At 34.5% G+C, this 115,343-nt stretch carries 100 protein-coding genes and 3 pseudogenes; 79 read left to right on the forward strand and 24 right to left on the reverse strand.

Annotation, left to right across the window (positions count from 1 at the left end):
• Positions 1 to 438: 438 nt before the first annotated feature.
• From B9Y54_RS06670 to B9Y54_RS06680, 4 genes are all read left to right on the forward strand, one after another.
• Positions 439 to 696: an ROK family protein gene (locus tag B9Y54_RS06670; protein WP_085559543.1), complete on the forward strand. Its 258-nt coding sequence runs from the start codon at positions 439 to 441 to the stop codon at positions 694 to 696.
• A 254-nt stretch (positions 697 to 950) separates the two neighbouring features.
• Positions 951 to 1,256 carry a GDSL-type esterase/lipase family protein gene (locus tag B9Y54_RS12765; RefSeq protein WP_234987857.1) on the forward strand — a complete coding sequence of 102 codons (306 nt, stop codon included), beginning with the start codon at positions 951 to 953 and terminating at the stop codon, positions 1,254 to 1,256.
• Positions 1,257 to 1,277: 21 nt separating this feature from the next.
• Complete coding sequence (locus B9Y54_RS12770) at positions 1,278 to 1,604, forward strand: SGNH/GDSL hydrolase family protein (protein WP_234987858.1); 327 nt, start codon at positions 1,278 to 1,280, stop codon at positions 1,602 to 1,604.
• 409 nt (positions 1,605 to 2,013) lie between these two features.
• A complete protein-coding gene (locus tag B9Y54_RS06680) occupies positions 2,014 to 2,949 on the forward strand; it encodes a dipeptidase (RefSeq protein ID WP_085559544.1) in 936 nt (311 codons plus the stop codon).
• Between the two features lie 190 nt (positions 2,950 to 3,139).
• Here the strand turns inward: B9Y54_RS06680 and spxA are convergent, their stop codons facing one another.
• Positions 3,140 to 3,544 (reverse strand): transcriptional regulator SpxA, encoded by a 405-nt coding sequence (gene spxA / locus B9Y54_RS06685; protein WP_085559545.1) that lies wholly within the window; start codon positions 3,542 to 3,544, stop codon positions 3,140 to 3,142.
• A gap of 243 nt (positions 3,545 to 3,787) precedes the next feature.
• Here spxA and B9Y54_RS06690 point away from each other — a divergent pair, with 243 nt between their 5' ends.
• The 6 genes from B9Y54_RS06690 to B9Y54_RS06715 all read left to right on the forward strand — a co-directional run bounded on the left by B9Y54_RS06690 (position 3,788) and on the right by B9Y54_RS06715 (position 11,937).
• Positions 3,788 to 5,197: an ISNCY family transposase gene (locus B9Y54_RS06690; RefSeq protein ID WP_085559546.1), complete on the forward strand. Its 1,410-nt coding sequence runs from the start codon at positions 3,788 to 3,790 to the stop codon at positions 5,195 to 5,197.
• Between the two features lie 382 nt (positions 5,198 to 5,579).
• Positions 5,580 to 6,227: a PAQR family membrane homeostasis protein TrhA gene (gene trhA / locus B9Y54_RS06695; RefSeq protein WP_085559547.1), complete on the forward strand. Its 648-nt coding sequence runs from the start codon at positions 5,580 to 5,582 to the stop codon at positions 6,225 to 6,227.
• 252 nt (positions 6,228 to 6,479) lie between these two features.
• On the forward strand, positions 6,480 to 8,018 hold the full coding sequence (locus tag B9Y54_RS06700; RefSeq protein ID WP_085559548.1) for a PTS transporter subunit EIIC: 1,539 nt from the start codon (positions 6,480 to 6,482) through the stop codon (positions 8,016 to 8,018).
• 1 nt (position 8,019) lies between these two features.
• Positions 8,020 to 8,709 (forward strand): N-acetylmannosamine-6-phosphate 2-epimerase, encoded by a 690-nt coding sequence (locus tag B9Y54_RS06705; RefSeq protein ID WP_420836108.1) that lies wholly within the window; start codon positions 8,020 to 8,022, stop codon positions 8,707 to 8,709.
• A 413-nt stretch (positions 8,710 to 9,122) separates the two neighbouring features.
• Positions 9,123 to 10,499 carry a Trk system potassium transporter TrkA gene (gene trkA / locus B9Y54_RS06710; protein ID WP_085559549.1) on the forward strand — a complete coding sequence of 459 codons (1,377 nt, stop codon included), beginning with the start codon at positions 9,123 to 9,125 and terminating at the stop codon, positions 10,497 to 10,499.
• Positions 10,492 to 11,937, forward strand: a complete 1,446-nt coding sequence (locus tag B9Y54_RS06715; protein WP_085559550.1) for a TrkH family potassium uptake protein — start codon at positions 10,492 to 10,494, stop codon at positions 11,935 to 11,937. Before trkA ends, B9Y54_RS06715 begins: the two co-directional genes overlap by 8 nt.
• Before the next feature lie 49 nt (positions 11,938 to 11,986).
• Here the strand turns inward: B9Y54_RS06715 and B9Y54_RS06720 are convergent, their stop codons facing one another.
• The 4 genes from B9Y54_RS06720 to B9Y54_RS06730 all read right to left on the reverse strand — a co-directional run bounded on the left by B9Y54_RS06720 (position 11,987) and on the right by B9Y54_RS06730 (position 16,257).
• Positions 11,987 to 12,793, reverse strand: a complete 807-nt coding sequence (locus B9Y54_RS06720) for a MurR/RpiR family transcriptional regulator (protein ID WP_085559551.1) — start codon at positions 12,791 to 12,793, stop codon at positions 11,987 to 11,989.
• A gap of 233 nt (positions 12,794 to 13,026) precedes the next feature.
• Positions 13,027 to 14,436: an ISLre2 family transposase gene (locus B9Y54_RS06725; RefSeq protein WP_085559552.1), complete on the reverse strand. Its 1,410-nt coding sequence runs from the start codon at positions 14,434 to 14,436 to the stop codon at positions 13,027 to 13,029.
• A 257-nt stretch (positions 14,437 to 14,693) separates the two neighbouring features.
• A complete protein-coding gene (locus B9Y54_RS12515; RefSeq protein ID WP_200805362.1) occupies positions 14,694 to 14,864 on the reverse strand; it encodes a hypothetical protein in 171 nt (56 codons plus the stop codon).
• A gap of 286 nt (positions 14,865 to 15,150) precedes the next feature.
• Positions 15,151 to 16,257 (reverse strand): IS4 family transposase, encoded by a 1,107-nt coding sequence (locus B9Y54_RS06730; RefSeq protein ID WP_085559553.1) that lies wholly within the window; start codon positions 16,255 to 16,257, stop codon positions 15,151 to 15,153.
• Positions 16,258 to 16,452: 195 nt separating this feature from the next.
• Here B9Y54_RS06730 and B9Y54_RS12940 point away from each other — a divergent pair, with 195 nt between their 5' ends.
• The 11 genes from B9Y54_RS12940 to ltrA all read left to right on the forward strand — a co-directional run bounded on the left by B9Y54_RS12940 (position 16,453) and on the right by ltrA (position 28,125).
• The gene (locus B9Y54_RS12940) at positions 16,453 to 16,629 is read left to right on the forward strand and encodes an EamA family transporter (RefSeq protein WP_085559554.1); all 177 of its coding nucleotides are present in this window, start codon (positions 16,453 to 16,455) and stop codon (positions 16,627 to 16,629) included.
• Positions 16,630 to 16,667: 38 nt separating this feature from the next.
• Complete coding sequence (locus B9Y54_RS12780; protein WP_338064581.1) at positions 16,668 to 17,366, forward strand: DMT family transporter; 699 nt, start codon at positions 16,668 to 16,670, stop codon at positions 17,364 to 17,366.
• A gap of 44 nt (positions 17,367 to 17,410) precedes the next feature.
• Positions 17,411 to 17,611 (forward strand): hypothetical protein, encoded by a 201-nt coding sequence (locus B9Y54_RS06745; RefSeq protein ID WP_085559556.1) that lies wholly within the window; start codon positions 17,411 to 17,413, stop codon positions 17,609 to 17,611.
• 44 nt (positions 17,612 to 17,655) lie between these two features.
• Positions 17,656 to 18,774 carry a glycine cleavage system aminomethyltransferase GcvT gene (gene gcvT, locus B9Y54_RS06750; protein ID WP_085559557.1) on the forward strand — a complete coding sequence of 373 codons (1,119 nt, stop codon included), beginning with the start codon at positions 17,656 to 17,658 and terminating at the stop codon, positions 18,772 to 18,774.
• Positions 18,775 to 18,808: 34 nt separating this feature from the next.
• Positions 18,809 to 19,228, forward strand: coding sequence for a glycine cleavage system protein GcvH (gene gcvH, locus B9Y54_RS06755; protein ID WP_085559558.1), 420 nt, complete (start codon positions 18,809 to 18,811; stop codon positions 19,226 to 19,228).
• Between the two features lie 2 nt (positions 19,229 to 19,230).
• Positions 19,231 to 20,580, forward strand: coding sequence for an aminomethyl-transferring glycine dehydrogenase subunit GcvPA (gene gcvPA / locus B9Y54_RS06760; protein WP_085559559.1), 1,350 nt, complete (start codon positions 19,231 to 19,233; stop codon positions 20,578 to 20,580).
• Complete coding sequence (gene gcvPB, locus B9Y54_RS06765) at positions 20,577 to 22,049, forward strand: aminomethyl-transferring glycine dehydrogenase subunit GcvPB (protein ID WP_085559560.1); 1,473 nt, start codon at positions 20,577 to 20,579, stop codon at positions 22,047 to 22,049. The genes gcvPA and gcvPB overlap by 4 nt, the downstream gene beginning before the upstream one ends.
• A gap of 54 nt (positions 22,050 to 22,103) precedes the next feature.
• Complete coding sequence (locus tag B9Y54_RS06770) at positions 22,104 to 22,658, forward strand: AAA family ATPase (protein ID WP_085559561.1); 555 nt, start codon at positions 22,104 to 22,106, stop codon at positions 22,656 to 22,658.
• A 287-nt stretch (positions 22,659 to 22,945) separates the two neighbouring features.
• On the forward strand, positions 22,946 to 23,428 hold the full coding sequence (locus B9Y54_RS06775; RefSeq protein WP_085559562.1) for an Rrf2 family transcriptional regulator: 483 nt from the start codon (positions 22,946 to 22,948) through the stop codon (positions 23,426 to 23,428).
• A 26-nt stretch (positions 23,429 to 23,454) separates the two neighbouring features.
• Positions 23,455 to 26,292 carry a YhgE/Pip domain-containing protein gene (locus B9Y54_RS06780; RefSeq protein WP_085559563.1) on the forward strand — a complete coding sequence of 946 codons (2,838 nt, stop codon included), beginning with the start codon at positions 23,455 to 23,457 and terminating at the stop codon, positions 26,290 to 26,292.
• Positions 26,293 to 26,841: 549 nt separating this feature from the next.
• A complete protein-coding gene (ltrA, locus tag B9Y54_RS06785; protein ID WP_085558799.1) occupies positions 26,842 to 28,125 on the forward strand; it encodes a group II intron reverse transcriptase/maturase in 1,284 nt (427 codons plus the stop codon).
• 79 nt (positions 28,126 to 28,204) lie between these two features.
• Here ltrA and B9Y54_RS06790 read toward each other — a convergent pair whose 3' ends face one another.
• From B9Y54_RS06790 to B9Y54_RS06800, 3 genes are all read right to left on the reverse strand, one after another.
• Positions 28,205 to 29,098 carry a DMT family transporter gene (locus B9Y54_RS06790; RefSeq protein WP_085559564.1) on the reverse strand — a complete coding sequence of 298 codons (894 nt, stop codon included), beginning with the start codon at positions 29,096 to 29,098 and terminating at the stop codon, positions 28,205 to 28,207.
• 428 nt (positions 29,099 to 29,526) lie between these two features.
• A complete protein-coding gene (locus tag B9Y54_RS06795; RefSeq protein WP_234987861.1) occupies positions 29,527 to 30,024 on the reverse strand; it encodes a DedA family protein in 498 nt (165 codons plus the stop codon).
• 159 nt (positions 30,025 to 30,183) lie between these two features.
• Positions 30,184 to 31,473, reverse strand: a complete 1,290-nt coding sequence (locus tag B9Y54_RS06800; RefSeq protein WP_085559565.1) for a hydroxymethylglutaryl-CoA reductase, degradative — start codon at positions 31,471 to 31,473, stop codon at positions 30,184 to 30,186.
• A gap of 286 nt (positions 31,474 to 31,759) precedes the next feature.
• Between B9Y54_RS06800 and B9Y54_RS12785 the strand changes: the two are divergent.
• From B9Y54_RS12785 to B9Y54_RS06835, 5 genes and pseudogenes are all read left to right on the forward strand, one after another.
• Positions 31,760 to 33,103, forward strand: a pseudogene (locus tag B9Y54_RS12785) (ISLre2 family transposase).
• 639 nt (positions 33,104 to 33,742) lie between these two features.
• A complete protein-coding gene (locus B9Y54_RS13190; protein WP_085559568.1) occupies positions 33,743 to 33,913 on the forward strand; it encodes a DMT family transporter in 171 nt (56 codons plus the stop codon).
• A gap of 73 nt (positions 33,914 to 33,986) precedes the next feature.
• Positions 33,987 to 34,406: a DUF4430 domain-containing protein gene (locus B9Y54_RS06825; protein ID WP_159446066.1), complete on the forward strand. Its 420-nt coding sequence runs from the start codon at positions 33,987 to 33,989 to the stop codon at positions 34,404 to 34,406.
• Positions 34,396 to 34,935: an ECF transporter S component gene (locus tag B9Y54_RS06830; RefSeq protein WP_085559570.1), complete on the forward strand. Its 540-nt coding sequence runs from the start codon at positions 34,396 to 34,398 to the stop codon at positions 34,933 to 34,935. The genes B9Y54_RS06825 and B9Y54_RS06830 overlap by 11 nt, the downstream gene beginning before the upstream one ends.
• Before the next feature lie 191 nt (positions 34,936 to 35,126).
• Positions 35,127 to 36,050, forward strand: a complete 924-nt coding sequence (locus tag B9Y54_RS06835) for an ROK family protein (RefSeq protein WP_085559571.1) — start codon at positions 35,127 to 35,129, stop codon at positions 36,048 to 36,050.
• Positions 36,051 to 36,083: 33 nt separating this feature from the next.
• Here B9Y54_RS06835 and B9Y54_RS06840 read toward each other — a convergent pair whose 3' ends face one another.
• The 5 genes from B9Y54_RS06840 to B9Y54_RS12790 all read right to left on the reverse strand — a co-directional run bounded on the left by B9Y54_RS06840 (position 36,084) and on the right by B9Y54_RS12790 (position 39,519).
• Entirely contained in the window at positions 36,084 to 36,617 is a 534-nt protein-coding gene (locus B9Y54_RS06840; RefSeq protein ID WP_085559572.1) for a hypothetical protein, read from the reverse strand.
• Positions 36,617 to 37,612, reverse strand: a complete 996-nt coding sequence (gene floA / locus B9Y54_RS06845) for a flotillin-like protein FloA (protein ID WP_085559573.1) — start codon at positions 37,610 to 37,612, stop codon at positions 36,617 to 36,619. The genes B9Y54_RS06840 and floA overlap by 1 nt, the downstream gene beginning before the upstream one ends.
• Before the next feature lie 2 nt (positions 37,613 to 37,614).
• The gene (locus B9Y54_RS06850; RefSeq protein WP_085559574.1) at positions 37,615 to 38,214 is read right to left on the reverse strand and encodes an NfeD family protein; all 600 of its coding nucleotides are present in this window, start codon (positions 38,212 to 38,214) and stop codon (positions 37,615 to 37,617) included.
• A gap of 186 nt (positions 38,215 to 38,400) precedes the next feature.
• Positions 38,401 to 38,589 (reverse strand): helix-turn-helix domain-containing protein, encoded by a 189-nt coding sequence (locus B9Y54_RS13195; RefSeq protein ID WP_085560529.1) that lies wholly within the window; start codon positions 38,587 to 38,589, stop codon positions 38,401 to 38,403.
• A 744-nt stretch (positions 38,590 to 39,333) separates the two neighbouring features.
• Positions 39,334 to 39,519: a hypothetical protein gene (locus B9Y54_RS12790; RefSeq protein ID WP_085559575.1), complete on the reverse strand. Its 186-nt coding sequence runs from the start codon at positions 39,517 to 39,519 to the stop codon at positions 39,334 to 39,336.
• Between the two features lie 70 nt (positions 39,520 to 39,589).
• On the opposite strand from B9Y54_RS12790, the pseudogene B9Y54_RS06865 reads away from it, so the two are divergent.
• From B9Y54_RS06865 to B9Y54_RS06900, 8 genes and pseudogenes are all read left to right on the forward strand, one after another.
• Positions 39,590 to 40,438: pseudogene (locus B9Y54_RS06865) on the forward strand (YlbE family protein); the annotation flags it as partial.
• Between the two features lie 177 nt (positions 40,439 to 40,615).
• Positions 40,616 to 42,544 carry a 1,4-alpha-glucan branching protein GlgB gene (glgB, locus tag B9Y54_RS06870; protein ID WP_090005020.1) on the forward strand — a complete coding sequence of 643 codons (1,929 nt, stop codon included), beginning with the start codon at positions 40,616 to 40,618 and terminating at the stop codon, positions 42,542 to 42,544.
• Between the two features lie 55 nt (positions 42,545 to 42,599).
• Positions 42,600 to 43,751 carry a glucose-1-phosphate adenylyltransferase gene (locus tag B9Y54_RS06875; RefSeq protein ID WP_085559577.1) on the forward strand — a complete coding sequence of 384 codons (1,152 nt, stop codon included), beginning with the start codon at positions 42,600 to 42,602 and terminating at the stop codon, positions 43,749 to 43,751.
• Positions 43,738 to 44,913: a glucose-1-phosphate adenylyltransferase subunit GlgD gene (gene glgD / locus B9Y54_RS06880; RefSeq protein ID WP_085559578.1), complete on the forward strand. Its 1,176-nt coding sequence runs from the start codon at positions 43,738 to 43,740 to the stop codon at positions 44,911 to 44,913. Before B9Y54_RS06875 ends, glgD begins: the two co-directional genes overlap by 14 nt.
• Before the next feature lie 6 nt (positions 44,914 to 44,919).
• Positions 44,920 to 46,359, forward strand: a complete 1,440-nt coding sequence (gene glgA, locus B9Y54_RS06885; RefSeq protein ID WP_085560531.1) for a glycogen synthase GlgA — start codon at positions 44,920 to 44,922, stop codon at positions 46,357 to 46,359.
• A 154-nt stretch (positions 46,360 to 46,513) separates the two neighbouring features.
• Positions 46,514 to 48,949: a glycogen/starch/alpha-glucan phosphorylase gene (locus B9Y54_RS06890; RefSeq protein ID WP_085559579.1), complete on the forward strand. Its 2,436-nt coding sequence runs from the start codon at positions 46,514 to 46,516 to the stop codon at positions 48,947 to 48,949.
• A 24-nt stretch (positions 48,950 to 48,973) separates the two neighbouring features.
• Positions 48,974 to 50,806 (forward strand): glycoside hydrolase family 13 protein, encoded by a 1,833-nt coding sequence (locus B9Y54_RS06895; RefSeq protein ID WP_234987865.1) that lies wholly within the window; start codon positions 48,974 to 48,976, stop codon positions 50,804 to 50,806.
• A gap of 198 nt (positions 50,807 to 51,004) precedes the next feature.
• A complete protein-coding gene (locus B9Y54_RS06900) occupies positions 51,005 to 52,681 on the forward strand; it encodes a peptide ABC transporter substrate-binding protein (RefSeq protein WP_085559580.1) in 1,677 nt (558 codons plus the stop codon).
• Positions 52,682 to 52,751: 70 nt separating this feature from the next.
• On the opposite strand, the gene B9Y54_RS06905 is transcribed toward B9Y54_RS06900, so the two are convergent.
• Positions 52,752 to 53,126: a DUF4828 domain-containing protein gene (locus tag B9Y54_RS06905; RefSeq protein ID WP_085559581.1), complete on the reverse strand. Its 375-nt coding sequence runs from the start codon at positions 53,124 to 53,126 to the stop codon at positions 52,752 to 52,754.
• 271 nt (positions 53,127 to 53,397) lie between these two features.
• On the opposite strand from B9Y54_RS06905, the gene B9Y54_RS06910 reads away from it, so the two are divergent.
• Positions 53,398 to 54,747 carry an aspartate kinase gene (locus tag B9Y54_RS06910; RefSeq protein ID WP_085559582.1) on the forward strand — a complete coding sequence of 450 codons (1,350 nt, stop codon included), beginning with the start codon at positions 53,398 to 53,400 and terminating at the stop codon, positions 54,745 to 54,747.
• 56 nt (positions 54,748 to 54,803) lie between these two features.
• Here B9Y54_RS06910 and B9Y54_RS06915 read toward each other — a convergent pair whose 3' ends face one another.
• Complete coding sequence (locus B9Y54_RS06915) at positions 54,804 to 56,693, reverse strand: heavy metal translocating P-type ATPase (protein WP_085559583.1); 1,890 nt, start codon at positions 56,691 to 56,693, stop codon at positions 54,804 to 54,806.
• A 372-nt stretch (positions 56,694 to 57,065) separates the two neighbouring features.
• Between B9Y54_RS06915 and B9Y54_RS06920 the strand changes: the two genes are divergently transcribed.
• The 4 genes from B9Y54_RS06920 to B9Y54_RS06935 all read left to right on the forward strand — a co-directional run bounded on the left by B9Y54_RS06920 (position 57,066) and on the right by B9Y54_RS06935 (position 61,532).
• A complete protein-coding gene (locus B9Y54_RS06920; RefSeq protein ID WP_085559584.1) occupies positions 57,066 to 58,127 on the forward strand; it encodes a DUF871 domain-containing protein in 1,062 nt (353 codons plus the stop codon).
• A 19-nt stretch (positions 58,128 to 58,146) separates the two neighbouring features.
• Positions 58,147 to 59,034, forward strand: a complete 888-nt coding sequence (murQ, locus tag B9Y54_RS06925) for an N-acetylmuramic acid 6-phosphate etherase (protein WP_085559585.1) — start codon at positions 58,147 to 58,149, stop codon at positions 59,032 to 59,034.
• 30 nt (positions 59,035 to 59,064) lie between these two features.
• Entirely contained in the window at positions 59,065 to 60,546 is a 1,482-nt protein-coding gene (locus tag B9Y54_RS06930) for a PTS transporter subunit EIIC (protein ID WP_085559586.1), read from the forward strand.
• A gap of 113 nt (positions 60,547 to 60,659) precedes the next feature.
• Positions 60,660 to 61,532, forward strand: a complete 873-nt coding sequence (locus B9Y54_RS06935; RefSeq protein ID WP_085559587.1) for a MurR/RpiR family transcriptional regulator — start codon at positions 60,660 to 60,662, stop codon at positions 61,530 to 61,532.
• A 148-nt stretch (positions 61,533 to 61,680) separates the two neighbouring features.
• Here B9Y54_RS06935 and B9Y54_RS06940 read toward each other — a convergent pair whose 3' ends face one another.
• Entirely contained in the window at positions 61,681 to 62,505 is an 825-nt protein-coding gene (locus B9Y54_RS06940) for an undecaprenyl-diphosphate phosphatase (protein ID WP_085559588.1), read from the reverse strand.
• Between the two features lie 338 nt (positions 62,506 to 62,843).
• On the opposite strand from B9Y54_RS06940, the gene B9Y54_RS06945 reads away from it, so the two are divergent.
• The gene (locus tag B9Y54_RS06945) at positions 62,844 to 63,353 is read left to right on the forward strand and encodes a PTS sugar transporter subunit IIA (protein WP_085559589.1); all 510 of its coding nucleotides are present in this window, start codon (positions 62,844 to 62,846) and stop codon (positions 63,351 to 63,353) included.
• Positions 63,354 to 63,426: 73 nt separating this feature from the next.
• Here the strand turns inward: B9Y54_RS06945 and B9Y54_RS06950 are convergent, their stop codons facing one another.
• Both B9Y54_RS06950 and B9Y54_RS06955 read right to left on the reverse strand, forming a co-directional pair.
• The gene (locus tag B9Y54_RS06950) at positions 63,427 to 64,467 is read right to left on the reverse strand and encodes a lactonase family protein (protein ID WP_085559590.1); all 1,041 of its coding nucleotides are present in this window, start codon (positions 64,465 to 64,467) and stop codon (positions 63,427 to 63,429) included.
• 12 nt (positions 64,468 to 64,479) lie between these two features.
• The gene (locus B9Y54_RS06955; protein ID WP_085559591.1) at positions 64,480 to 66,615 is read right to left on the reverse strand and encodes a CDP-glycerol glycerophosphotransferase family protein; all 2,136 of its coding nucleotides are present in this window, start codon (positions 66,613 to 66,615) and stop codon (positions 64,480 to 64,482) included.
• A gap of 229 nt (positions 66,616 to 66,844) precedes the next feature.
• Between B9Y54_RS06955 and B9Y54_RS06960 the strand changes: the two genes are divergently transcribed.
• Together B9Y54_RS06960 and B9Y54_RS06965 are read left to right on the forward strand one after the other, a co-directional pair.
• Positions 66,845 to 67,213, forward strand: a complete 369-nt coding sequence (locus tag B9Y54_RS06960) for a PTS glucitol/sorbitol transporter subunit IIA (RefSeq protein WP_338061318.1) — start codon at positions 66,845 to 66,847, stop codon at positions 67,211 to 67,213.
• 40 nt (positions 67,214 to 67,253) lie between these two features.
• Positions 67,254 to 68,474 (forward strand): AI-2E family transporter, encoded by a 1,221-nt coding sequence (locus tag B9Y54_RS06965; protein ID WP_338061319.1) that lies wholly within the window; start codon positions 67,254 to 67,256, stop codon positions 68,472 to 68,474.
• Between the two features lie 357 nt (positions 68,475 to 68,831).
• Here the strand turns inward: B9Y54_RS06965 and B9Y54_RS06970 are convergent, their stop codons facing one another.
• Complete coding sequence (locus B9Y54_RS06970) at positions 68,832 to 69,035, reverse strand: hypothetical protein (RefSeq protein ID WP_085559593.1); 204 nt, start codon at positions 69,033 to 69,035, stop codon at positions 68,832 to 68,834.
• Positions 69,036 to 69,378: 343 nt separating this feature from the next.
• On the opposite strand from B9Y54_RS06970, the gene B9Y54_RS06975 reads away from it, so the two are divergent.
• The 7 genes from B9Y54_RS06975 (at position 69,379) to manA (ending at position 78,039) form a co-directional block, all read left to right on the forward strand.
• On the forward strand, positions 69,379 to 70,026 hold the full coding sequence (locus B9Y54_RS06975; protein WP_085559594.1) for a TetR/AcrR family transcriptional regulator: 648 nt from the start codon (positions 69,379 to 69,381) through the stop codon (positions 70,024 to 70,026).
• Positions 70,023 to 71,744, forward strand: a complete 1,722-nt coding sequence (locus B9Y54_RS06980) for an ABC transporter ATP-binding protein (protein ID WP_085559595.1) — start codon at positions 70,023 to 70,025, stop codon at positions 71,742 to 71,744. Before B9Y54_RS06975 ends, B9Y54_RS06980 begins: the two co-directional genes overlap by 4 nt.
• Entirely contained in the window at positions 71,744 to 73,591 is a 1,848-nt protein-coding gene (locus B9Y54_RS06985; protein WP_085559596.1) for an ABC transporter ATP-binding protein, read from the forward strand. Before B9Y54_RS06980 ends, B9Y54_RS06985 begins: the two co-directional genes overlap by 1 nt.
• 161 nt (positions 73,592 to 73,752) lie before the next feature.
• Entirely contained in the window at positions 73,753 to 74,946 is a 1,194-nt protein-coding gene (locus B9Y54_RS06990; protein ID WP_085559597.1) for a GNAT family N-acetyltransferase, read from the forward strand.
• A 196-nt stretch (positions 74,947 to 75,142) separates the two neighbouring features.
• The gene (locus B9Y54_RS06995; protein WP_085559598.1) at positions 75,143 to 75,883 is read left to right on the forward strand and encodes a glucosamine-6-phosphate deaminase; all 741 of its coding nucleotides are present in this window, start codon (positions 75,143 to 75,145) and stop codon (positions 75,881 to 75,883) included.
• Between the two features lie 98 nt (positions 75,884 to 75,981).
• Positions 75,982 to 76,995: a serine hydrolase domain-containing protein gene (locus B9Y54_RS07000; RefSeq protein ID WP_085559599.1), complete on the forward strand. Its 1,014-nt coding sequence runs from the start codon at positions 75,982 to 75,984 to the stop codon at positions 76,993 to 76,995.
• Between the two features lie 87 nt (positions 76,996 to 77,082).
• Positions 77,083 to 78,039: a mannose-6-phosphate isomerase, class I gene (manA, locus tag B9Y54_RS07005; protein ID WP_085560534.1), complete on the forward strand. Its 957-nt coding sequence runs from the start codon at positions 77,083 to 77,085 to the stop codon at positions 78,037 to 78,039.
• 43 nt (positions 78,040 to 78,082) lie between these two features.
• Here manA and B9Y54_RS07010 read toward each other — a convergent pair.
• Positions 78,083 to 78,759: pseudogene (locus B9Y54_RS07010) on the reverse strand (type 1 glutamine amidotransferase).
• A gap of 1 nt (position 78,760) precedes the next feature.
• Positions 78,761 to 80,110: a Mur ligase family protein gene (locus B9Y54_RS07015; RefSeq protein ID WP_085559600.1), complete on the reverse strand. Its 1,350-nt coding sequence runs from the start codon at positions 80,108 to 80,110 to the stop codon at positions 78,761 to 78,763.
• 265 nt (positions 80,111 to 80,375) lie between these two features.
• Between B9Y54_RS07015 and B9Y54_RS07020 the strand changes: the two genes are divergently transcribed.
• From B9Y54_RS07020 to B9Y54_RS07125, 22 genes are all read left to right on the forward strand, one after another.
• Entirely contained in the window at positions 80,376 to 80,945 is a 570-nt protein-coding gene (locus B9Y54_RS07020) for a thymidine kinase (RefSeq protein ID WP_085559601.1), read from the forward strand.
• A 106-nt stretch (positions 80,946 to 81,051) separates the two neighbouring features.
• On the forward strand, positions 81,052 to 82,128 hold the full coding sequence (prfA, locus tag B9Y54_RS07025) for a peptide chain release factor 1 (RefSeq protein WP_085559602.1): 1,077 nt from the start codon (positions 81,052 to 81,054) through the stop codon (positions 82,126 to 82,128).
• Positions 82,118 to 82,969, forward strand: a complete 852-nt coding sequence (gene prmC / locus B9Y54_RS07030; RefSeq protein ID WP_085559603.1) for a peptide chain release factor N(5)-glutamine methyltransferase — start codon at positions 82,118 to 82,120, stop codon at positions 82,967 to 82,969. Before prfA ends, prmC begins: the two co-directional genes overlap by 11 nt.
• 39 nt (positions 82,970 to 83,008) lie before the next feature.
• On the forward strand, positions 83,009 to 84,046 hold the full coding sequence (locus B9Y54_RS07035; protein ID WP_085559604.1) for an L-threonylcarbamoyladenylate synthase: 1,038 nt from the start codon (positions 83,009 to 83,011) through the stop codon (positions 84,044 to 84,046).
• A gap of 49 nt (positions 84,047 to 84,095) precedes the next feature.
• Positions 84,096 to 85,325, forward strand: coding sequence for a serine hydroxymethyltransferase (gene glyA / locus B9Y54_RS07040; protein WP_085559605.1), 1,230 nt, complete (start codon positions 84,096 to 84,098; stop codon positions 85,323 to 85,325).
• A 310-nt stretch (positions 85,326 to 85,635) separates the two neighbouring features.
• Positions 85,636 to 85,848, forward strand: coding sequence for a cytochrome c oxidase subunit II (locus tag B9Y54_RS07045; protein WP_085559606.1), 213 nt, complete (start codon positions 85,636 to 85,638; stop codon positions 85,846 to 85,848).
• Between the two features lie 338 nt (positions 85,849 to 86,186).
• A complete protein-coding gene (gene upp, locus B9Y54_RS07050; protein WP_085559607.1) occupies positions 86,187 to 86,816 on the forward strand; it encodes a uracil phosphoribosyltransferase in 630 nt (209 codons plus the stop codon).
• A gap of 753 nt (positions 86,817 to 87,569) precedes the next feature.
• The gene (gene atpB, locus B9Y54_RS07055; RefSeq protein ID WP_085559608.1) at positions 87,570 to 88,283 is read left to right on the forward strand and encodes a F0F1 ATP synthase subunit A; all 714 of its coding nucleotides are present in this window, start codon (positions 87,570 to 87,572) and stop codon (positions 88,281 to 88,283) included.
• Positions 88,284 to 88,330: 47 nt separating this feature from the next.
• The gene (gene atpE / locus B9Y54_RS07060) at positions 88,331 to 88,549 is read left to right on the forward strand and encodes a F0F1 ATP synthase subunit C (RefSeq protein WP_085559609.1); all 219 of its coding nucleotides are present in this window, start codon (positions 88,331 to 88,333) and stop codon (positions 88,547 to 88,549) included.
• A gap of 116 nt (positions 88,550 to 88,665) precedes the next feature.
• The gene (atpF, locus tag B9Y54_RS07065) at positions 88,666 to 89,181 is read left to right on the forward strand and encodes a F0F1 ATP synthase subunit B (protein ID WP_085559610.1); all 516 of its coding nucleotides are present in this window, start codon (positions 88,666 to 88,668) and stop codon (positions 89,179 to 89,181) included.
• Positions 89,168 to 89,710: an ATP synthase F1 subunit delta gene (atpH, locus tag B9Y54_RS07070; protein WP_085559611.1), complete on the forward strand. Its 543-nt coding sequence runs from the start codon at positions 89,168 to 89,170 to the stop codon at positions 89,708 to 89,710. The genes atpF and atpH overlap by 14 nt, the downstream gene beginning before the upstream one ends.
• Before the next feature lie 33 nt (positions 89,711 to 89,743).
• Positions 89,744 to 91,291 carry a F0F1 ATP synthase subunit alpha gene (gene atpA, locus B9Y54_RS07075; RefSeq protein WP_085559612.1) on the forward strand — a complete coding sequence of 516 codons (1,548 nt, stop codon included), beginning with the start codon at positions 89,744 to 89,746 and terminating at the stop codon, positions 91,289 to 91,291.
• Between the two features lie 15 nt (positions 91,292 to 91,306).
• Complete coding sequence (locus tag B9Y54_RS07080; RefSeq protein WP_085559613.1) at positions 91,307 to 92,224, forward strand: F0F1 ATP synthase subunit gamma; 918 nt, start codon at positions 91,307 to 91,309, stop codon at positions 92,222 to 92,224.
• Positions 92,225 to 92,247: 23 nt separating this feature from the next.
• Positions 92,248 to 93,678 carry a F0F1 ATP synthase subunit beta gene (gene atpD, locus B9Y54_RS07085; protein ID WP_085559614.1) on the forward strand — a complete coding sequence of 477 codons (1,431 nt, stop codon included), beginning with the start codon at positions 92,248 to 92,250 and terminating at the stop codon, positions 93,676 to 93,678.
• An 18-nt stretch (positions 93,679 to 93,696) separates the two neighbouring features.
• Positions 93,697 to 94,119 (forward strand): F0F1 ATP synthase subunit epsilon, encoded by a 423-nt coding sequence (locus B9Y54_RS07090; RefSeq protein WP_085559615.1) that lies wholly within the window; start codon positions 93,697 to 93,699, stop codon positions 94,117 to 94,119.
• Positions 94,120 to 94,243: 124 nt separating this feature from the next.
• Entirely contained in the window at positions 94,244 to 94,474 is a 231-nt protein-coding gene (locus B9Y54_RS07095) for a DUF1146 family protein (protein ID WP_085559616.1), read from the forward strand.
• A gap of 118 nt (positions 94,475 to 94,592) precedes the next feature.
• The gene (gene murA / locus B9Y54_RS07100) at positions 94,593 to 95,903 is read left to right on the forward strand and encodes a UDP-N-acetylglucosamine 1-carboxyvinyltransferase (protein ID WP_085559617.1); all 1,311 of its coding nucleotides are present in this window, start codon (positions 94,593 to 94,595) and stop codon (positions 95,901 to 95,903) included.
• 238 nt (positions 95,904 to 96,141) lie between these two features.
• Positions 96,142 to 97,134, forward strand: coding sequence for a rod shape-determining protein MreB (mreB, locus tag B9Y54_RS07105; RefSeq protein ID WP_085559618.1), 993 nt, complete (start codon positions 96,142 to 96,144; stop codon positions 97,132 to 97,134).
• Positions 97,135 to 97,161: 27 nt separating this feature from the next.
• A complete protein-coding gene (locus B9Y54_RS07110; protein WP_085559619.1) occupies positions 97,162 to 97,368 on the forward strand; it encodes a DNA-directed RNA polymerase subunit beta in 207 nt (68 codons plus the stop codon).
• 141 nt (positions 97,369 to 97,509) lie between these two features.
• On the forward strand, positions 97,510 to 97,875 hold the full coding sequence (locus B9Y54_RS07115; protein WP_085559620.1) for a single-stranded DNA-binding protein: 366 nt from the start codon (positions 97,510 to 97,512) through the stop codon (positions 97,873 to 97,875).
• Positions 97,876 to 98,027: 152 nt separating this feature from the next.
• The gene (locus tag B9Y54_RS07120; RefSeq protein ID WP_085559621.1) at positions 98,028 to 98,738 is read left to right on the forward strand and encodes a response regulator transcription factor; all 711 of its coding nucleotides are present in this window, start codon (positions 98,028 to 98,030) and stop codon (positions 98,736 to 98,738) included.
• A complete protein-coding gene (locus tag B9Y54_RS07125; protein WP_234987866.1) occupies positions 98,739 to 100,154 on the forward strand; it encodes a sensor histidine kinase in 1,416 nt (471 codons plus the stop codon).
• 48 nt (positions 100,155 to 100,202) lie between these two features.
• Here the strand turns inward: B9Y54_RS07125 and B9Y54_RS07130 are convergent, their stop codons facing one another.
• Positions 100,203 to 102,320, reverse strand: coding sequence for an LTA synthase family protein (locus B9Y54_RS07130; protein WP_234987867.1), 2,118 nt, complete (start codon positions 102,318 to 102,320; stop codon positions 100,203 to 100,205).
• A gap of 295 nt (positions 102,321 to 102,615) precedes the next feature.
• Between B9Y54_RS07130 and B9Y54_RS07135 the strand changes: the two genes are divergently transcribed.
• Genes B9Y54_RS07135 through ybaK form a run of 3 tightly spaced genes read left to right on the forward strand, consistent with a single transcriptional unit; the run spans position 102,616 to position 105,001 of the window.
• The gene (locus tag B9Y54_RS07135; RefSeq protein ID WP_085559623.1) at positions 102,616 to 103,251 is read left to right on the forward strand and encodes a VanZ family protein; all 636 of its coding nucleotides are present in this window, start codon (positions 102,616 to 102,618) and stop codon (positions 103,249 to 103,251) included.
• A 45-nt stretch (positions 103,252 to 103,296) separates the two neighbouring features.
• On the forward strand, positions 103,297 to 104,475 hold the full coding sequence (locus B9Y54_RS07140; RefSeq protein WP_085559624.1) for a class I SAM-dependent rRNA methyltransferase: 1,179 nt from the start codon (positions 103,297 to 103,299) through the stop codon (positions 104,473 to 104,475).
• A gap of 40 nt (positions 104,476 to 104,515) precedes the next feature.
• Positions 104,516 to 105,001, forward strand: coding sequence for a Cys-tRNA(Pro) deacylase (ybaK, locus tag B9Y54_RS07145; RefSeq protein ID WP_085559625.1), 486 nt, complete (start codon positions 104,516 to 104,518; stop codon positions 104,999 to 105,001).
• Between the two features lie 64 nt (positions 105,002 to 105,065).
• Here the strand turns inward: ybaK and B9Y54_RS07150 are convergent, their stop codons facing one another.
• Positions 105,066 to 106,343 carry a BaiN/RdsA family NAD(P)/FAD-dependent oxidoreductase gene (locus B9Y54_RS07150; RefSeq protein WP_085559626.1) on the reverse strand — a complete coding sequence of 426 codons (1,278 nt, stop codon included), beginning with the start codon at positions 106,341 to 106,343 and terminating at the stop codon, positions 105,066 to 105,068.
• A 174-nt stretch (positions 106,344 to 106,517) separates the two neighbouring features.
• Here B9Y54_RS07150 and B9Y54_RS07155 point away from each other — a divergent pair, with 174 nt between their 5' ends.
• The 3 genes from B9Y54_RS07155 (at position 106,518) to B9Y54_RS07165 (ending at position 109,680) form a co-directional block, all read left to right on the forward strand.
• Positions 106,518 to 107,375, forward strand: coding sequence for a GRP family sugar transporter (locus tag B9Y54_RS07155; protein ID WP_085559627.1), 858 nt, complete (start codon positions 106,518 to 106,520; stop codon positions 107,373 to 107,375).
• Positions 107,376 to 107,395: 20 nt separating this feature from the next.
• Entirely contained in the window at positions 107,396 to 108,781 is a 1,386-nt protein-coding gene (locus tag B9Y54_RS07160; RefSeq protein ID WP_085559628.1) for an amino acid permease, read from the forward strand.
• A gap of 314 nt (positions 108,782 to 109,095) precedes the next feature.
• On the forward strand, positions 109,096 to 109,680 hold the full coding sequence (locus B9Y54_RS07165) for a PepSY domain-containing protein (RefSeq protein WP_085559629.1): 585 nt from the start codon (positions 109,096 to 109,098) through the stop codon (positions 109,678 to 109,680).
• A 91-nt stretch (positions 109,681 to 109,771) separates the two neighbouring features.
• On the opposite strand, the gene B9Y54_RS07170 is transcribed toward B9Y54_RS07165, so the two are convergent.
• Positions 109,772 to 110,293 (reverse strand): YcxB family protein, encoded by a 522-nt coding sequence (locus B9Y54_RS07170; RefSeq protein WP_085559630.1) that lies wholly within the window; start codon positions 110,291 to 110,293, stop codon positions 109,772 to 109,774.
• A gap of 303 nt (positions 110,294 to 110,596) precedes the next feature.
• Here B9Y54_RS07170 and B9Y54_RS07175 point away from each other — a divergent pair, with 303 nt between their 5' ends.
• On the forward strand, positions 110,597 to 111,298 hold the full coding sequence (locus tag B9Y54_RS07175; protein ID WP_085559631.1) for an ABC transporter ATP-binding protein: 702 nt from the start codon (positions 110,597 to 110,599) through the stop codon (positions 111,296 to 111,298).
• A 15-nt stretch (positions 111,299 to 111,313) separates the two neighbouring features.
• Positions 111,314 to 114,985 carry an FtsX-like permease family protein gene (locus tag B9Y54_RS07180; protein ID WP_090005024.1) on the forward strand — a complete coding sequence of 1,224 codons (3,672 nt, stop codon included), beginning with the start codon at positions 111,314 to 111,316 and terminating at the stop codon, positions 114,983 to 114,985.
• The last annotated feature ends 358 nt before the right edge of the window (positions 114,986 to 115,343 follow it).

The raw sequence follows: 115,343 nt of genomic DNA on the forward strand, positions 1-115,343 counted from the left end.
AAAAAGACCTATTTGCTATTTTAACGTATAAAGGACTCAGACTAGGGAAAAATAAAGAGACTCAACTTATTTTAGCCTGGTAAAAAATAGCCTATTCTTAAACATAAGGAAGGATTCAATGTCAAATTTAGCATTTGATATAAGTGAAATGTCAATTAAACATGGCATCTAGAAAGAGGAGAAGTTGATCCGCAAAGGAAACCTGGAAATACCGGCTACATGGATAGAAATGAAGCAGGCATTTAAAAATATAAAAATACAATATGAGAAATAAGGCATTGCGTTTAGTTCTCTTGGAGCGGTCAATCAGGTAGGACGTTAGATAGATGAAGCAAGTGTAGTACCTTATATACAACGATTTCTTATTTACAATGAATTAGAAAAAGAGTTTAATTACTTAGTAGCTTTCAAAAATGATGCAAATAGTGTTGCCTTAGCTTGAGATTTGGAAAAGGTGCTGCTAAAGACCTTGAAAATACTTTATTCGCAGTCATCAGAACAAGCATCGAGGGATGTGTTATTGTGAATAGTGAAATCAAACAGGGCCAACATTTATTTGGCGGAGAGTTTGGATTCATGCCAGTAACTGATAAACAAGTATTTAGTGATTTAGGAACAGCCGTCAAAATGGCAGTACGTTGTGCATTAAGAAAAAATAAAAAACCAGCAAGTATTTCTGGAGAAGAAATTTTTTAATTAGTGGAACAAGGGGACTTGACGGTAAAAGAGGAAGTTTAAATTTTCTCCACTTATTTAGCATGTGGTGATGTCTAATAAGTTCAGCTTAATTGAAAAATTAGAAGAATTTGATGGAATTATGAAGGTAGCTACCATATCTTCCTTTAAGCCTATTATCAAAACATGTACATTCGAAAATGACGCAAATTTAATTTGGAACAGTCTATAATTATTTACAAAAAATAAATTAAAAAAGTAAAGAAGGTAAAAAAATGAAGTTAAATAAAAATGATACGATTCTTTTTATTGGAGACAGCATTGCAGATGTAGGACGCATTCGTGAAGATTTAAAAGACTTAGGTAAAGGCTATCCTTTATTAACGGCCTCATATTTATTGGAACGTTATCCGGAACTTGAATTAACGTTTCTTAACCGTGGGATTAGTGGCGATAAAGTAACAGATTTAACAAATCGTTGGAAAGAAGATTGCCTTGAATTACAACCGGATATTATTTCTATCCTCGTTGGCATAAATGATGTTTGGCATAATATGGACAAAGAAAAACTAAGTATTTAAGAAAGTGTAGACAAGTTTGAATTGTTTTACCGAATATTATTGGAAACAGCTAAGCAGAAAACAAAATCTAGGATTGTTTTAATTGAACCATTTGTTTTAAAAGATTCTAGCGAACAAGAATCTTGGAAACATGAATTAAAACCTCGAATACAAGTTATCCGTAAATTAGCAAAAGAATATCAGGCAGACTATATTGAATTAGCTGAAAAAATTAAAGCTTTCGGAATAAAATGGGGAAATGATTCTGTGACAGAAGATGGGGTTCATCCTACTTTAGCAGGCCATGCATTACTAGCTAAATGGTGGATAGAGCAAGTTGAGAACGATGAATTTATTGAAAAGAATTAAAAAATACTTGTGCTTAAAATAATTATATGGTATTGTTACTTACATGCGATGAGTTGACTCTAACCAAGTGACTTCGGTCATTTCGCTGCGGCGACAAGTGGTTAGAATTTAGATAAGGCACACCGTACTTTTAGTACAACTGCAAGATGCAGGTGTTTGGACCCCTCTGTTTTGTGGAATTCATGGGACCTATTCATGAAAGTGAATATTATCGAAGAAAAGTACTGACTTCTGTCAGTACTTTTTTTTTAACTTTTTTTAAAATATAATGGTCTGAACTTATGAAAAATTTAAATCAGTTATTGAATCGTTTAAAAGACACTCTTTTTGCACATTGACTGGTAATACCGTATGATAAATAACATGAATAAGGCTAAATCTCATAAAGATAGAAAGAAGGAGAATAAGTATGGATGTTATTGATTTACATTGCGATACATTATTAAAGTTGCAACAATCAAATGGTAAGCTAGATTTTAAAGGCTCGGATGAATTAAGTGTTAATCTAGCTCGCTTAAAAGAAGGTCAGGTTAAAATTCAGGCTTTTGCTATTTTTATTGAACCAGATATCTTAGTAGAAGAAAAATATGCTGCAGCTTTAGAACAAATAACCTACTACCAGCAAGATATTTTAGGTAAAAATCCTGAGATAAAACAAATCAAGAAGTGGGATGACATAAAAAACTTAAAAGATGGCGAGATAGGTTCTTTCTTAACATTAGAAGGTGTGGAAGCGATAGGAAATGATTTAACTAAATTGGACCATTTACTAGATTTAGGTGTTTTATCTGTTGGCTTGACGTGGAATCCAGCTAACTTAGCAGCAGACGGAATCCAAGAGCCAAGAGGTGGAGGGTTAACGGCTTTCGGGTTTGATATCGTAGCGAAACTAAACAGTAGAAAAGTATTTACAGATGTCTCTCATTTAAGCATAGCAAGTTTTTGGGATGTTATGAAAGTAGCGAAATACCCAATTGCTACGCACTCAAATGTCTTAGACTTGTGTGGACACGTCAGAAATTTAAATAATGATCAAATTAAAGCGATGATTGAACGCAATGCACCAATTCATATTGTTTTTAATCCACCTTTTACTATCGGAGAAGAAAATCAAAAGACCACTAATATAAACGATTTAGTGAAACATGTTGAAGCGTTAGTAGAACTAGGCGCAATGAAAAATATAGGATTTGGTTCAGATTTTGATGGAATTAGTTCACATATAGAAAACTTAACACATATTGGACAAGTTCAAAATTTAGTAACAGTTTTAGAAGAAATTTTTTCAAAAACGGAAGTAGAAGGATTCGCTGCTAAAAACTTTTTAAACCATCTACCTAGCTAGTAATAGTAACTTACCAAGGTAGAAATAAGAACTGCTTAAAGTAATACTAAAATAGCAAGCATGAATGCAGTAGAAAACTGTATCTATGTTTGCTGTTTTTATAACAGAGAATAAAAAAAGACTACAAAAGTTTTTAAAGTTCAACTTTTATAGTCTATAATTTTGAAAATCATTATTGGTTTATATTTTTTTAATAATTCATTAGTATTTTTTCTTGTAGTTTTTTTAATTCTAATTTCCGAATATCACGCGGCAAGAAACGGCGAATGTCTTCTTCGTTAAATCCAATTTGTAATCTCTTATCATCAATTAGAATAGGGCGCCGAATCAAACTAGGATTTTCTAAAATGACATGAATTAATTCTTTTAGAGAGATGTCTTCCATATCTATATTTAAATCATGAAAGATCTGAGAACGAAATGAAATAATTTCTTCTGTTCCGTTTTCTGTTAGGCTCAGGATAACTTTAAGATCGTATTCAGTTAATTGATCTTTAAATATATTTTTTTCTAAGTACTCGATATTATTCTCTTTCAACCAGGTACGTGCCTTACGGCATGAAGCACAACTCGGGGTTGTATATAGTATAATCATTTTTTGTCCTCCTCTTAAGTCAAAGTAAAGTTAACTAGGTAAGTGGAACGGTGAAAGATTTTGAGAATTGAATTGTGATACATTAAATTACTCCAAGTATAAAAGGAAAGAGTGAGAAAAGCAATAGCAATAAGCATTTTTTATAAGATGATTGTCATTAACAAATGATAATGTCTTAATAGTTAACAAATGAAAATGTCCCGTAACTACGTTACTCTAATCTAGAAGGATTGGAGTGATTTGATGGGAGTTCACCTAAAGATGTTTGAAGGACAAAAATATAAGACCATAAAAAAAATAAACAATGGACAAATTTCCAAAGCTCGTGCAGAAGTCGAGTTAGCTCTATCTCGTAGACAAATCAATCGATTAATTCGGGTTTATCAGACAGAAGGTAAAAGCGGCTTTAGACATGGGAAACAGAATCGGAAACCTTCTACTGGTTTAACACCTGAAACTAAGAAAAAAATTATTACGCTTTACAACAAGAAATATGAAGCGTTCAATCTTACACACTTTACTGAGAAATTAGTTGAAGTAGAAAATATCCAAGTCTCATACACAACGGTACGAAACTTATTGTATGAAAAAAATCTCTTATCCCCACGTGCTTTTCGACAAACAAAAAGAAAAAAACATAAGGAATTGCAAGAAAAGGAACAACATAAACAAGTACTAACAAAAAAAGAATGTCAGGTATTAAATGAATTAGATTATGTAGATACATTGAAGGCTCATCCAAGTCGTTCTCGCAAGAAATACTTTGGCGAACAGCTTCAAATGGACGCTTCCTCTCATGATTGGTTTAAAAACGGGTCATATGCTCATTTACACGCTGCAATCGATGACGCAACTGGGATTATAGTAGGAGCCCGTTTTGATAAGGAGGAGACGCTAGACGCTTATTATGAAGTGACGGAGCAATTTTTGACCAACTACGGTATTCCTTACGAAATTTTAACAGATAACCGTACGGTTTTTATCTATAAACAAGAAAAGCACCCTTCTGAAGAAAAGGATACTTTTACACAATTTGGATATGCCTGCCATACTTTAGGAATAAACTTACGTACAACTAGTATCCCTCAAGCAAAAGGAAAAATAGAACGGCTTTGGAATACACTCCAAGATCGTCTCCTTCAAGAAATGGCCTTATGTTCTATCCAATCAATCGATGAAGCAAATCTATTTTTGAAGCATTACATTCCTACATATAATGCCAAATTTGCTTTACAGCTCAAGGATAGCAAAAGTGCTTTTGAAAAGCTACCAAAAACAGTCATTTTGGATCATATACTCGCTCGATTTTCGCAACGAATTATCCAAAAAGGTCATGGCGTGAAGTATCAAAATAAGCTTTATCGCTTGCATGATCAAAACCAGCAGGTTTTACTTACTCCAAAAACAAGCGTCATGATTATCCATACAAAGGGAAATGAGTTATACGCTAGCGTTGATAATTCGGTGTTTTCCTTACAAGAAATTTTATTACATGAAGAAGTATCGAAAGAATTAGATGAACCCGTAAGAGCGAGAAAGACTCAATTAGTAATACCGGCCTTATCTCATCCTTGGAAAAAACCATCCTATGATCGTTATCTTAGAAATAAAAAACAAAAAGAAGCTATAAAAAAAGGTGCTTTACTCAAATAAAGTAGCGAACCAATTTTGTATAGCTTTTTTATAGCAGTTGTTTAGGATGGTTGCTTCATGGTTTTTGAAGGAATTATCCTGAACAACTTTAGCAAGCGAAGCGCGGTCGTTAATCTGCGAAAGCGAGTAAAAAGGGTTGATAATCCAAACTCATTATTATATAAAAACGGGACATTTTCATTTATCATTGACATAGCAATAAGCATTTTTTATAAGATGATGTAAACTTATATCATTTGAATAAACAATAATCATTTTATATATTTAGAGATAATGTTAAATCTAAAAGACATAGTTATTAAAACTATGTTGAATGGTTTTGTAATCTATGATAGAGTGAGTAAAGATAATCAGTTTAAATTTGAAAAGGTGGAGGATAAACATGAAAAAAATCCCGAATTTCTCTAAAAAGTACTTAATTACAAATGAAGTATTAAATGCAGTAACTCATGGTATAGGAGTTGGTTTAAGCATTGCCGGACTCATTATTTTAATTTTAAAAGGAATTAAGTCAGGCTCTACTCTTGAATTGGTCTCTTATTGTATATTTGGTTCATCTTTAATTTTACTCTATTTGAGTTCAACACTTTATCATAGTTTAATTTTTACAAAAGCCAGAAAAGTATTTAAAATTTTTGATCATAGCAGTATCTATATTCTCATTGCAGGAAGTTATACACCGTTATGTCTTATAACGATTGGTGGAGTAAAGGGCTGGGCTTTATTTTATGTTGTTTGGACTATCGCTCTCTTAGGTGTTATCTATAAAAGTATCTGGATAGAAAGTTTTAAAAATGTCTCAACCTTATTGTATATCGGTATGGGCTGGTTGTGCATAGTTGCAATCAAAGAGCTTTATACCGGGCTTGGAATGAATGGTTTTGGGCTGTTATTGGCAGGCGGTTTAGCATTCACAATTGGAGCAGCCTTTTATAGTATGCGTTCAGTGAAGTATATGCATGTTTTATGGCATCTATTTGTTATGACAGGAACGGCGTTTGTTTATTTTAGTATTTTAATTTACGCTTAGTACTCTTTTTTTTAAAGTTTGTTCCATTTATTTCGGTTAACTACGAAATAAATGGAACAAACTTTTTTTATTAATAAATAATATTCTAAAAAAGTAGAATAGAATTTACGATAGAATTTATAATTTTAATAGTTAAAATTATAAAATAAATCTTAAAGAAAATATTTTCTTTATAAAAATATTGACGAAAATATTTACATGAAGTAGAATAAGCGATAGAAAATAAATACAGACTATAAAGGAGTAGAATAAATGAAAACTTTTTTTGAGAAAGCACAACAATTTGGGAAATCTTTTATGTTACCGATTGCAATTCTCCCAGCAGCAGGTTTATTGCTTGGTATTGGAGGAGCGTTATCAAATCCTAATACCGTTCTTGCTTATCCGGTATTAGATGTTAGTTGGTTGCAAGCACTATTTACAATCATGAGTAGTGCAGGTAGTATCGTTTTTGCTAACTTATCCGTTATATTCGCGGTTGGTGTAGCTATCGGATTGGCACGTTACGACAAAGGAACTGCCGCTTTAGCTGCTTTAATTGGTTTTTTAGTGATGCACGCAACGACAAATGCTATTTTAGGTCTGAATGGTAGCTTAGTAACAGAAAATTTAGCTGCTGTAGGACAAGGAGTTACATTGGGTATTCAAACGCTAGAATCAGGAGTTTTTGGTGGTATTTTAGTTGGAATAATGGCTTCATATTTGCACAATCGTTTTTATAAAATTGAATTGCCTCAATACCTTGGTTTCTTTGGTGGATCACGTTTTGTACCAATTATCACATCATTCGGTGCAATTATTTTAGGAAGCATTATGTACTTTGTTTGGCCTCTTTTCCAAAACGTTATCTTCAGTATTGGAGATATCGTTAATGCAACAGGGTACATTGGAACATTTTTCTACGGTTTTATTTTACGTTTATTAGGACCTTTTGGATTACATCATATTTTCTATTTACCATTCTGGCAAACAGCATTGGGTGGAACGTTAGAAGTTGGAGGCAACTTAGTTCAAGGAACGCAAAATATTTTCTTTGCACAGTTAGCAGATCCCGCAACGACTCAATTCTTTGAAGGAACATCACGCTTTATGTCTGGTCGCTTTATCACGATGATGTTTGGTTTAGTAGGTGCTGCATTCGCTATTTACCAAACAGCTAAACCTGAAAATAAAAAAGTAGTCGGCGGACTAATGTTATCAGCTGCTTTAACTTCTTTCTTAACGGGAATTACTGAGCCACTAGAATTTTCATTCCTATTTATTGCACCAGCATTATACGTTGTTCATGCATTTTTTGATGGACTAGCCTTCATGCTAGCGCATATCTTTGAAATTACTATTGGTCAAACCTTTTCAGGTGGATTTATAGACTTTATCCTTTTTGGAGTCTTACAAGGGAATGCTAAAACAAACTGGATTACAGTTATTTTAATTGGAATTTTCTGGTTCTTCCTATATTACTTCGTATTTAAATTTCTTATCTTAAAATTTAACTTTAAAACACCAGGACGTACAGATGAATTAGAAGTAGCAGAGAATAAGGAAAATTATGAAGGTCGCGCACTAAATATTATCCATGCATTAGGTGGAGAAGAAAATATCGTGAACGTAGACAATTGTGCAACACGACTACGCATAACGGTAAAAGATGGCAAAAAAGTAAACAAAGAAGCGCTAAAAGAGACAGGCAGTAAAGGTGTTTTAATCAGAGGAAATGGGATACAAATTATTTGCGGCCCCCAAGTTACGGTCATTAAAAATGAAGTAACAGAAATTTTAGGAGATGAGTAGCATGGTGAATATGTTAGGGAAAGTAAAATCAAAATTGATTGTATCTTGTCAAGCTTTAGAAGATGAGCCATTACACAGTTCGTATATTATGGGACGGATGGCTGTAGCGGTAGAAGAAGGTGGAGCCAGTGGAATTAGAGCGAACTCAAAAGAAGATATTATTGAAATCAAGAAAAATATAACTCTGCCAGTAGTGGGTATTGTAAAACGTGATTACGAAGATTCAGATATTTATATTACAGCTACGATGAAAGAAATTCATGAGCTAGCAGAATCAAATTGTGAAATGATTGCATTAGATGCAACGTGTCGCAAACGTCATCATGGTGAGAAATTAGCTGATTTCGTCCAAACCATCCGTTCAACTTATCCACACATATTATTAATGGCGGATATTTCAACATTGAAAGAAGCAGTAGAAGCAGAAAGATTAGGATTTGATTGTGTGTCAACAACCTTAATGGGGTACACAAAAGAGTCTGAAGGACACAACATCGCAGATGATGATTTTGCAAGATTAAAAGTGATTTTGAAGACAGTGACGATTCCCGTTATTGCCGAAGGACATGTAGATACGCCTGAAAAAGCCAAACGTTGTCAAGAATTAGGCGTTTACTCAATGGTCGTTGGTAGTGCAATTACAAGACCTCAATTAATCACAAAGGCATTTATCGATAAGATAACTAATTAATAAAAAGACAAAAACAGGAGTTTATAATCTGTTTTTGCCTTTTTTGTTAATCAGTTTAAAAGACTTTTCCTTTTGGCTGTAAAGAAAGAATAGCATTTATTAAAATGAAAATCAGATACTTCTCACAAATAAATAGAGTAGTCGAAAGGTAGAAAAAAAGCTTTCTATTTTATGATTAATTTAAAATGAAAGCAACTAAAAGAAACTTTCTAAAACAGTCTTTTTTGTGGTAAAATTTAGTTTACAATTTATTGACTTTAAGACTAGAATGTTTAGCTATAGAATGATACGATAACGCTTGAATGCTCTTTAAAGAAAATGCGATTAGAAAATAGAGTGCGCTGACTAAACAATAAGAATTAAGATAAAAATAAGTAAGAAAATATAAAACAACTTGGAGGGTATAACACACGATGAAAATTGTTATTGTAGGTGGAGGGAAAGTTGGCGAATTTCTTTGTGTCGCACTCTCTACAGAAGGAAACGACGTCATTCTGATTGAGAAAAATAGTAGGATTTTAGAAAGAATAGTTAATAAAACTGAAATCATTGGAATTGTTGGCAATGGTGCAAACTATGATGTTCAAATAGAGGCGAATGTCCCTGAATGTGATGTATTTATTGCAGTAACCGAAATGGATGAAATCAACATGATTGCTTCTATTATAGCAAAGAAATTAGGCGCTAAAAACACTATTTTAAGAGCAAGGAATAGAGAATATTCATCTCATATAGATTTTGTTCGCGAAAGCTTAGGCATCACTATGCTGATTAATCCTGAACTAGAAGCTGCTAAACATATGGCTAACTTAATCAAATTTCCTTCGGCATTGAGCGTAGAATCATTTGTTTATGGACGAGTAAATATGGTGGAATTAGAAATCAATGAAAAAAGTAAATTAGCTAATATTAATTTAGTGGAATTCAAAAACCAGCATAAAGATATTATGGTTATGATTGTTCTTAGAGGTGAAGAAGCCTTTATTCCTTTTGGTGAGAGTATTTTACAAAAAGGAGACCGTATTTATGTGACCGGTGGTCAAAAACAATTAAATAAATTTTATAAAGCAGCAGGTTCTTATAAAGAAAAAATCAGATCCGTGATGATAATCGGTGGAGGAAGAATTACTTATTATCTACTATCTCTATTAGCTCCACTGAAACTAAACATCAAAGTTATTGAGCACAATGAGGAAAAAGCTATTGAATTAAGTAGTCATTTTCCAGAGGTAGTTGTTATTAATGGAGATGGAACAGACCAAACGTTATTAGATGAAGAGCGCATGGAAATGTACGATGCTGTTATTAGTTTAACAGGCGTAGACGAAGAAAATGTTATCAACTCGATGTATGCTGCAAAAAAAGATGTGAAAAAAATCATTACAAAAATTAACCGCATTTCGCTAATGAAAATACTTGGCAGTGTTGGCTTGCAATCGGTAATTACACCAAAACAAATTATTGCTAATTCAATCATCCGTTTTGTCCGCTCACTAGAAGAGTCTGAAGGTTCAGATGTTGAGGCTTTATATCGTCTAGCGTATGATCAAGTAGAAGTCCTTCAGTTTAAAGTTAAAGAAAGCAGTAAAATTATCAATATCCCATTAAGTCAGTTAAATACTAAAAATAACCTCTTAATTGCTTATATCATTAGAAAAAAGAAAGTTATTTTCCCTGATGGAAAAGACGTTATTAAACCAAAAGATTATGTTGTTGTCGTAAGCTCAAACAGCTACTTTAATGATATTGATGATATAAGAGAGCCAAATAAGGTCAAAAAAAATGAATAAGTCAGTTGTGAAATTTATAATTGGAAGAATTTTAAGAATCGAAGCAGTTTTAATGATTGCTCCTCTGATTGTTAGCTTCATTTATAAAGAAGATAGAGTGTATCAATTTAGTTTTCTAATTGTTATGGCCGTTTTAGTACTGATTAGCTATTTATTGTGTAGAGGTGAAGTTGATAAGCGTCAGATGTATGCTAAAGAAGGATTTATTATTGTTTCACTATCATGGATCATCCTATCGTTTTTTGGTTCTTTGCCTTTTGTTATAAGTGGCGATATTCCTTCTTTTGTCGATGCTTTTTTTGAGACAAGTAGTGGGTTTACAACAACAGGTTCAAGTATCTTAACCGATGTTGAAGCATTAGCCCATTCTATGTTATTTTGGCGAAGCTTTACACATTTAGTTGGAGGTATGGGGGTATTGGTCTTTGCGCTAGCTGTTATGCCACAAACGGGATCAGAATCCGTCCATATCATGAAAGCAGAAGTACCTGGTCCAGTCTTCGGTAAGGTTGTAGCAAAGTTATCTGCTTCGGCTAGAATTTTATATATGATTTATCTTTCAATGGCTGCAGTGATGGTTGTTTTATTGCTTTTCGGAGGGATGAGTTTTTTTGACGCGTTGTTGCATGCCTTCGGGACAGCGGGTACTGGTGGTTTCGGAGTTCGAAATGGTAGTATACTAGCCTATGATAGCACCTATATCGATGTTGTTTTAAGTGTTGGTATGATTTTATTCGGAATTAACTTCAATTTGTATTATTTTATTTTAATTGGGCGTATAAAAGAAGCGTTTAGCAGTGAAGAATTACGTTGGTATTTTGCTATCATTGGGTCTGCCATTCTTTTCATTTGTTTAAATATTTATACTACGTATGAATCAATTGGTATTATGGTAAGAGATGTCTTCTTTTCAGTATCTTCGATTATTACGACAACAGGTTTTTCGACCGTCAACTTTGGAGAATGGCCACTTTTTTCAAGGATGATTTTATTGTCGTTGATGTTTTTTGGTGGTATGGCGGGATCTACAGCTGGAGGTTTGAAAATTTCAAGAATAGCATTACTAATAAAATCGGCCAGTGCTGAGTTTAAAAGAATGAGCCAACCAAATCGTATCGTAGTCATCAAATATGAAAAAAAGACTATTGAACAAGATGCTCTTCGAAGTGTAGTAAATTACTTATTGGTTTATATTGTCATTTTTATAGCTTTAGTTTTAATTATCTCGTTAGATTTTAACGACTTTGAATCTGCATTTAGTTCAATTGTAGCAACATTTAACAACATTGGCCCTGGTTTAGGTGTAGTCGGGCCAATGGGAGGCTATTCAGGACTATCTGATTGGTCAAAAATTTTATTGTCTTTCGTTATGATTGCTGGCAGACTGGAAATATTCCCAATTATTATTCTTTTTTCTAGTAGAACGTGGAGAAGGTAAACCATTAAATAAAAAGAGAGCTAGACAATTTGTCTAACTCTCTTTTTATTTAGTGAAGTTCTAAAGCAAGTAAAGTCTTTTTACGGTTGGCCAAGTAGGATTCATTTTCAAGTAAAACATAGCACAACATATCTAAAATAAAGTAAATAGGTAGTTGACTATTGATAAAGCGCTCATCTACAATCGTTCTATTGTCTGAAGCGAATAAAACAGCGGTTGCAATCTCAGTTAAGCTAGTGTGATTCCGATTTGTGATAGCAAAAATTGTTGCATTTTCTTTTTTTGCAGTCTCGCAAGCCTGAACAATGGCATCTGTCTCACCAGAGTTTGAGATAGCAATTAATAAATCACCTTCATTTAATAATGTCGCGCTCATAATCATCATATGCGGATCTTTGACAGCATCAATAACCAATCCCATTCTTGTAAGACGGTTGCCTAATTCCATGGCGCTTAGACCCGAACTGCCTAAACCAAAAACGACTATTTTGGAAGCTTTTTGAATAGCTTGTATTAACTCAGCAATTTGTAAAGGATTGATTAATTGTGAAGAAGAATAAATCAACTGGTTGTAATAATCCGTTATTTTTTCTGTTAGCTGAGCAGGTTCTGGAGTTTGATGTAATTCTTGACTAATAAGAGTCTTAAATTCTGAAAAACTATGGTAATTCAATTTATGGCAAAAACGTGTGATAGTAGCATTAGATGTGTTTGTTAGATGCGCTAAATCTTTAATATTCCATGAATCAGCATCTTTTTGATTTTCTAAAATATAGGTTGCAATGTGTTTGTCTTTTTTTGTTAAAAAGGTAAAATTTTGTGAAATACGATTCGAAAGGTTTAAGTTAGTTATCATATTATAGACCTACCTATAGTTTCATTTTCTTTTAGAATACCATTTTATGATACATTACACAAAGAGGTTAAAAGGAGAGTTTGTGTCAAGTTTTTCTCGGTCGTCCTATTACTAGGCTAGTTTGGCGTTCTACTTTTGTACACCTATCTGCTACCGCACGGCTTTGCCGTTTGCTGGCCCATCTGTTTGGAGAACGTTCCAAAAAAATGGACCCTTCCCCAAACAGACAGGAATTATCGAAAACTTTTAATTAACTGCCCCATTGCTGAAGAATGAGGGGCATACAACGGAATCGTTCCTTTCTTTGCCCCAACTGACTGACGCGTCTTTTGATGCATTAAAGACGATACACGAACGGTTTGTTTCACCTTACGTTGTTGTCTTGTACTTCTAGTTTGCTGGTGAAGATATGCTTTACGTAACGTTTGATTTAAGATCCCTTGTTTCACTTTCACCATGGCTTCACAACCGACTTCGCTCCAATGCATTCCACGTTTTTTCATCCGATAAGAAATATGGCGTTGATTCGATTCCATTGCGCCTAAACCTCTGGCATCCTTCGGTACTTGTTCTACTTTTTCTCGCCAATCAAAAATCCGATCCCAATTTCTTAAAAGATAAGTTCGAAAACTAGTCAGTTTTTCTACTGCTTGTGTTTCTTCTAAGGTACTTTCATAAGTGTCCAACCAGATCGTTAGGGCCTCTAAATCATGTTTTTTAAGCGCTTGATGAATGTTCTGTTTAAAGAGATTACTTTGTACACCAAAAGCACGGTTCAGGCCTTGAAAGATGTGATAAGCGTCTAATTGATTCAACACGGGATAATTCGACTGCGAAAAAGTTTCTTGGAATTTATCTGCGGTATAGCCTGGTCCACCATCGCTATTGGTAATGATTTGAGCGTGTTTTAACGCGTAATGAGTCGCTGTAAAAGCTTGTACTTCTGCCCAAAAACCAGCCGTCTTTTTAGTCGTCATAATGGCTTTAGGCTCCTTCAAGGAGACTCTCTTTCCATTTTTCTGCCAGCCTTCATAAACAAGTGCATGATGAACCTCTAAACTTTTTTTCTTTGTTGTCCCACGGACAAATACACCATCTGCTTCGGCATAGAAATAATCGACTTTTTTTCCTTCTGGTAACGCTGCTGACTCTTCTAGCTCAATCACCATTTCTTCGTCTTCACGCGCTTGTGCTTCTCCCACTCGTTTAAGGAGGCTGCCTACTGTTTGATGGCTCATCGCTACTGCTGTCCATTCTTTCAGTGTTTCAGCGGTGTCCCGATAGGTACACTTACTGGCTAACTCTGCTACTTTGACTTCTACGAGTGGACTATGACGTTGGTATTTTCTAATCCCCAACCACTCATCTAATGGATAATGATTTTGATTCTCTTGATCTGCCATTAAAGTACGACGGTAACGGACAGGCCCAAAAATAAATTGGACTGTTTTCCAATCTTCTCGCTTTACTTTCCATCCTTCTTGTTGCTTTTGTTCCTTAATCGTTTGGTTTACGTGTATAAATATATCTCCTAATAATTCCGTAAATACTTCATACATATAAAGCTGAATAGATTCTTCTGTAGCAATTAAATCGCTTGATTCCTTTATTATTTCGTATAATTTTGATATAATGTTATCCATAAGAAGGCCTCTTCCATTTATGTATTTGCCGCGTAAGCATACATTTATGATAGAACGCCTTCTTTATTTTTGCTAGTAAAAAGATAATATCCTCTCGAGAACTATTTTACACGTACAAAAGGAGAAAATAATTCTTACCTAGATTGAATTTAAGTTATAAGGAGGGCAGGTTAGGCTATACCACGTATATAAAAAAACAGAGAAAAGATTCCTCTGTTTTTTTGTCTGAGTTAAATGAGTCATTTTTGTTTCTCTGTCTAGCGACGACTATCTTTTCCAATAACAAAAGCTAACGCTAAAATAGCTAAACCGACTAAAATAAAAATAGAACCGATAATAGGATCGCCTGATTTAACAGGACCAAAATAACCAAAAACAACAAGAATTAATCCAACAGTAAGCATGATTTTACCAAAAATATTAAACACAAGAGCACCTCCGTAAATAATGTATGACTAAAAATAGTATACCAATAAAAAAAGATAGTTAATAACGATATGAATATAACTACTGTTTTTTTATTAGGTGACTAAGTTTATTATTTATTTATAAAAGATCACTAGTGTTGCATAAACATAGCTTAATTTGACCTCATTTCTTGTTTTTCTGAAAAAAGGCAAAAAAAGGGAGTGCTTACGCAAAAGATGACTATTTCCAGAAAATTTTGCTTATTCAACTGATTCCATTACCAACGGACACCCTTTCTTTAAGGATCTAAGTCGGTATCAAAAGATTAAACCATTCTTCTGCCGGTTGAAATAACAGGTAACGAAAAAATCGTTTGATTTGGAAAACAGACTGTTTACTTTTTGTTTTTAACTTAATCAAATAGGTTAATAAACTGGCAATCATGGCTAAAATCAGCTGATTGACAACCCCTTTTTCACTTCTCGAAAAAAACTTTTTAATCGTCATATGTTGTTTAATATGCTTGAAGAACAGCTCTATTTGCCAACGTGCTTTGTACATTTCTGCAATGTCAGTAGAGGAGCAGTCAAAACGATTGGTAATAAACTGGAGAGTTTTCCCCTTTTTATCTTGAACGGTTACTAAACGAAATCTGGACGTTAGATGGTTCTGAGCACCTAATGCGACCATTTGGTCGCTGATAACGGACTCACTCTTGGAAGCTACTAATGGTTCTAAAACATGAACTTTTGTATTCTTTTTGATTCTTGTCACAAAGAAGTAGCCCTGCGAGTGCATCGTATCTAATCGTTCAAAATCAAGGTAACCGCGATCAAACACATAAGTCGCTTCAGGTTGATTAACCAATACTTCTAACTGATTTGTATCGTGCTCGACGGCGTTAGTCAGTGTAAATTCATCTGGGTAAAGATGTTCATTATCCATAAAGCAGAGTTTTAAGTGAAGCTTAACTCCTGATGTTGTTTTACGAAAATCAGCCCATTGATAAAGGTTTTGGTTAAGTGAAAACGTCGAAGAATCAATTAGGTAGAGACTATTTCGTTTCGTTACGGGCCTTTTATTTTTAGCCTGACTAACCAGCTGACTAAAAATGGCTAAAAGAATCTCTGAATCTATTTTTGAGAGAGTTCTAGAGAGCTGAGAATAACTGATACTAGTCATACCCATTTCTTTTTGAAGTTCTTTCGAAACAAAAGCCGCATCCATCTCTCTAAGACTTTCTTTTTCGTCATTGATTCCATGAAGAAAAAGTTGAAGAGCTTGGAAGAAACTAAGTTTCTTATGGTATTTATCAAAGTCAACAATCTTTTTTTGAATAGGGCTTGGTAAAAGATTTAGCTTAATGGAAGAAAACCATTTATTAAAAGCAGAATTTGTTTTATACTTATCCATGTGTTAGGTCCTTTTTATTGGTCTTGGATGAGTCATCTGAGTTCAGTATAAAGGACTTTTTTGCATATTGGAATAATATAAACAAATTTGTGAAACACATAATGTTTCATGCAACACTAGTGATAAAAGATAATAAGTTTTCTTCCTCACGCCATGTTAAACTAAGGCTTGGGTTTCAAGTAAAGGAGTGGGAAGATGAGACAAAATTTTGGACGATTGGGACTTTTACTCGTTACGGTTATATGGGGAACAGGATATGTTGTCAGCGATTTAGCTTTGGGTGTTTTAAATCCTTATCAATTGATAGCAGGACGCTTTTCAATAGCCTTCGTAGTTATCCTAATACTATTTTCAAATAAAATAAAAATATAACAAAAAAAGCCTTAACAAGAGGAAGTATTCTAGGAATAATTCTATACTTAGCATTTTTATTTCAAACAGTAGGATTGAGTTACACAACACCTTCTAAAAATGCTTTTTTAACAGCTGTCAATGTAGTTTTAGTTCCTTTTATTGGACTAATTCTATATAAAAATAACATTGCATTAAGAGCTTATTTAGGTGCATTATTATCGGTTATAGGAATCGGGTTGCTTTCTTTAGAAGGATTTAGCGGATTTAACCTGGGAGATTTTTTAACATTGATTGGAGCGGTCTTTTTTTCATTTCAAATTATTTTAACTAGTCGTTTTGTACGAACAGAAAATATTTTTTCTATTGTAATTGTTCAAATGGGAGTGGCAGCAATTTGCGGCGTAGGCACTATGCTCTTGAGAGGAGACCAACTGCCAGAATTCACCTTAACAGGGACTCTTTCAGTGGTATATTTAGGCTTTTTTTCTACGATGTTTGGTTTTATGCTTCAAACGGCAGCCCAACGATTTACTACAGATACCGAAACAGCTGTCATCTTGTCAATGGAGTCACTATGGGGAATGTTGTTTTCGATTATCCTTTTGCAAGAAGTTATAACAACACAAATGGGAATTGGAGCAGCACTAATTTTGGTGGGTGTATTGGTATCTGAAATTAACTTAAAAAAAATCTTCTTTAAAAGAAAGCAGCAAGCCATAAGTGAAAAGATAGAAAAGGAAATGACAAATGGATGATAGAAATGAAGAAAAAGAGTACACTAATGAAAAGGAGTGATTAAATGGTGGATATGAAAGATGTAGGTAAAGCCACACGTGTGCTTTCTAGTGTAGTTGGTGTAACCGTGATAGCCTATGGCATTTATTTGCTAACGGCTAAAGAAGCACCAGAAATAGATGAAACACCAGTATCTTCTCTTGAAGAATCGGTTTCTTCGTCATCTGAAAGTACCACTAGTCCATTTGCTCCGCTAAAGGATTAAATAAAGGGAGAATAAAAAACAGTAACCTTAAGAGGAGGAACGAAATGACCTTGAAAAACAACTTGAAACAAACCCCTCTTTTTAATTATTATCAAAAAAATAAGATTAAATTGGTGGATTTTGGCGGATGGGCAATGCCTATTCAGTTTACGGGTATCATTGAGGAGCATAAAGCCGTAAGGAATGAAGCTGGCTTATTTGATGTCTCCCACATGGGAGAATTTTTAGTTGAAGGAGAAGATGCAAAAACGTATCTTAACGCGCTTTTAACAAATGACGTATCAAAAATAGTCGTGGGAGAATCACAATATCATGCGATGTGTTATCCAGATGGTGGCACAGTCGATGATCTTATTCTTTCTAAATTAGCGGAAAATAGTTACTTGGTAACCGTTAATGCTGGCAACATCCAAAAAGATTACCATTGGATGAAGGAAAAAATAATAAAGAAGGTTACGTTAACAGATACGTCGGATTTGATAGGGTTATTGGCAATACAAGGACCTCTTGCAGAAAGAATCTTACAAAAGTTAACAAAAGATGACCTAAGTGTAATCCAATCGTTTCATTTTAAACAACAGCTTTCAATAGCTGGAATTGACGATATCATGGTTTCAAGAACCGGTTATACGGGAGAAGACGGATTCGAACTTTACCTTGCTGCGGATAAAGCAGCGCAATTATGGGAAGCATTGCTCGAAGCTGGAAAAGAAATGGGTCTAAAACCTTGCGGCTTAGGCTCTAGAGATACGCTTCGACTTGAATCAGCTTACTCACTTTATGGTCATGAGTTGACAGCGGACAGTAGTCAACTTCAAGCGGGTATTGGCTTTGTAGTGAAAACGACTAAACCAACTAATTTTGTTGGGAAAAAAGTTCTTAAACAACAACGCAAAGTAGGCATGCAACAAAAAATAAGAGGCTTTGAATTACTTGGTAAGGGAATTGCACGTGCGGGTTGTAAAATATACGATGATAGGGGAAAAGAAATTGGCATAGTCACTTCGGGTACAAAATCACCGACGTTAAATAAAAGTATTGGATTAGCATTTATAAATATAGAGAATAGTGAACGAGGCTCACGGCTTCAGGTAGAGATTCGCACAAAGCTAATTGAAGCTATTTTAGTGGAAACCCCTTTTTATAAAAGAGAAATAAAATAAAGAAAATAAATGAAGTGGATAGGGAACGTTTTAGATGAATGAAAAAAAAATGGAACGGTATTATACAGAAGAGCATGAATGGGTTATGCCAATAGGAGATGAGAAAGTTCGAATAGGAATAACAGACTACGCTGCAAAAGAATTGGGCGATGTTGTCTACGTCGAACTTCCGGAAATATTAAGTCATGTTAGTCCAGGAGATGAAATAGGCACAGTTGAGTCAACGAAGTCAGCATCCGTTATTTTTGCACCCATTTCTGGGAAAATCCTTTCAGTTAATGAGGAATTAGAAGACGCCCCTGAACTGGTTAACGAAGGCCCGTTAAATGAAGGATGGATGACAGAAGTTCAATTAAGTGATCCAAGTGAACTGGCAGACTTATTGACACAAGAAGAATACATGCAGCTAGTTGAAAAATTAGAAGATGAAGAAGAAGATAGCGAGGAGGAATAAAAGTGGGAAATCATTTCAGATATCTTCCAGATACAGCAAAAGATCGTGAAGAGATGCTAGCAACTCTAGAAGTTTCTTCGCTATCTGAATTATTTACTGATATTCCAGATAAGCTTCAGTTGAAAGAACCACTAGCTATCCCAGCTGCTTTGCATGAATTTGCCTTAGAGAAAAAAATACGAAGGATGGCAAATAAAAACAAAGACAGCAAAGATTATGTGTTTTTCTTAGGAGCGGGGACCTATGATCATTACATTCCAAGTACGGTGGATCATGTTCTTTCTCGTTCAGAATTTTATACGGCTTATACCCCTTATCAAGCAGAAGCGAGTCAAGGAGAGTTGCAAGCACTATTCGAGTTTCAAACGATGATTTGTGAACTGACAGGAATGGATGCAGCTAATTCTTCGCTTTATGATGGCTTTACAGCGATGGGAGAAGCGGCCACACTTGCTGTTCGAAGTACGAAAAGAAATAAAGTCATTGTTTCAAAAGGTGTACACCCCCAAGGACGCGAAGTATTAAAAACGGTTTCAACTGGATTTAATTATCAAGTAGCAGAAGCGAAATTAAAAGGAGATACCACAGACTTAATAGAATTGAAAAACCTCATCGATCAAGAAACAGCCGCTGTTATCATCCAGCACCCTAATTTTTTTGGTTCAATAGAGGATTTGACAGAAATAAAAGCAATCGCCGAATCGAATCATGCACTGCTTATTGTTGTAGCAAATCCTTTAGCACTAGCTTTACTAGAAGCACCTGGAAACTTAGGAGCGGATATTGTTGTAGGCGATACTCAACCATTGGGCTTATCGATGTCATATGGTGGTCCGCACTGTGGCTATTTTGCTGTTAAGAAAAAAGATATCCGAAAATTACCGGGTCGGATTGTTGGCCAATCTTTAGATAAAGAGGGGAAACGCGGCTTTGTATTAACGTTACAAACACGCGAACAACACATCAAACGTGAAAAAGCCACATCAAATATGAGTTCTAACCAAGCATTAATTGCATTAGCTTCAGCAGTCTTTATGTCTGCCTTGGGTAAAGAGGGATTACGTCGGATGGCTCAGTTAAATATTGAAAAAGCTGATTATATGGCTAATATATTAAATGAAAAAGGATTTTCTGTTAACAACCAAGCTCCTTTTTTCAATGAATTTGTTGTTGAACTTCCTTTTTCAATTCAACAAACAAATAAAGCGCTAATGAATCAAAAAATGATTGGTGGATATAATATAGAAAAAGAATATGGTCTTAAAAATCATATGTTAGTTGCGGTAACAGAACAACGGACAAAAGAAGAGATAGATGCATTCATTGCTGTGTTGGAAGGGATGATAAAATGACCAATAACAATGAATTAATTTTTGAAATCAGCCGCCCAGGTAGGATAGCAGCTAGTCTTCCAGAAAGTGATGTGCCTGCAGTTAAGTTGTCAAAAAAATTCCCTGAGCATTTGATTCGTAAAACTCCTGCTGAATTGCCTGAAGTTTCAGAACCACAATTAATGCGTCACTACACCGCTCTATCTAATATGAACTTTGGAGTCGACAATGGCTTTTACCCATTGGGCTCATGTACAATGAAATACAATCCTAAAATCAATGAAGACGTAGCCCGCTTATCTGGTTTTGCTAATATCCATCCTTTTCAACCAACGCAAACGGTTCAAGGTGCACTCGAATTAATGTATGAATTGCAAGAAGATTTAAAGGTAATCACAGGAATGGCGGCTATTTCCTTGCAACCCGCTGCCGGTGCGCAAGGGGAATGGACTGGTCTTATGATCATGAAATTATTTCATAAACAAAATGGCGAAGACAAGAAACGGACCAAAATCCTTGTTCCTGATTCAGCGCATGGAACAAATCCATCTAGCGCATTTATTGCGGGTTTTGACGTAGTTGAGATTCCCTCTAATGCTTCCGGGACAGTTGATTTAGCAGCATTAAAAAATCAACTAGGAACCGATATTGCTGGTTTAATGCTGACGAATCCTAACACGCTTGGCTTATTTGAAAAAGATATTGAAGAGATAGCGAAGCTGATCCACGGAATTGGTGGCTTAGTATATTATGATGGGGCAAATTTAAATGCGATATTAGGTAAAACGACTCCTGCTGCGATGGGTTTTGATATCGTGCACCTTAACTTACACAAAACGTTTAGTACCCCTCATGGTGGAGGAGGACCGGGATCAGGACCTGTTGGGGTTAAAGGCTTTCTAGCACCTTACCTACCGGTTCCACGTGTTGAAAAACAAGACGATGAATATGTATTAAATTCAAGCTATCCTCTTTCATTGGGACGTGTTAAAGGTTACTTTGGAAACTTTGGTGTCAACGTTAGAGCTTATACGTATATTCGAACGATGGGAGCAGATGGCTTAAAACAAGTCTCTGAAAGCGCAGTATTGCATGCGAATTATTTGCGTAAATTACTAGCACCTTACTACATTGTATCGCATCCTCAGTTTTGCAAGCATGAATTTGTTTTGTCGGGCTTAAAACAGAAAAAATTAGGTGTCAAAACAATGGACATTGCTAAAAGACTACTGGACTTTGGTTATTATGCACCAACTGTCTATTTCCCACTAATTGTTGAAGAAGCGATGATGATTGAGCCAACAGAGACAGAAACAAAAGAAACATTAGATGCTTTTGCAAAAACACTCATTGCTATTGCAAAAGAAGTTGAGGAAACACCAACGATTGTTTTAGAAGCTCCGCATACAACTTCCGTTAGGCGAATGGATGAAGTGAGAGCGGCTAGAAAATTAAGGGTCCGTTACGATAAAAGTAAGGATAAAGAGTAAGGTAACTAATCGAAATAAGATAAAGTGTTTTTTTAAAAAAACGGAGGAATAGCTATGGGCATTGAACAGAATAAAGTCATCTTAGTATTAGTTGGAGTTAGTGGAAGTGGAAAAACAACTTTAGCCAATGCACTAGAGAAGACCGGAATTCCAAAATTGGTTACGACAACAACTAGACCTAAAAGAGAGGGAGAAGTAGAAGGGCTAGATTATTATTTTAGAGAAATGACTGAAATGTCCAATATTGCTTTTATCGAAAATTCTTTATACAATCATTATCTTTACGGTTTAACAGTAGATACAGTAGAAAAAGGATTAGATTTTCATGATGTTATGAGTGTCGTTTTAGATAAAAATGGTGCAGCTGCGTTAAAAGAGGTTAATCCTTTCTACACAAAAATTATTTACTTACACATTTCTGAAGATGAAATTCAAAAAAGAATGGAAAAAAGAGGCGATAGTTTAGAAAGTATCCAACAACGGTTAGCATTCGCTCGAGAGACAAATGAGTTTGAAGCACCAGTAGAAACGGATTTAACTTTGCCTGTTCAAGACGTAGAAAAATCTGTTGAGTGTATCTTATCGTTTATTAAAAATGGCTTACAATAAAATGAGCTGTTTTATAAGTTAACCTGTTGTTCTTAGTATGACTGTTTTTTTGATGTATTCTTTAACTAAATGAATTAAATAAAGAAGAGGTTGAGACCATATTTGAGTCTTGACCTCTTCTTTATTTGGCCAAACAAAAATAGTCTAGTAATATGAATTAATAATTTTTTAAAAACAAAAAATTTATGTTGCTTTTTTTTATAAAGGAGAGTAAATTTGTTTATGGATACAAGAAGTCCATAATGGACATTGAATAGAGTTAATCTACTAGGAAAAGAGGCGAGATGGTGAATTTAACAAAAGGATTGGAACAAGCCGTTTGTATTATGACATTATTAGCAACTCAAGATAAGAAATTCCCAATTGCTTCACATATTATCAATCGAAGATTAAAGGGAGCTTCTCCTTCCTATATTAAAAAAATTATGAGGAAGCTAGTTGTAAATGGTTTAGTAACTTCTGTTTCTGGAAGCAACGGTGGGTTTTCTTTGACGAGAGATCCAGAAAGTATTCATCTATTAGAAGTAGTAGAAGCTTTGGAAGGGCCAATTGTTACTTATCCTAATACAGGAATGATTAATCAAGTTTTTTCGGATTTAGGACCAACCGCTGATCAAGGTGAAATTATTTTAATAGAAGTCTTTAAGCAAGCAGATAATCAATATAAAGACTACCTTAGTAAACAAACACTTGCTGAGTTGATTTGTAAATCGTTGAATCATCAAGATATTCCTATTCTCAATTGGAATGAAAAAATGAATCAGTTTTAAGTTAGGAAAGGCGTTGAAAAAAATTAATGAACATGTTAAAAAAGGAATGGAAAGAAGTCTATTCTAATAAAATGTTGCTTCTTTCCTGTATCGTTATTTTGTTTATTCCAATATTATATGCAGGATTTTTCTTGAAATCTAACTGGGATCCTTATGGTAGTACAGACGAGCTTTCCGTTGCAGTGGTTAATGAAGACGAAGAAGTTAAGTACGAAGGCAAAAAATTAGCTATTGGATCTGAACTAGTAAGTAATTTAAAAAATAATGATTCTTTAGATTGGCATTTCGTTGCTCCAAGTGAAGCAGAAAAAGGATTGAAAGATCGCACATATTATATGGTAATGACTATCCCAAGAAACTTCTCAAAAGATGCAGCGACAGTGATGGATGCTCATCCTAAAAAAATGAAATTAACGTATAAAACGAATGGCTCATTAAATTTTATTGGTGAAGTGATTAGTAAATCAGCTGTAAAAGAAATTAAAAAAGAAGTTTCTCAAAATGTTACGAAAGCTTATACAAATGCCTTATTTGATCAAGTAGGTGAAGTGGGTGATGGCTTTGCTGAAGCTGCTAATGGATCGAATAAATTAAAAATAGGTACAGAAAAAATTATTGATGGAAATAAAGAGTTAACAACTAATTTAGCGAAACTAGCTAATAGCACTCTTACATTCAATGAAGGTGCAGATACGCTAACTATTGGAGTAAACCAATACACGAATGGTATTGCTCAATTAGCCTCAGGAGCAGTTAAATTAAATGAAGGTATCAACCAATTAGCCTCTAATGTAGCACCGATAAAAGATGGAGTAACTCAATTAGATAACGGCGCCAAAGATTTAACAAGTGGATTAACGACTTACACAGCTGGCGTTAGCCAATTAGCTTCAGGAGCAGGTCAATTGACTGCTAATAATGATGCACTACAAAATGGTGCGATTAGTCTAAGCGATGGAGTTGATCAAGTCAGATCTGGTAGCGATCAATTGCTCGCTGGATTAAATCAGCTATCAACCTCACTTAAAGCTAGTCAATCGGATAAAAATAAAAAGAACGTAGATACATTAATAACTAGTTTACCGATAATAAATAATGGTATTCAGGACTTGAATACTGCTTTAGGTGGTCAAACAGAGAGTATAAATACTGATTCAATTACTGAAGATTTAACTAGTGTAGGTACAAATTTAAAAGGTATGGAAGAAAGCTTAATAGATGCCGGTACTAATCTATACAGTATTGGAGAAAGTACAAAAGCACTAGGAGTCAACGTAGGAAACGATGCGACTAAAACAATTGGCACTGTTCAAAACACAACAGCCTTCAAAGCTCTAGACTCAACTCAACAAGTTGAATTACTAGAAGCCTTACAAGGCGAATTGAAAGCACAAGGAGAGGCAAATGCTGCGTTACTTGGGACCATCGCTAACCAAACAAAGACGACAGGCGATGCTGTCACAACAATAGGCAATCAAGCAACAAATATAAGTACTTCAGCAAATGAATTAAAAAATCAATTAGAAGAACTAGCTGGACTAACAAGCCAATTGACGACTTTAAAAACACAAGTAGCTACATTAGCAGCCGGTTCAAACCAAGCACTTCCCGGAGCTGTTCAAGCTATTACTAAATTAAGTGGCGGTTTAACATCTGTTCAAACAGCATTAACTCAAACAGGTGACGGTCAAAATAAAGGTGTTATTCAAGTTATGGCCGAATTAAACCAAGGACTTAAAACGATTCAGGGTGGATTGAAAGATAATGATGGCTTAGTTGCCGGTATAACAACGTACACAAATGGAGTTGAGACTTTAAAAGATGGTGCAACTCAATTAGAAAATTATTCTAGGATAATAAATTCTGGTGCGACTCAATTAAGCGGTGGGCTTAGCCAAGTTACTGGAAAGTTACCATCCTTAATAGATGGAGTAGATCAGTTAAATACAGGTTCTAATCAGTTAGTTCAAGGAACCAAGCAATTAACGAATAACTCTGAAAAATTAATCAATGGATCAGTTCAACTAGCTAACGGAGCTGGTCAAATCAATGAGGGTTCAATTAAATTAGCTAATGGCTCAACTACTTTAGGAAAAGGATTAGGCACATTAAAAGAAGGGACTACAACATTAGCGACTAGCTTACAAGAAGGTGCAACTAAAGTGAATGCGATTGATCCTACTGATGAGACAGTTAATATGTTTTCAAATCCGACAGAATTAATCCATAAAGAGTTCAGTCACGTTCCTAATTATGGAGCTGCTTTAGCCCCTTATATTATGTCAATGGCTTTATATATAGGAGCACTCGTTTTTAACGTCATTTATCCGATACGAAAACAGTTTTTAAAAGGACAATCTGGTTTTTCTTTTTGGCTAGCGAAACTTTCAATAGCTCTACCGACTGCTTTATTGATGGCTATTATTGAAGGAGGAATACTAATGGCGTTAGGATTACAAGTGCAATCCGTTGGGAAATTTTTTGCTGTCGCTATGATAACAGCAGTAGCTTTTATGGCAATAGTCACCTTCTTGACCATATCTTTAGACAATGTAGGTCGCTTTATTGCGATGATATTACTAGTTGTACAATTAGGTGGCTCAGGAGGAACGTTCCCAATACCATTAACCAATGATTTCTTTATATTTATCCATCCGTTTTTACCAATGTCTTATTCCATCTACGGATTTAGGGAAGCTATTTCTGGTGGGATTGGCCAAGATTTATATAACCAAAGTATGCTTGTTTCAGTCAGTATCACTCTTGTTTTCAGTAGTTTGTTATTTATTTATACGTATTTTTTTCAAAAATATAAAAAGCAAGCGATAGCAACAGATGACTGCTCAGAAAGTTTACCAGCATAGAACCATGATACAATGAAAAAGAGGATTTGAGTCTGTCTCAAAATCCTCTTTTTTTGTTCGCCCAGCATGGGCAAACTCTAACAGGTGAAAGTCCTGAGTGCGACCGATTAGCGGTAAGCATGTAGCTAAAAGCAAGGGTGTCCACCGTGAGGTGGAATCTGAAGGAAGCTCGAGGCAAATCTCTGGTCTGACGAACAGAAATCATATAGGAGGCAGTGCACGAGGATAAGGTTGCAAAAGAAGCTGAAGTCCAATAGCTAATGTATCAATCGTGTGATGTAGATATGGCAGATAGATGGAGAGAAAGAGTTCGCACCTTAACTGGGGAGGTCTTCTGTTCTTATTTCAAAAACTTGTAGTGATACAAGCCTGAGACAGGAGAAGTCAGCAGAAGCCGTAGTAGTGAAGACAGCTAGTGAAAGTTAGACAGAGCGAAGGGCTGAACCGTTTTATCGTTATGGAAATCAATATTGGAAGAGGAAATAGACCGCTGGTCAAAAGACGAGAAAGTGGATACCGACTTCACGAGAAGGAAAGGAAATAACAAACATGTATGAAAGAAAAATCCTTGAGCGTATCTTAGATAAAGAGAATTTGACTGTAGCATTCGAACAAGTAAGACGAAATAAAGGTGTCGCAGGTGTGGATGGCATGACAATTGACGAGCTAGGAATATATTTTCTTCGAAACAAAGAAGAAGTTATGGCTCAGATTCGTCAAAGAAACTACCAAACCTCACCCGTTCTTCGAGTGGAGATTCCTAAACCAAATGGTGGTGTTCGTTTACTAGGAATCCCGACAGTTAAAGACCGTATGATTCAACAAGCCATTGCACAAGTATTGACTCCCTTATTCGATAAAGGTTTTAGTAACTATAGTTACGGTTTTCGACCAAACCGGCAAGCTGAAATGGCGATTAATCAGGCGTTAGTGTACTTCAATGAAGGATATGACTGGATTGTTGATATCGATCTTGAACGTTTCTTTGATACGGTGCAACATGACCGATTGATGAATTTAGTCTCTAGAACAATCTCCGATGGAGATGTAATTTCGCTGATTCGTAAATTTCTTGTCAGTGGAGTACAAGTTAATGGGATTATTCAAGATACTAGCATTGGAACTCCGCAAGGAGGGAACCTTTCACCGCTATTGAGCAATATCATGCTTAATGAACTTGATAAGGAACTGGAAAAACGAAACCTCCGTTTCGTTCGTTACGCTGATGATTGTATCATTATGGTTAAGAGTGAAATGTCAGCGAGAAGAGTGATGCGTTCCGTTACAAAATTTATCGAAGAAAAGTTAGGATTGATTGTCAATAGTACAAAATCTAAGATTACGAAGCCAAATAATCCAGAAATGAAATTTTTAGGATTCGGTTTTTACCGAGATTTTAATAAGAAAACCTATCAAGCGAAACCACATAAAATCTCAGTAGAAAACTTTCGATATAAACTTAAAGTACTTACACGTAAGAATTGGAGTATTGATACGAAATATCAAGTGGAACGACTGAATCAAGTGATTCGAGGGTGGATAAACTACTATAAAATAGGTTCAATGAAAAGCATTTTAAAGAAAATTGACTCTCATTTGAGAGTCCGTCTCAGAATGTGTATTTGGCATAAATGGAAAACAGCTAAGAATCGGCGAAAGAACTTAATAAAATTAGGGATGGACAAATACAGTGCCTATAAAAATAGTCACACTAGTAAGGGTGTCGTACGTATTGCCTATTCTTGGATTTTAACAACGACTATCACAAACAAGAGACTTGCCCAATTTGGCCTAGTCTCTTGTGTAGAGCATTACGATAAAATACATGTTTAGTATAAAATGGAACCGCCGTATACCGAACGGTACGTACGGTGGTGTGAGAGGTCGGAGCCGTGAGGCTCCTCCTACTCGATTATTCGAATCCTAGAATGAAAATTCCAACCATAATAACAGCAATGACCATATATTGAGCTTTAGTTAATTTTTCTTTTAAGAAGATACGTGAAAGAATAATCGACACAATACTATAAGAAGAAATCAGCGGTGTGACAATAATAGCATTTCCAGCAATAGCATAGACATAGAAAAATTGGCCAAATGTTTCGAATAAAGCTGCGTAGCCTTTTGTCCGTTCTTCAAATACATTAAAGGATTGCTTTTTGATTACAATTAGATAAAAAGCAGCTAAAATAGCGCAGATTAGAAAAGTTAGCTCATAAGAAGTGTTAGCTTGGTTTTCGCTCATTACTTTATCCAAAATAAAAGCATCTGCAAATGTTCCTAGACCATCGATAACGGCGTATAAAACAGGTAAAATAATAGCAAGCGCACCAATTTGGTATTTACGATCAATTTTCTTTTTGTGCTTGATTCTATCTAAGTCTGCTGCTTTCTTTTCAAGAATAGATAACAATAGTATACCAATTGAAATAAGGGCAACAGCGAAGAACTGTATGCCGGTCATAACTTGGCCTAAGAATATAAAGGTTAGTAAAGAAGCAATTGCACCGGATGAATTCATGATAGGAGACGAAATTGATAGCTCCAGATAACGCAACCCGATGTACCCAATAGTCATTGAAAGAATATACATACTAGAAACGGGTAAATAACGAATAATATTCATCGGATCATAAGAAATACCTGTAAATAAAAGTGTATAAATAGCATGAATCCCCATAACAGAACCGACCATTATTACAATTCGTAAATGGCTGTACGGATCCTTAGGGTTGCTGCCTTTTTTATAAAATAAATCTGCTGCTCCCCAAGAAAAACTAGCAACTAATGTAAAAATAAACCACATGATTTTCACCTTTTCATCGAAATAAATTTGCGAATAACTTACATAAAAAATGAATGAATTCTATAATTAAACTAGTTTTCGCCTTGTTCATAGTAGCATAAAAATGAAAAGAAATTAATAAAAATAAAAGATAAATAATAAAAAGAGATAAAACAAGCTAAAATAAATATAATTTTGAAAAAATAAACCGTAATAAAGAGGTCTTTAATTGTTAATTAAAGATAAGAGGAGTATAGTTAATTTAGGTTAAAAGCAACTCTATTAGTTATATTGAAAATGAACTCGAAATTCAACAAACAAAAGGTGAAATTACGGCTTATGAATATGTACTAAACGCAGATGAAAGCAAAAAAAATAGAAAACGAAAAAAGAAAAGCTGAAAAGTAGCTTTTCTTTTTTCGTTTTAATTTGTGAAATCAAGAAAACGTCTAAGTATTCTTGTTGTTTTTTTTATTTCTGCGAAAAACCCAAATTAAACCTGTTGTAATTAGGATAAACATAATCAAATAAGCTATTTTTGAATAAATAGACATATAATAAACAATGACCGTCCAATTTGATCCAACAAGAGAACCAAAATAAATTAAAACAGTATTCCAAATCAATGAACCTAAAGTCGTAAATAAAAGAAAAAGGCCTATTCTCATTTTTGCCAGTCCAGCTGGTATAGAAATGAGGCTTCTAATTAAGGGAACAAAGCGACAAAAAAAGACTGTTGCAATCCCGTGCTTAGTAAACCACTGACTTGCTTTATGCAAATCTTTTTTTGATAAACGTAAAATAGTGCCCCACCGATCAACAATTGTTTCTAGACGAGTCATATCTAAAAAAGAACCTAGACCATATAAAATCAAAGCACCGATAACGGAACCGATAGTTGAGACAATGATCATGCCGGTAATTGTTAAATTTGTTGTCGTCGTCATAAATCCACCAAACGTTAAAATAACTTCTGAGGGAATTGGGGGGGAATATTTTCAATCATAATTAAAAATGCAACACTAATATAACCAAATTGTTCCATAATTTGTTGAATCCAAATTTCCATAGGGTTGTAAACTTCTCGTCTGACAGTTCTTTTTATTTTAGTTCATATTTTTAATAGTATCTAATATAGAGATAGCTGTTTCTAAGTTCATATGAGTTTGCTTCTTTAATTCATTTGCGACATGTTCAATTTCATTACCCGATGCTCCGGCACTGATAGCCAAAGATTTAGCTTGCAAACCCATGTGCCCTTTTTGAATACCTTCTGTTACTAAAGCTCTCAGAGCAGCGAAATTTTGTGCTAAACCGACTGAAACAATGACAGATTCAAGTTCTTTAGCACTTTTTAAAGACAACAAGCGCTGACTAAATTGAGCAGTAGGGTGTATACCGATCGATCCACCTACGAATCCAACAGGCAAAGGGAGTGTTAAAGATCCTTTTAAATCACCATTATCAGCTTTTTCCCAAATAGATAAAGAGCGGTATTGTCCCGACCTAGCAGCATAGGCATGTGCACCGGCTTCAATGGCACGCCAATCGTTTCCACTTGCTAAAACGACAGCGTCAATGCCGTTCATGATGCCTTTATTATGTGTTGTCGCACGATAAGGATCTACATAAGCAAATTGAGAGGCTTCAATCATTGCATCTCTTACTTCTTCTCCCAAATAGTCTCCACGCTCTAGTAAGGAAAGTGGAATTTGGCAAGTAGCAGTAGCTAAACATTCAGTCGCATAATTTGATAGAATACTCATCAAAACTTTCCCATCAGTCAGGGTTTCGATATACGAAGCAATAGCCTCCATCATAGTATTAACAATATTAGCACCCATCGCTTCTAGAACGTCGATATGAACATGGACAACTAAAAATGTTGGGGAATGCTCTGTTGCTGGGATAGTACGAAATTCCACTTCATCTGCACCGCCACCTCGTTTGACAATCGAAGGATGAGCGTTATTTGCTTTTTTTAGAATGATCTCTTTGTTTAAGGACAGTTCTTCTAGAGCATGCGCTAAATCTGGAATATCTTTTAAAGCAACTTGCCCAATCATCTTCCGTTCGCTTAAGTGAGTTTTAAAGCCACCAGCTTGTGCTATCACTTTAGCAGCTGCACTAGCTGCAGCGATAACAGAAGGTTCTTCGGTTACCATAGGCACTTGGTACGTTTGATTATCTATTAAAAAATGTAAAGCAACCCCTAGAGGAAGGGAGTACTGTGTTAATTGATTTTCAATCATATGATTAGCTAGTTGATCTGTTAATTGTGAATTTTCAAAAAGAAGTAAGGCATCTTCTATCTGGATAACCCTAGCATCCAATAAAGCCTTTATTCTTTCTACTTTTGTTTTTTTATAAAATTCTGAAAAATGAGAATGCGTCATTCTATAACCTCTTTCCAAAATAAGTTCATTCATTATTCTAGCATAGAACACTGTGCTACTCTAGTGAGAGGGGACTAACTTAATAGAAACCTTAATTATAGAATAGCTAACCATTCATTTTTAAGTTGCTTTCTTTTTCTTATCGCTGTTAGTGTAAAATAATTGTTGGAAACTAAAAAAAAGAAACAACTCCTGTGTTAAACTGTTTTTACCACTAAAAACATAGAACAGGAGTTGTTCCTTAATGGACATTATACAGTATGCAGTTGAAAAAATCAGTGAAACAATGGTAAAAAATTTAGATTTAACACAAAAGAAAGAATTGGCTTTCCATAATCTTATTTCTGACGTCCAAGAATCGATGAATCAAATTGGTATTGCTTTAGTAGAAGACTTCATTGAAAACTTAGATGATTCTCTAAAATACTATCCAGGAAGAAAAGAAGCCTGGCATGTTCAACGGAAGAATGATGAGAAAAGACTTTCTACTACTATGGGAGACGTCGTCCTAAAACGGACGTACTATAAAAATAAACAAAGTGGTCAGTTTACCTATCTAGTAGACGATCATTTAGACTTAGCTCCTCATAGTCGTATGGACTTAGGATTAGAAGCTGAGATTTTAGAAAGAGTGAAAGATTTATCCTATCAAAAAACAATCGATAGTTTTAAGACTATTTCTATTCGTAGCCGCACATCCGTCATGAACGTCGTTCATAAACATCTATTAGAACCTACTGAGGTCGCTATTCCTTTACAGAAAAAAATAGTGGATGTTTTATATATTGAAGCAGATGAAGACCACGTTGCCTATCAAGATGGTAAAAATCGGTTTATGAAACTTGTGTATGTTTATGAAGGTCGCAAACAAGTGGTTGGTACAGCTAAGCGAATAGAATTGGAAGGGAAACGTTACTTTACTGGGCTTTACCCAAATAATGAAGAATGATGGTTCTCAGTGTTAGACTATCTTGATGAAGCGTATGATTTAGAGAAAGTAAAACACATTTATCTTTCTGGAGATGGCGCTCCCTGGATTAAAGCAGGAGCTAAAATCATTCCAAATAGTACATTTATCCTAGATAGTTTCCATTTAATAAAGTACATTAAAAAAGCCTGCGTGGGTCACCAAGAGTGGTTTTCCATCCTCTACGGATGGATAGTAAAAGGTCAAAAAGATCTCCTTCACTTATTTTATCAAACACGATTAGATGATGAGTTAAACGATTCTGAAAGGATTGCTTTATTAGAGTCTAAAAGGTATATTTTTAGACACTGGACGGCTATTCAAAATCAAAAGAATCCAGATTATTTTGGATGCAGTGCCGAAGGTCACGTGAGCCATATTCTATCTGCACGATCAAGTTCTAGGCCCTTAGGTTGGAGCCTAACAGGCGCGGAACACATTGCCAAGCTAAGAGCTTATACGCTTAATGGAGGCGATATAAAAGAGGGTCTAGAAAAGGAAAGAAAAGATTATACTCATCGAACAACGATTGAAAAATTAGATAAACGAGTCAATCGAAAATATGGCCAACAATTCCAAAGTGTATCTGGTAATCTTCCTGCATTGACGCAAAGTAAAAAAACACCATTAAGTATTGTATTAAAAGGTTTACGAGGAAAATAAAGGTTTTCAAATGGATCTGATAAATAAGTAAAAGAAATTTTCTTTTATTTATTTATCAGATGAAGCAAACGAAGTGCGGTAGGCATTGCATAAACGGAGTAAAATACTTTAACCAGGTATCATTATTTTTTTCCAACAATAAGTTGACACTATCCTTATCGCTTGGAAGATTGACATTTAGAATGAAATTATTTAGACTCGATAGGAATGACTTTGTAAAAAAAGAAAAAAATAGATAAGGTATTCTTTTTTATTAAAGAGAAAAAACAAAATAAAATAAAACAAACTATATAAAGGAACAGGAAATGAGTATAAGAAAAAATTAGTTATTCAATGTTTTTGTAAGGTTACTTCAATAAGGGGGATAGGTTTAAAATACGCTTCTACGCCGATTGAATGGTTACTGACGATAGTCGCCATTATCTTTCTATCTCGTTTTTTAAGCAACAAAAAACTTCTAATAGTAACAGTTTATGTAATTTTTACTGGAACGGGAACAGCTGGGACAGTTGTTGTCGGAGCATTTTTTTGATCTCGTATTTAGTTAGTCTAAAGTTGCTTTCATTCTCTTATTATTAAGTAGAGTTGTTGGAATTAATCTGATAACAAAATCAGAAAAAGACTTTATTTACTAGTAGATTGGTTTCTATTGGTTACAGGTGTATATCTTATGTCATTTGGACAGGAATAGGAACTAATGATGGAGCACTTGCTGGCATTTTATTTTATGGCGAATCAAAAAGTAAAAAACACTTTTTATTTATTGGGATGATTGTTGCAACGATTATAGGACTAAAACTAACGGATTAAAGGATTAAAGGATTTTTCTTGAAAAATAGTAAGGTTACACACTTTAAAAATAATGATAATGGAGGACAAGAAGATGAAAGATAAGATGAAATTAGGCTTATTATTAGCAACACTTCTAACGTTAACGGCTTGTGGAGATAGCACCCAAACAGCTTTGAATGAAAGTTCTGCATTAGTTCCAAGTGAAGTTAAAGTCGCAATGACTGAATCCATTTCAGCATCGATTGTGTTACAAGAAGAAGGGAAAGTTTTAACGGCTATCTCTAAAGACGTAAAAACTCAAGAAGGACAAAATTTGTTAGAGATTATGGAAGAAAATTATAACCTAACAGCTAAAGATGGTTTTATTTTTGCTATTGAGGGCTATGAGCAAAATCAAAAAGAAGGGAAATACTGGTTGTATACGATTAATGGACAAGAAGCTACAGTGGGGGCAGCCGATTATATTGTCGAAGATCAAGATGTTATTGTGTGGAATTTAGATGGTATTTAACCATTCTTTTCGCCAGTTTTCTACTCAACGCCTAACACTATTGGCGATGCTAACGACACTTTGTTATGTTAGCCGACTAATGTTCCAGTTTCTACCTAATGTTCAACCTGTAACGGTTATATTAATTATTTTGACACTTACACTTGGAGTAGTAGATGCACTGATTGTTTCGCTATTGTCTATTTTAATTTCTAACATTAATTTAGGTATGGGAGTATGGACAATTGCGCAAATTGTTTCTTTCTCATTGATAGTGATGATGACGGGTTTATTAATCAAACCAATTTTTAAAAAGTTGCCTTTTTTTATATTGATTATCTATGCGGTATTTACGGGCTATGCTTATGGGTTTATTATTTCACTCGTTCAAGCCCCCTTTTTTGGTATTCAAAACTTTTGGGTTTATTATCTTTCAGGACTCTCCTTCGATACATTGCACGCTTTTGGAAATGGTATTTTTTATTTGCTGCTAGCACCGATACTTTTTCCGTTATTAACTAAATCACTTGAAAAATACTATTCAAATTGAAAAAAGTACAATTATTTTAAAAAACGCAATAGTAATTAAAAAGCTACGTTTATTTAAATTTATATTTATATATTTAAATAAAGAGCGGGAAAAATGCTGTTTTAGCTCACTCGTGGTAAACTTAAATCAAAATAGAAGTGTGCAACATAATGAGAAGGATAAAGGATTTTAGAAGTAAGGAGGAATAATAAATGGTCTATTATCTAGGCGTAGACATTGGAGGAATACAAATAAAGTATGGATTGATTGATGATAATGGTGAGATAGAAACCATTCATAAAAAAGAAACCCCTATGGACTCTTTAGATAAATTTGTTGAAGTGATGGGTGAAATTTATGATAAGTATGCAGAAAAAATTGAAGGAATAGCTATCAGTATGCCCGGAATCATTCATTCAAGAACAGGCTTTGCTGTTCATGGTGGATCACTCAAATATATAAAAAATATGAATATGGTTTCGTTATTAGAAGAACGGTGTCCTACCATCATCCATGTTGAAAATGACGGGAAAGCAGCAGCATTAGGGGAATTGTGGAAAGGAAATTTTAGAGGAGTAGAAAATGGCATTATCCTTGCTTTAGGGACTGGAATTGGCGGGGGAATTATAAGTAACGGAAAGTTATTAAAAGGAAATCATTATTCTGCTGGGGAATTATCCTTCATCAAAACAAATTCAGATAAAAGTTTTGATGAGGATTATATGTTTGGTTTTCAAACGGGCCTAAAAAAGTTATTTAAATCAATTTCAATACGCTGCGCTATTCCTTTAGAAAAGATAGACGGATATCTTGTATTTCGCTATGCAAATGAAGGGAATAAAGATGTTCTAGCGTGTTTAAATGAGTATTGCCGTACATTAGCTATTCAGATTTTTAACCTTCAAGTTATCTTAGATCCTGAAAAGATAGTCATCAGTGGTGGAATTAGTAAGCAACCGTTATTGCTTGAATTGATAAAGAAAAATGTAGCGGAAATATTTAAAGAAAAGAATACAGAATTATTTTACGCACCGCTAATTGAAAGAAGTTATCATGGAAATAAAGCAACTATTATCGGAGCTTTATATAATTATAAAAAAAATGAAGAACTTTTATTTTTAAAAAAATCAAAATAAAAAGGCTAGGACAGCTGTCCTAACCTTTTTATTTTATTTATAGGGTCTTAATGCACGAGGTTTGTCTAAAATTTCTTTGTAGATAATCCCTTGTACAATTTTTTTTTGGAATGGAGTTTGTTTTTTTCTCTTATCCACCCTTTTTGTTTGCACAAAATTCTTAGTCGCGCCAGGAGGCTTAGAATAGGTTCGTGCCGTCGGTTTGCTTTTCGAAACAGGTTGAATCATATTTCGTTCTGCTAAAGGACGAGACTTAACCTTTGGTTGTTGATACTGATTTTTTTTTGTAGATAAATAAGGATTATTTCTTTGTTTTGCTAAATCTGCAGCTTTTTGGTTGATACGTGCTGCTTGTTGTTTAGCTGCTGGTTTTTTATCAGGTGTATTTCCTAATCGATCTTTTTCCTGATTGACTTCTTTTATGAATTCTTGGTATTTAGATATAGCCCCATTTTTATTTCCTTTTTGTTGATTGAAAAGTGCACTACCTAATGATCTTACGACAGTGATAATAATAATTAAAGGAATGAGAGAGCTTAGAAAACTAAGCAGACCAGCTAGTTCCATTATTCATCACGTTCACTTTCGCCTAACCCAGAAATAGAATCTCTCATAGAAGTATCTGCAGCGATGTTTTTCATATTGTAATAATCCATAACACCTAAGTTACCAGATCTCAATGCTTCAGCTAATGCTAATGGAACTTCAGCTTCAGCTTCTACTACGCGAGCACGCATTTTTTGTACTTCTGCAATCATTTCTTGTTCTTGAGCAATAGCCATTGAACGTCTTTCTTCAGCTTTTGCTTGAGCAATGTTTTTATCAGCTTCAGCTTGCTCCATTTGTAAGCTAGCACCGATATTACGTCCAACGTCGATATCTGCAATATCAATTGAAAGAATTTCAAATGCTGTACCAGAATCTAAGCCTTTTTTTAGCACCATTTTTGAAATAGAATCCGGATTTTCTAAAACGTCGGTATGTTTTGCAGCACTACCAACAGTTGTTACGATACCTTCACCAACACGAGCGATGATTGTTTCTTCACCGGCACCACCAACCAAACGTTCAATGTTTGCACGAACAGTTACTTTAGCGCGGGCTTTAACTTCGATACCATTCATGGCCATAGCAGCAATGACAGGTGTTTCAATAACTTTAGGGTTAACACTAACTTGAACCGCTTCAAAAACATTACGGCCAGCTAAGTCAATAGCAGCAGCTTGTTTGAAAACCAAATCAATATTAGCACGTTGTGCAGCAATCAAAGCATCGATAACTTGGTTAATATCGCCACCTGCTAGGTAGTGAGCTTCTAGCTCATTGATATTGATATCCAAGCCAGCTTTTGTAGCTTTGATTAAAGGACGGATAATATTTTGAGGAGCAACTCGTCTTAAACGCATTCCAACTAACGTACCAATTGAAACTTTAACTCCTGAAAAATAAGCCGTTACCCATAATCCTACCGGTACAAAACGGAAGAACATACTTAAAATGATGATGACTAATATCGCAACGATTGCAATACCTATTAAACCACTTGTCTCTTCTAATAACATATTTACGACACTCTCCTGACTATTATTTTCGAACCTTCAACTTTAATTACTTCAACAAAAGCATCTGGTTCAATTTGTTCTCCTGAACTTATGACGTCTAGTTCCGTATCATCAAAAGCTACTTTACCAGCGGGCCTCAATGTCGTAGTAGAAATCCCTTTTTTTCCTAAATAATCAGTATAATCTTTATTACTAGAATACCCGCCAACTTTAGTCATATTCTCTTCCAGTATCAGTTTCTTGAAATTTCCAAAAGAGTATCCCTTCTTCAAGAGGATAATGGCTAAGACTACGGAAATAATACCGGCAATACTTAAATCAAACAAACTTTGACCAGCATCACCGTAGTTAAGATAGATGCCACCGAAAAGCAACAACCCACCTAATACTCCAGCTACACCAAAGTTGGGTATAAACACTTCTAAGATCAATAACAGAATCCCTAATATAAAAATGACAATTGGAAACCATTCTCCATTACCGTTCATAAAGAAATAGCCAGCGAAACTACCGACAGCTAGTAAGCCACCTAATAAATAGTGAATGGTTAACCCTGCGATGACTAACCCAACAAAACCTGCACTTAAAAGTAAGATATTCAAATGTATTCACCTCCTCTAAATGAATCGATTCTTCTATATAAAATAAAACGAGATAAAAATTTTTAGCAACTTAGCAACAAAAAAGAATTTAGATGATATACAAGCATTTTACCACTCCTATAGTGGATATGTACACTTAAAGAGCTTAATTCTTTCATAAGAAATAGAGTGCTAAGAATAGATAGGTTAATGAGTATAGTCTTTTTGATACAACATATGATAAATCTTTAGAGCAAACTGGATTTTCAATAACTCGTCTGAATCTTTGAGATCAAGAAGTAAGATCCGTTGTACCTTTTTAATTCGATAAAGTAAACTATTGCGATGAATGTAGAGTTGTCTAGCAGTTTCTGTAATATTTAGTTGATTAAAAATCTAACATTCAAAATTTTCAATTAAGTCACTTTGGAATTTTTGATTGTGCCCATATAAATCTCCAAGTATATAGGAGAATAACTTTTGCATCTCTTTTTTACCGATATTATCTTTCAAAAAATAATGAACAGTAGAATCATCAAAGTGATACCCTTTTGCTTGGGTTAATCTTAGGGCTTCTTGTGCTTTATAGAAACTAAGATTGATATCTATTAATTGCTTGGTCGGCCTACCACTAGGACAACAAAGAGAGCAGTCAAGAAGACTTGCTTCAATTGAATCAATTATTTATTTTATTTCTGTTTTTAAAATAGATTTATCTTCTATTGTATTTTTAGGAGAAGTTCCAATCAAAAGAATGATCTATTTTTTTCGATTGAAGACTAAAAATGTTTTATGATTTTTTTTCGTTTTATTTTCTTCTTAGTGAGCAGCTTCCAATAAGTCAAGAGAAAAAGAATCTTGAAAGTCTACTTTTAGCTCATAAGCTGTGCACCATAACGATAAGTTGACACCATATAAGTCAGCCAGGTTAGTTAAAGAAGTGGCTGAAGTAATTTGAAGCACCTTATGTTGCTTTTGTTGCCTTAGCTATTATCTTCATCAACTGTTTGGTAAAAAATCTATTTTTCCTAAAAATCCGACTGGTTTCTTAATTTTAACAGTTAGTACAATCTTAGCTTGGGCATTTGGACAAATAGACTTTGCAGAAATTGTTTCAGGAGCAGACACACTTGGTTTCTCTTACCCAATTCTACAACTAAAAGAATTGTTTGGAGGTATCCCTCCAGCAGCCTTTTTCTTAGCTTCAGCTATTCCAATAGGTGTGGCAAACTTTATCTTTACATTATAAAACATCGAATCTACAACAGCTGGTGATGGCCTTAAGGTCAGAAATATTATGTTAGCAAATGGATTATCTTCAATCACTGGTTGTTTCTTTGGAAACCCATTCCCAACAATAGTCTACATTGGCCAACCAAGTTAAAAGTCTATTGACGCAATCGTTTTTGAAGGCTTAACTGCAGATTTAGTTGAAGCAGAAGAAGTTGCCGCATCGGGCAAAATTATGTTCTTACCATATCATGAGCACCAGTGTGTTGGTGTAACTTCCGCTTCAATGTTTATGCATATTGTTGAAAATAAAACTTACAGAAACCTAGCGTTTACTAACTTAAATAAACAGGTGTCTAAAATCTTACGCTTCGGTGCTAATGATCAAAGTGTTATCGATCGCTTAGTTTGGATGAAAGATGTTTTTGGACCGGTATTAGGTGACGCAATGAAATTATGTCCAGAAGGAATCGATTTACGCTTGTTTCTTTCTTCAGCATTGCAGATGGGAGACGAGAGTCACAACAGAAACGTTGCTGGAACAACTTTGTTAATCCAAGCTTTGACACTTTATATTGTTAAAATAGATTATTCATTAAAAGAAAAAATCAAAGTCTTTGACTTTGTAGCAAGTAGTGACTATTTCTCTGGTCCTACATGGATGGTTTTATGTAAGTGTGCACTAGATGCAGCACATGGTATCGAGAACAGCAGAATTGTTACAACAATGGCTCGTAACGGAGTTGAGTTTGGTATCCGTGTTAGTTGTATGAAAGGCAATACTTGGTCTACAGGACCCGCTCAAAAAGTTGTAGGACCAATTTTTACTGGTTATAAACCGGAAGATTCTGGCTCGGATATTGGGGATAGTGCTATCACAGAAACTTATGGAATCGGTGGCTATGCAATGGCAACAGCCCCTAAAATTGTTCCTCTAATTGGTGGAACAGTTAATGAAAAAATTCTCATAAATATAAAAGGAAATAAAATAATTTCACGAAAAGAGAACGGTAACAAAAACGAGTATATATAAAGTTGATAGCGTTTTATATCTTGCTACGTCTGACTTTTAATAGGTATAAGCATTTAATTAGATAAGATGAGGGATAAATGGTGTTATTATGAATTAAAAATGATAAAATAATGAGTGTATAGTTTTCTTATCTTTTTTTTCAGAAAGGGGTCCCAATAATTGGTTAAACAAGTGAATAAAGAAACAAATCAAGCATTATTAGAAAAAGAAATGTATTTATTCAATACAGGTCAACATTTTGATAGCTACTTGTCGTTAGGTTGTTCTTATGAAATTTATGAGGGGACTGAAGGTTTTCGATTTACTGTATGGGCACCTCATGCAAAAAAAGTTTCTCTAGTAGGAGATTTTTGTAGTTGGACTGATGGATTAGAAATGGAAAGAGTAAACAAAACTGGTTCTTGGACAGTTTTCACAGCTGTTGCACAAGAAGGACACTGTTATAAATATTTAATTGAACAAGCGAATGGCGAATCAAAGTTAAAAATTGATCCTTATGCATATGCTTTTGAAGTGCGGCCTAAAGACGCATCAGTCGTAAAAGATTTGCCACAAAAAAAATGGCGAGATAGTTTATGGATGGCTAATAAAAAAAGATACGCTCATACAACGCGTCCAATGACTATTTATGAAGTTCATTTAAGTTCATGGAAATGCCATGCTGATGGCTCGTGGTATAGTTTAACTGAATTACAAGACGAGCTCATCCCGTACGTAAAAGAGATGGGATATACACACATTGAATTTATGCCATTAATGGAACACCCACTTGATGCTTCTTGGGGCTACCAATTAACAGGCTATTACGCTATCTCATCTAAATATGGCACAATGGAAGAATTTCAAAATTTTGTTGAAGCAGCTCATCAAGCACACTTAGGCGTCATAATGGACTGGGTTCCAGGTCATTTTAACCGCAACGATTATGGGATGGCTTATTTTGATGGAACAGCTCAATTTGAATACACAGATACGAATAAAGCGCAAAATTTTAGATGGGGAACGATGAATTTTGATCTTGGAAAAACACAAGTACAGAGTTTCTTAATCTCTAATGCTTTGTTTTGGCTAGAACAGTTTCATTTAGATGGATTGAGAGTAGATGCCGTTTCGAGCATGTTGTACTTAGACTATGATGAAGGCCCTTGGACGCCAAATGAAGATGGAAGCAATCATAATATGGCTGGTGTTGACTTTATTAAAAAATTAAATACAGCCATTTTATATCGTCACCCACAAGCGCTAATGATTGCTGAAGAAAGTACAGCTTGGTCTGATGTAACAACGCCTGTAGATCAAGGAGGTTTAGGTTTTAGTTACAAGTGGAATATGGGGTGGATGAATGATACCCTAAGATTCTTCGAATTAGAACCACATCAAAGGAAATTCCATTTTAACTTAATTACCTTTTCATTTATGTATACGTTCAATGAGCAATTTATTTTACCTTTTTCTCATGACGAAGTGGTCCATGGAAAAAAATCATTGATGCATAAAATGCCCGGAGATCGCTACAATCAGTTTGCCGGTTTACGCGTGATGGAAGTTTACAAAATGACTCACCCAGGTAAAAAATTAGATTTTATGGGCAATGAATTTGGCCAATTTTTAGAATGGCGTGTTCATTCTGAATTAGAATGGACGAGTCTGGAAGACGATATGAATAATAAACACCATTATTTCACAAAAACAATCAATGAGCTGTATAAAAAAGAAAGAGCATTATGGGAAGTAGACCATGATCCATCAGGAATTGAGATATTAGATGCCGATAATAGCGAGCAAAGTATATTGACTTTTATTAGAAAAGGTAAAAAAGCACGTGATTTTTTAATTGTTATTTGTAATTTTATGCCGATTGAACGACTTAATTACAAAGTAGGGGTTCCATTTGAAGGCAGTTATGAAGAATTATTAAATACTGAAATGAGTGAATTTGGGGGCGTGTGGACAAAAGACCAAGGCCTACTAAAAACAGTCAATGAGCCTCTAAACCGGCAAAATAATCACATAGAACTCATTATTCCAGCTATGAGCGTTGTGATTTTAAGACCTAAAAGGATAAAAGGAGTACCACAAGCTGATTAAATCTAAAAAGGGGGATAGAGGAAGAGTCGTGTCGACTAGGCTCTTTTCGAGTAATATGAGAAAAATTGAAACGTTAGCGATGATTTTAGCAGGTGGACAGGGTTCTCGTCTAGGTAAACTAACAAAAGAAATAGCTAAACCAGCCGTTCCTTTCGGTGGGAAATATCGGATTATTGATTTTGCTTTGAGTAACTGTGTCAATTCTGGCATTAAAAATGTTGGTGTTGTAACACAATACCAACCTAGAGAATTGAATAAACATGTGGGCAACGGAGAAGCATGGGGACTAAACGTGCATAGTGGCGGGGCAACAATCCTCCAGCCGTATGCAAGTGTCGATGGTGAAAAATGGTTTAAAGGAACAGCAAATGCTATTTATCAAAATAGTAGCTTTATTGACCAGCATAATCCTGACTACGTATTAGTTCTTTCAGGTGATCATATTTATAAGATGGATTATCAAAGAATGTTAGATTTTCATAAATCAAAAAAAGCGGCTTTAACAGTGGGTGTTATTCCTGTTCCTATCGAGGAAGCCCCTCGCTTTGGTATTATGAATACCGATCAAACAGATCGCATTATTGAATTTGAAGAAAAACCTGAGAAGCCTAAAAGTAATTTAGCTTCAATGGGTGTTTATATCTTTGATTGGGCTTTATTAAAAAAATACCTAGACGAAGATCAATCAAAAAGAAGAGAGCTAGAAGATTTTGGTAAAGATGTTATTCCAGCCTATTTAGGAAATGGAGAAAATATTTTTGCTTATGCTTTCACAGATTACTGGAAAGATGTCGGAACAATTGAAAGCCTATGGGAAGCGAATATGGAATTTTTAGATCCGACTCATGCACTAAACATTCGAAATTCAGATTGGCGTATTTATTCTCAAAATCCATCAGCTCCCCCTCAATTCTTGACAGAAACATCAAACGTAACCGATGCAATGATTGTTGACGGATGTTATATCGCTGGTGAAATTACTCATTCTATTTTGTCCCATAATGTCAAAGTAGGAAAAGGATCGATTGTAGAAAATAGTATTGTTATGTCAGGTGTCACAATTGGAGAAAATGTGACGATTAAATATGCTATTATTGGCGACAACGCTAAAATACATGACGGAGCTTACCTTGTCGGCAAAGAAAAAGAAATTATGGTTGTAGGATATAACGAAGAGATTGGAGGACTAACAGATGATGAAAAATAAGATTAGCGCCATTTTAAATTTAAAAGAGGAGGATTCAAAACTCTTACCTTTAACGGAAAAGCGTTCCATTTCGTCTTTACCTTTCGGCTGTCGTTATCGCCTGATTGACTTTCCGTTTACTAGTCTCCATAGTGCTGCTATTAATTCAGCTGCTTTTTTCATAGCAGGAAATGGCCGTTCGTTGCATGATCACATTCGTAGTGGGTATTCTTGGGGCTTAGATTCATCCATTGGTGGCGGTCTGTTCCCACATACCGAAACAGCTATAAGAGAAGCGGTAGAGATGGGGAAAGCAGGTCAAATTAATAGCTTTTACCACGACCAAATTCATTACGTTATCCGTTCAAAATCAGAATACGTTGTTATGATGGGCACTAAAATGTTGTGCAACATCGATATCAAAGCACTTTTGCGTTACCATCAAGAAAAAAAGGCTGATGTAACCGTTGTTTATAAAAACATGGTTCAATCTTCTTGTAACAAAAGTGAAGACGAGACCTATCTTTTATTTGAAGGTCAAGCGACGGATCGGGTCACAAATTTAGTTTCATTTGATAAACTGGAATCTAGTATAAATAAAGCACCTGTAAATATGGATATTGCCATTATGACTTCGAAAAAATTTATTGAATTAGCAACTCAAGCAGGTAAAGGTAAACTGAAAAGTGAAACGATGCTTTTATTTAAAGACCATTTAGACGAAATAAATGTAGTTGGCTATGAATATACTGGCTATTTGAAAAATATTAATAGTATTCAAAGTTATTTTGAAGCGAATATGGATATGTTGAATGAAAAAAATTACAATGCGTTATTGACTAGAGAGGATTCAATTATTACAAAAGTAAAAAATGGCGCCCCTACCTTTTATTCGAAAGATGCAAAAGTTAAAAATGCACAATTTGCTAGTGATTGTTTAATTGAAGGAGAAGTGAAAAACTCATTAATTTTCCGTAAAGTGACGATTGCTAAAGATGCTAAAATCAACCATTCAATTGTGATGCAAGGAAGTCAAATTGGCTCAGGCTCTTCTTTGGAATACGTTATTCTTGATAAGGGTGTAAAAATAGGAGAAGGCGTTCACTTAAAAGGTACAGCAAATAATATTAAAGTGATTAAGAAAAATACGGTTGTTGAACCCGAGAGAGGAGTTAAAGTCTAAATGACAATGAAGGTACTATTTGCAGCGGCAGAGTGCGCACCATTTTTTAAAACAGGTGGACTAGGAGATGTTGCTGGCGCCTTGCCAAAAGAGCTTATCCAGCAAGGAGTTGATGTTAAAGTTGTTTTACCTTTTCACACGACAATGCCCCAAGAATACAAAAATAAACTAGAGGATGTCTTGTCATTTGAAGTGAAAGTGGGTTGGCGAAATCAATTTTGTGGGTTGAAACGATTGGTTAAAGATAGAGTAACCTATTATTTTATTGATAATCTGTCTTATTTTGATCGTCCTAACCTATACGGCTATGATGATGATGGGGAGCGATTCGCTTTCTTTTCTCAAGCCGTTTGTGAAATGATGGAAAAAATTGATTTTATCCCAGATGTCCTTCATTTAAACGACTGGCATACAGCGATTATTCCTGTATTATTAAAAGATAAATACCAATGGATAAAAGAATACCAAAAAATTAAAACAGTCCTGACTATTCATAATCTTCAATTTCAAGGGATATATAGTCAAGCTGTCTTGTCAGACTGGTATGGCATTGGATACAATACTTACCACGAAAACGGGTTGAAATATTATGAAGATGTAAACGTACTAAAAGGTGGAATATTTTTTGCGGATCAAGTAACAACGGTCAGCCCAACTTATGCAAAGGAAATTCAAACGCCTTATTTTGGTGAGAATTTAGATGGAGTCTTACGTCAAAACAAGTATAAGTTGAGTGGAATCTTAAATGGCATCGACTATGATGAATTCAATCCTGAAACAGACAAAAAAATTCAACATCATTTTACTGTTAAAGAGTTGAGTGGCAAATCAAAAGATAAAACTCTTTTACAAGAAAAAGTTGGTTTACCCATTGATTCGACCGTACCCCTGATGGCAATGGTTAGTCGGTTAACTGCTCAAAAAGGCTGTCATTTATTGTGTGAACAGATGGATGAGTTGATGAAACGTGATATTCAAGTATTAATTTTAGGAACAGGTGAAACAGAGTATGAGAATAGTTTCCGTTACTTTAATTGGCGTTACCCAGAAAAATTCAAAGCGATTATTGACTTTGATACAAACTTAGCGCAGCAAATATATGCGGGTAGTGACTTGTTTATTATGCCATCAGCGTTCGAACCTTGTGGTTTATCGCAGTTGTATTCTCTTAGATATGGAACTTTGCCAATTGTTCATGAAACAGGTGGCCTAAAAGATACTGTTATACCGTATAATACTATAACGGGTGAAGGAACAGGATTTAGCTTTTATGATTACCGCAGCCACGTGATGATGGAAACGATTGATCAAGCGATTACGGTTTATTACGATAGACCTAAACAATGGAAAGCCTTAATCAAACAAGCTATGATTCAAGACAACAGCTGGAAGAAGTCTACAGAAGTTTATATAAAGCACTATAAATCTCTAATAGGACACGAATAAAAAAACTGAAACTCATAGATTGATATGCACAATAAATTATGAAAAGTCCTGATTACTGAGTAGTTGTAAGAAGTCTTGTGACCTTACTCAAAGATAGGACTTTTTATTCTAAAAAATAAGTGCGTTGACTTTTCAATGAGAATGGAGGATGAAAATGGACTTAACAAAGAAGCGATTCAAAGAAGAATTTAGTCAAACATTTGAAAATATGTATGCATTTGACATAAAAAATTCAACGGCAATCCAACAATACACTGCTCTAGGAAATTATCTGAGATTTTCATATTCAGACGATTGGAATAAAACCAATAAAAAGTACTTAAATGAACAAGTCAAACAAGTTTATTATTTCTCAATCGAATTTTTACCTGGTCGAATGCTGAAAAGTAATTTATTAAACTTAGGTATTTTAGATACAGTACGAGATGGATTAGTAGATTTGGGCTTGGATTTTGAAGAAATTGTAAAATCAGAAGTTGATCCTGGTCTTGGAAACGGTGGATTAGGACGTTTAGCCTCTTGCTTTATGGACTCAATTGCTTCATTAGGCCTGCCAGGAAACGGAAACGGTATTCGCTACCGCTATGGATTATTCCAACAAAAATTTGTTGATGGTTATCAAGTTGAATTACCGGATAACTGGTTAAGAAATGGAAATGTCTGGGAAGTTCGCAAAGAAAATAAAGCAGTAACTGTTCGTTTTGGTGGTCAAGTCGGCTTAGTTGAAGCAGCTAATGGCCATTTGAAGCCAACTTATTTCAATACACAAAATATTTTAGCCGTACCTTATGATACAGGAATGGTTGGGTATCAAAATGACGTCATAAATAATTTACGCCTTTGGTCTGCTGAAATTCCACCAGAAGAAGAGATTCACTACCATACAATCGCCGAGAGAGAACAAGTCAATCAAATTACAGAAGTATTGTATCCAGATGATTCCAATCATGAAGGGCAAACTCTTCGCTTGCGTCAAGAATATTTCTTTACTTCAGCCGGCATTCAAAGCGTCATTCAATATTATAAACAAACAGGACTTTCATGGCAAAACTTTCCAGATAAAATAGCAATTCATATCAATGATACTCATCCATCACTAGCAATCCCAGAATTGATGCGCGTTCTTCTAGATGAAGAAGATTTGAGTTGGGAACAGGCTTGGGAAATTACTAAAAAAACGATGAGTTATACTAATCATACTGTTTTACAAGAAGCGATGGAAAAATGGCCGATTGATATGGTTAAAAAGTTACTGCCACGTATTTATCAAGTGATTGAAGAAATTAATCGTAGACATATTGAAAAAAAATTATCCTTATATGGTTCAGATCTGACTTATCGAACAGCCATTATTGCTGATGGCTACGTCAAAATGGCTCATCTAGCCATCGTTGGTAGCCATAGTGTTAACGGAGTAGCAAAATTGCATACTGAAATTTTAATGCATGATGTGTTGAACGATTTTTATCAAATGTATCCAGCCAAGTTTAATAATAAAACAAATGGTATTACTCAAAGACGCTGGCTGCATTTAGCAAACGAAGAATTAACAAAGTTGATTGACAGTAAAATTGGAACCGATTGGAAAACGAATCCAGCTGAATTAAAACTTTTCAAAGCCTTCATTGCTGACCAAGAAACATTGGATAAGTTAGGAACCATTAAATTAGTAAACAAGGAAAAATTTGCAGCATATACAAAAAATGAGATGGGTATTGAAATAAACCCTGAAGCTTTATTCGATGTGCAAATTAAACGGTTGCATGCTTACAAGAGGCAATTATTAAATGTCTTGCATATTATTGACCGGTATTTGAAGATTAAAGAAGATCCAACATTAGCTATTCAACCGCGTGTCTTTATTTTTGGGGCAAAGGCTGCACCAAGTTATTCTTATGCAAAACAAATTATTAAATTGATTAATGCTCTTGCTGAATTAATCAATAACGATCAAGAAGTTGACGATAAATTAAAAATTGTTTTTGTCGAAAATTATGGTGTTTCTTTAGCTGAACTTATTATTCCAGCTGCTGAAGTTAGCGAGCAGATTTCGCTAGCGGGTAAAGAAGCATCTGGGACAAGTAACATGAAATTGATGTTAAACGGTGCGTTAACTATTGCAACACTAGATGGAGCTAATGTAGAAATAAGAGATTTTGTAGGAGAAGACAACTTATTTTTATTCGGCTTAAACGATCAAGAAGTACAAATCCTCAATAAAAATGGCTCGTATCATCCAAGAGAAATATATGAAACGAATCCACGATTAAAGCAAGTTTTAAATACGCTTATTGATGGAACTATTCCGGATATTGAAATGGAAGGCCGTGTTATTTTCGATTCACTTGTTTATCATAATGATGAGTACTTTTTATTAAAAGATTTTGATAGTTATATTCAAGCACAAGAAGAAATCGATTTATTGTATCAAAATAAAACAAAATGGAATCAAAAATCGCTCATGAATATCGCGAGCTCAGGACCCTTTTCAGCTGACTTCACAATTCAACGGTATGCTGAAGAAATTTGGAAAATAGATTCTCAATTGATAGATGTACATCAGAAACTATTTTTGACTGAACCTATTTAATTGGTAGACAAGAAAGGATTTAGTGTGGAAAAAATAACGTATCATTCATGGAAAGAAGAGTATAAATCGCCATTTGGAGCGGTCAAAATCGGAAGCGACATACAGTTTCAGTTGGATTGTCAATTAGATGGTATTGAAACTATTTATTTGATCATTCATAAAGATTTTGGTGAAAGTTTTCAAATCGAAATGACGCCTATAAATCAGATAAGGTTTAAAACTGTTTTCACCACATCGAATGGTAGTGGTTTGTACTTCTACCATTTTAAAATTGAATATCAAGAAAACAGCCATGTAAGAACGATTTACTACGGAAACAATCAATGCAATCTTGGTGGAAAAGGAATTGTTTATTACGAGAAAGAAGATATTAAGCAGTATCAATTAACGAGTTATCTTTTTGACGATCCAGCTCCAGGATGGTACCAAAATGGAGTAGCTTATCAATTGTTTGTAGATCGATTTTATAACGGCAATGAAAACGGAGAAATAAAAGAATGTAAAAAAAATTCGTTTATTTATGCTACTCAAGAAGATTTACCTTTATATATAAAAAACGAAGCAGGCGAAATCATCCGTTGGGAATTTTTCGGCGGAAATTTATTAGGTATTATTAAAAAATTGCCTTATTTAGTTGAGTTGGGGATAACTATTTTATATCTTAATCCCATTTTTGAGGCGCGTAGCAACCATAAATACGATACAGCTGACTTCATGAAAATCGACCCCATGTTTGGAGATGAAGCACAATTTAGAGAATTAATTGCACAGTCTGAAAAAGTAGGGATAAAAATTATTTTAGATGGTGTATTCAATCATGTAGGGGCAGATAGTCGCTACTTTAACCAGTTTGACACGTATCCTAGTTTAGGAGCTTACCAATCATTAGAAAGTCCTTACAAAGATTGGTTTATATTTAATCACTTTCCAACTGACTTTCGTTCGTGGTGGGGTATTAAGGATTTACCAACACTCAATAAAGAAAATAAAAAAGTAAAAGAGTTTATTTATGCAAATGATGAAAGTGTTATTCAATATTGGTCAAAAATGGGGATTGGCGGTTGGAGAATTGATGTGGCAGACGAGCTAAGCGATGATTTCTTATTAGGAATTAGAAGAGGCATGGATAAATCTGCAGCCGATTTAGTCTTAATTGGAGAAGTATGGGAAGATGCGACTAATAAAATTGCTTATGGAGAACGACGACATTATCTTGAGGGAGGCATTATGCACGGTGTAATGAACTACCCATTCAGAGATATCATCATCAGATTGTTGGATAATCTAACAACGACACAAGAAGCTGTCTTCATGTGTATGAATTTAAAAGAAAATTATCCACCAGAAGCGTTAAAAAATAATTTGAACAATATTGGAAGTCATGACACGACTAGAATTTTTACGGCTCTTCAATCAAATAGTGAAAAAGTGAAACAAGCGCTAGTATTGCTATTTGTTCTTCCAGGAGTACCCTGTATCTATTACGGAGATGAAGTTGGTGTAGAAGGAGGGATGGATCCCGATAATAGACGACAATATCCTTGGGGCAATGAAAACAAAGATACTCAATCAGTTGTTAAACAATTAATTGCATTAAGAAAAAATCAAAAAGCTTTAGTAGAGGGGTCATTCTATTCTTTTTCAACACATTATTTATTTATGGTTCTAAGGTATCTTTCTGATGAGGAATATGTTCTTGTCTTAATTAATTCTACAGAAAAAGAGCAAGAATTTAAACCTAAAGATATCCTTTCAGATCATCATTTTGATTATAAAAGCTTTTTTAAACGACAAGCGATTGAAAATCAAATTATCTCAGCACAAGGAATAAAAATAGTGAAAAGTAGTCAATATTGATAAGGTTTTCCCCAATAAACAAGTTTATAGATATAATTTTTCTCTAACCTAATTCTAATAATAAAAAAATAATTAAAAAAAAAACAGATAAAACTCTTGCTTTATCTGTTTTTTCCCTGTATATTATTAGAAAGTTCTCATTTAAATAGAATCTAATTCTAATTTGATTGAAAAAAACAACTAAAGGGGATTGGATATATGAAAAAGAAATGGTGGTACGCAAGTGCAGTATTATTAACAGCAAATTTATTGACTGCATGCGGAAATAATGAGAGCAACGATGCAACAGAAAGTTCAAAAGGATCGAATGATTCAAATTTAGCAGATGAGCAAGTTTTAAACTTAGTTGAAATCGCTGAATTGCCTACAGGGGATACAGCTCTTGCGACGGATACCGTCAGCTTTACTGTATTTAACCAAATTAATGAAGGACTTTATCGTTTAGACAAAGACAGCCAGCCTATTCCGGCACTTGCTTCTGAAGAAGCTGTAATAAGTGAGGATGGATTAGAGTATAGCTTTAAATTACAAGAAGGAGCAAAATGGTCTAACGGAGATCCTGTAACAGCCCAAGACTTTGTCTATGCATGGCAAAGAATTGTAAATCCTGATACCGCAGCACCTTATTCTTATTTATTTGATGGAATCAAAAATGCAGCTGCAATCATGGAAGGCGAAGTAGATAAAGAAACTTTAGGAGTAGAAGCAGTAGGAGATTATGAATTTAAAGTAACGATGGAAAAACCAGTTCCATACTTTATCTCACTGATGGCATTTCCAACTTTCTTCCCACAAAACCAAGCTTTTGTTGAAGAACAAGCTGCTAATTATGGTACTTCTGCTGAGACAATGATTTTTAACGGACCATTTACTTTTAGTGAGTGGGATGGAACAAACTTAAATTGGTCATACGACAAAAATGAAGATTACTGGGATGCTGAAAATGTTATCTTAGATAAAATCAATGTTGAAGTTATCAAAGAAACCTCAACTGCTTTGAACTTATATGATTCTGGTCAATTGGATCGTGTAAACTTAACAGGTGAGTTTGCAAAACAATTCCAAGGAAACGATGATTATATCGTTGAAACAGAAGCTAGGTCATCTTATCTGCAATTTAACCAAGAGAAAAATGGTGAAGAAACACCTTTAGCAAACCAAAGTTTACGTAAAGCAATTGCTACATCATTTGACCAAGAATTGTTAGCTAATGAAATCCTAGCAAATGGTTCTCAAGTATTAGGAGGGTTGGTTCCAGCTGATTTAGCTGAAAATCCAAATACACAAAAAGATTTCCGTGAAGAATCTGGAGACTACTTATCATATGACAAAGATGCTGCTTTAGAAAATTGGGAAAAAGCAAAAGCTGAACTCGGCGTTGATAGCGTAGAACTAGAATTACTTGGAGACGATGACGAAACAAACAAAAAAATTGCAGCATACATGAAAGATCAGATTGAAACGAGCTTACCAGGCGTAAAAATCAAAGTCAAAAATGTTCCATTTAAAGTTCGTTTAGAGCTACAAACTGAACAAAATTATGACTTCGCTTTAGGTGGATGGGGTGCAGACTTTGCGGATCCAGTAAACTTCATTGATTTGTTAATGACAGATAGCCCATACAACAGATCAAGTTATAGCAACGCAAAATTTGATAAATTAGTTGAACTATCTAAGAATGAAAATGCTACGAATGTAGACGAACGTTGGAAAAACTTGTTAGATGCAGAAAAAATTCTATTAGATGAAGCAGGAGTTGCACCTCTTTTCCAAAGAGCAGCAGCAACATTGCAAAAAACAAATGTAAAAGATATCTACAATCATCAAGTAGGAGCAAAATACACGTATAAAAATGCTTATATTGAAGCAGAATAATTAAAATAAAGAGCCTCAGCCACAGTCTTCATGTGGTTAAGGTTCTTTATTTTTAAAAGGATAATAAGAATTAGTATAATAGCTCAGTTTCTCGAACAAGTTGGTAGTTTTTTTCGTCAGCTTCATCAAATAAGTTTAGCGTAGTAGGTGAAGTCTTAGTAACGATTAATTCATAGCCGAAATGATCCTTGAAAATTATTTTATCATTTTCAATAAAAACTAATTGACCGTTCATTAATTGACTATTTAGATAGATTTGCCGATTTTCTTTTATTTGAATAGACATTTCAATGGATGAATCAGGATCACAAACATGCCACTGACCAATGAAAAAGTTCAAAGGGTCTAATTTCGTTTGAGATTTTTGAAATTTATTTATAATCGTAACTAATTTACTTACAAGTGTAAAACTGATGAATAATTTTATAAACAATTTTCGTTTCATTTTTCTATCTCCTTTTTAAAATAAGTGGCGGCTTAAAATAATACATTGGCGAGTTAACTAGAAAATCAATTAGTGTTATCATTATTATAACGCTATTTTATCTAGATATATAGAGACTAAAGTTGCAATTTGATAATAATATTGAGATGGTTTGATGACTGACTCTAAAGGTTAGAATAAAGAATTTAATTATTTTTTGAAAAGCTTGATTCTTTTTCGAAAAAAAGAGAAAATAAGAAACGTAAGTCAAGAAAAGAAAGAAGTGTATTTAATGAATGTAATAAAATTTGGTGGAAGTTCTTTAGCTTCAGGAGAACAATTAAAAAAGGTCTTAAAAATTATTCTAGATGATCCAAACCGTAAAATAGTCGTTGTTTCGGCTCCGGGTAAACGTTCATCTAAAGATAAAAAAGTAACAGACCTATTGATTAGTTTAGGTACAGCAGCACTACAAGGGCAAGATATAGAAGAAAAGATTGAGAAAGTGTTGTCTCGCTATCGTATAATTGCTGAAGAATTGGAATTAGATTCAATGATAATAAAGGAAATAAAAGCTAATTTATTGTTGCTAGTGAATGGCGATAAGATAGCTTCAGATTATTATTTAGATGCATTTAAAGCAAGTGGAGAAGACAATAACGCAAAACTTATCGCAGCTTATTTTAATAAAGAAGGCCTACCTGCTCGCTACGTTAATCCAAGAGAAGCAGGATTATATGTAACAGAGGAACCAGGTAATGCCCAGATTCTAGCTGAATCATACACTAATTTATATGAGTTACGCAAAATAAAAGAAATTATTATTTTCCCAGGCTTTTTTGGTTACACTAAATCGGGAAAAATCTGCACTTTTTCACGAGGAGGTTCAGATATTACTGGTGCAATTTTAGCGAACGGTGTTCAAGCATCTTTATATGAAAATTTTACGGATGTAGATGCGATTTATGTAGCAAATCCATCAGTGGTAACGAATCCATGTGGAATCAAAGAATTAACTTATCGAGAAATGCGCGAATTGTCTTATGCTGGTTTTTCCGTTTTACATGATGAAGCACTGTATCCTGCTTTTAAACAGGGTATTCCTGTTCAAATAAAAAATACAAATAATCCAAAGGCACCGGGTACGATTATTCTGAAAAAACGTCAACTTACTAATCAAGAAGTGGTTGGAATCGCAAGTTCTAATGGATTTTGTAGTATTTATATTGAAAAATATTTGATGAATCGTGAAATAGGTTTTGGTCGTCGTGTTCTTGAAATTCTAGAAGATCAAAAAGTGAGTTATGAGCATATGCCATCAGGAATTGATGATTTAACTATTATTCTCAGAGAAAATCAATTGTCTACAGAGGGACACCACTTATTAGTAAGTCGATTAAAAAATGAACTTTCAGCTGATAGCGTCGTAGTTGAGAGTAACTTGGCGTTAATTATGATTGTAGGAGAAGGTATGCGCCAAAATAGTGGTACGATGTCTAAAGCAGCAACAGCGCTTACCAGAAATCATATCAATATTGAAATGGTTAACCAAGGAGCATCTGAGGTTAGTTTTATGTTTGGTATTTCTGCAGACCAAGAAGAACAAGCTATTAAAGCTTTGTATCACGCATTTTTTGAGTAGTTTTTTTGAAAAAGTGGACAAAAAGTGGTTAGGACATAATCCTGACCGCTTTTTGTTTAGTTTATTTTGAATGAAGTAGGGCTTGTTTTTAATAATCTTAATCCGTTTAAAATGACTAGAATAGTACTACCTTCATGACCAACAACCCCTAAAGGTAAAGTAATAACTTGAAATAAATTACTAATAATTAAAATAAGAATTACACTGACAGCAAAAATAATATTTTGTATCGTAATTTTTTTAAGGCGATTAGATAATTGATGGCTATAAGCCAGTTGATTTAAGTCGTTTTTCACAAGAACGACATCGGCAACATCCATTGCGATATCTGTTCCGGCACCCATTGCAATTCCTATGGAAGCATTTGCTAGAGCAGGTGCATCGTTAATGCCATCTCCAATCATCGCAATAGAACCGTACTTATCCTTTAACTCTTTGATTAATTCAGCTTTTTCATCAGGCAAACAATTTGCCCTAACTTCGTTAACGCCGACAATTGCGCCAACTGTTTTTGCTGTTGCAGGGTTATCACCAGTAATCATAACTGTATAAACACCTTGAGATTTAAAATAATCAACCATTTGCTTGGCTTCTTCTTTTGGCGTATCAATCAATCCGAAGTAAGCAACGACTTGATCATTCTTACTAATATAAATAACGGTTTTACCTTCTTCTTGCAGCGTTTCAGCTTTATTTATTAAAAGAGAGTTCTTTTCTATTAAAGCATACTCTTTTTTACCAATTTTCCATTCTTCACCGTACGCTCTACCAGATAATCCGTGACCAGTATGATCTTTTAAATCTTTAATAACTAACTCGTGATTACTTGTTTCACTAAAAGCATTGACAATTGCATGAGCAATAGGATGTGTTGAAGTTTTTTCCATAGCTACACAAACATTTATAATCGTTTGTTTGTCTTCTTCAGGCTTAAAGAATGATTCTGTTACAACTGGTTTTCCTTCTGTAAGTGTTCCAGTCTTATCAAAAGCAATGGCACGAATTTGGCCAAAGTTTTCAAGATAGGATCCACCTTTAAATAAAATCCCTTTACAAGCACTGTTTGAAATAGCAGATAGCGTTGCTGGAGCAGCAGAGGCTACTAGTGCGCAAGGAGAGGCGACCGTAAGCAATACCATGCCCCGATAGAAAGATTCGTTCCAGCCCCAATTTAAGATGAAATAGAAAATAGCAATCATAACTGAGACAAAGATTAGCACAGAGATAACATATTTATTTTCAATTGCTTCAATCATGGTAGCTGTTTTAGAAGGTGTACTCTGTGCTTCATCAACCATTCTTAAAATTTTAGCGAATAAAGTATTAGAACTATCTTTAGAAACTTGAATGGTAATTCCTTCTTGTAAATTAATTGTTCCACCAATCACTTCTTCGCCAGCAATTTTTTCTGAAGGAATAGACTCACCAGAAATAGCTGATTCATCGATTAATCCCTCTTTGCTTAGTAAAATACCATCAATAGGAATATTTGTTCCTTTGGCAACCATTAATTTATCTCCAATAGATAAAGAGGAAGTAGGTACTTCTTTAATAGAACCATCCGGTTGAATCATCTGTGCACTTTCTGGTGTCAGGTTCATTAATTCAGTGATAGCTTTAGTACTTTTGTTTGTTGCGTAAATTTCAAGTGAACCACTGAGGGAAAAGATAAAAATAAGTAAAGCTCCTTCCATCCAATAACCGATAGCTGAAGCTCCTAGTGCTGCTAAAACCATTAGTATATCAACATTTAATTTTTTATTATGGATGGTATCTTGTATTCCTTCTTTTGCTTGATGGAATCCTCCAATAATAAAAGAAGAAATATAAACTAGCGCTGCAATCGTACTATAGTCAGTAAATGTAAAAAACAGACCAATCGTAATGAGCAATCCACTAAGTATTGTTGCGATCATAGGCTTATTTTCTTTAAATAATAGGCTCATCTCTTTTACTCCTTTTTTTATATTCATTAGATTTGAATCTATCATAACACAAATCTTCGCTAGATTGTAATGATTATAAACAACTGAGAATGATTATCGTTATCAATACAAATAATTAAATAGTTTTCTTTTATAAATATAAGATTATATTCTAAAATTAATGAAATTTTATTTCATTTTTAACAAAAATAATATTTAACCTCTTTTATAATTTTAAATTATCTCCCTGATAATATTAATTAATCCTCTTTAATCACTGTTTTAATAGCGATTAAAAATAATTCAAAATTAATTAATAAAACGTGTTGAAATTTTATTTTAAAGTGTTATGATTAAGTTATAAATAAAACGATTACATTGAGGTGGGATAGTATGCTAGGAACTTCAATTTTTCTCGGGGAAGATCTTAATAATACCGTTAAAAAAAATTTACTTTCAATGAAAAAGCATGGATTTATAGGTATTTTTTCATCTTTGCATATTCCAGAAGATGAAAGCGCACACTACTCTAAACGATTGAAAGTCTTAGGAGAGTGGGCAACTGAATTAGAAATGGACGTTATGGTAGATATTTCTGGTTCTGTCTTATCAAAAGTAGGCTTATCTCTTGATAGACCACAAGAAATCTTAGCGATAGGGATAAAGGGAATTAGAATAGATTATGGTGTTAGCAATAAACAAATTAGTGATTTATCTCATTTCATGAAAGTATCTTTGAACGCTAGTACTCTTACAGAAACAGATTTAGTTGAATTAAAAAGAGAAGGAGCAAATTTCAACCATTTGGAAGCTTGGCACAATTATTATCCTAGACCAGAGACTGGTCTAGACAAAGAGAATTTCACAAAAAAAAATCAGTGGTTAAAGCAGCATGGATTTCGTATAGTAGCATTTGTTCCAGGAGACAATATACTAAGGGGACCTCTTTTTGAAGGACTACCTTCACTCGAAAAACATCGTTATAGTCATCCATTAGATGCAGCTATTGAATTATTAATTGATTGTCTAGTAGATGATATTTATATTGGTGAACCAGGTTTAAAAAAGAAAACACAAAAGCAATTCCAGTCCTATTTCATAAAAGAAACGATGCTTTTATTTGCTGAACCGGAACAACAATCTATTTATGCTACTTTAGCGGTTGGTCTACACCAAAATAGATGGGACGCAGCAAGAGATGTCATACGCAGTGCTGATGCAAGATTGAAAAAAATAGATGACATCATTCCAGAATATTCATTGAATAGAAGAAAGGGAAGTATCACGATTGACAATCAAATCTATGGACGGTATATGGGAGAAATTCAAATTTGCTTAACTGATTTATCGAGAGATAAGAAAGTAAATGTTGTCGCTCAAATAGTTTCGGAAGACCTTTCTTTATTGAAATGGTGCAAAGGTGGGCAGTCATTTGAAATTATGTTAAATAAATAGTAAAAGAGGAGTTTATCAAATGAATTTAGAAAAATTAGCTACAGAAACAAGAAATAAGCAAACAATGCACTTAGATGAATTATCTGTATTAGAAATGATGCAACTTATGAATCAAGAAGATCAAACAGTGGCAGAAAAAGTCGCAGATGAAATTCCACAGATTACTAAAGTTGTAGAAGCAATTATAAAATCATTTAATCAAGGAGGACGTTTAATTTATATAGGTGCCGGTACAAGCGGTCGTTTGGGAGTATTAGATGCAGCAGAATGTGTGCCTACATTTAGTGTTAATCCGAATATGGTACAAGGTTTAATTGCCGGTGGAATGAAAGCGATGACTGTTGCAGTAGAGGGAGCTGAAGATTCAAAAGAATTTGGTAAAGAAGACTTGAAGAAAATCGATTTATCTGAAAATGATATTGTAATTGGTATTGCGGCTAGTGGTCGCACTCCTTATGTAATCGGTGGTTTAAAATATGCTAAAGAGATTGGAGCGATGACTGCTACTATATCATGTAATAAACAAGCTGAGATTAGCAAGTACGCACAGCTTCCAATCGAAGTAGAAGTAGGCCCAGAAATATTAACAGGATCAACAAGATTAAAATCAGGTACAGCTCAAAAGTTAGTCCTAAATATGTTATCTACAGGCGCAATGATTGGAATCGGAAAGGTTTATCAGAATTTAATGGTCGATGTAAAACCATCTAATAAAAAATTAGAAGAACGTTCTAAACGAATTATTATGGAAGCAACAAATTGTTCCTATGAATTAGCAAGCCAAACTTTTATAAAAGCAGAACAGCAAGTGAAGTTAGCTATTGTTATGCTATTAACTCATTCTTCTAAAGAAGAGGCAGAAAAAAAATTAACAAATGCAAATGGTTTTATTCGTAAAACAATTTAGAGTCATGAGAAAAAAACAGGAGGACTTAAAATGATAGAGAATAAAGAGCAACGCTTAGCTAGAGAAATTTATGAACAAGTAGGCGGTATGGGAAACGTAAGTAAAATTATCCATTGTATGACAAGAGTTAGAATGGATATCAAAGAAACTACTTTAGTTGATATGATGGGTTTAAAGGAAATTGACGGAGTTTTGGGTATTGTTGAAGAAGAAACACTTCAAGTAATTTTAGGACCTGGTATTGTAAATAAAGTGGCTAAAGAAATGGTGAAAATGGGAGGTGTGGGACTAGGAGAAACAATACCCGTTCAAGTTTCAGCAACAAATAGCACATCAAATAATGGAGTAAGTGGACGGGAAGAAGCTGAACGTAAAACAGCCTTCACAAAAGCAGAACAAAAGAAAAAAAATAATACACCGTTTAAACGTGCACTAAAATCAATTGCTAATATTTTTGTTCCATTAATTCCTGCATTTGTGGGGGCTGGTATTATTGGTGGTATTGCTTCAGTCTTGCAAAACTTGCTAACAGCAGGAGAAATATCTGCAGATTATTGGATTACAATCGTTGTTGTGTTAAATATCATTAAAAATGGATTATTTGGATTCTTGAATATCTATGTCGGAATTAATGCAGCTAAAGTCTTTGGGGCTACAGAAGGTTTAGGTGGTGTGGTTGCTGGTGTTGTTTACTTAACTGGAATGAATCTTGAAATGCCATTGCCAAATATTTTTACAGGAGGAGACTTGGTAGCTGGACAAGGTGGAATCATAGGAGTTGTTTTTGCAGTATTCCTATTGTCTATTGTTGAAAAAGCTTTGCGCAAAGTTATTCCAGATTCAATTGATGTCATTGTAACTCCGACTATTTCATTATTAGCTATTGGTTTAGTAACTATTTTCTTAATTATGCCAATCGCTGGTGTTATTTCTTCAAGTTTAGTAGGAGCTATTACTTGGGTGCTAAATGTCGGAGGAGCATTCTCAGGCTTTATTCTTGGACTGACATTCTTACCAATGGTCATGTTTGGCCTACATCAAGTCTTAACGCCAATCCATATAGAAATGATTGCTTCACAAGGGATGACATTACTTTTACCAATTTTAGCTATGGCAGGCGGCGGGCAAGTTGGTGCAGCTTTAGCTCTTTGGGTTAAATGCCGTAAAAACAAACAATTGACAAATATGATTAAAGGTTCTCTACCTGTTGGGATATTGGGAATAGGAGAACCATTAATTTATGCAGTTACATTACCATTAGGACGTCCATTCATCACTGCTTGTGTTGGTGGTGGTATTGGTGGAGCAGTCATTGGCGGTATAGGTGGTATTGGGGCTACTGCAATTGGACCATCAGGAGTTGCGTTAATTCCTTTGATTTCTGGTAATTTATGGTGGGGATATGTACTAGGTTTACTAGCTGCTTATATTGGTGGATTTATCGTGACCTATCTATTTGGTGTATCAAAAGAAGCTATGGAAGCAACTGAGCTACCATCGATTGAGAAATAATAAGATTGGCCTAACTGAAATAAATGTTGTAAAATAAAGATAATAAATGAACAAAAGTCCTCCTAATAATCATTTAGAGGACTTTTTTTTTTTCTTAAGAAAGGAGTTTTTCTATGCAAAGCAATTTATTATTTTTAATTCAAGAACAACTAAGTGAACTACCCGAATCAGAAAAAAAGATAGCGAAAAAAATCTTAGAAGATCCGACCGCTGTTATTCAAATGAGTGCTTCTAGTTTAGCAAAAAAAGCGGACTCTAGTTCTGCAGCGGTTATTCGATTTTGTCACTCGATTGGCTTAGCAGGGTTTACTCAATTAAAGTTAAATTTATCAGCTGATTCTCAAAGTATTCAAGAAAAACTGTATACTGAAATCCAGCCAGATGAAGATTTAGAGCAAATTAAAAAAAAGTTTTTATTGCAGACTCACCATGTCTTTAAAGAAACAAATCAATGCTTATCTTCTAAAGATGTTTCAAAAGCATCTTCTTGGTTTAATGAAAGTTTGATAATCTATACTTATGGATTGGGGGCTTCACATTTAGTCGCGATGGATTTACAGCAAAAGTTTAGTCGATTAGGAAAATCAGTTTTCTGCTCACAAGATCAACATCTTTTAGCTACCTCTATGTCGGTAGCTACAAAAAATGCGGTATTTTTTGCAGTGTCTAATAGTGGAGGAAAACAGGAAGTAATCGCTCTAATGACAATAGCAAAAAATCTTGGTATAAAAACAATCTCATTAACAAAAGACACAAATAATTCATTAAGCCAAATTGCAGATATTTCACTAAAGACGGCTAATACACATGAAGCACCATTAAGAAGTGGTGCGACAGCTTCTTTATTGGCTCAAATGTACGCTATTGATTTATTGTTTTACGACTTCGCTACAAAAAATTATCAAAAAACAATAGAAAATTTAGAAAAATCAAAAAATGCAATTCTAAGTTTAACTCATTATCTTAAAATAAAAGATAGTAAATAAAAAGAAAAATAATAGAAGATAGTTAGAACTAAATTTTTTCCGCAAAAAAGCGTAAAATAGCTATAGACTATTTTACGCTTTTTTTATTTATTAATTCTAGTATTATTTAAACCATAAATGGATAGATTATCAGGCTACTTTTATGCTATTAATCAAAGAAAACAAAATAACCGATTACGAGAACACCTAAAATAATACGGTACCAACCAAAGGCTTTAAAGTCATTATTTTTAATATATCCTAATAAGAATTTGATTGCAAAGACTGAAACAGCGAAAGCGACAATCATCCCCGTTAGTAGAACAGCTATCTCCATGCCGGTAAAATCAAAGCCAAACTTGACTAATTTTAATGCACTTGCCCCAAACATAATGGGGATAGATAAAAAGAAAGAGTACTCTGCTGCAATGTAACGTGAAGACCCAAGTAAAATAGCTCCTAAAATAGTTGCGCCAGAGCGAGATGTCCCCGGAATTAGTGCGAGAACTTGAAAAATCCCAATTAAAAAGGCTGTCTTATAGGTCAGATCATTAAAAGTTTGGATAGTCCCTTTGTGGTCTTTATTACGATTTTCAATAACAATAAATAAAATACCATAGACAATTAATGTGATAGCAACAGTGATGTAATTGTACAAGTGATCGTTCAACCAGTCATCGAATAAAAAACCTAAAACGGCAGCTGGTAGAACCCCAATAATTACTTTATACCAAATAGACATTGTTTCTTTCTTCTCAGTACTTGTTTTTTTAGGAGAGAAAGGATTTAATTTGTGGAAAAAAAGTAAGACAACTGCAAGAATAGCCCCAAGTTGAATAACCACAAAAAACATTTCTTTAAATGCTGCAGATGCATCTAGTTGAATAAACTCTTCAACTAAAATCATGTGTCCAGTACTGCTAATTGGCAGCCACTCTGTAATACCTTCAACGATTCCAAGGAAAACCGCTTTTAATAACTCAATAAAGATCATATTGGACTCCTTTTATTTTTATTTTTCATTACGCACAAAAATAAGTATACCTAATATTACTCAAACATCCAAATGAATTTAGCGAAACACTTGTATTTTATTTAGCTTTTAAAAACTAATTCTTTAAAAACCGATGATAGCGATTTATTATTTGAAAGAATAAGAAAGCGTTTATATAGTAAAGAAAAATAGTTATACTTATTTTAAACTGAAATCTAATAGATAATGAAAGCCTATTTATCTATAAAAAAACTGTTGTTTATGGTATGATAAATAGGAAGTCTTTTTTAATTAGGCTAAATGAAAGATACTAAATTATTTAAGGGAGATGGATAAAAATGGGATTATTCGATTTTTTAAAGAAAAAAGATGAAACACCAGTTAATAATACAATTAAACTATACGCACCAGCTAATGGGAAGTTAGTTTCACTAGATGAAGTTTCAGATCCAGTATTTTCTCAAAAAATGATGGGCGATGGATTTGCTGTTATTCCAACAGACGGTAAGATTACATCACCAGTAGTTGGAAAAGTTTTAAGTGTCTTTCCAACACAACATGCTGTAGGTATTTTACTTGAAAATGGAATTGAAGTCTTACTTCATATGGGTCTAGACACAGTTGAATTAGATGGTGCACCTTTTGAAACAGTTGTTAAAGAAGGCGACCAAATAGATGAGAATACAGTTGTTTCAATGGTTAACTTGGTAGCTCTCGAAGTAGCAGGAAAAGACAACGCAATGGTTGTTGTATTCACTAATATGGATAAAGTTGCTGACTTTAAGTTAAATACAACCGGAACGGTTTCTGCAAAAACAGAAATTGGTTCAATCTCAGCTAACGCATAAAAATAACTACAAAAAAAGAACTTTCCGTATCAAAGGAAAGTTCTTTTTTTATAGAGATAAGTTAATTACTCTTTTAGAGTGAGTCGAAAAGAACACAAACGCATTCAGGAACATAAACATCTTTTTGAAGTAAAGATAGTTCCCCGGTTTCTTGATCTCGCTCAAATAAAGTTAAATTATCCGACTCTTGATGAGCGACCACAACAAATTGATCGGTAGGATCGATATCAAAATCACGTGGAATTCTTCCTTCAGAAGCAATAATTTCGACTAAACTTAATAAGTTATTTTTCGATGAAACGCTAAAGACAGCAATTGAATCATGTCCGCGATTTGATGCATAGACAAATTTTCCATCTTGCGAAATACGAATAGCTGCTCCACCATTGAATTCAGTGTGCTCAGCTGGAATTGTAGGAATAGTTTGAGCAACTGTAAATACTCCAGTATTCAGATTATAGCGTAATGTTAGCACTTCGCTACTTAATTCTCCAAACAAATAAGCTGTTTTTTGATTTGGATGAAAAACTAAGTGACGGGGACCTGTACCAGGAGCAACATCTAAACGACTAACTTCAGATAATTTTCCATTATCATCAACAGCATAAGTATAAACTACATCCGTCCCAAGGTCACATGCAATCACGTAACGTCCATCCGGAGATAAATCGAAGTAGTGAGCATGAGGAATTTGTTGGTTTTCATGGATACTTGATCCACTGTGCTTGACAGTATCCAGTAAGGTTAACTGACCTTCTTCATCGGTTTTCAAAACAGAAACTTCCCCTTTATGGTAGTTAGCTGTATAAACAAAAGAGCGGACCTTATCGTAGCTTACATAACAAGGAGGAGCTCCTTGTGCTGAAACGGCACCAGATTGAATGAGTTCATTTGACTCATTTCTTTTAAAAGCAACGAGTGCCCCGTCTTCGTTTTCTTTTGAAATAGTATATAATCTGTTTTTATCGTCAGATAAAGTTAAATAGGTTGGATTATCTGCTTGAACAAGGAAGGCAGAATGAGTTAGTCTTTTATTCACTCTGTCTAATTGAATTGTATAGATACCTTTACTTTCTCTTTTAGTATAGGTACCTAAAAAAATAGTTTCATTCACGAATAGTTCCCCCTATAATTTTTTATTAGTATTTTCTTTTTTTGATAATAAATGGCTAACAGCTTCATAAATCCGTTGATTTGAATGAGTATCTTTGTATTCAAGTAAAGCATCTGCTTTTTTCTGATTTTGGTTACTCATCTTGAAGTTGTTTTGACCAATCTGATTAAGTAAGTAGATTAAGTCATCTTCGTTACAAGTAACTTCTCCGGGTAACTCATTAGAATAAAGTTCTGTAATAGAGTGTATTTTATCTTTATCGGGACCTTGGACATCCGGTTGGAAAAAACAAACGGGTTTAGTTAAAAAACTAAAATCAAAAGCAAGAGGGTGATAGTCTGTAATGAAGACAGTACCCGTATTGAGCAAAGTAAGCATAGTTGTTTGTTCTTGTAAGAGTACTGTACAGCCTAGTGCAGCAAATCGTTCGAAATAACTAGCCATTGCATGAGGTAAAGCGACTGTAACCGTTAGGTCGTATGTTGCAAGAAACGCTTTGAACTCTTTATGATCGATGACTGTTGCAAATTTTTCTACCGTTCGAAGAATAGACTCCGTTTGATAATTTAATCCAATTTCTTGATCTGCTGGGCAAAATACTAGTTGCTTAGTCAAATTATCACTATTCGTCGGAGCCAAAAGTTTATCAAAACGCGGTAGTCCAGATAAGACTACCTGTTCTTCAGGATAACCTAGAGTGTCAATCACGTATCTTTTTTCATGTTTAGAGCTGACGATGAATAAATCAGTTCTGAAAAATTTAGTTGAGAAACCATAAGTTTGTTTTAACGACTGTAAACCGATAATATTATTTTGCAGCAAAACTCTTTTTGCCCCAAAGCCATCTAACCATAAAGGGTTACGAGTTGGATAAATGTGATAAGGGGCTTGACTTGTTAAAATAACTTGAGCCTTCATTAAAAATTGAACGTATTTTTTTGATTTAAATAATAAAATCCGTTCACTATCAAATGAAATAGCTTTTTCATAGTCAATAGAATCTTTGTCTAATACATAAAAAGCATTTATTTCAGGATAGTTCTCGCGTAAATAACAAAAGAATAGCCAGCCATTGCTACGAGCTTCAAGGGGTTTTTCACCAATAATCCAATAATCATTTTCGCTAACAAAAGGTTTAAGGAGACGGGAAAATCCTCTCACTTCTTTATAATACTCATAAATCTCTTTTCCATATTTTGTTGCAGCTAGTGAAAGTCCATTGTATTGTTCAGTGAAATTTGGTGAGAAAACATAAACTGATCTTCCATAAGCAATATCTCGATTTTTAAACATGTTGCGTGACTTTAAATCACATGAACCAGTAACTCTTACGACAGTAGGTTCAAACAAACCGTCTAAGTAAACTTCAAAATAAAAATCAAAGTCTTCATCACCTTTGCCACGAATGAATAATTCTGTAGCAATCAAATTTAAATCAACAGAGATTGAATAATCATAATGGTAAAGGTGACTCACTTGTTCTAAATCCTCTAAATGATGATTGGAATGCAAAACAAGTTTATAATTAGATCGACGTCCAACCATTACAGCATCAATGCGATTAATGGGAATAGCTTTGGTTACTATTTTACCGTCGATGACAAGAATATTGTTTCTTTGAGACTTAATTTTTTCAATCTTGCTAGAATAGATATAACGAATACTGCGGACCGGAATATTTACGGTGAAACAAAAGCCGTTTGTTTTTCGACTAAAATAAGGATAGATATCATTTCCTTGATCTTTAAATTGTGATAAACCAATAGAATTAAAGCGATCAAATCTATCTAATGAAAGAGATTCGTCTTTTTTTATCCATTTAGAATCTTCTAAATAATGTAAGCTAAAATAGAACTCGAAATGTGCTTTTGGATTTTCACCAGTGTGTTGACGAATGAATTCACGAATGCTTAACGTGAAACGATATGTAGAGTCATTTATTTTCTCAGCTAAAAAAGGGTAACGTTTCCCTGTTTCTCTGTGCAAGATATAAAATTCGTCTAACTTTTCCGATTGGTGTGTTGAAAGGATTACTGTTGTTGTAATCGCATCTTCAATTTTTTGAATAGTAAAAGAAGGATAAGTGTTATTTTCTTGCGGGTGCTGATTAGTTTCTTCTTTAGTCTGAATATCTTTATTGGATGACATAAAATTCTACCCCCATTATCACGTGATTAATACTCTTTCACTCACTTTATCATAACAGTCTGATCATAAGTAGGCAAACGATTTTCGTTAAATAATAAGGACTTTTAGATAAATAAGTTCAAAAAGAGCCCCGTTGTTAAGGAGCAAGCCTAAAACGAGGTTTTCTTTACCATTATAATCAAGGATATGCTAAAATATAGGGGCAGTAAGAAAGTGATTGAAGGAAGGAATGAACAAAATGTTAGTTGGAACGGTTATATCTATTGGAGAACAAGCTATTTCTAAAAAAGATCCGATTATTATATTATTTGGAGAACAAGCAACAGAGGATCTTCGTTCTGTCTCAATCATCCAATCCTTTAAAGAGGATCGGGATAAAGTAGAATTGACAATAGGACAATCTGTATTTTTTGATAATCAAGAATATATTATTTTAGAAGTTGGTAGCCTGGCTAACGAGAATTTGAATACGATAGGCCATGTAACATTAGATTTTTCAGAAGTACCTAGTGAGGATAGATTAGCCAGCGGGCTTTACTTGAAGCCTTTTAAAGTACCAAAAATTGAAGTTGGCTCAATTATTCATTACGCAAAATAAATACATTAATTAGTTACAGTCAATGAAAGGAATGAAACGGGTGAAACAAGAAGAGTCAGTTACCGTTAAGCATGCTGCTACTTGGTTTTGGAAATGGATTTTAAACAATAAAATCGTCTCTATTTTACTAATTTCTTTATTAGTATTATTAAATATACTAGCTTTTTCAAAAATTTCTTATATTTTTAATCCATTAAAAGATTTTACTAGTGTTGTAGGATTGCCTATCTTAATGGCTGGAATCATCTATTACTTGGTAAATCCTATTATTGATTGGTTGGAAACCAAACAGTTTCCTCGTATGGCAGCAATTTTTCTTGTTTTTGTGATCATTATCGCCCTTATTGTTTGGGGAGCAACAACACTGATTCCGATTATCAGAGAACAAACAATGAGTTTAATAAAAGATTGGCCAAATTACTGGGATAGCTTAGTTTCTCAGGTTGATAGTTTGTTAAGAAGCGATATTCTTTCTCAATTTCAGCAACAACTAAATGAAATCATACAAAATATTATGTCTTCTATTTCCAAGGAAGCATCAAATTTAGTTAATACAACTGTTTCTGGAATAGGAAATGTTGTTGGAGCAGTCACCAATATTTTTGTTGCTTTAATTACGATGCCGTTTATACTATTTTATTTATTAAAAGATGGTAAAAAATTACCTTATCAATTTATGAAAATTATACCAACAAAATTGAGAGCTCCTATCTTTAGATTATTAGGAGAGATCAACAATCAAATTAGCCAATACGTTCGTGGTCAACTTCTTGTAGCATTTTTTGTCGCAATTATGTTCTGGATTGGCTTTGCCACTGTTGGATTAGAATATGCTGTGACATTAGGTGTTATGGCAGGATTTTTAAATTTAATTCCTTATTTAGGTTCGTTCATAGCGATGGTACCTGTTCTTATTATTGCCTTTGTTACTTCACCAGCGATGTTGATAAAAGTTTTAATAGTTTTTGGGATTGAGCAGATGATTGAGGGAAGAGTCATTCAACCTCAGATTCTAGGAAGCAAATTAGATATTCATCCAATTACGATTATTATTGTGTTATTGACATCGGGTAAATTATTTGGAATACCGGGCGTTATTTTAGGGATTCCTGGTTATGCAGTATTAAAAGTTGTCGTTGAGAATATTTTTTCTTGGTATAAAAATATTTCGGGATTGTATGAAGGCAATTTTAATCCAGGTTACGAGCCAAACATAGTGAGTAAAAAAAAGGAAAAAACGAAAAAGAAAAAAATTGAATAGATTAAAAATAAGAAAAAGAATTGAGATTATCTCAATTCTTTTTCTTATTTTTAAAACCTTTTACCTAAAGTGATAACTTCTTGGATTGTATCAGCTGTAATTTCAGGAGCAGATTTAAGTGCATAATCTCTTCCTTCGTCAAATAATTCAGGGAAATCAAATACCCAAATAAAATTGAAGAATGTTTCGATATAAACACGAGTAGGATTGTTACTTGCTTATGTGTTTACATTTGATTAACTGTGTAGTACTTTTTATCAGGAACTAAAACCATTTCTTAATCTAATTCATTGTATTGAAATGCTTTATTAACAACGTTAATAGTGTCAATCGTATCTTTTAGGCGAGTAGGAACAGTTAAATTCTAAAGAGGATTAACGATAATAACTTTGTCAGCGGATAAATTTTTTCTGTATACCCACTAAATAAGGTTACTTTTTCTTGTTGTCCTTCAGATAATTCATCAAAAGGTTTAGCTTCTCGTAATAATTTCCAAGCACTAAGCAAATGAGGATTAATCTCAGGAAGCGACATATCATGTAAGCTAGTATCTTCAACCATATGATTAGAATTCTTTTTTTTATATGAGATGATAAAAGTATCTGTTACGATTATCAAACGTGGAGATTCAACAGTAACCACGGATTTACGTATAATTATTAATTTAAATATTTTTAAAGTCTGCTTACGTTATATTATTTTTTTTAAAACATAAACTAATTTTTACTGCTAAAAAAGCTTATTATTAGCAAGTGGCACTTGTATTAATTTTTTACTTTTTGTAGGAAACGAATTCATTTAAATTTAAAAGTAAAGATGCTTGATTTTATATTTTTCATACCTTATAATGACAAGGCGTCATAGTGACGACTTGTCACTTTTAGAACAGAGAGGACTGGAAAGAATGCCGACTAAAACATTTTTTAATTTATCAAAAGAAAAACAAGGTAGATTGATTACTGCTGCTTCAAAAGAATTTTCGCGTGTTTCTTTGAATGAGGCCTCTATTAATAATATTATAAAGACGGCTGAAATTTCACGTGGTAGCTTTTACCAGTATTTTGAAGATAAAGAAGACTTGTATTACTATTACTTAGGTCTGCTTAAGAGAGATACTCATGCCATGTTGATAGAAAGCTTTAAAAAAGCGGATGGAGATTTATTTGAAGGCTTTAAACTTTTCTTTCCGCAAGTCCTTACTCTAATCATGCACAAAGAACGAATTGCTTTTTTTAAGCATCTATTCTTACACATGGATTATCGGACAGGAACAGAAGTAGCTCCAGATACGGTTAGGCAATGCGAGTCAAACAAGAAATCAAAAGATACGTTAAAAAAATATGTTAATGTAGAAAATCTAGATTTAGTAGATATAGCAGATTTTCCGATACTCATTAAGTTTATGATGTCTACCTTATTTGGAACAATAGGCGAAGGATTCAACAAAAAAAGTTCAGAAGAAGAAATTATTTCAAGATTCAATAAAAAAATGAAATGGATTGAATATGGTGTCAGAAAAGACCCATCCAATCAGGAGGAAATGAAATTATGATTAAATTAGCTAAACGGATGAATGGCTTAGCAGTAATGGGAGCAATTGCATTTATGATTATCCAAGTAATCAGTGATCTTTACTTACCCAATCTAACTGCCGATATCATAGACAACGGGATAGCAACGGGTGATATTGACTATATTGTCTCAGTAGGAATTAAGATGCTTGGATTCTCATTGTTAGGAGTAACCGCAGCAACGGGGAATGTTTATTTGGCATCGCAACAATCACAGCTACTGGGCAAAAATATTCGAAGCAGTGTCTTTAAAAAAGTATCGTATTTTTCTAATGATGCAATCGATGAGATTGGTACTTCTTCCCTTATTACAAGAACAACAAATGATGTCGTACAAATTCAAATGGTTGTTATGATGGCTTTAAGAATGATGATACAAGCTCCAATTATGCTAGTTGGAGCAGGAATTATGGCTTATACTAGAGAACCAAAATTAGCGAGTATCTTTTTATTTGTTCTGCCAGTTTTAGCTATTTTTATGGCGACAATTATGTATTTTGCAGTTCCTTATTTCAAGAAAATGCAAAGCAAAACAGACCGATTAAACTTAGTGTTTCGCGAAGGATTAACAGGTATTCGTGTTATTCGAGCATTCAATCGCAACGAATCAGAAACTAAACGCTTTGATGAAGCGAATAAAGATTTTGCGAATACATCGATTAAAGCCAATACCATTATAAGTTTTTTATTACCAGTCATGACTCTAATTATCAGTGCAACAAACATTTTAATTATCTGGTTTGGTGGTCAGTATATCGGTGAGGGCATGATGGAAGTTGGTAATCTGATTACCTTTATGACGTATGCATTTCAAATATTAATAAGTTTCATGATGCTTGCGATGATTTTTATTTTTATTCCTAGAGCACAAGTGTCTGCTGCTCGTATTAATAAAGTTTTAGCGACAGAAAGTATTATCAAAGACCCAGAAAAACCAATTAAAGTAAATAGAGCCGATAAAGGTACTATAGCTCTTGAACAGGTTAATTTTCGTTATACTGGAGCCGAACAATTAGCTCTTGAAAACATTAATTTTAAGGGTGCTAAAGGTGAAATGGTAGCTATTATTGGTGGAACTGGTTCAGGTAAATCAACTTTAGCGAACTTGATTGCACGTTTTTATGACGTTGAATCAGGCAGCATTAAAATCAATGGCGTAGATATACGCGATACGACTCAAAAAGACTTACGTAGTATGATGGGATATGCTCCTCAAAAAGCTCTTTTATTTACTGGAACAATTCGCTCAAATATGCAATACGGAAATCCTGATGCAACAGATGAGGAGATTTGGCACGCATTAGAAGTAGCACAAGCGAAAGAATTTGTTTCAGAATTATCAAGTGGATTAGATAGCCATGTTGAACAAGGGGGAAGCAATTTCTCTGGTGGCCAAAAACAACGTTTGAGTATTGCTCGCGCGCTAGTTTCTAAAGGAGATATGCTTATTTTTGATGATTCTTTTTCTGCTTTAGATTTTAAAACAGATGCAACATTGAGAAAAGCGTTGATTGGAGAAGCAAAAGACTCGGTTGTCGTTATTATTGCACAAAGAATCAGTACGGTAATGAACGCTGACACAATTTTAGTAATGGAAGCCGGCCAAGTAGTTGGAAAAGGGACCCACGAGGAATTGAAAGCAACAAATGAAACTTATCAAGAAATCATGAACTCACAAATGAGAGAGGAGGAACTTTAATGAGAAATTCAGGGCCAAAAGGTCAAGTACCTAAAGCGAAAAACTTCTGGGGTACGCTAAAAAGATTACTTGGCTACATGTCTAGTCGGATGCTTGCAATCGGTTTAGTTTTTGTCTTAGCCATTGTAGGAACAGTTTTACAAACGAGAACACCAAAAATTTTAGGAGAAGCTACGACTGAAATATTTAAAGGTGTCATGGCCGGCATGAAAATGGAAGAAGCGGGCCAAGTTGTTGAAAATCTGCCAATTGATTTTGATATTATCAAAAACGTCTTATTTACGGTTGCTCTTTTGTACGTTTTGTCTGCAGTATTTCAACATTTCCAACAATTTACGATGACTCGTGTAGCTCAAAGAACGGTATACGATCTACGTAAAGAATTAAAAGATAAAATGAATAGAGTCCCAATGAGTTATTACGATACGCATTCTAACGGAGATATTATGTCACGCGCGGTTAATGATATGGATAACATTGCGAACACATTGCAGCAAACACTCAATCAATTCGTAAATAGTTTTGTCTTATTTTTCGCGGTATTGTACATGATGTTAAGTATCAGTTTACAAATGACCCTCATTGCTTTTGTGACCGTTCCATTAAGTGTACTAGTTATTAGCTTAATCGCACCAAGATCACAAAAACTATTTGGCGCACAACAGAAAAAATTAGGCTTATTAAATGACCAAGTTGAAGAAACCTATGCGGGTCATATGATTGTTAAGATTTATAATCGCGAAGATGCAGAAATCGAATTATTTGAAAAACAAAATGAAGAATTGTATCAGTCTTCCTGGAAAGCTCAATTCTTTTCTGGTTTTGTTATGCCATTGATGAACTTTGTTAAGAATATCGGTTATGTACTCGTTGCTGTTGTTGGAGGAATCAACGTGGCAAACGGGACAATGACCTTAGGGAATGTCCAAGCGTTTTTACAATACACAAATCAATTCAGTCAACCAATGAGCCAAATGGCAAACTTAGTGAATACCATTCAAGCGACTATTGCTTCAGCAGAGCGAGTATTCGAAGTACTAGATGAAGAAGAAATGATAGACGAAAAATCGAATGTCGCCCCTATTTCAAATTCTCCTTATAAAGTTTCTTTTGATCATGTTCAGTTTGGCTATGGCGATGATGATGAAGAGTTGTTGATGAACGACTTTAACTTAAATGTTAAAGAAGGACAGATGATTGCTATTGTTGGTCCAACAGGTGCAGGTAAATCGACCTTAATCAATCTATTGGAACGCTTTTATGATGTGAAAGGTGGAAGCATTAAATTAGATGGTATAGACATAAGAGATATGACTCGTGAAGAATTGCGTTCGCATTTTAGTATGGTATTACAAGATACGTGGTTATTTAATGGAACGATTTTGGATAACATTAAATACGGTAGTGAAAAATATGGTCAAGATGAAGAACGAGTTGCAGCTGCGAATAAGGCAGCCCATGTAGATGATTTTGTTCATACGTTACCTGAAGGATACAATACTATCTTAAATGAAGAAGGCAGCAATATTTCTCTTGGACAACGCCAATTAATTACGATAGCTAGAGCCTTTTTAGTTGATCCAGAAGTTTTAATTTTAGACGAAGCGACCTCTAGTGTTGACACAAGAACTGAAATCCTGATTCAAAAAGCTATGCGCAAATTATTAAAAGGCAGAACAAGTTTTGTTGTTGCCCATAGACTGTCAACTATTCGTGATGCAGACAATATTATAGTTATGAACGAAGGAGACGTAATGGAGACAGGGACACACGATGAACTAATGGCGAAAAATGGTTTTTACGCTGATTTATACAATAGTCAGTTTGCTGAAAAATCAGCTATTTAAAAAAATAGTACAAATCTGTATTCTCAACACGTAAAGCCTAGTCTTTATGTGTTGAGTTTATTTGTTTGGTTGGAAATAATAAAAGGGAACTCAGAATAAAGATTTCCGGGCATTAGGGAGTATGGTAAACTAAAAGAAAACTAAGGAAATGAGGAGAATAAATGACTACATATAAAACAGTACAGTTCGATCAATACGAAAAGATGTTTGACTTAGCAAACTACGCATTTAATAAAGAAAAAACAGTCAGTCGTGAAAAAAAGTTCAACAAACTTTGCGCGATTTCAGATTGTTACGGTGCGTTTAAAGAGAACACCTTATTGAGCCAACTAATTGTTCGTCCAATGGAAGTTTATTTACATGGTCAATCCTTTAAAATGGGTGGAGTTGGTTCGGTAGCAAGCTATCCCGAAAATAGAGGAGGAGGAGATATCGCAAAGCTGATGACACATTCTTTAGAAAAAATGCATGAAAAAGGCCAAACGTTATCTTACCTAGCCCCTTTTTCTTATTCTTTTTACCGTAGATATGGTTATGAGCAATGCTTCGATGAATTGCACTATACGATTGACGTAAGCGAGTTGCCTAAAATGAAAAAAACGAATGGGATTATTCGTCGAGTTAGATGGGAAGAGGCAAAACTAACTCTCAAAGAGATCTATGAAAAACGTTACGCTACAAGTGTTGGACCATTAAAGCGCAGCGAATGGGATTGGGAATTTTTAATGTTGTCTCGAGAAGAGTCTTCTATCGCCATGTATTATGATGAGAATGGGCTAGCCCAAGGTTACTTAATGTATTCTTTTAAAGGCCAAACAGTAGGCACATTTGTTTTACAAGAAATGGTGTACCTAACACAATCTGCTTTTAAAGAAAGTTGGAACTTTGTTTCTTCACATAAAGCTAGTTTTCATACCTTTCTTTATAAAGCAGGTGCACATGAAAAGATTGCTTATTTATTTGATAATCCTAGAGTTAAACAAGAATTAGTACCTTATATGATGGCACGAATTGTGACATTTGAAGATTTTTTATTAGCCTATCCTTTCAAAGAACAAGCTAATAAAACCTTTTATTTAGAAGTCGAAGATGAACGAGTTCATTGGAATGCTGGTGTTTGGAAGGTAGAGTTATTTTTAACGACTAGAAAAGTGACTCGCTTAACAGATAAAGAAGAGGTTCCTCAAGGATCTCTTCTTTCTGGAACCATTCAATCCTGGACACAAGTTTTTATGAACTACCGGACGATAGAAGAGTTAGCTTTTTTTGATCGCATTCAAGGAGAGGCCCAATTAGTAAGAGATCTTTCAAGAAGGATTCCAGCAGGTACGCCAGTTTTATTTGATTACTTTTGATTCAGTTAGTTGCTAAATTTTAGTGTTAGATTCTATGATTTGAAAAAGCCAGTGATTTCATTAGCTAGTCAGAAGAGTTCTATGCTATCATCAAAATATGGGGTAATGAGTAATCTATGGTAAAGAAAGCCTTTATCTAGAATAAAATAGCGCACTAACCAAATAGAAAAAATGGTTAATAAAAGGAGATAATTAAATGAATATTATTTTAACAAAAGATTATGCAGAACTATCTAAAGCAGCTTACCAAATAATAGAAGAAACAATCAAAAATAATCAAAAAGCTGTTATTAATACGACGACTGGTGCCAGTTATGACGGGATGTTTGAATTGCTTGTGGAAGCTATTAACCAAGACAAGTTAGTTATTGACCAGAGCGTCTTTACCAATTTAGATGAGTATGTTGCAAAACGAGATCAGTCGTTTACGGTTTATACGTATATGCATGAAAAGTTTTATAACTTAATTAAAACAAAACCTAGTTATATCGGCTTAATGGATGGCAGCACAAATGATCCACAAGCTGAGATTGACCGCTACAATGATGTATTAAGTAACTACCCACGAGATTTGCAAATCGTTGGATTAGGTGTTAACGGACACTTAGCAGCTAATGAGCCAGGAACCTCTTTCGATTCGCGTTTATTCTTAGCAGATAGCGATTACTCAACCATTCAAAGTACGATGTCTTATCAAAATTTGTCTCCTGAAGAAACGCCGACTCAAATGCTGAGTATGGGTTTAGCAGATATTATGGAAGCTAAACATATTCTAGTAGCTTCATCAGGAATAAGAAAAGCACAAGCAGTCAAAGATACTCTAGAAGGACCAATTAATGAAGATTGTCCAGCATCTATTTTGCAAAACCACCCGAATGTAACCTTTATTATGGATGAAGCTGCAGCATCTTTATTAAAAAAGACTACCGTTAAATAAATGGCTCACAGATAGAATGAAGCTTATGGAAAAGGTGCTCATAAGCTTTTTTTGTGATTCGCTAAAAGAGAGGATAGCGAACAGAAAGGAAGATGGAGATGTATCCAAAAACAAGAAAAGCTATTCAAAAATTAATTGAAGAAGCGATCATACCTGGAGCTAGCTATGCATTTATTAAAAATAATCAACAGGACTATTATCGTGAAGGATTAGCAGCAGTTTATCCGGAAAAAGAACCGATACAAGAAAATCAGCAATACGATGTAGCTTCGTTAACAAAAGTAATGTTAACGACAACCGTCACCTTGCAACTGTTAGAATCTAATAAACTAGTACTAGAAGATTCTGTCCATACTTATTTGCCACTTTTTAAATCGAAAAAGGTTACGATTCGTCATTTACTAACTCATACTTCCGCGTTAAACGGATTTATTCCTAATCGAAATAAGCTGTCTGCTAGTGAATTGGAATCAGCTTTACTATCCATAACACCGGATAAGACAGTAGGGGAAAAGGTCGTTTATGCTGATATTAATATGATTTTGTTGGGTTATATTATAGAATTAATTGAAAAAGACACATTAGTTAAGATTTTTGAAAAGCGAATTCTTGGTCCAATGAATTTAACCGATTCGACTTATCATCCAACTGATTCTTTTCAATGTGCACCTACTGAAAATCATCCCCAACAAGGAGTGCTTAGAGGGAAAGTTCACGATCCTAAAGCACAAGTGCTTGGTGATCATTGTGGCAGTGCTGGCCTATTTTCCACACTGCACGATACAACTCGTTTTAGTCAAATGATGCTCCAAAAAGGAAGATTAGATGGAATTCGAATCTTAAATGAAGAAACTATTTTCGAATTAACAAAGGATCAGACACCGAATAAAACATTAAACCGTTCATTAGGCTGGGATTTACTAACTAGAAAAGAGGAGAATATTCTTTTTCATACTGGCTTTACGGGAACTTTTATCCTTTTGTCTATTTATCGAAAGGAAGCCTTTATCTTTTTATCTAATAGAGTCCATCCAACGAGTGATACGGTAATTTATTTAGAAAAAAGAAATCACCTAATAGAAACGTATTTTTCAGAAGTTGAAGCAGAGTAAGCTAGCTTTTTACTGTTAAAGCAATATAAAATCACTTTTGACTATGGTAAGATAAATGAGAAGTATTCTTATAGGAGGGATTTAATGATGAATGAACCTTTATTTTTAGAATCTGTATTAAAAGAAAGAATCTGGGGCGGAACAACATTGCATGATGTATTTGGCTATGATTTACCAAGTGATAAAGTAGGAGAATATTGGGCAATTAGTGCACATCCAAATGGACCAAGCACCATAAAAAATGGACAATACAAAGGAATGACTCTAGATCAGTTATGGGAAAAGCATCGTGAACTTTTTGGTGGCGCTAAAGAAGAAGTTTTTCCGTTACTAACAAAAGTACTAGACGCAAATGATGACTTATCCGTACAGGTTCACCCAGACGATACCTATGGCTTAGCGCATGAAGGCGAATTAGGGAAAACAGAATGTTGGTATATTATGGATGCGAAAGAGGGCGCAGAAATTGTGTACGGTCATCACGCTAAAACAAAAAAAGAGCTAGAAACGATGATTCGTGAAGGCAAATGGGATGAGTTGTTGCAACGCATTAAAGTAAAAAAAGGCGATTTTTTCTTTGTACCGAGTGGAACTATCCACGCTATTGGAGCAGGTATCATGATCTTAGAAACCCAGCAATCAAGTGACACAACCTATCGTTTATACGACTACAATCGCAAAGATGATACAGGAAATCTTAGAGAACTACACATTCAACAATCCGTTGACGTAACAACGGTTCCTCACGTTGACGCAACGAAAGAGAAAGAGATTGAAACGCTAGAAAATGTAGAAATCACTACCTATGCCAAAACAGACTTCTTTAATGTTTTTCAATGGGATATTAAAGGAAAAGCAGCCTTTAAAGCAACAGCTCCTTATACGTTAGTTAGTGTGTTAGAAGGAGAGGGAACTCTTAGTGTTGAGTCGGGCAATTTCCCATTAATTAAAGGCAGTAACATTCTATTAGCAACTGATATTAACAACTGGTCAATTGACGGTTCACTACAAATCATTGCTTCAACACCAGGTATAAAAATTTAATACTAAAAAGGATGAAGACAAGTTACAGTCTTCATCCTTTTATTTAGTCAAATAAGTCTTCCGCTTGTTTTGGAAACCGTTTTTTTACTGCTTCTTTAATAATGCAATCGGTTAGTGTCACATTTTTAACTAAAAGTGGTCCATGAAGGTAAGAGCAAAATGTTTGCTTGTAGTGTACACCCTCAGTTTTATCTTCCCCATTATTGCCTTGACCTTTTTTAACAATACCTAAAGGCTTGACTTGATCGCCTAAAAAAGTGCGGCCATTATGGTTTTCAAAACCGGTATACGTTTCATTAAATTCTTCATTTTTGATAACGATATCACCAATAAAGCGGTTATGATCTTGATTCAATGTGTAATAATCAATTGCACCAGCTCCAGCAATTTTATTTCCAGCAGCATCAACGTAATAATGTCCTAATAATTGAAATCCACCACAGATACCTACCATAACACCATCATTTTCAATATAAGTTGAGATAGCCTCTTTTTTGTTTGTAAGTCCTTTGAGACAATTCGCTGTTCAAAATCTTGTCCGCCTCCAAAAAAGACTAAATCGTATTTAGAAGGTTCAAAGGCTTGATTTAAGCTAATAATTTCAATATTAAAATGAATACCCCGCTGTTTAGCGCGATACTTTAGCATCAATAAATTACCATTATCGCCATACGTATTTAATAAGTTGCCATAGAGATGGCAAACAGTTAATTCAATCACATTACATGCCTCCCTCAATATAATTTTGGTTAGCTAGTTCCTTGCGTAATTGTAAAATAGCTGTATAAGTGGCTAAAACATGAATTTTTTTAGTTGGAGCCTGTTTAAAACTATTAATCAAATCGGTAATAGCAGGAATAACTTGTAAATTTTCAGGTGAAACGCCCGCAACTTCTAAACGAGTTTTAATATCGTCTACTCTTTCACCACTAGCGGTAACTTGTTTGATAGTCATCTCCGAGATACTCTCGTAGTCTGCATCCCAAATCCAACTAATATCTGTTCCATCAGCTGCATTGGCATTTAAAATAGAAACTAAGGAAAAGGGTTCAGGATCTCGGCCAATCATATCTAATACTTGATTTAGTCCAACTGGATTTTTAACAAGGTTCACAGTAATTTCTTTATCCTCAATTTGAATCACTTCTTGGCGACCAAAAACACGTTTAGAAGACTGGAAACCCGCACGGATTTGATCCGCTGAAACGTCAAAAATCCGACCAATACTATAAGCAGCGAGTGCGTTATAGATATTGTATTGGCCTCCGATTGTAATCTCAAAGGTTTCATCATCGATAACGAAACGAGAAGATTGGTGGTCCATCTTAAGAATATCTGTCATGCGATACGTTAATTCAGGACGTTTAAATCCACAATTCGGGCAATAATACTTCCCTAAATTGCTATATGAAATAAAGTTATAATTTAAAATAGTGTGGCAATAAGGGCAAAGAACGCCATCTGTATTGTAATGGGCTTGTGTTTCGCCGTCGGGTAAGTGATCGAATCCAAAATAAATGCGCTCGTTAATGGTCTCTTTTGAATTGAAAATAGGAGCATCACCATTGCTAACGATCAACGCTTCTGGTGCCAAAGCAGCGCCATCTAACATCAATTGATAAGTAGTATATATTTCACCGTAACGATCCATTTGATCACGAAAGACGTTTGTAAAAACAATGGCTTTTGGTTTGATATATTTTGTCACATAGACCAAGCTAGCTTCATCTACTTCTAAGATAGCAACTTTTTTCTTTGAACTTTTTTTATAAGAATGATGTTCTAGAAAAGTTGAAACAATACCTTGCAACATGTTAGCGCCAGTTGAGTTTGTAATAATATCTGGGTATTTTTGTTTTAGAATTTGAAAAGTTAAAGCAGTTGTCAACGTCTTTCCGTTTGTGCCGGTTACGATAACAACCTCGTAGTCTTTAGATAAGGCCTCTAAGACAGTAGGATCCAATTTCTGGCTCAACATTCCAGGATAACTGCTTCCACCTTTAAGAAAAGTGTGCAATCCCCATCGGGTTGTTCTTCCTGCCATGATGGCAAAATTGTTGCGTATACTCAATTGAGTTTCCTCCAATAATAAATAAAATAATTTGTTCATACTATTAATTATTCTAGCATAATTTTTTTGATAAGCTATTCATTTTTCTTAACTTCTTTTATTATATAAGAAAAAACTCTTTTTCGCTAAATTCACAGACTAAAAATAAAAAAACACGAGGGAGATTAAGTGAATTCCTTTTTTCTTTTACAAACTTAATGCATTATCCCTAAAATTACCGTATAATTTAAAGAGATTCCCTATGAAAGAAAAGAGGATATAAACTATGGCTCAGCTTTTTTTTAAATATGGTGCAATGAATAGTGGTAAAACTATTGAGATTCTAAAAGTTGCCCATAACTATGAAGAACAAAATAAACCTGTTGTGATTATGACAAGTGGACTAGATGATCGTGATGAAGTAGGCATTATTTCAAGTCGAATTGGGTTGCGTCGCGAAGGAATCTCTATTTTTAATGAGACAAATATCTTCGAGACGGTTAAAAAACTTGATTATACTCCTGCTTGTGTTTTAATAGACGAATCACAATTCTTAAATAAAACACATATTCTGCAATTAGCTAAAATTGTTGATGACTTAGATATTCCAGTAATGGCCTTTGGTTTAAAAAATGATTTTAAAAATGAATTGTTTGAAGGATCGGAGTATCTGCTTTTATATGCAGATAAGATTGAAGAGATGAAAACCATCTGTTGGTATTGTCATAGAAAAGCTATTATGAATATGCGCTTGATTGATGGTAAGGCCGTCTATGCAGGCGAACAGATTCAAATAGGTGGAAATGAAAGTTATATCCCTGTTTGTCGTAAGCATTATTTTAATCCACCGTTATAATAAGAGATGGAAATAGAGTGAAATTAAAACACGATTGTATTTTCTATCCCAAAATTTAAGGATAAATCTATGCGGAATACAACGAAAAATAAAGGAGACAGTCAGTATGTTTGATAGACTAGCAAGCGTTGAAGGACGCTATGAAGAACTAAACGAGTTGTTAAGCGATCCTGATGTGGTTAGCGACACAAAACGTTTAATGAAATTAACAAAAGAAGAAGCCAGTCTGCGTGAAACAGTAAAAAATTATCGTCGTTACAAAGAAGTTGAAGCGGATATTGAAGATACCTTAGAACTTTTGTCAGAAACATCTGATCCAGAGATGACTGAGATGGCAAAAGAAGAGCTATCTGATTTGAAGAAAGAGAAAACCGCTATTGAAGAAGCCATGAAAATTCTGATGTTACCTAAAGATGAAAATGATGATCGCAATATTATTATGGAAATCAGGGGAGCTGCTGGTGGTGATGAAGCTGCGTTATTCGCAGGTGTCTTATTTAATATGTACCAAAAATATGCAGATTCTCAAGGTTGGAAAACAGAAGTGATGGATGCTAACATTACTGGAATCGGTGGGTACAAAGAAGTAACCATTATGATTTCAGGAGAAAACGTGTATTCAAAATTAAAATATGAAAATGGTGCACACCGTGTTCAACGTGTCCCTTCTACTGAATCACAAGGACGGATTCATACTTCAACGGCAACAGTTGTTGTGATGCCAGAAGCAGAAGAAGTAGAATTGAACCTTGCCGATAAAGATATCCGTGTTGATATCTATCATGCAAGTGGCGCTGGCGGACAGCACGTAAACAAAACAGCCTCTGCTGTACGATTGACTCACTTACCAACCGGTATTGCGGTAGCAATGCAAGATGGTCGTTCGCAAATTCAAAACCGCGAAAAAGCGATGAAAGTTTTACGAGCCCGTGTTTACAATCATATTGAAACCCAAGCTCAAGATGCGATTGATGTCGAGCGTAAATCTGTCATTGGAACAGGAGACCGTTCAGAGCGAATCAGAACTTATAACTATCCGCAAAGTAGAGTAACTGATCATAGAATTGGCTTAACGATTCAAAAACTGGAACAAATTTTAGGCGGCAAACTAGATGAGATTATCGATGCTTTGGTTCTTCATGATCAAACAGAAAAAATGGAGCAATTAAAGAATGAACAGTAATAAAACATATAGAGAAGTCCTAAATTGGGCTTCTTCTTTTTTAGAAGCTGCTGATCAAGAAAAAATTGCTGCTGAAATTCTAATAAGAGAACGTCTTGAGTGGTCGAAAACAGATTTTATTCTTCAATTAGACCAGTTTATTGCTCCAGAAATAAAAAAACAGTGGATTAAAGACATCAAAGACTTTAGTACGGGTATTCCGCTTCAATATTTACTAGGATATGAATGGTTTTTTGATGAAAAATTCAAAGTAACTTCTGACACCTTGATTCCTCGTCCTGAAACAGAAGAAATAGTAGACAAGTTTTTAAAAGAACAGCCTGAAAAAGCTCTAAAAGTACTCGATATTGGAACAGGTACGGGAGTTATCGCAATCACTATTAAAAAGAAACGACCGCAAGACGAAGTGACAGCGATAGATTTATCAAAAGAAGCTTTAATAATAGCGAAAGAGAATGGGAGGAATCTTCGATCCAATATCCGATTCCTATTAGGTGATTTAACTGAGCCAGTAAAAAATGAGCAGTTTGATGTTGTCATTTCAAATCCTCCTTATATTGGTATGGATGAAAAAAAATATATGGATGATTCCGTATTAAACTATGAACCCGAATTGGCTTTATTTGCTGAGAACGATGGCTTAGCTGTTTATCAAAGGTTATCAAAAGAGTTGCCAGCTATTTTAAAACCAGATGGACAAATCTATTTAGAAATTGGGTTCAAACAAGGGCTTGCAGTAAAAACCCTCTTTCAGGAGGCTTTCCCTAGAGCGGATGTATCTATTGAAAAAGATATGAGCGGCCAAGATCGATTGCTTAAAGTAAAACTACAAGAAAAATAAGACATTGAGCAATGAAAACTAACCAATGGAGGTGCTTTATTGGACACCAAACTATTTCAATTAACTGAAATAAAAGAAGCGGCAGGCCTACTAAAAGCAGGAGAACTAATCTCTTTTCCGACAGAAACGGTTTATGGACTTGGAGCGAATGCAATGGATGAAGCAGCTGTTAAGAAAGTCTACGCTGCAAAAGGAAGACCAAGTGACAATCCATTAATTGTCCATGTGGCTTCTGTTGAAGAAGTAGAAAAGTATGTTGGAGAAATTTCAAAGCAAGCAAAAGACTTAATGGCTAAGTTTTGGCCAGGTCCCTTAACGTTAATTTTTAACGTAAAAACAGGAGTTTTTTCTGAAACTGTAACGGGAGGCCTAGCAAGTGTGGCCTTACGGATGCCTGATAATGCTGCAACGTTAGCTTTAATAAAATATGCAGGTGTCCCTTTGGTTGGGCCAAGTGCAAATACCTCAGGTAAACCTAGCCCAACAATGGCGGCTCATGTTTACCATGATTTACACGGTAAAATCGCAGGTATTTTAGATGGTGGGGCAACAGGTTTAGGATTAGAATCAACGGTTTTAGATATGACAAATCCCGAAGAGCCGACTATCTTAAGACCAGGAGCAATAACAAAAGAAGAACTTGAGTTAGTAGTAGAAAAAGTTTACTTAGACCAACACCTTGTTTCAAAAGACGAGCGTCCTAAGGCACCAGGTATGAAGTACACACACTATGCGCCTAACGAACCTGTTGTTATTGTAGATGGTACCGAGGAGCAGTGGCGAAAAGCAATTATGTACTATAAAAATTTAGGAGAACAGGTTGGGTTATTAGCTAATGAAAACCGAGTAAATCAATATAAGAAAGAGGTAACAGAAGTATTTTCTTTAGGAAATAAAGATAATACTACCCAAGCAGCTAAAGCACTTTATGCTGGTTTACGATTTTTTGAAAAAACGGCAGTCACTTTAATCTTAGCAGAAGCTTATGACAGCAAAGGAATAGGTGGAGCTTATATGAATCGCTTAGAAAAAGCAGCAGGAAATCATTATTTTTTAGAGAAAGAGTCTAAAGAATAGTAAAAAGATATTATACTAAATCTAATTTATTAAAGGATGTGGGTTGGAAATGGATTTTGAAGAATTTGATAAAGAAGTATTTGACGCAATTGATCAAGAAAAAGAACGACAAGAACAAAATATCGAATTAATTGCATCTGAAAATTTTGTTTCAAAAGCAGTCCTTGCTGCACAAGGGAGTATCTTAACAAATAAATATGCTGAAGGGTATCCAGGAAAAAGATACTATGGCGGATGCGAGTACATTGATATCATTGAAAATTTAGCGATTGAACGCGCTAAAGAACTCTTTGGAGCAGAGTACGCAAATGTTCAACCACATTCTGGTTCAGGAGCTAATATGGCTGTTTTTAATGCCTTTTTAGAACCTGGAGATACTGTTTTAGGAATGGATTTAACACACGGAGGACATTTGACACATGGATCATCTGTCAATTTTAGTGGAAGAACGTATAACTTTGTTGCCTATGGAGTCGATAAGCAAAATAAGCGACTTGATTACGATGAAGTTAGAAGCCAAGCTTTGAGACACAAACCTAAAATGATTATTGCTGGTGGAAGTGCCTACTCAAGAGAAATTGATTTTTCTTTATTCAAAAAGATTGCGGATGAAGTCGGAGCTTATTTAATGGTCGATATGGCTCATATTGCAGGTTTAATCGCTGCTGGACTGCACCAAAATCCAGTTCCGTATGCAGATGTTGTAACTTCAACAACGCATAAAACATTACGTGGCCCTCGTGGTGGATTAATTTTAGCAAAAGAACAATACGGCAAAGCAATCAATAGCGCAATCTTTCCAGGTATCCAAGGCGGTCCATTAGAACATGTAATCGCTGGAAAGGCAGTTGCTTTTAAAGAAGCAATGATGCCAGAGTTTAAAGACTATGCAGCTCAAATCATAAAAAATGCTAAAGCAATGGAAGACATCTTCAACGCATCAGCCGGGCACTTAATTAGTGAAGGGACAGATAACCATTTATTATTGTTAGAAGTAACGCAGTTCGGTTTAAATGGAAAAGAAGTGGAGAATTTATTAGATGAAGTAGGAATTACTGTAAATAAAAATACGATTCCATTCGAAACATTGAGCCCTTTCAAGACAAGCGGTATCCGTATCGGAACACCTGCAATTACGACGCGTGGCTTTGACGAAGATGATTCAAAAAAAGTAGCAGAACTAATCGTAGCAACCTTACAAACAAAAGATTGCCCAGAAAAACGCCCAGCAATCAAACAAGAAGTACTAAAACTAACCCGAAAAAACCCACTATACTAATAGCAAGATGCGAAGATTAACGGTAGCTTCGATAAGAAAATACTTAATCTCTGCTGAATATTTTATCCTTACAGAGATTTAAGAGATAGAACTGGAATGACCTTCTGAAAAATTTCATCTTTTCCTCGAGAAGATGTTAATCGTAGCTCAATTTAAAGATGCGAAGCGCTCTGGTCAGCTCTGGAAAAGAAATAAGTGCGTAATTCATTTTGATGAAAATAATAAAACAGCTATAAGATGTTTAATGGATATCTTATAGCTGTTTTATTATCTAAAAATAGTCAGTTAAATTGAGTGTGGGAGGTCAAGTATGGTAGATTTTTACCTTTGGATTGGTTTAGTCCTAATTCTAGCTATTGCTGGACTTGGAATATATTTCCGAGAATGGTTTTATGTATTTCCAAGAGATAGAGAAAAAACAACAGGTAAAAAGACAACTTTCTTAGAGTACATAGGTCTATTCGTATTGAGTATCATTATTTTAGTTTGCTTATTCTTTTGGCAATATTATACACAAGACTGATGAAAAAAATCTCTTACACTAATTATTAAGGTGTATAAAAAAGTAAAAAGATAAGTTGATCTCTAATTAAAATTTACGCAATTGAGAAAACAAAGATTTTGTAATATTAGCTAGGAATGTGAGTCATACAAATTTAAATCCCTTTATTTTTTAAATGTAAGAATTATAATAGGTGGATTTCTTATTATTATTGAATCGATTAAACAGTCTATAAATAAAGTGAAAAAAGTATAATTTTGAATAAAATAACTGGATTGAAATAAAACTTCTAGCCTTTAAATGGTATTTCCTTTACAATAGAATTGTTTGAAATCTAAAGAAAATGAGGGCTGAAGATTATGGGAAAATTTCATCTAATAGATCATCCATTGATTCAACACAAGGTTACAATTCTTCGCGACAAGAATACAGGTACAAAAGATTTTAGAGAAGCCGTGAATGAAATTGCACGTTTAATGGCATATGAAGTTTCAAGAGATATGCCTTTGCAAGATGTTGAAATCGAAACGCCTTTAATTAAAACGATTCAAAAACAACTAGCAGGGAAAAAGGTTGCTATTATACCTATCTTAAGAGCGGGTTTAGGAATGGTTGATGGGATATTAGACTTAATTCCAGCAGCAAAAGTTGGACACGTTGGAATGTATAGAGACCATGAAACATTAGAAGCAGTTGAATACTTTATTAAATTACCTTCAGATATTAAAGACCGTCAATTACTAGTTGTTGATCCAATGTTAGCAACGGGTGTTTCAGCTATTACAGCAATTGATGCATTGAAAAAACGTGGTGCAAGTTCAATTAAATTTGTTTGTATCGTAGCAGCACCTGAAGGAGTAGAAGCATTAAAAGAAGCACATCCAGATGTTGATATTTATACAGCAGCACTTGATGAGAAATTAGACGAGAATAGTTACATTTTACCTGGTCTAGGTGACGCAGGCGACCGACTATTCGGTACACTCTAAAACCAGGATGCGAAGCACTCTATACAGCTCTGAGAGAGAAATGAAAAAGGACCGCAAGAGGCAATAGCTTCTAGGATACTTTTGAATTTATCCAAAGAGCTAGAGTGCATAGCTCAACTAAAACCAGGATGCGAAGAATAACGCTTAGTTTCGGCAAGAAAACAGTAATCAGTCAGATAGGATGTTTTTTATCCTATTGACTGGTTATTTTTTTCTCAAGGAAGGGTTGTTCAAAGCTTAATTAAAACTAAGATGCGAGTTATTCTATAAAGCTCTTCTTTGTATTCTTTAATTAAAATAAGTTTTAATCTGTTGATAAAGAAATACCTCTAGAATGAACTTTATTATTGGTTCATTCTTGAGGTGTTTTGTATTTTTTTAAAAGGAAAACGAGTTCAAATTAAGCAGGTAAAACCAACTATGAAAACAAATCTATAAAATTCACATGAAAACAAAAAAATATTTCACAATGTTTTGTAATTCGAACTAAATGGTGGTAAGATAGCATCTGTTAACAAGCCTAAACGAAAAACAACTAATAAAGCTCTACTTATCCTTATAATAGGAAGAATTTCATTATCGCTAATAAAATAATGGACGCAAAAAAATTGTCTTATGTTGCGGAAGAAATTAAATAGTATGGTAGAATTAATATTGAGCTTTGAAGATCGAGAAAAATTATTCCGATTTTAAGCTAGTAGGTTTTGTTGCAAAAAAAGATAATAAATCAAACGTGGAAAAGAGGTGAACGTTGTGGAACATGAATCTCCAATACTGTATTTATTTGGTCTGAGTTTTAATGTAACAAACATGATCACGACTGTTATGGCCTGTGTCATTGTTTTTTTAATAGCTTTTATTTGTACCAGAAATATGAAAATTAAACCAACTGGTAAACAAAATTTTATCGAGTGGGTTGTTGATTTTGTTAAAAATATTATTTCTAGTTCGATGTCTAAAGAACAAGGAGATAAGTTTGGCCTATTAGGTTTCACTTTAATTATGTTTGTATTTGTTTCGAATATGATGGGCCTCCCATTAGTTTTAAATGTGAATGGTCAAAAACTCTGGCAGAGTCCAACAGCTGATCCGATAGTAACATTATCATTAGCTTTTATGATTATTATTCTGTCTAATTATTTTGGCGTGAGAGAACAAGGATTTAAAAATTATTTTATGAATAGTTTTATTCGACCAGTTCCTTTCTTATTTCCAATAAAAATATTTGAAGAATTTACAAATACATTAACACTAGCTTTACGACTATATGGTAATATTTATGCCGGAGAAATTTTGATAGGCTTGATTGCTACTTTGGCACAAAGTTATGGTGTTTTCACGTGGATTGTCGGTATACCGTTACAAATGGTATGGCAGGGCTTCTCTATATTCATTGGAAGTATCCAAGCTTTCGTATTTACGACCTTAACAATGGTGTATATCTCTCATAAAGTCGAACACGAATAAAAAAAATACAATAAAATTAATGAGTTAAAAATTAGGAGGAAATTATTATGGATCTAGGTTTATTAGGAGCAGCAATAGCAATCGCGGGAGCAGCAATCGGTGCAGCGTTTGGATCAAGTAAAGTAATCGCAAAAACAATCGAGTCTATTGCACGTCAGCCAGAAATGAAAAATGAGTTACAAACATTAATGTATATCGGTGTTGGTTTAGTTGAGGCTATTCCTATCATGGCAGTTGTTATCGCCTTTATTCTAGTATTTAGCTAATAAAGCGAAAAATGACCAAAGTATCAGTTAAATAAATGGTAAGGGGTAGAGGTAGCGCAGGCGTCTCTGCTTTTTTCGCGATAGGTTACTCTGAATAGGATAAGGAAGTGAAATTAATGTTCAAACAGTTAGTTTTAGGAGCAACAACTGCAGGAGATACAATTGTTGTACTAGTATCGTTTTTATTATTGATGGTTTTATTAAAGAAATTTGCATGGAAACCGTTGATGAATATTATGGATCAACGTGAGCAAGCTATTGCAAGTAACATAGAAAATGCTGAGATTGCAAAAAACGAAGCTGAACGCCTAGCTGCAGAACGTCAGGAAAAGTTAGATAAGACAAGAGCTGAAGCTGCTACTATTTTAAGTAAAGCGAAGATTGCTGCTGAGAGCGCAGAAAAAGAATTGTTGGATGCGGCAAGACATGAAGCTACACGATTAAAAAAAGATGCGAAAAAAGAAATTGAAAATGAACGTCAAATGGCAATGGCAAGTGTTCGTGATGATGTAAGTCTACTGTCTATCCAGATTGCTGAAAAACTAATCAGCAAGGAATTAACAAATGAAGGACATGCACAACTGATTGATAAGTACCTTGAAAGGTTGGCCGATACAAATGAGACTAAATAGTAATATGAATCCAAGCCAATTAGCTAAAGCTTTCTATTACAACGCAATTGAAAATGATACGGAAGATATTGTTTTTGATAATCTTATGGATGTTCGTCAAATCTATTACGGTAATTCAAATTTAAGCGATTTTTTTAACAATCGCGATGTCGCACAAACAGATAAAGAAAAGATATTATCAGAAATGACAGAGAATTTTATTCTTGATGTGCAACAATTTGTACAAACGATTTATGATTTTCGTAAAATGAATAAAATGTTGTCTATTATTCACGAATATGAGATACTGCATGATCATGAAAATCGGACAGTAATAGCTAAAGTAACGACGGCTGTTCCGCTTCAAAAAGTACAAGAAGAAAAACTAAAAGAAGTATTTAGCAAACGATTTAATGCGAAAAAAATATTGCTAGATAAAATTCAAGATAGTTCAGTCATAGGCGGAGTCATAGTAGAAATTGAAAACACTGTTTTTGATGGCAGTATCCGTACTAACTTAGAAAAATTAGAAAAGCAAATAATTAAATAGCTCAAAAAGAAAAAGTTGAAGAGGTGAAAATTTATGGGGTTAAAAGCTGAAGAGATCAGTAAGCTCATTAAGCAACAAATTGAAGGTTTCAGCAGTGAGTTGATTGTTGATGAGGTTGGAACGGTAAGTTACGTCGGAGATGGGATTGCTCGAGCTTATGGATTAGAGAATGCAATGGCCGGAGAACTACTTGAATTTTCTAACGGCATCTATGGAATGGCTCAAAACTTAGAAACGAATGATGTCGGAATTATTATTTTGGGTCACTTTGATGGCATAGTTGAAGGAGATACGGTTAAACGTACAGGACGTATTATGGAAGTGCCTGTAGGAGAAGCTATGATCGGTCGAGTCGTTAACTCGCTAGGACAGCCTGTAGACGGTATGGGAGAAATCAATACGACAAAAACACGTCCCGTTGAGAACCCTGCTCCAGGAGTAATGGATCGGCAATCTGTTTTTGAACCATTACAAACAGGAATTAAAGCCATTGATGCATTAGTACCAGTAGGTCGCGGTCAACGTGAACTTGTTATTGGAGATAGAAAAACCGGTAAAACTAGCCTGTGTATTGATACGATTATTAACCAAAAAGGAAAAGATACCATTTGTATCTACGTAGCGATTGGACAAAAAGAATCAACTGTTCGTTCTCAGACAGAAATATTAAAAAAACATGGTGCGATGGACTATACAATTGTCTTAACAGCAAGTGCTTCACAACCAGCGCCACTATTGTACATTGCTCCGTATGCAGGGTTAGCAATGGCTGAAGAATTTATGTACGCTGGAAAACATGTGCTAATTATTTTTGATGATTTAACCAAGCAAGCAGCAGCTTATCGTGAACTATCTTTACTGCTTCGCCGTCCGCCAGGTAGAGAAGCTTACCCAGGAGATGTGTTCTATTTGCATTCACGGATGTTAGAACGTGCAGCTAAGTTAAATGATAAATTGGGAGGCGGTTCTATTACAGCTCTTCCAATCGTTGAGACACAAGCAGGTGATATTTCTGCTTATATTCCAACAAACGTTATTTCGATTACAGATGGTCAAATCTTCTTAGAGAGTGACTTATTTCACTCAGGTGTAAGGCCCGCTATTGCAGCCGGTTTATCTGTTTCCCGTGTAGGTGGAGCAGCACAAATCAAGGCGATGAAAAAGGTATCTGGAACATTGCGTTTAGATTTAGCCAGCTTCCGCGAATTAGAAGCCTTTACTCAGTTTGGCTCAGATTTAGATGCAGCTACTCAAGCAAAATTAAATCGAGGACATCGGACAGTAGAAGTTTTGAAACAAGGATTGCATGAAGTTATTAGTGTGGAAAAACAAGTATTAATTTTTTATGCGTTAACGCATGGTCTTTTAGATACCGTTCGTGCTAATGAACTGGGAAGATTTGAAAGAGAATTTTACGATTATATTGATAATCAACAGCAAGACATTATTCTTGAGATAAACGAAACAAAAGGATTACCAGATAGTGAGAAATTAGATGCTGTTATTAATGAATTCAAAGACAACTTTTTTACAAGTATAGTTGAATCTGATAGTGCAGCTTACATTCCAGAAACGACGTAAAGGCGGTGAAGAGGAATGGCAGAATCATTAAATGATATTACAAAAAAAATTGCCTCAACTAAGAAAACGAGTCAAATCACTAATGCTATGCAAATGGTTTCAGGTGCTAAATTATCAAAAGCTGAAAAAAAAGCAAAAGGCTTCCAAATCTATGCAAATAAGATTAGAGAGATTGTTACTCACTTAGCGCATACTCAATTAGCAGTTATTGAAGACAGTGCATTGATTAATACAAATTCTCCTTCAAATATCGATTTCCATAATATGTTAATTGAACGTCCTGTAAAAAGAACGGGCTACATTGTTATCAGTTCTGATAAAGGTTTAGCTGGAGGATACAACAGTTCTGTCATCAAGGCTACCATTGATATGATCCAAAAAGATCATAGTTCTCCCGATGAATACATCTTTATGGCCATTGGAAGTACTGCTGGGGATTTCTTCAAGTCAAGGGGAATGAACGTAGCTTATGAATTAAATGACATTAGTGACCATCCAACGTTTGATGAAGTTCGAGGGATTGCTCGAACGGCAACAGAAATGTATAAAAATGCAATATTTGATGAATTGTATGTTTGCTACAATCATCATATTAATACCATCAGTTTTGAATACCGTGCAGATAAAATGTTGCCTCTAAATGATCTTGATCCAACAGAAAAAGTTGAGTATGAGAGCGATTATTTATACGAGCCATCAAAAGAAGAAATTCTAGATATTTTATTGCCCCAATATGCAGAAAGTTTGATTTATGGTGCTATTCTAGATGCTAAAGCTGCTGAACACGCAGCCCGTATGACGGCTATGAAAGGTGCAACCGATAATGCCAAAGATATTATTGACGATTTAACGGTACACTATAACAGAGCTCGCCAGGCTGCTATCACAGAAGAAATTACTGAAATTATAGGCGGATCTTCCGCACTATTGTAAACGTAATGAATGGAGGGAAACAAATGAGTACTGGTCAAATCGTTCAAGTTATCGGTCCGGTTGTCGATGTAGAATTTCCTGTAAATAAAGAAATTCCAGAAATCAATCATGCTTTAATCGTAAGAAAAACTAAAACTGGTAATGAAGAACAAGATTCAAGAAAAGAAAACACAGTCGTTTTAGAAGTAGCATTACAATTAGGTAATGGTGTACTCAGAACGATTGCAATGGAGTCAACAGATGGATTACAAAGAGGAATGTTAGTAACCGACACAGGAGGAGCTATTAGTGTTCCTGTTGGTGAAGAGACACTAGGACGGATGTTTAATGTCCTAGGAGAAACCATTGATTTAAAAGAACCATTTGGAGATGACGTTCGTCGTGATCCTATTCACCGCTTTGCCCCTTCTTTTGATGAGTTGAGTAGCAATACTTCTATTCTTGAAACAGGTATCAAAGTTATCGATTTATTAGCCCCTTATTTAAAAGGTGGTAAAATCGGATTATTTGGAGGAGCTGGTGTAGGTAAAACCGTTTTAATCCAAGAACTAATCCATAATATTGCCGAAGAACATGGCGGTATTTCAGTATTTGCTGGTGTTGGAGAACGAACACGAGAAGGAAATGACTTGTATTTTGAAATGCAAGAATCTGGCGTAATAGAAAGAACGGCGATGGTTTTTGGCCAAATGAATGAGCCACCAGGTGCAAGAATGCGTGTCGCTCTAACCGGTTTAACGATTGCAGAATATTTCCGTGATGAAGTAGGACAAGATGTCTTATTATTCATTGATAATATTTTCCGATTTACTCAAGCAGGTTCTGAAGTTTCGGCACTACTTGGTAGAATGCCTTCAGCAGTTGGTTACCAACCAACCTTAGCAACTGAAATGGGTCAATTGCAAGAACGAATTACATCAACAAATAAAGGTTCTATTACATCTATTCAAGCAATTTATGTTCCGGCTGATGATTATACCGATCCAGCTCCGGCAACTGTTTTTGCTCATTTAGATGCGACAACTAATTTAGAACGTAAATTAACTGAACAAGGGATTTATCCTGCAGTTGATCCGTTAGCTTCAACGTCAAGTGCACTTGCACCTGAAATCGTTGGAGAAGAGCATTACCAAATTGCAACAGATGTTCAGCAACTTTTACAGCGTTACCGTGAATTACAAGATATTATTGCTATTCTTGGGATGGATGAATTATCAGATAGCGAGAAAATTACGGTTTCACGTGCTCGTCGTATCCAATTCTTCTTATCACAAAACTTCCATGTAGCAGAAGCTTTCACAGGAATACCAGGCTCTTATGTACCTGTTTCAGAAACAATAAGAGGTTTTAAAGGAATCTTAGAAGGACGCTACGATCATTTACCAGAAGATGCTTTCCGTAATGTAGGACGCATTGAAGAAGTAGAAGAAAAAGCTAAGGCGGCTGGTTACTAGTAAAGGAGGACAACTCTAATGGCGGTTATACAAGTGCAAATTGTGACTCCATCTGGTATTGTTTATAATCATCGCGCAAGTCGTGTGATCGTTAAATCAATCGATGGACAAGTGGGTATTCTTCCTGGCCATACACCTATTATTGTTCCTTTAGCAATCGATAGTGTCCGAATTGAACGTGTATCGATGGATGAAGAAAACGTAATAGCAGTTAATGGTGGCATAATGGAAATGCGAGACAATGTTTGCTCAATCATAGCCGATAGTGCTGAGAGAGCAAGAGATATCGATGTCGAACGTGCCTTCTCAGCTAAGCAACGAGCTGAAGAAATATTAAGTAAAGAAGAAGCTGTCCACAATAGTAAACAACAAAGAAGAGCAGAAATTTCATTGCGTAAAGCAATTAACCGTATCTCTGTTTCTAAGCATAGAAAATTATAAAATAAAAAACTTTCAGTAAAAGCTGAAAGTTTTTTATTTTGATTCAGTTAAAAAATGTCCCTATAAATGAAAATTTCTTTTGAGAAAAGAGTGTGTTAAAATAATAGTAAGAGGAGTAAAGAAAATGAATTTTTTAGGTACGCAAGCTTTGATTAGTCTTATCTCACATATTTTGTTTATAGTAGTAACTTTTTGGTCATTAAAAGGGTTATTGATTGAAAAATGGATCAAAAAAAATCATATTCAACAAGCTCGTTTGCTTTATCTATTTTTATCTATTGCAATTGGCTATTTAGTTAGTTCATTTTTTATTGAATTTATCTTAATGTCTAGAAATTTAATTTTTTTATTTTAAGTAATTAATGTAGTATTTGAAACCTGTGAAGTATGTATGCTATAATACCGTGGATTGCTGTAAATATTGCAACAACGAGCAAAGATACTTTGCACAGAAATTTCGGAGGTATATAATCATGGAGAAAATGATTGTTCGTGGCGGTAAGCGTCTCGAAGGAATAGTAAAAGTAGAAGGCGCAAAAAATGCTGTTTTACCCATTTTAGCAGCGACCATCTTAGCCAGTAAAGGTAAAAACAAGTTAACTAATGTGCCTATTCTGTCAGATGTTTTTACAATAAATGAAGTCTTGCACCATTTAAACCTAACCGTAAACTTTAATGAAACCGACAAAGAAATCGTCCTAGATGCTTCAGGAGACATAACATTTGAAGCCCCGTTTGAATATGTCAGTAAAATGAGAGCATCCATTGTAGTAATGGGTCCTTTACTAGCACGTTTAGGTCACGCTAAAGTAGCTTTACCTGGAGGCTGTGCAATTGGTACGCGTCCAATTGAATTACATTTAAAAGGATTTGAAGCAATGGGAGCCGAAGTACATATTGAAAATGGCTACATTGAAGCTTTTGCAGAGAAACTAGCTGGTGCTCATATCTATCTAGACTTTCCAAGTGTAGGAGCAACTCAAAATATTATGATGGCTGCTACATTAGCTGAAGGAACAACGACCATTGAAAATGTAGCGAGAGAACCTGAAATAGTTGATTTAGCTAACTTCTTAAATCGTATGGGTGCTAAAGTTGTTGGAGCGGGCACAGAAACCATCCGTATTGAAGGAGTTAAAGAACTCGCAGGAACTGAACACAGCATTATCCCAGATCGAATTGAGGCTGGAACATTCATGGTAGCCGCAGCTGTCACAAAAGGAAATGTTTTAATCGAAGATGCTATTGTTGAGCACAATAAACCCTTAATTTCTAAATTAAAAGAAATGGGTGTTTCTTTTATTGAAGAAAAAAATGGCTTACGAGTAATTGGCCCAGATAAACTAAAACCGATAGATGTTAAAACAATGCCACATCCAGGTTTCCCTACAGATATGCAAGCACAAATCACGATAGCACAGGCTATGAGTGAAGGTACGAGCACGATGAAAGAGACTGTATTCGAAAATCGTTACATGCACATGGAAGAATTACGTCGCATGAATGGCGGATTTACGATAGAAAATCAGACGCTAGTTATCTATGGTCCAGCTAAATTACAAGGATCTCAAGTGGCTGCAACAGACTTAAGAGCAGCCGCTGCGTTAATTATTGCAGGTATGGTTGCAGAAGGATTTACACGTGTGACTCATTTAGAACATCTTGATCGTGGCTATTATATGTTCCACAAAAAATTACAAGCACTAGGTGCCGATATTGAGCGAATTGATGAAGCAAATACATCAATCTTACCAGATAAAAAGTTAAGTGCATTATTCAATTAACAACTATAAAAGTTAGAGTATAATACCTTAACCGGTCATTATTCTAACTTTTTTTAAAGTAAATGAAATAAAAGACAAATGGTGAATGAACCAGAGTTAACTTTTTCTAGATGAGTCAGAGTTAACTTTTTAAATGAACGTTTCCGATTGATCAAAAACATGCTATAATCGTAAATCAGAGAGATAAATCAAGAAATTTAATTAGTTTGTAACAAGAGTTTGAGAGGGGAACAGAATAATGGCGAAAGATATAGGAATAGATTTAGGTACGGCAAATGTATTAATTCATGTAAAAGGAAAAGGGATTGTTTTAAATGAACCTTCTGTGGTAGCGATAGATACTAAAACAAATCGTGTTTTAGCAGTCGGTGAGGAAGCCTATTTGATGGTTGGACGTACACCAGGCAATATTCGTGCAATTCGTCCTTTAGATGGAGGAGTCATTGCTGATTTTGATATTACTGAAGCAATGTTGACTCACTTTATCAATAAATTAAATGTAAAAGGATTCTTATCTAAACCTAATATACTTATTTGCTGTCCTACAAACATTACAGCCATTGAACAAAAAGCAATTATCGAAGCTGCTGAAAAAAGTGGTGGAAAAAATGTTTACCTTGAAGAAGAACCAAAAGTAGCTGCTATTGGAGCAGGTATGGATATTTTTCAACCAAGCGGCAACATGGTCATCGATATTGGTGGCGGAACAACGGATATTGCTGTTCTTTCAATGGGTGGAATCGTAACAAGTCGTTCTTTAAAAGTAGCTGGTAATCGTATGGATAATGAAATTACTCAGTACGTGAAGAAAAAATATAAACTGATGATTGGTGAAAGAACAGCTGAATCCATTAAAATGGAAATAGGAACTGTTTTTCCGGGTCGTAGAGAAGATACAATGGATGTTAGAGGTCGTGATATGGTAAGTGGTTTACCAAGAACAATCGTTTTGAGTTCAGCCGAAGTTTTAGAAGCAACAGCTGAATCCATGGCGATGCTTGTTCAACAGGCGAAAGATGTTCTTGAGCAAACACCTCCTGAGTTATCAGCAGATATCATCGATCGAGGAATTATCTTAACTGGTGGGGGCGCTATGCTAGATGGTGTTGATCAACTCTTTGCTGAACAATTAAAAGTTCCGGTCTTTATTGCAGACCAACCTTTAGATTCTGTTGCTTTAGGAACGGGAATCTTATTAGAAAATATGACGAAGAAAAAATTAAGTTTTTAAGAAAAAAGATAAAAAAGAGGTGACACAATGACAAAAGGGAAAATTGCCGCACAGATGGGGACATTTATACTGAAAATTTTATTGGTCATTGTTGTAGTTGCTATCGCTTTGATTCTTGGGGCAATGGTTGGATACGGAATTATTGGAGAGGGAAATCCTTTTGCTATATTTGAAATGCAAACATGGAGTCATATCTTCAGTTATTTTACAAAACCAACTATTATTAATGGATAGAATCGGAAAAAAGAGAGAGGAAGAGGTTGAACCTTTTCTGCTCTCTTTTTTATTTTGTTAAATAGTAAATTAAAAAAAATGAAAAAAACGTTATTTAGCAGATAATTAAAGTGAATAAACTAAACGAAAAGGAGAAATAAAATGAATCAACTAAACTTAATAGGCCGAATTGTTAGAGAAATTGAGGTAAAAGAAGTGGGGGAGGCAAAAGTTGTTTTAAACAACACGATAGCAATCAAAAGAAAATTTAAACATGACCAAGGACAACAAGCTGATTTTATTCCTATAGTAGCCTGGGGGCAAATAGCTAAATTAATTCAAAGTTATTGTGAAAAAGGAGATTTGATTGGAGTAACTGGATACATCCAATCAAGAACGTATCAAAATAAAGAAGAGGAAACAGTTTTCGTAGTAGAGATGGTAGTAACTGAGATTGACTTTTTACAAGGACGAAAAAATACATCTACTATTTCTAATGATGAAGCAGAGCAAATAACAGTATATTAAAATAAATGGATTGTTTAAAAAGAGTGTCACTTTACACTCTTTTTTTCTTTCTAATTTTTGTTGTATCAGTAAAGAATAACCAACTATTCAGTTGCACTCAAAATAAGTGTATACTAAACTAGAGAGAAAAGGTGAGAGAAAAGAGGGAAAGTATGAAAATAATGATGATTGAGGACAACTCATCTGTTTGTGAGATGATGGAAATGTTCTTTCAAAAAGAAGACTGGGATTCACTATTTATTCATGATGGAAAGGAAGGACTGGATACCTTCCTTGAAGAAAAAGAACAATGGAATCTAGTAATTCTTGACTTAAATTTGCCGAGCATGGATGGTATGCAAATTTGTCGTGAGATAAGAAAAATAAATAAAAAAATACCTATTATTATGTTGACTGCAAAAGATTCAGAAAGCGATCAAGTGATTGGCTTAGAGATAGGTGCAGATGACTATGTCACGAAACCATTTAGTCCATTAACCCTAATCGCACGCATTAAAGCTTTAACTAGACGCGCTAATTTATTATTAGAAAAGTCTGAGGAGAAAGAAAAAACTTACGAAATAACGACGAAACATTTAAAAATAAATAAAAAGACACGAGAGGCTTTGCTATACAATAAAGAAATTGAAGGACTTACTCCTAAAGAGTTTGACTTACTGTATACTTTATCCAAAAATCCCAAACAAGTCTTTTCAAGAGAGCAACTCTTAACGTTAATCTGGGATTATGAGTATTTTGGAGACGAACGGACAGTGGATGCACATATCAAGAAATTAAGACAAAAAATTGATAAAACAGGTTCACAAGTTATCCAAACGGTCTGGGGAGTAGGCTATAAGTTTGACGACACCGAGGTTGAATAGATGATGAAATTTAACTATTTTTATCAACAGATAGCAACTTTTTTTATTGTTATTATAGTAATGCTAATCATTATGGGGTTTTCATTCTTACAGTTCTCTAAAAACACGACATATAAAAATACTGAAAAGCAATTATACGGATATGCAGAAGCACTAGTATCTGGTGACTTACAAAAAAATCAGTTAGATATAGGTCAGTTAATTTTAAACAATCAAGAAGTAACATTGACAGTGTTCAACAGCGATGATTTAATGATCTATCCAGAAACAGTTAACGCTTACAAAAGTGGTATTTCAAAAGAAGATTTTAAAAAATTAGTAAAAGGACAGCGAATATCGTTAACTATCCGTCAAACCGATTTTTATGGCAATGATCGTCAACTAGCAATTATCTACCTGCCTTTTTTTACACAAGATAGTAATTCATTTTCAGGTTTTGTAGCAGTTAGTTCACCTATTAGTGGAATCGAAGCAACCTTAACGGTTTTGAGAAATAATTTGTTTACAGCATTCTTATTTTCTTCATTAGGAGCTATCCTATTAAGTTTATTATTTGCAAAATATCAAGTTAATCGAATTAATCGGCTAAGAACTGCTACTCACAAAGTTGCTAGTGGAAGCTTTGATATTCATTTGGAGAATAACCATAAAGATGAATTTGACGATTTGGCAGAGGACTTTAATCTAATGGCAGAATCACTAAAAGCTTCTCAAAAAGAAATCGAACATCAAGAAAATCGCAGAAGACAGTTTATGGCAGATGTCGCACATGAAATGCGGACACCTTTAACAACAATAAATGGCTTATTAGAAGGTTTGGAACACGATATGATTCCGGATAATCAAAAAAAGCGTAGCTTAGAGTTGATGCATAATGAAAGTAAACGATTAATCCGTCTTGTTAATGAGAACTTAGATTATGAAAAGATTCGATCCAATCAAATCTTTTTACACAAACAAACAGTTAATCTAAAAGAACCATTTGAAATAATTGTTGAACAACTTTTAATAAAAGCTAAATCTAAAAAAAATAGATTAATAGTAGATTGTCCCTCAAATATCAAAATATACGCTGACTGCGATCGCTTTATGCAAATCATAGTTAATCTTACGCAAAATGCTATTCAGTTTACTCAAGGGGGCGAAATCAAGCTTATAGGCACAATGGATGAGAAACAAACGACAATCAAAATAGCAGATACAGGTATTGGTATTGACGCTAAAGAAGTTGGAAATATTTGGGAAAGATATTTCAAAGCAGATGTTTCGAGGAAAAATACTATTTACGGAGAATCTGGTTTAGGGTTAGCGATTGTTCAACAATTAGTAAATTTACATGGAGCTACAATTTCAGTAGAAAGTACAAAAGGAGAGGGAACCGTTTTTACTTTAAGATTCCCTTTAGAAAAAGAATGAAAAAATGCCCATCGAACTTTAGAAAGTTCAATGGGCATTTTTTTTCTTTTAGTCGTTTGTTTTAATTTCACTATCTGTTGGTTCCATCAATTCGGGTGCATTTGTTTGATACAAATCCGCTGTTGAACGATTGCCATTCAGGTAATAAAGACTTGTTGCTTTATCTCCCGATTCACTATTAATTTTAGCCATTCGCTCGATTTGATTTTGATAACTATAAGAAGAAGGGTCAATCTTATTTAGCCCTGCTGGAGTGTAGAATCGCAATAAGTCACTGTGCAAAATACTATCAGATAAACTTAACTGAGTAGAAACAGCTTCTTTTAACTGCTCTTGTTCTAAAAGAACAGCTTGGGAAGGCTCCTCAATTAACTGACCAGTAACGGTATCGTAAATATCTGAACCATTAAGTGTGTATTTAGGAGAGACAACATTTCCATTACGAAATGCAACGGTTTGATCATGTCCAGCTGAGAATAAGTCAGTTCCCATCATCACTTTATCTTTTGTCTGAATACCCAATAAATGCATCATAGTAGGAAGCATATCGATTTGGCCACCAAATTCTTCATTTATTTTTCCATTTGTCGTGCCTGGAATATGGTACATCAACGGGATACGTTGTAGCATATCGTCTTTGTAACCATTCCAAGTTTCTGGATCTTCGCCAAGTAATGGAGCTAATGCTTTATTTCTTGAATTTGAGATTCCGTAATGGTCACCATAGAGAATAATCATTGAATTTTCATATAAACCAGATGCTTTCAAGTAATTAAAGAATTCTTCAACAGCTTGATCTAGGTAATGTGCGGTTATAAAGTAGTTATTAACCGTTTCATCTGTTGTTCGAGCTGGTTTAAAATCAACGTTTGCCTCATCTAAAGGATAAGGGAAGTGATTTGAAACAGAAATCATTTTAGCATAAAACGGTTGAGGCAATTGTTCTAAATATTGTGCAGATTCATTAAAGAATAATTTATCCTTCAAGCCATACTCTAATGTATTGCCTTCAGATAAGTCATAATAAGAAGAATCGAAGAAATAATCAACACCCATTTGTTTATACGTATTGTCGCGATTCCAAAATGAACCAACGTTTCCGTGCATGACAGCACTGGTGTATCCTTTTTCAGATTCTAAAATGTTGTAAGAAGATTGAAACGTATTGCTTCCTCCAACTTGAGTAAATGCTCCACCTTGAGGCAAACCAAACAATGAATTTTCTAATATCATTTCAGAGTCGGCTGTTTTGCCTTGTCCTACTTGGTGGAAAACATTTGTAAAGCTTTGTGTTTGTTGATCACGGAAAATACTGTTAATAAAAGGTGTCACTTCATGAAGTTCGCCGTTTTCATCTTCTAGTTTGTAATCAATTAAGAATTGTTGGAAACTTTCTAGATGAAGGTAAATAACATTTTTATCTTTAGCTACTCCAAACATTTCTGGATTAGGTTCGGCGTAATGCTCATCAACGTAAGAAAGAACAGCATCCATATCGGATTCATCGGCATTAGCTTTATTCTGATTTGATTGAGCGGTTTGGTAGCCGTCATAAGCAGTGAAGAAGTTAATCCCGAGGTATTTAACAATATAGTTTCTGTCAAACGTACGAGTTAACAGTTGAGGGCGATTGCTTTCTGCTAAAGCTAAGTTTGCAGAAAAAAGTGTCACTGCTAAGATTGTCATTGCAACTGCTGAGCGTTTTTTATAAAAACGATTATCAATTGTGACAGATTTTGTTACTAATAAGCCAAGCAGAACGACAAGATCGAGCCAGTAAAAAATATCACGAGCTTTTAATAGAGCTAACGTACTAGCTCCAAGCCCTCCCGCAACATTCCCTGCTCCAAAAATAGTAGTTACTGAAAGAAAATCAGAAAATTCTCGGTAGTATAAAATATTTGCAAATAATAACGCACTCATCACAATATGCACTAAAAATAAAACGGTATAAGCTTTTTTACTTTTCTTAAAATAAAGTGCAATGGAAAAGAAAAGAGCGATTGTTGCTATCGGATTGATGAACAAAATAATTTGTTGCATTGCCCCCGTAACACCGAGAGAAAATTCTTGCTTGTAGCTGAAGTATGTTTTTGCCCAAAATAAAACAGCAGCTAACGAAAAGAATCCAATTCGAGTATTTAATAGTTTTTTTAGTTTATTCACTAGTAAAAATTCCTCCTTTAAAAAGTAACGGATAAAATAATTTTTATTTAGATTAATGTTATTTTTAAAATAATATAATGTTTTCATTTACCCCATATTAAGTATATTTTACAGTTTATTTATAAGTTAGTCAATTTTTGTATTTGTTTTAACAAACTAAAAAAAATGTAATCGCCACCAAGTTTGATTTCATCTAGTTTTTTACTAGACTTAAAATTTGTTCTGTTTTTAAACATATAATGCTGGAAAATAAGTTATAATGAAGTGCACCATCTAAAAGGAGGTTTTGCCTTACATGATATTCCTACAAGGCCTTTTTAATACAATGAAACAATCCTATGGGGAATCCATTAATCATTTTCCACTAATAGAATTAATTTTTTATAGTCTAGACCAAACGTTATTTTATTTTATCATTTGGTTGACCTTTCGAGTGATCTATTTAAAGTTCTTTAGAAAAGGAAAAAAAAGAAAAAAAGTGTATCGAGAAATAAGTTTAAATGCATTTGTTTTTTACATTATTTTATTAATACACCTGACTATTTTTCGAGAAGAACATAGTATTGGTAATGTAAGGTTTAATATGCAACCCTTAAGTAATATTAATTTGACGCCACTAACCCATACGTTAAAATTGACTAAAGGAGTAACACTGTTTGATTATTATTATAATTTTTATGGGAATATTTTATGGTTTGTACCAATGGGCTTTGCGGTGGCTTATTTCCTAAATAAAAAACCATATTTTTTAAAAACACTTTTAATCGGTTTTTGTTTTTCGTTTTTTATTGAAATGATGCAATTCTTTCTTGGAACTGGGATTACAGATATTGATGATTTAATATTTAATACTATCGGAACAGCAGTTGGTCTGATTTGTTTCATAATTGTTAAAAAAGCAGTTGAACACTATAGGAAGAAAAAAAGCTAGATTAGCTGAATGTTAAAGGATACAAATAAAAGGAGATTAATAGCAATGGAAAAATTTATGTTGAAAAGACGCGCAACAGAACGAGCACGCAAGGGATACCCAATATTAGTATTAGAAGATTTCGTCAAGGAGCCCAAACTACCAGAAGGAACAATGATTCAATGTATTGATGAACACAAAAAATTTGTAGCCATTGCTTATTTAGCTAAACAAAATAAAGGCGATGGCTGGATTTTGACAATAAATCAAACAGAGATGATTAATCAGAATTTTTATAAAAAACTACTTAAAGAAGCCTTAGATCAACGTTCAATTTTCAAATTAAATGAACAAACAACCGCTTATCGGGTGTTTAACGGTGAAGGCGATGGTTTAGGTGGATTGACGATTGATTTCTATGATGATTATTACGTCTTTTCATGGTATAGCAAAGGGATTTATGCCCACCGTGAGCTAATTCTAAAAGCTTTCAAGGAAGTAGTATCAGATAGCAAAGGAATCTATGAAAAAATTAGATTTGAAACCAATAAAAAATCTGAGACAGATTTAATTTTTGGTAAAGCTGCCCCAGAACCATTAATTATTTTAGAAAACGGAATCAATTATGCTACGTATTTAGATGATGGACTAATGACAGGTATTTTCTTAGACCAAAGAGACGTTAGACAACGTTTATTAGAAAAATATGCAATGGGTAAGACGGTCTTAAATACTTTCAGCTACACAGGAGCTTTCTCAATAGCAGCAGCCTTAGGCGGAGCAATCGAAACGACAAGTGTTGATTTAGCTAAACGTAGCTTACCTAAAACAGTTGAACAATTTGAATTAAATAATTTAAATGTCGATGATCAAGTTATTCGTGTAATGGATGTTTTTGATTACTTTAAATACGCTATTCGTCATAGACTAGCTTTTGATGTCGTTGTTGTCGATCCTCCAAGTTTTGCTCGTTCGAAAAAACGGACATTTAGTGCTGCAAAAGACTACGCAAGTCTTTTAGAAGAAGTAATTCAATTGACAAAATCTAATGGTATAATCGTTGCCTCAACGAATGCAGCAAACGTAACAATTGAAAAGTTCAAAAGTTTTATTGAAGAAGCTTTCAAAAATCAAAATAAATCGTATATAATAGAAGAAACCTTTACATTACCAGATGACTTTAAGGTAAATCCAGAGTTCACTCAAGGCGATTACTTGAAAGTATTTATTATTCGAAAAAAATAAACTTTCAATAAAAGCTCAATTATAAAGAAGGTAAAATTAGATGAAAAAAGGAAAACAACCTAAAACAAATGCTATTCGAATACTGGATAAAGCTAAAATAGCTTATAAACTTCATGAGTATCCATGGAGCCCAAACTATTCAGATAGCCAAACAAGTTTAGAGGAACTAGATCCTACTAGACAAAAACTGTTTAAAACAATTGTAACGATTGGAGATAGAACAGGTGTAGTCGTTACTTGTATTCCAGGAAAAAGTGAAATTGATTTAAAGGCACTTGCAAAAGTAAGTGGGAACAAAAAAATGGAGTTGCTTCATTTAGCAGATTTAGAAAAAACAACGGGCTACATTCGTGGAGGTTGTTCGCCAATAGGAATGAAAAAACAATTTCCTGTTTACCTGTCAAAAGATGTCCAAAACTTAGGCACAATGATTGTATCTGCTGGAAGAAGAGGCTTTCAAGTTGAACTAGCGCCTCAAGCTCTAAAAAAACTTGTTGCAGCTGAATTTGCAGCAATTGAAGCCTAAAAAAGAGACTATAGACATTTTTTGTCTGTAGTCTCTTTTTATTTTTAAATTCATCTTAATTTTACTAGTTCGTTACGCCTAAAGCTTCTTGTGCAGCGTGCATGCCCGCTACCCGACCCGTAATGAAAGCACCAGTGATATTATAACCACCGGTATAACCATTGTAGTCTAGTAGCTCACCAGAAAAATACAATCCTTTTGTAAACTTGCTTTCCATTGTTTTCGGATTGACTTCTTTTGTATTAATTCCACCACCGGTTACAAAGGCCTTTTCAATAGGCAATGTACCATTTGCGGTAAAACTAAAATCTTTCATAAAATCAATGAAAGCTGATCGTTCATCATCCGATAAATGTTTTAAAGGAGTGTTTTCGTCAAGCGATAAACGCTCAAAAACAAAAAGAAGGTAGCGTTCCGGAACGAGTCCTTTTAAAGCGTTTTTGATGCTTTTTTCACCTTCATTTTTTACTAAACGTTGCATTTGTTGAGTCAGTTCTCCTTTAGATAATTCAGGTAAAGCATCAAGTGACATCATTACAAAGTCTGTTTTATCTCTTTGCATCGTTTGATGTACAAACATCGAACAACGTAAAACAGCTGGACCTGAAATGCCGAAGTGAGTAAAAATCATATCCATTTGATGACTAATTACTTTTTTACCTTTTTTATTGACCACACTTAACGTCACATCTCGTAAAGAAAGACCTTGCAACGTTTTGTCTTGAATAAATAATTCATCTGATAAGACCGGGACTTCTGTTGGATAAAGAGGCTTAATTGTATGACCAGCTTTTTTAGCCCACTTATAGCCATCGCCAGTTGAACCTGTTCTAGGCATAGCTCTTCCACCGGTCGAAAGAACAATGGTTTTAGCTGATAATTCACGCTCATCTTCGAGAATCAAGCCAGTTACTTTTTTATCTTTAAATAAAATAGTTTCGACTGGCGCATCTGTGTAGATAGTAATCGCTAATCGATCCATAATCACAATTAAGGCTTCTAAAACAGTTCGGGACTTATCTGTAGCAGGAAACATGCGACCATGATCTTCTTCTTTTAAGACAACACCATTTGAACGAAAGAAGTCCATAATATCATAATTATCGTATTGATGAAAAGCGCTATAAAGAAAGCGACCATTTCCAGGGATATGTGAAACAATTTCTTCTTTGTCACGGTTATTTGTTACATTACATCGGCCTCCGCCAGTAACAAGCAACTTACGACCAAGAGTTTTATTTTTTTCTACGACGGCAACTTTAGCACCTTTTTCAGCTGCTGAAATAGCTGCCATCATACCGCTTGTGCCACCGCCAACTACGATTACATCGTAATCTGTCATGGTTATTCCTCTTTTCTATTAGACAAATTTATCTGTCTAGCTTAGCATATTTTGGCAGTCAATTCCATGAAACAAGAAAAAAAGCTTGCTAAATCATTTATATGTTGTAGAATACTTCGTATCCTTGTTATGATAGAGCGGTTGAAAGAAAAAAGAATAGAAAAGAGGGGTGTCATGGAGATCTTACTTGCGTTGATTCCAGCTTTTGCTTGGGGTAGTATTGGTTTAGTCAGCGGAAAACTTGGCGGAACACCACAACAACAAACTTTAGGTATGACAATTGGATCATTTGTTTTTGCCATAGGGGCCTATTTGGTTTACCGACCGACTTTCGAAATGAATAGTATGATCGTTGGATTGATATCCGGTTTATTTTGGACACTTGGTCAAAACAAACAGTTTCAATCCATGAAATTAATGGGTGTGTCAAATACACTACCCGTTTCTACTGGTTTACAACTGATGGCAAACACATTAGCAGGAGTTTTGTTATTTCGGGAATGGACGAGTAGTCGAGATCTTTTTCTAGGTGTTCTAGCACTAGCTTTTTTAATTATTGGTGTCCGGTTTACAACGGTAAGTGACCAGAAAGATTCAGGTGACGAAGCTGCCTCAGTTAAAAAGGCTTGGATGAAAGCATTAGGATTATCTACTTTAGGATACGCTTTTTACACCATTACTATCAATGCTTCAGGTGTAGATGCATTAGCAGTTATTTTGCCACAGTCAATTGGAATGGTAATTGGTGCGCTATTCTTTTCTAGAAAAGAACAAGTTTGGAATCATTATACTACAAGAAATATTCTTACTGGCCTGATATGGGGAGTGGGAAATATTTTTATGCTTATTTCAATGAAAGCAATCGGATTAGCAGTTAGTTTTTCTCTATCACAAATGGGTATTATTATTTCTACATTAGGTGGAATCTGGTTTCTCGGAGAAACTAAATCAAAGCGTGAATTTAGATACATTATTATAGGTTGTGTGTTAGTTATTATTGGAGGAATTATTTTAGGTTATTTGAAATCATAAAAGACAAGGTAGGTCGAAAAATGAATCTTTTTCGTAAAAAACCATTAAATACAGAGATGCTCTCAAAATCATTATTAAGAAAAGAATTAAAGACATTTGACCTAATCTTATTAGGTCTAGGTGCGATTGTTGGGACGGGAATCTTCGTTATCACAGGGACCGCAGCAGCCAATATAGCTGGACCAGCACTAATTATTTCGTTTGTTATTGCCGCATTTTCATGTATCTTATCCGCTTTATGTTATGCAGAATTTGCTTCTAGAGTACCCATTGGTGGAGGCGCTTATGGGTATATTTATACTATTTTTGGTGAACTAGTCGGTTGGTTAGTCGGTTGGTTATTAATTTGTGAGTATTTATTAGCTAATGCTTCAGTCGCTTCTGGCTGGTCTGGCTACGTTCATGGCTTTTTAGAAGGAATAGGGATTTACTTTCCACAAGCTTTAAGGGCATCTTATAATCAAGCTAACGGAACGTACGTTGACGTTATTGCAATTGTTATTACATTATTGGTGACTTATTTGGTTACACAAGGGGCTAAAAAAGCTTTACGATTAAATAATATTATGGTTATTATAAAATTTAGCTTAATTGCCTTATTTATTTTAATAGGCGTATTTTATGTAAAGCCAGCTAACTGGACGCCTTTTATGCCATTTGGTTTAAAAGGTATAACTTCTGGTGCGGCGATTGTTTTCTTTGCTTTTTTAGGTTTTGATGCAGTTAGTACCGCAGCTGAGGAAGTAAAGAATCCTCAAAGAGACGTACCCAGGGGAATTATCGGATCGCTTGGCATTGCGACTGTCTTATATATAGGCGTGACGCTAGTGCTAACGGGATTGGTTCCTTATACACAATTAAATGTAAAAGATCCAGTAGCCTTCGCTATGCGATTTATTGGGCACAATGTTGTAGCAGGGATGATCTCAGTAGGTGCGATACTAACGTTATTAACTGTTTTAATCTCAATGACTTATGGATTAACCCGTTTAATTTATGTGATTAGTCGTGATGGATTATTACCCATCGGATTAAGTCACGTCAACGAGAAGACCAAAACACCTCATAATGCTACATTTATAGTTGGTATCTTATCCGCTACATTAGCAGGAATCATTCCTTTAGATCAATTGGCAGCAGTAACCAATATCGTTACATTAATGGTATTTGTCATTATCGCAGCTGGTATTTTAAAACTAAGAAAAGAATATGGACAACCAAAACCAGGAGAATTTAAAGTTCCGTGGGTCCCATTCTTTCCAATTTTATCTATTGTAGTTTGTTTGTATTTGATGTTCCAACTATCTTTATCTGTCTGGGTTATGTTCATCATCTGGGTTACATTAGGTTTAGCTATCTACTTCCTATATGGAAACAAACATAGCCAACTAAATAAAAATGCGTAGAAAAATGATTTGCTTCGATAAGAAAATAGAAACCAGTCAGATAGGATGTTTTTTGTCCTAATGACTGGTTATCTTTTTTCCAAATGTCTAAAGCGTCTAGCTCAATTAAAGATGTGAAAAACTTTAATTTACTCTTTGTGGTCATTTTCTAGCTTTTCTTCTTTATCATCTGATAAAGTAAGGCTTTATTCTATGAAATAAATGAAATCTGTTATACAATAAAGTAACAAATAAGAAAATTAAAACTAAGTTCTCTAACACTCATAATCGAGTTAGAAAATTACTTTAGCATTAATAAACTGGAGGGAAAGAAAATGAATAAAATGATGAGTAAAAAAGTGATAATAATAGCAGCGACATTAGTATTTTCTTTTATACTTGTAGCATGCGACAATAATTCCCAAGATGAGGGCATGATGACTCCAATGCAATCTAGCAATCAAATGGATACTTCAACAAAAGGAATAGAAAATACGACATTTGATGTGAGTATGGAACAGGCAGTAGAAACCTTTAAAGAAGCTTATCCAAATGCGCAAATTGTTTCTATTAATCTGGACAAAAATTTTAGTAACTATTTATATGAAATTGAAGGATTTAATGAATTACAGGAAATAGAACTATCTATTGATACAATGTCTGGGGAAATCTCTAAGCAAAGAACAGAAAATAAAGATGATTTAATTGACGATGATAGTTTAGAGCTAGAAGGTCTTATCACACCTCAAGAAGCAATGAAAGTGGCTCTTGAAAAAGTAGGAAAAGGCTACGCTAAAGACTGGGGACTAGATAGTGAAAATGGAACAGTTTATTATGAAGTAGATTTACAAGGCAGCGGCCAAGGTAACGATGATGCCTTAATTGATGCTAAAACAGGAGAATTCGTCGGCCTAGACTAAAACGAAAAAGCAATAAATAAATAGGTTTACAATAAATAGAGCTACTAATATATCTTCATATATTAGTAGCTCTATTTATTGAATAGAAAGATTATTTTTTTTCGCTAAATTCTAATTCTTTTAGAAAAAGTTTCTTTTCTTTAATAGTTAGATACCTTGTCGGTACAATATGTGCAGTAAAGCCACTTAAATAGATAAGAATCATATCTTCATAAATAGTTATTTCTTTTATACCGTTTCTTGTAGTCACTTCAGTTGTATAGTTGTCAAAAACTTTTAAACCATTATTGTCAATAATCAGTGTCTTTTTTCCTAATAGAGATGAATTATCTCCTTCTTTTAAAACAGACCTTATTGATTTTGTTAATAATTTTTTATAACTTCTAGGAAAATTCATGAGATAAATAACGATGAAGGAAAGAGCAATAATAGCCCAGTACAATGCAGGCTGATTTAGAAAAAAAATTCCCGAATAAAAAATAAGGATGCCACAGATAGCTGGCAACAAGTATTTCATAGGATAATAAGTCTTTTTTTGTGCTTTTGATTGTTGAATATGGTAAATATTAAATTTTATATAATCTTCTTCTGTTATTTCGTACTTTACTTCCATTAGGATACTCCTTTTTGGTATACTGTATTCCTTAACAAGCTTAGATTGTAGGCGTAAATACATGACATAGTTATGTTGGCCATGTTAAGTATACCTTATTTTAAAACAGTTAGAATTACTTTGTGATGGTATAAATTTTGAAAAATAAAAAGAGTTATCTAATAGTTAGTTAAGTATAAAGGCTTACACACACTTTTCAATAGAAGTAAGACATCGGAAAGTCATACTAGTCATTTTTTCAACTGGTGTATGATATAGTTATTGCTGTCATAAAAAATGAATAATAGAAATGTAGGGATAGAAATGGCTTTTGTAGAAATAATAGATGAATATAAACGTTATAAAATGGGCGATACGATCATTGCTGCTAATGATGGTATTTCTTTTGAGATTAAACAAGGTGAATTCGCTGTCATTGTCGGTCCTAGTGGAGCTGGTAAATCAACTGTATTGAATATTTTAGGTGGCATGGATCAAGCTGATGAAGGAAAAGTTAAAGTCGACGGAGTAGATATTGCTCAGTTTAATAAAAAGCAACTCACAAAATATAGAAGAGATGACGTAGGATTTGTTTTTCAATTCTATAATTTAGTGCCTAATTTAACAGCGAAAGAAAATGTTGAATTAGCGGCAGAAATATCGAAAAATGCATTAGATGCTGAAGAAGTCTTACGTCAAGTTGGATTAGGTGAACGGTTAGATAATTTCCCAGCGCAATTATCTGGGGGAGAACAACAGCGTGTAGCTATTGCTCGTGCATTAGCTAAGCAACCAAAATTATTGCTTTGTGATGAACCAACAGGGGCCTTAGATTACGAAACAGGTAAACAAATTTTAAAGTTGCTACAAGATACCTGTATCAATACAGGAACGACCGTTATCGTTATTACACACAATCAAGCAATAGCACCAATGGCTGATCGAATTATTGAAATTAACAACGCTAAAGTACGTAAGACCACATTGAACCCTAATCCTACAGCCGTAGCAGATATCGAATGGTAAGGGGGGAGAGATAAAATGAAAAAGAAAGCACTATGGAAAGATATTTTTAAAGAAATTTGGAAATCAAAAGGACGTTTTCTATCCATATTTGCGATTATTACTTTAGGTGTTGCCTTTTTTGCTGGAATTAAAGCTACTGGTCCCAACATGATTGACACAGCAGATCATTATTATCGCGAGAAAAATTTAATGGATCTTAAAGTAGTTTCAACTTATGGTCTAGAAGAATATGACATAAAGCAGCTTCAGTCGGTAGAAAATGTGATTGTACGCGGGGCATATAGCCAAGATGTTATCTTGGAAGACAGCGCATTAGTCACCAAAGTTTTTAGTTATCCTAAAAATGCGACTGAAAAATCAAATCAGTATGCGATTATATCAGGGAGATTACCTGGAAAATCGGGTGAAATTGCACTAGACGCAACGGAGGTCTATACTTCAGAATACTCTCTAGGAGATCAAATTGATTTAACGACAGACGATGAAGAAAATCCTTTATCTGATAAGTTAAAAATAACGAGTTATAAAATAGTAGGTTTTGTAAATAGTCCTCAATACATTGAAAACTTTACTCGAGGAAACAGCACAGTAGGAAAAGGAACATTAGATGGATTTGCTGTTATTCTGGATGAAGATTTTGATATGGAAGTTTACACAGAAGCGTACTTAACTTTTTCTGATACGAAATCATTACTAGCCTACTCAGAAAAATATGAAGAAAAAGTTGATAAGTATCGATCTAAAATTGAAAACATGACAAAATCTTTACCACAAAATAGATTAGAAAGTATTCAAAAAGAAGCGCAAATCGAAATTGATAAAGGCCAAAGAGAAGTTGATGAAGCAAAAGTAAAATTAGCAGATGGACAAAAAAAATTAAATGAAGCTAAAAAAGAACTGACAGAAGGTTCAAAAGACTACCAAGAAGGTTTAGCAACATTTGAAAAAGAAATCACTAGTGCACAAGCTGAAATAGATAAGAATAGCAAAAAAATTAGTGATGGAAAAAAAGAATTGGCAACTCAAAAAGAAAACTTAGAAGCTGGTCAAACTGAACTAAATAAAGCAGAGCTAACTTTCAATGAACGAAAAAAGTCAGCTGAAGCAGAACTAGCTGCTGGGGAAAAAGAACTAACGGCTAATCAACAAATATTATCTGATAGTTTTAAAGCAATTAGCCAGTCTAAAGCTGAAATCAAAAATAATGAAGAAAAGATTCAAGCTGAAAAGAATAAGCTTGAGCAAGGTCAAATAAAGTTAACTCAAAGCAAGCAAAACGTAAAAAATCAAAAAGCAAATCTTATATCAATTAGTAAAATAGTAGAAAAACCAGTTGGTTCTATCACTCAAACTGAAATAATTACGGCTCTTGCTAAGGCCCAAGAAATAGACAAAGTACTTAGTACTTCGTTAGGACAACAACTGACTAGCTTCTTTGCCGGAAATACTCCGGCTGCTTCAGTAAAAACGACTATAATAGCGACGAATGGCTCAATTACTGAAGGAGAGAATGCGTTAAAAGTCCAACAAAATGAAATCAATCAAGGTAGTGCAGAAATTGAAGTTTCTGAAAATAAGCTCAATAAAAGCAAAGAAACGATTGAACAAAGCCAAACGGAATTAGAGGCAGCTCAATCTCAATTAAATGAAGCGAAAGCATCTTTTGAGCAACAAAAAATAAGTGCTAGAGAACAATTAGCTGCTGGAGAAAATGAAATTGTTGAAAACCAGCAAAAAATTAATGAAGGTAAACAAGCTATTCAAGAAGCAGAAGCTGAATTAATTAAAGGTGAAAACCAACTAGTCCAAGGTAAAGAAACCTTGAAAACTGAACAGGCTAAAGGAGAAGCTGAATTAGGTAAAGCCAAAGCATCTTTAGATGAAGGCCAAGATGAATACAATAAAGCAGCAAAAGAATTTGAAAAGAAAAATAAAGAAGCCGTAGAAGAAATTGCAGACGGTGAAGCGGATTTATTAACGGCAAGACAAGAGTTAGCTGATCTCGCAAAACCAGAATACTTTGTTTTTGATCGTAGCACTAATCCTGGTTACAAAGAATACAGTGATAATGCAGAACGAATATCTGCTATCGCTCAAGTATTTCCAGTTTTCTTCTTTCTAATAGCTGCATTAGTTTCTCTGACAACTATGACAAGAATGGTAGATGAGCAACGCTTACAGATTGGGACATTAAAGGCCTTAGGTTATACCAGTGGAGATATAGCTAAAAAGTTCCTTGTTTATGCTTCGCTTGCAAGTGTATTTGGAACAATAATTGGTCTAGTAATCGGGTATCAAGTTTTTCCTAGTATAATCTTTAATGCTTATGGTTCATTGTACAATATGCCAGATATTCGTATTACGTATTATATCAGTTATGGTGTTATTTCGTTCATCATCGCGATTCTCAGTACAGTTGCCGCAGCATACGCAGCTACAAGAGTGGCATTGCAAAGTAATGCAGCGACATTGATGCGTCCAAAAGCACCGAAAATAGGAAAACGAATTTTCTTAGAACGTCTTTCATTTGTTTGGAATCGGATGGGCTTTATTCAAAAAGTAACCGCTCGTAACTTATTCCGTTACAAACAAAGGATGTTAATGACTGTTTTAGGAGTTGCTGGTTGTACAGCATTAATTTTAACTGGATTTGGTTTATCTGATTCTATTGCAGATATTTCAAGCTTACAATATGGGAAATTAATGAAGTATGATGCAATTGTTGCTTTTAACAATGAGGCGACTAAGGAAGAAAAAGAGCAATACCAAGAATTCATTGACTCTCAATCAAGTATCACTAACAACATGAATGTCTTACAAGAAAGCTATACTGTTTCAGAAAAAGACGTAAATACACAAGACGTAACCGTTTTTGTTCCAGAAGAAAAAGAAGAATTATCTAACTACCTTCTTTTAAATAATCGTAAGTCAGGTGAGGTTTACTCTCTACCAGATGAAGGAGTAATCATCACTGAAAAACTAGCTAAATTATTTGGTTTAGACATAGGAGATACGATTACCCTAAAAGACGAAGACAATAAAAAAATGGATGGGGTAGTCAAACAGATTGCTGAAAACTATGCCGGTCATTACGTATTTATGACAAGTGATTCTTACATGAAATTAGTCGGAAAAAGGCCAGCATACAACACCCAACTGCTAATGTATCAAGCAAATAAAGCTTTTGAAGATAAATTAGGTAGCGATTTAACAGCTCAACCGAGCGTAGCAGCCGTTAGTTTTGTAAGTCAAGTTAGTAGCGCGGTAAATGATACAACAGCTAGTTTAGCAATTGTTACACTAGTATTGATTATTTCAGCAGGATTATTGGCATTTGTAGTACTCTATAATCTAACGAATATTAACGTTTCAGAACGAATCAGAGAACTATCTACTATAAAAGTCCTAGGATTTTATGATAAAGAAGTAACAACCTATATTTATCGAGAAAATATTATTTTATCACTTATGGGAATCGTTGTAGGTTCAGGATTGGGAGCACTCTTGCACAGTTTTGTTTTACAAACGGCTGAAATAGATATGCTAATGTTTAGTCCAGATATTCGACTTTTAAGCTATGTTTACTCAGGGTTGTTAACATTGCTATTCTCAGGAATTGTTATGTATGCTATGCATATCAAGTTGAAAAATATAGATATGATAGAAGCCTTAAAATCAGTAGATTAAAAAGGTAGAAAAGGACTAATTAAAAACAAATCTGGAACATAACTAGCTAAGAATAAGAAAAAAAGTTCCATTTATCCAGTAAAACTGATGAATGAAACTTTTTTTGGTTTGTTTGTATTAAAAATGAAGAAAAAAGACGTTCTCATACTGGATTCATCTCATACGAGAGAAACCTCTACAGCACCATTTTAGTATTTTTGTAGAGGCTTTTTTGTTGTTTAGCTTTTCTATTGGGTATTAAAAATAAGTAAACAATTCGTTAAGACTATTTTTGACAAATGAGTTAAAGCATTATATAATAAACATATGAATAGACATTCATATGTAATGCGTAATCGTTACGCCATCAAAATAATTC

This window comes from Carnobacterium iners (genome assembly GCF_900177385.1).
In the GTDB taxonomy this organism is placed as follows: Bacteria; Bacillota; Bacilli; order Lactobacillales; family Carnobacteriaceae; genus Carnobacterium_A; species Carnobacterium_A iners.

Excerpts from the sequence above, each read along its gene's own strand:
- spxA (WP_085559545.1), bottom strand. The coding sequence starts at position 3,544 with ATGATTATACTATATACAACCCCGAGTTGTGCTTCATGCCGTAAGGCA.
- atpH (WP_085559611.1), top strand. The coding sequence starts at position 89,168 with ATGAGACTAAATAGTAATATGAATCCAAGCCAATTAGCTAAAGCTTTC.
- gcvT (WP_085559557.1), top strand. The coding sequence starts at position 17,656 with ATGACCTTGAAAAACAACTTGAAACAAACCCCTCTTTTTAATTATTAT.
- B9Y54_RS12940 (WP_085559554.1), top strand. The coding sequence starts at position 16,453 with ATGAGACAAAATTTTGGACGATTGGGACTTTTACTCGTTACGGTTATA.
- B9Y54_RS07125 (WP_234987866.1), top strand. The coding sequence starts at position 98,739 with ATGATGAAATTTAACTATTTTTATCAACAGATAGCAACTTTTTTTATT.
- B9Y54_RS06935 (WP_085559587.1), top strand. The coding sequence starts at position 60,660 with ATGCAAAGCAATTTATTATTTTTAATTCAAGAACAACTAAGTGAACTA.
- manA (WP_085560534.1), top strand. The coding sequence starts at position 77,083 with ATGAATGAACCTTTATTTTTAGAATCTGTATTAAAAGAAAGAATCTGG.
- B9Y54_RS07115 (WP_085559620.1), top strand. The coding sequence starts at position 97,510 with ATGAATCAACTAAACTTAATAGGCCGAATTGTTAGAGAAATTGAGGTA.
- mreB (WP_085559618.1), top strand. The coding sequence starts at position 96,142 with ATGGCGAAAGATATAGGAATAGATTTAGGTACGGCAAATGTATTAATT.
- B9Y54_RS06790 (WP_085559564.1), bottom strand. The coding sequence starts at position 29,098 with ATGTGGTTTATTTTTACATTAGTTGCTAGTTTTTCTTGGGGAGCAGCA.
- murA (WP_085559617.1), top strand. The coding sequence starts at position 94,593 with ATGGAGAAAATGATTGTTCGTGGCGGTAAGCGTCTCGAAGGAATAGTA.
- B9Y54_RS07165 (WP_085559629.1), top strand. The coding sequence starts at position 109,096 with ATGAATAAAATGATGAGTAAAAAAGTGATAATAATAGCAGCGACATTA.
- B9Y54_RS06780 (WP_085559563.1), top strand. The coding sequence starts at position 23,455 with ATGAACATGTTAAAAAAGGAATGGAAAGAAGTCTATTCTAATAAAATG.
- B9Y54_RS06985 (WP_085559596.1), top strand. The coding sequence starts at position 71,744 with ATGAGAAATTCAGGGCCAAAAGGTCAAGTACCTAAAGCGAAAAACTTC.
- B9Y54_RS07160 (WP_085559628.1), top strand. The coding sequence starts at position 107,396 with ATGAATCTTTTTCGTAAAAAACCATTAAATACAGAGATGCTCTCAAAA.
- B9Y54_RS07175 (WP_085559631.1), top strand. The coding sequence starts at position 110,597 with ATGGCTTTTGTAGAAATAATAGATGAATATAAACGTTATAAAATGGGC.
- B9Y54_RS07095 (WP_085559616.1), top strand. The coding sequence starts at position 94,244 with ATGAATTTTTTAGGTACGCAAGCTTTGATTAGTCTTATCTCACATATT.
- B9Y54_RS07140 (WP_085559624.1), top strand. The coding sequence starts at position 103,297 with ATGGAAAAATTTATGTTGAAAAGACGCGCAACAGAACGAGCACGCAAG.
- glyA (WP_085559605.1), top strand. The coding sequence starts at position 84,096 with ATGGATTTTGAAGAATTTGATAAAGAAGTATTTGACGCAATTGATCAA.
- B9Y54_RS06825 (WP_159446066.1), top strand. The coding sequence starts at position 33,987 with ATGAAAGATAAGATGAAATTAGGCTTATTATTAGCAACACTTCTAACG.
- trhA (WP_085559547.1), top strand. The coding sequence starts at position 5,580 with ATGAAAAAAATCCCGAATTTCTCTAAAAAGTACTTAATTACAAATGAA.
- B9Y54_RS06875 (WP_085559577.1), top strand. The coding sequence starts at position 42,600 with ATGAGAAAAATTGAAACGTTAGCGATGATTTTAGCAGGTGGACAGGGT.
- B9Y54_RS06840 (WP_085559572.1), bottom strand. The coding sequence starts at position 36,617 with ATGGAACTAGCTGGTCTGCTTAGTTTTCTAAGCTCTCTCATTCCTTTA.
- atpD (WP_085559614.1), top strand. The coding sequence starts at position 92,248 with ATGAGTACTGGTCAAATCGTTCAAGTTATCGGTCCGGTTGTCGATGTA.
- B9Y54_RS07090 (WP_085559615.1), top strand. The coding sequence starts at position 93,697 with ATGGCGGTTATACAAGTGCAAATTGTGACTCCATCTGGTATTGTTTAT.
- atpF (WP_085559610.1), top strand. The coding sequence starts at position 88,666 with ATGTTCAAACAGTTAGTTTTAGGAGCAACAACTGCAGGAGATACAATT.
- B9Y54_RS06745 (WP_085559556.1), top strand. The coding sequence starts at position 17,411 with ATGGTGGATATGAAAGATGTAGGTAAAGCCACACGTGTGCTTTCTAGT.
- B9Y54_RS06995 (WP_085559598.1), top strand. The coding sequence starts at position 75,143 with ATGAATATTATTTTAACAAAAGATTATGCAGAACTATCTAAAGCAGCT.
- B9Y54_RS07155 (WP_085559627.1), top strand. The coding sequence starts at position 106,518 with ATGGAGATCTTACTTGCGTTGATTCCAGCTTTTGCTTGGGGTAGTATT.
- ltrA (WP_085558799.1), top strand. The coding sequence starts at position 26,842 with ATGTATGAAAGAAAAATCCTTGAGCGTATCTTAGATAAAGAGAATTTG.
- B9Y54_RS06730 (WP_085559553.1), bottom strand. The coding sequence starts at position 16,257 with ATGGATAAGTATAAAACAAATTCTGCTTTTAATAAATGGTTTTCTTCC.
- B9Y54_RS06705 (WP_420836108.1), top strand. The coding sequence starts at position 8,020 with ATGGTGAATATGTTAGGGAAAGTAAAATCAAAATTGATTGTATCTTGT.
- B9Y54_RS07110 (WP_085559619.1), top strand. The coding sequence starts at position 97,162 with ATGACAAAAGGGAAAATTGCCGCACAGATGGGGACATTTATACTGAAA.
- B9Y54_RS06795 (WP_234987861.1), bottom strand. The coding sequence starts at position 30,024 with ATGACGACGACAACAAATTTAACAATTACCGGCATGATCATTGTCTCA.
- B9Y54_RS07080 (WP_085559613.1), top strand. The coding sequence starts at position 91,307 with ATGGCAGAATCATTAAATGATATTACAAAAAAAATTGCCTCAACTAAG.
- B9Y54_RS06910 (WP_085559582.1), top strand. The coding sequence starts at position 53,398 with ATGAATGTAATAAAATTTGGTGGAAGTTCTTTAGCTTCAGGAGAACAA.
- B9Y54_RS06900 (WP_085559580.1), top strand. The coding sequence starts at position 51,005 with ATGAAAAAGAAATGGTGGTACGCAAGTGCAGTATTATTAACAGCAAAT.
- B9Y54_RS06970 (WP_085559593.1), bottom strand. The coding sequence starts at position 69,035 with ATGGTTGAAGATACTAGCTTACATGATATGTCGCTTCCTGAGATTAAT.
- B9Y54_RS07000 (WP_085559599.1), top strand. The coding sequence starts at position 75,982 with ATGTATCCAAAAACAAGAAAAGCTATTCAAAAATTAATTGAAGAAGCG.
- B9Y54_RS06680 (WP_085559544.1), top strand. The coding sequence starts at position 2,014 with ATGGATGTTATTGATTTACATTGCGATACATTATTAAAGTTGCAACAA.
- upp (WP_085559607.1), top strand. The coding sequence starts at position 86,187 with ATGGGAAAATTTCATCTAATAGATCATCCATTGATTCAACACAAGGTT.
- B9Y54_RS06720 (WP_085559551.1), bottom strand. The coding sequence starts at position 12,793 with ATGATAACTAACTTAAACCTTTCGAATCGTATTTCACAAAATTTTACC.
- B9Y54_RS06960 (WP_338061318.1), top strand. The coding sequence starts at position 66,845 with ATGAACAAAATGTTAGTTGGAACGGTTATATCTATTGGAGAACAAGCT.
- murQ (WP_085559585.1), top strand. The coding sequence starts at position 58,147 with ATGAATTTAGAAAAATTAGCTACAGAAACAAGAAATAAGCAAACAATG.
- B9Y54_RS06945 (WP_085559589.1), top strand. The coding sequence starts at position 62,844 with ATGGGATTATTCGATTTTTTAAAGAAAAAAGATGAAACACCAGTTAAT.
- B9Y54_RS06890 (WP_085559579.1), top strand. The coding sequence starts at position 46,514 with ATGGACTTAACAAAGAAGCGATTCAAAGAAGAATTTAGTCAAACATTT.
- B9Y54_RS06920 (WP_085559584.1), top strand. The coding sequence starts at position 57,066 with ATGCTAGGAACTTCAATTTTTCTCGGGGAAGATCTTAATAATACCGTT.
- B9Y54_RS07180 (WP_090005024.1), top strand. The coding sequence starts at position 111,314 with ATGAAAAAGAAAGCACTATGGAAAGATATTTTTAAAGAAATTTGGAAA.
- glgA (WP_085560531.1), top strand. The coding sequence starts at position 44,920 with ATGAAGGTACTATTTGCAGCGGCAGAGTGCGCACCATTTTTTAAAACA.
- prfA (WP_085559602.1), top strand. The coding sequence starts at position 81,052 with ATGTTTGATAGACTAGCAAGCGTTGAAGGACGCTATGAAGAACTAAAC.
- B9Y54_RS06725 (WP_085559552.1), bottom strand. The coding sequence starts at position 14,436 with ATGGATAACATTATATCAAAATTATACGAAATAATAAAGGAATCAAGC.
- atpA (WP_085559612.1), top strand. The coding sequence starts at position 89,744 with ATGGGGTTAAAAGCTGAAGAGATCAGTAAGCTCATTAAGCAACAAATT.
- atpE (WP_085559609.1), top strand. The coding sequence starts at position 88,331 with ATGGATCTAGGTTTATTAGGAGCAGCAATAGCAATCGCGGGAGCAGCA.
- B9Y54_RS07020 (WP_085559601.1), top strand. The coding sequence starts at position 80,376 with ATGGCTCAGCTTTTTTTTAAATATGGTGCAATGAATAGTGGTAAAACT.
- gcvPB (WP_085559560.1), top strand. The coding sequence starts at position 20,577 with ATGACCAATAACAATGAATTAATTTTTGAAATCAGCCGCCCAGGTAGG.
- glgD (WP_085559578.1), top strand. The coding sequence starts at position 43,738 with ATGATGAAAAATAAGATTAGCGCCATTTTAAATTTAAAAGAGGAGGAT.
- prmC (WP_085559603.1), top strand. The coding sequence starts at position 82,118 with ATGAACAGTAATAAAACATATAGAGAAGTCCTAAATTGGGCTTCTTCT.
- B9Y54_RS06905 (WP_085559581.1), bottom strand. The coding sequence starts at position 53,126 with ATGAAACGAAAATTGTTTATAAAATTATTCATCAGTTTTACACTTGTA.
- B9Y54_RS07045 (WP_085559606.1), top strand. The coding sequence starts at position 85,636 with ATGGTAGATTTTTACCTTTGGATTGGTTTAGTCCTAATTCTAGCTATT.
- B9Y54_RS06990 (WP_085559597.1), top strand. The coding sequence starts at position 73,753 with ATGACTACATATAAAACAGTACAGTTCGATCAATACGAAAAGATGTTT.
- B9Y54_RS06955 (WP_085559591.1), bottom strand. The coding sequence starts at position 66,615 with ATGTCATCCAATAAAGATATTCAGACTAAAGAAGAAACTAATCAGCAC.
- B9Y54_RS06700 (WP_085559548.1), top strand. The coding sequence starts at position 6,480 with ATGAAAACTTTTTTTGAGAAAGCACAACAATTTGGGAAATCTTTTATG.
- B9Y54_RS07150 (WP_085559626.1), bottom strand. The coding sequence starts at position 106,343 with ATGACAGATTACGATGTAATCGTAGTTGGCGGTGGCACAAGCGGTATG.
- trkA (WP_085559549.1), top strand. The coding sequence starts at position 9,123 with ATGAAAATTGTTATTGTAGGTGGAGGGAAAGTTGGCGAATTTCTTTGT.
- ybaK (WP_085559625.1), top strand. The coding sequence starts at position 104,516 with ATGAAAAAAGGAAAACAACCTAAAACAAATGCTATTCGAATACTGGAT.
- B9Y54_RS07135 (WP_085559623.1), top strand. The coding sequence starts at position 102,616 with ATGATATTCCTACAAGGCCTTTTTAATACAATGAAACAATCCTATGGG.
- B9Y54_RS07120 (WP_085559621.1), top strand. The coding sequence starts at position 98,028 with ATGAAAATAATGATGATTGAGGACAACTCATCTGTTTGTGAGATGATG.
- B9Y54_RS06835 (WP_085559571.1), top strand. The coding sequence starts at position 35,127 with ATGGTCTATTATCTAGGCGTAGACATTGGAGGAATACAAATAAAGTAT.
- B9Y54_RS06715 (WP_085559550.1), top strand. The coding sequence starts at position 10,492 with ATGAATAAGTCAGTTGTGAAATTTATAATTGGAAGAATTTTAAGAATC.
- B9Y54_RS06975 (WP_085559594.1), top strand. The coding sequence starts at position 69,379 with ATGCCGACTAAAACATTTTTTAATTTATCAAAAGAAAAACAAGGTAGA.
- B9Y54_RS06830 (WP_085559570.1), top strand. The coding sequence starts at position 34,396 with ATGGTATTTAACCATTCTTTTCGCCAGTTTTCTACTCAACGCCTAACA.
- B9Y54_RS06915 (WP_085559583.1), bottom strand. The coding sequence starts at position 56,693 with ATGAGCCTATTATTTAAAGAAAATAAGCCTATGATCGCAACAATACTT.
- B9Y54_RS07170 (WP_085559630.1), bottom strand. The coding sequence starts at position 110,293 with ATGGAAGTAAAGTACGAAATAACAGAAGAAGATTATATAAAATTTAAT.
- B9Y54_RS06930 (WP_085559586.1), top strand. The coding sequence starts at position 59,065 with ATGATAGAGAATAAAGAGCAACGCTTAGCTAGAGAAATTTATGAACAA.
- floA (WP_085559573.1), bottom strand. The coding sequence starts at position 37,612 with ATGTTATTAGAAGAGACAAGTGGTTTAATAGGTATTGCAATCGTTGCG.
- B9Y54_RS06940 (WP_085559588.1), bottom strand. The coding sequence starts at position 62,505 with ATGATCTTTATTGAGTTATTAAAAGCGGTTTTCCTTGGAATCGTTGAA.
- gcvH (WP_085559558.1), top strand. The coding sequence starts at position 18,809 with ATGAATGAAAAAAAAATGGAACGGTATTATACAGAAGAGCATGAATGG.
- B9Y54_RS06770 (WP_085559561.1), top strand. The coding sequence starts at position 22,104 with ATGGGCATTGAACAGAATAAAGTCATCTTAGTATTAGTTGGAGTTAGT.
- B9Y54_RS06690 (WP_085559546.1), top strand. The coding sequence starts at position 3,788 with ATGGGAGTTCACCTAAAGATGTTTGAAGGACAAAAATATAAGACCATA.
- B9Y54_RS12765 (WP_234987857.1), top strand. The coding sequence starts at position 951 with ATGAAGTTAAATAAAAATGATACGATTCTTTTTATTGGAGACAGCATT.
- B9Y54_RS06980 (WP_085559595.1), top strand. The coding sequence starts at position 70,023 with ATGATTAAATTAGCTAAACGGATGAATGGCTTAGCAGTAATGGGAGCA.
- B9Y54_RS06800 (WP_085559565.1), bottom strand. The coding sequence starts at position 31,473 with ATGACGCATTCTCATTTTTCAGAATTTTATAAAAAAACAAAAGTAGAA.